This window comes from Photobacterium carnosum, from assembly GCF_002849605.1.
Lineage (GTDB): Bacteria > Pseudomonadota > Gammaproteobacteria > Enterobacterales > Vibrionaceae > Photobacterium > Photobacterium carnosum.
In genome coordinates, this window is the sequence record NZ_NPIB01000001.1 from 1 (window position 1) to 115,343 (window position 115,343).

Annotated in this window: 101 protein-coding genes, 5 tRNA genes, 1 pseudogene and 1 riboswitch (1 of these 108 running past the window's edge); of the genes and pseudogenes, 54 read left to right on the forward strand and 53 right to left on the reverse strand. The window is 37.4% G+C overall.

Annotated features, from left to right (window positions below):
- Positions 1-124 precede the first annotated feature (124 nt).
- From CIK00_RS00005 to CIK00_RS00015, 3 genes are all read right to left on the reverse strand, one after another.
- Entirely contained in the window at positions 125-763 is a 639-nt protein-coding gene (locus CIK00_RS00005) for a hypothetical protein (RefSeq protein ID WP_101766893.1), read from the reverse strand.
- Positions 764-869: 106 nt separating this feature from the next.
- Positions 870-1,457, reverse strand: a complete 588-nt coding sequence (locus tag CIK00_RS00010; protein ID WP_373322836.1) for a CatB-related O-acetyltransferase — start codon at positions 1,455-1,457, stop codon at positions 870-872.
- Positions 1,458-1,608: 151 nt separating this feature from the next.
- Entirely contained in the window at positions 1,609-2,742 is a 1,134-nt protein-coding gene (locus CIK00_RS00015) for a hypothetical protein (protein WP_101766894.1), read from the reverse strand.
- A 242-nt stretch (positions 2,743-2,984) separates the two neighbouring features.
- Here CIK00_RS00015 and CIK00_RS00020 point away from each other — a divergent pair, with 242 nt between their 5' ends.
- Positions 2,985-3,188: a phage integrase N-terminal SAM-like domain-containing protein gene (locus CIK00_RS00020; protein ID WP_101766895.1), complete on the forward strand. Its 204-nt coding sequence runs from the start codon at positions 2,985-2,987 to the stop codon at positions 3,186-3,188.
- Positions 3,189-3,807: 619 nt separating this feature from the next.
- Here CIK00_RS00020 and fruA read toward each other — a convergent pair.
- The 3 genes from fruA to fruB form a co-directional block, all read right to left on the reverse strand.
- On the reverse strand, positions 3,808-5,562 hold the full coding sequence (gene fruA / locus CIK00_RS00025) for a PTS fructose transporter subunit IIBC (RefSeq protein WP_101766896.1): 1,755 nt from the start codon (positions 5,560-5,562) through the stop codon (positions 3,808-3,810).
- A 78-nt stretch (positions 5,563-5,640) separates the two neighbouring features.
- Entirely contained in the window at positions 5,641-6,585 is a 945-nt protein-coding gene (gene pfkB, locus CIK00_RS00030) for a 1-phosphofructokinase (protein WP_101767371.1), read from the reverse strand.
- A 47-nt stretch (positions 6,586-6,632) separates the two neighbouring features.
- The gene (gene fruB, locus CIK00_RS00035) at positions 6,633-7,751 is read right to left on the reverse strand and encodes a fused PTS fructose transporter subunit IIA/HPr protein (RefSeq protein ID WP_101766897.1); all 1,119 of its coding nucleotides are present in this window, start codon (positions 7,749-7,751) and stop codon (positions 6,633-6,635) included.
- Between the two features lie 372 nt (positions 7,752-8,123).
- Here fruB and cra point away from each other — a divergent pair, with 372 nt between their 5' ends.
- The 3 genes from cra (at position 8,124) to CIK00_RS00050 (ending at position 10,957) form a co-directional block, all read left to right on the forward strand.
- Positions 8,124-9,107, forward strand: a complete 984-nt coding sequence (gene cra / locus CIK00_RS00040) for a catabolite repressor/activator (protein ID WP_101766898.1) — start codon at positions 8,124-8,126, stop codon at positions 9,105-9,107.
- A gap of 99 nt (positions 9,108-9,206) precedes the next feature.
- On the forward strand, positions 9,207-10,241 hold the full coding sequence (locus CIK00_RS00045) for an FUSC family protein (RefSeq protein ID WP_101766899.1): 1,035 nt from the start codon (positions 9,207-9,209) through the stop codon (positions 10,239-10,241).
- Positions 10,242-10,744: 503 nt separating this feature from the next.
- A complete protein-coding gene (locus tag CIK00_RS00050; protein WP_101766900.1) occupies positions 10,745-10,957 on the forward strand; it encodes a cold-shock protein in 213 nt (70 codons plus the stop codon).
- Positions 10,958-11,451: 494 nt separating this feature from the next.
- Here CIK00_RS00050 and CIK00_RS21475 read toward each other — a convergent pair whose 3' ends face one another.
- The 3 genes from CIK00_RS21475 to CIK00_RS00060 form a co-directional block, all read right to left on the reverse strand.
- Positions 11,452-11,943 carry a Rossmann-fold NAD(P)-binding domain-containing protein gene (locus CIK00_RS21475; protein WP_233426515.1) on the reverse strand — a complete coding sequence of 164 codons (492 nt, stop codon included), beginning with the start codon at positions 11,941-11,943 and terminating at the stop codon, positions 11,452-11,454.
- Positions 11,944-11,967: 24 nt separating this feature from the next.
- Positions 11,968-12,615 carry a Rossmann-fold NAD(P)-binding domain-containing protein gene (locus tag CIK00_RS21480; protein WP_233426516.1) on the reverse strand — a complete coding sequence of 216 codons (648 nt, stop codon included), beginning with the start codon at positions 12,613-12,615 and terminating at the stop codon, positions 11,968-11,970.
- A 496-nt stretch (positions 12,616-13,111) separates the two neighbouring features.
- Positions 13,112-14,017 (reverse strand): putative PEP-binding protein, encoded by a 906-nt coding sequence (locus tag CIK00_RS00060; protein ID WP_101766901.1) that lies wholly within the window; start codon positions 14,015-14,017, stop codon positions 13,112-13,114.
- A gap of 318 nt (positions 14,018-14,335) precedes the next feature.
- On the opposite strand from CIK00_RS00060, the gene CIK00_RS00065 reads away from it, so the two are divergent.
- The 3 genes from CIK00_RS00065 to CIK00_RS00075 all read left to right on the forward strand — a co-directional run bounded on the left by CIK00_RS00065 (position 14,336) and on the right by CIK00_RS00075 (position 17,846).
- On the forward strand, positions 14,336-15,394 hold the full coding sequence (locus CIK00_RS00065) for a 3-deoxy-7-phosphoheptulonate synthase (protein ID WP_101766902.1): 1,059 nt from the start codon (positions 14,336-14,338) through the stop codon (positions 15,392-15,394).
- A 138-nt stretch (positions 15,395-15,532) separates the two neighbouring features.
- The gene (locus CIK00_RS00070; protein WP_101766903.1) at positions 15,533-16,015 is read left to right on the forward strand and encodes a YajQ family cyclic di-GMP-binding protein; all 483 of its coding nucleotides are present in this window, start codon (positions 15,533-15,535) and stop codon (positions 16,013-16,015) included.
- A 538-nt stretch (positions 16,016-16,553) separates the two neighbouring features.
- A complete protein-coding gene (locus tag CIK00_RS00075) occupies positions 16,554-17,846 on the forward strand; it encodes a serine/threonine transporter (RefSeq protein ID WP_101766904.1) in 1,293 nt (430 codons plus the stop codon).
- Between the two features lie 128 nt (positions 17,847-17,974).
- Here CIK00_RS00075 and CIK00_RS00080 read toward each other — a convergent pair whose 3' ends face one another.
- Positions 17,975-18,901 carry an LpxL/LpxP family Kdo(2)-lipid IV(A) lauroyl/palmitoleoyl acyltransferase gene (locus CIK00_RS00080; RefSeq protein WP_101766905.1) on the reverse strand — a complete coding sequence of 309 codons (927 nt, stop codon included), beginning with the start codon at positions 18,899-18,901 and terminating at the stop codon, positions 17,975-17,977.
- A 391-nt stretch (positions 18,902-19,292) separates the two neighbouring features.
- On the opposite strand from CIK00_RS00080, the gene CIK00_RS00085 reads away from it, so the two are divergent.
- Positions 19,293-20,375 carry a site-2 protease family protein gene (locus CIK00_RS00085; protein WP_101766906.1) on the forward strand — a complete coding sequence of 361 codons (1,083 nt, stop codon included), beginning with the start codon at positions 19,293-19,295 and terminating at the stop codon, positions 20,373-20,375.
- Positions 20,376-20,515: 140 nt separating this feature from the next.
- On the opposite strand, the gene CIK00_RS00090 is transcribed toward CIK00_RS00085, so the two are convergent.
- Positions 20,516-20,869, reverse strand: coding sequence for a YajD family HNH nuclease (locus CIK00_RS00090; RefSeq protein ID WP_101766907.1), 354 nt, complete (start codon positions 20,867-20,869; stop codon positions 20,516-20,518).
- A 476-nt stretch (positions 20,870-21,345) separates the two neighbouring features.
- On the opposite strand from CIK00_RS00090, the gene CIK00_RS00095 reads away from it, so the two are divergent.
- From CIK00_RS00095 to CIK00_RS00110, 4 genes are all read left to right on the forward strand, one after another.
- Positions 21,346-22,014, forward strand: a complete 669-nt coding sequence (locus tag CIK00_RS00095) for a DUF2760 domain-containing protein (protein WP_167388492.1) — start codon at positions 21,346-21,348, stop codon at positions 22,012-22,014.
- Complete coding sequence (locus tag CIK00_RS00100) at positions 22,014-23,849, forward strand: Hsp70 family protein (protein ID WP_101766909.1); 1,836 nt, start codon at positions 22,014-22,016, stop codon at positions 23,847-23,849. The genes CIK00_RS00095 and CIK00_RS00100 overlap by 1 nt, the downstream gene beginning before the upstream one ends.
- 168 nt (positions 23,850-24,017) lie before the next feature.
- The gene (locus CIK00_RS00105) at positions 24,018-26,891 is read left to right on the forward strand and encodes an Hsp70 family protein (RefSeq protein WP_101766910.1); all 2,874 of its coding nucleotides are present in this window, start codon (positions 24,018-24,020) and stop codon (positions 26,889-26,891) included.
- Positions 26,892-27,224: 333 nt separating this feature from the next.
- On the forward strand, positions 27,225-27,428 hold the full coding sequence (locus CIK00_RS00110; protein ID WP_036795050.1) for a hypothetical protein: 204 nt from the start codon (positions 27,225-27,227) through the stop codon (positions 27,426-27,428).
- 146 nt (positions 27,429-27,574) lie between these two features.
- On the opposite strand, the gene CIK00_RS00115 is transcribed toward CIK00_RS00110, so the two are convergent.
- From CIK00_RS00115 to CIK00_RS00125, 3 genes are all read right to left on the reverse strand, one after another.
- The gene (locus CIK00_RS00115; RefSeq protein ID WP_101766911.1) at positions 27,575-28,402 is read right to left on the reverse strand and encodes an ABC transporter; all 828 of its coding nucleotides are present in this window, start codon (positions 28,400-28,402) and stop codon (positions 27,575-27,577) included.
- The gene (locus CIK00_RS00120) at positions 28,399-29,274 is read right to left on the reverse strand and encodes an ABC transporter ATP-binding protein (RefSeq protein WP_101766912.1); all 876 of its coding nucleotides are present in this window, start codon (positions 29,272-29,274) and stop codon (positions 28,399-28,401) included. Before CIK00_RS00120 ends, CIK00_RS00115 begins: the two co-directional genes overlap by 4 nt.
- 397 nt (positions 29,275-29,671) lie before the next feature.
- Complete coding sequence (locus CIK00_RS00125) at positions 29,672-29,983, reverse strand: hypothetical protein (RefSeq protein WP_101766913.1); 312 nt, start codon at positions 29,981-29,983, stop codon at positions 29,672-29,674.
- A gap of 462 nt (positions 29,984-30,445) precedes the next feature.
- Between CIK00_RS00125 and CIK00_RS00130 the strand changes: the two genes are divergently transcribed.
- Positions 30,446-31,459: a ribonuclease T2 family protein gene (locus tag CIK00_RS00130; RefSeq protein ID WP_233426517.1), complete on the forward strand. Its 1,014-nt coding sequence runs from the start codon at positions 30,446-30,448 to the stop codon at positions 31,457-31,459.
- A gap of 565 nt (positions 31,460-32,024) precedes the next feature.
- Positions 32,025-33,527 carry an alanine/glycine:cation symporter family protein gene (locus tag CIK00_RS00135; protein ID WP_101766915.1) on the forward strand — a complete coding sequence of 501 codons (1,503 nt, stop codon included), beginning with the start codon at positions 32,025-32,027 and terminating at the stop codon, positions 33,525-33,527.
- A 140-nt stretch (positions 33,528-33,667) separates the two neighbouring features.
- Here CIK00_RS00135 and CIK00_RS00140 read toward each other — a convergent pair whose 3' ends face one another.
- A complete protein-coding gene (locus CIK00_RS00140; protein ID WP_101766916.1) occupies positions 33,668-33,949 on the reverse strand; it encodes a hypothetical protein in 282 nt (93 codons plus the stop codon).
- Positions 33,950-34,241: 292 nt separating this feature from the next.
- Between CIK00_RS00140 and CIK00_RS00145 the strand changes: the two genes are divergently transcribed.
- Positions 34,242-34,607: a hypothetical protein gene (locus CIK00_RS00145; protein WP_101766917.1), complete on the forward strand. Its 366-nt coding sequence runs from the start codon at positions 34,242-34,244 to the stop codon at positions 34,605-34,607.
- A 176-nt stretch (positions 34,608-34,783) separates the two neighbouring features.
- On the forward strand, positions 34,784-36,718 hold the full coding sequence (locus CIK00_RS00150) for an FUSC family protein (RefSeq protein ID WP_101766918.1): 1,935 nt from the start codon (positions 34,784-34,786) through the stop codon (positions 36,716-36,718).
- A gap of 88 nt (positions 36,719-36,806) precedes the next feature.
- Here the strand turns inward: CIK00_RS00150 and CIK00_RS00155 are convergent, their stop codons facing one another.
- The 5 genes from CIK00_RS00155 to CIK00_RS00175 form a co-directional block, all read right to left on the reverse strand.
- Positions 36,807-41,300 (reverse strand): SslE/AcfD family lipoprotein zinc metalloprotease, encoded by a 4,494-nt coding sequence (locus CIK00_RS00155; protein ID WP_101766919.1) that lies wholly within the window; start codon positions 41,298-41,300, stop codon positions 36,807-36,809.
- 270 nt (positions 41,301-41,570) lie between these two features.
- Positions 41,571-42,287, reverse strand: a complete 717-nt coding sequence (locus CIK00_RS00160) for a hypothetical protein (protein ID WP_101766920.1) — start codon at positions 42,285-42,287, stop codon at positions 41,571-41,573.
- 110 nt (positions 42,288-42,397) lie between these two features.
- On the reverse strand, positions 42,398-42,847 hold the full coding sequence (locus CIK00_RS00165; RefSeq protein WP_101766921.1) for a hypothetical protein: 450 nt from the start codon (positions 42,845-42,847) through the stop codon (positions 42,398-42,400).
- 64 nt (positions 42,848-42,911) lie between these two features.
- On the reverse strand, positions 42,912-43,514 hold the full coding sequence (locus CIK00_RS00170; protein WP_101766922.1) for an HAD family hydrolase: 603 nt from the start codon (positions 43,512-43,514) through the stop codon (positions 42,912-42,914).
- 286 nt (positions 43,515-43,800) lie between these two features.
- Complete coding sequence (locus tag CIK00_RS00175) at positions 43,801-44,508, reverse strand: AraC family transcriptional regulator (RefSeq protein ID WP_101766923.1); 708 nt, start codon at positions 44,506-44,508, stop codon at positions 43,801-43,803.
- Positions 44,509-44,866: 358 nt separating this feature from the next.
- Between CIK00_RS00175 and CIK00_RS00180 the strand changes: the two genes are divergently transcribed.
- Complete coding sequence (locus tag CIK00_RS00180; RefSeq protein WP_101766924.1) at positions 44,867-46,195, forward strand: glycoside hydrolase family 18 protein; 1,329 nt, start codon at positions 44,867-44,869, stop codon at positions 46,193-46,195.
- Positions 46,196-46,548: 353 nt separating this feature from the next.
- Positions 46,549-46,646, forward strand: a riboswitch (glycine riboswitch).
- 80 nt (positions 46,647-46,726) lie between these two features.
- On the forward strand, positions 46,727-48,127 hold the full coding sequence (locus CIK00_RS00185; RefSeq protein WP_101766925.1) for an alanine/glycine:cation symporter family protein: 1,401 nt from the start codon (positions 46,727-46,729) through the stop codon (positions 48,125-48,127).
- Between the two features lie 383 nt (positions 48,128-48,510).
- Here the strand turns inward: CIK00_RS00185 and dtpA are convergent, their stop codons facing one another.
- Positions 48,511-49,989, reverse strand: coding sequence for a dipeptide/tripeptide permease DtpA (gene dtpA / locus CIK00_RS00190; protein ID WP_101766926.1), 1,479 nt, complete (start codon positions 49,987-49,989; stop codon positions 48,511-48,513).
- Between the two features lie 519 nt (positions 49,990-50,508).
- On the opposite strand from dtpA, the gene CIK00_RS00195 reads away from it, so the two are divergent.
- The gene (locus tag CIK00_RS00195; protein ID WP_101766927.1) at positions 50,509-50,820 is read left to right on the forward strand and encodes a high-potential iron-sulfur protein; all 312 of its coding nucleotides are present in this window, start codon (positions 50,509-50,511) and stop codon (positions 50,818-50,820) included.
- 74 nt (positions 50,821-50,894) lie between these two features.
- Here CIK00_RS00195 and yegD read toward each other — a convergent pair whose 3' ends face one another.
- A complete protein-coding gene (gene yegD / locus CIK00_RS00200) occupies positions 50,895-52,247 on the reverse strand; it encodes a molecular chaperone (RefSeq protein WP_101766928.1) in 1,353 nt (450 codons plus the stop codon).
- Between the two features lie 234 nt (positions 52,248-52,481).
- On the opposite strand from yegD, the gene CIK00_RS00205 reads away from it, so the two are divergent.
- Both CIK00_RS00205 and CIK00_RS00210 read left to right on the forward strand, forming a co-directional pair.
- Positions 52,482-53,102 carry a thiol:disulfide interchange protein DsbA/DsbL gene (locus CIK00_RS00205; RefSeq protein ID WP_101766929.1) on the forward strand — a complete coding sequence of 207 codons (621 nt, stop codon included), beginning with the start codon at positions 52,482-52,484 and terminating at the stop codon, positions 53,100-53,102.
- Between the two features lie 308 nt (positions 53,103-53,410).
- On the forward strand, positions 53,411-55,066 hold the full coding sequence (locus CIK00_RS00210) for a putative transporter (protein WP_101766930.1): 1,656 nt from the start codon (positions 53,411-53,413) through the stop codon (positions 55,064-55,066).
- A 91-nt stretch (positions 55,067-55,157) separates the two neighbouring features.
- Here CIK00_RS00210 and btuD read toward each other — a convergent pair whose 3' ends face one another.
- The 6 genes from btuD to pheS all read right to left on the reverse strand — a co-directional run bounded on the left by btuD (position 55,158) and on the right by pheS (position 62,478).
- Entirely contained in the window at positions 55,158-55,952 is a 795-nt protein-coding gene (btuD, locus tag CIK00_RS00215; protein WP_101767372.1) for a vitamin B12 ABC transporter ATP-binding protein BtuD, read from the reverse strand.
- Between the two features lie 17 nt (positions 55,953-55,969).
- The gene (btuC, locus tag CIK00_RS00220; protein WP_101766931.1) at positions 55,970-56,962 is read right to left on the reverse strand and encodes a vitamin B12 ABC transporter permease BtuC; all 993 of its coding nucleotides are present in this window, start codon (positions 56,960-56,962) and stop codon (positions 55,970-55,972) included.
- A 99-nt stretch (positions 56,963-57,061) separates the two neighbouring features.
- Positions 57,062-58,123, reverse strand: a complete 1,062-nt coding sequence (locus CIK00_RS00225) for a succinylglutamate desuccinylase (protein ID WP_101766932.1) — start codon at positions 58,121-58,123, stop codon at positions 57,062-57,064.
- Between the two features lie 198 nt (positions 58,124-58,321).
- Positions 58,322-58,618: an integration host factor subunit alpha gene (gene ihfA, locus CIK00_RS00230; protein ID WP_036795089.1), complete on the reverse strand. Its 297-nt coding sequence runs from the start codon at positions 58,616-58,618 to the stop codon at positions 58,322-58,324.
- Positions 58,619-59,074: 456 nt separating this feature from the next.
- Positions 59,075-61,474, reverse strand: a complete 2,400-nt coding sequence (pheT, locus tag CIK00_RS00235) for a phenylalanine--tRNA ligase subunit beta (RefSeq protein ID WP_101766933.1) — start codon at positions 61,472-61,474, stop codon at positions 59,075-59,077.
- 20 nt (positions 61,475-61,494) lie between these two features.
- A complete protein-coding gene (gene pheS, locus CIK00_RS00240; RefSeq protein WP_101766934.1) occupies positions 61,495-62,478 on the reverse strand; it encodes a phenylalanine--tRNA ligase subunit alpha in 984 nt (327 codons plus the stop codon).
- Between the two features lie 295 nt (positions 62,479-62,773).
- Here pheS and CIK00_RS00245 point away from each other — a divergent pair, with 295 nt between their 5' ends.
- The 3 genes from CIK00_RS00245 to CIK00_RS00255 all read left to right on the forward strand — a co-directional run bounded on the left by CIK00_RS00245 (position 62,774) and on the right by CIK00_RS00255 (position 64,221).
- Positions 62,774-63,043, forward strand: a complete 270-nt coding sequence (locus CIK00_RS00245) for a hypothetical protein (protein ID WP_101766935.1) — start codon at positions 62,774-62,776, stop codon at positions 63,041-63,043.
- A 181-nt stretch (positions 63,044-63,224) separates the two neighbouring features.
- Positions 63,225-63,476: a phenylalanyl-tRNA synthetase subunit alpha gene (locus CIK00_RS00250; protein ID WP_101766936.1), complete on the forward strand. Its 252-nt coding sequence runs from the start codon at positions 63,225-63,227 to the stop codon at positions 63,474-63,476.
- Between the two features lie 262 nt (positions 63,477-63,738).
- Positions 63,739-64,221, forward strand: a complete 483-nt coding sequence (locus tag CIK00_RS00255) for a GNAT family N-acetyltransferase (protein WP_101766937.1) — start codon at positions 63,739-63,741, stop codon at positions 64,219-64,221.
- 72 nt (positions 64,222-64,293) lie between these two features.
- Here CIK00_RS00255 and rplT read toward each other — a convergent pair whose 3' ends face one another.
- The 5 genes from rplT to yqfB all read right to left on the reverse strand — a co-directional run bounded on the left by rplT (position 64,294) and on the right by yqfB (position 68,016).
- Positions 64,294-64,647 carry a 50S ribosomal protein L20 gene (gene rplT, locus CIK00_RS00260; RefSeq protein WP_036795101.1) on the reverse strand — a complete coding sequence of 118 codons (354 nt, stop codon included), beginning with the start codon at positions 64,645-64,647 and terminating at the stop codon, positions 64,294-64,296.
- A gap of 60 nt (positions 64,648-64,707) precedes the next feature.
- On the reverse strand, positions 64,708-64,902 hold the full coding sequence (gene rpmI, locus CIK00_RS00265) for a 50S ribosomal protein L35 (RefSeq protein ID WP_045036149.1): 195 nt from the start codon (positions 64,900-64,902) through the stop codon (positions 64,708-64,710).
- Between the two features lie 101 nt (positions 64,903-65,003).
- Positions 65,004-65,555 (reverse strand): translation initiation factor IF-3, encoded by a 552-nt coding sequence (gene infC / locus CIK00_RS00270; protein ID WP_080173286.1) that lies wholly within the window; start codon positions 65,553-65,555, stop codon positions 65,004-65,006.
- 3 nt (positions 65,556-65,558) lie between these two features.
- Positions 65,559-67,490 (reverse strand): threonine--tRNA ligase, encoded by a 1,932-nt coding sequence (thrS, locus tag CIK00_RS00275; protein WP_101766938.1) that lies wholly within the window; start codon positions 67,488-67,490, stop codon positions 65,559-65,561.
- Between the two features lie 199 nt (positions 67,491-67,689).
- Complete coding sequence (yqfB, locus tag CIK00_RS00280; RefSeq protein WP_101766939.1) at positions 67,690-68,016, reverse strand: N(4)-acetylcytidine aminohydrolase; 327 nt, start codon at positions 68,014-68,016, stop codon at positions 67,690-67,692.
- Between the two features lie 278 nt (positions 68,017-68,294).
- Here yqfB and CIK00_RS00285 point away from each other — a divergent pair, with 278 nt between their 5' ends.
- Together CIK00_RS00285 and CIK00_RS00290 are read left to right on the forward strand one after the other, a co-directional pair.
- Positions 68,295-69,158: a fructosamine kinase family protein gene (locus CIK00_RS00285; protein ID WP_101766940.1), complete on the forward strand. Its 864-nt coding sequence runs from the start codon at positions 68,295-68,297 to the stop codon at positions 69,156-69,158.
- 161 nt (positions 69,159-69,319) lie between these two features.
- Complete coding sequence (locus CIK00_RS00290; RefSeq protein ID WP_101766941.1) at positions 69,320-69,523, forward strand: CPXCG motif-containing cysteine-rich protein; 204 nt, start codon at positions 69,320-69,322, stop codon at positions 69,521-69,523.
- Positions 69,524-69,528: 5 nt separating this feature from the next.
- Here the strand turns inward: CIK00_RS00290 and CIK00_RS00295 are convergent, their stop codons facing one another.
- Entirely contained in the window at positions 69,529-70,134 is a 606-nt protein-coding gene (locus tag CIK00_RS00295; protein WP_101766942.1) for a riboflavin synthase subunit alpha, read from the reverse strand.
- Between the two features lie 262 nt (positions 70,135-70,396).
- Here CIK00_RS00295 and CIK00_RS00300 point away from each other — a divergent pair, with 262 nt between their 5' ends.
- The 11 genes from CIK00_RS00300 (at position 70,397) to CIK00_RS00350 (ending at position 76,850) form a co-directional block, all read left to right on the forward strand.
- Positions 70,397-71,044 carry a riboflavin synthase subunit alpha gene (locus tag CIK00_RS00300; RefSeq protein WP_101766943.1) on the forward strand — a complete coding sequence of 216 codons (648 nt, stop codon included), beginning with the start codon at positions 70,397-70,399 and terminating at the stop codon, positions 71,042-71,044.
- A complete protein-coding gene (locus tag CIK00_RS00305) occupies positions 71,041-72,075 on the forward strand; it encodes a glycosyltransferase family 2 protein (protein ID WP_101766944.1) in 1,035 nt (344 codons plus the stop codon). The genes CIK00_RS00300 and CIK00_RS00305 overlap by 4 nt, the downstream gene beginning before the upstream one ends.
- Positions 72,068-72,448, forward strand: a complete 381-nt coding sequence (locus CIK00_RS00310) for a GtrA family protein (protein ID WP_101766945.1) — start codon at positions 72,068-72,070, stop codon at positions 72,446-72,448. The genes CIK00_RS00305 and CIK00_RS00310 overlap by 8 nt, the downstream gene beginning before the upstream one ends.
- Entirely contained in the window at positions 72,445-73,599 is a 1,155-nt protein-coding gene (locus tag CIK00_RS00315) for a hypothetical protein (protein WP_101766946.1), read from the forward strand. Before CIK00_RS00310 ends, CIK00_RS00315 begins: the two co-directional genes overlap by 4 nt.
- Before the next feature lie 206 nt (positions 73,600-73,805).
- On the forward strand, positions 73,806-75,176 hold the full coding sequence (locus CIK00_RS00320; RefSeq protein WP_101766947.1) for an MATE family efflux transporter: 1,371 nt from the start codon (positions 73,806-73,808) through the stop codon (positions 75,174-75,176).
- Between the two features lie 253 nt (positions 75,177-75,429).
- Positions 75,430-75,690, forward strand: coding sequence for a DUF5062 family protein (locus CIK00_RS00325; protein ID WP_101766948.1), 261 nt, complete (start codon positions 75,430-75,432; stop codon positions 75,688-75,690).
- 231 nt (positions 75,691-75,921) lie between these two features.
- A tRNA-Val gene (locus CIK00_RS00330) sits at positions 75,922-75,998 on the forward strand.
- A 45-nt stretch (positions 75,999-76,043) separates the two neighbouring features.
- Positions 76,044-76,120 (forward strand) — tRNA-Val (locus CIK00_RS00335).
- Positions 76,121-76,164: 44 nt separating this feature from the next.
- Positions 76,165-76,241, forward strand: a tRNA-Val gene (locus tag CIK00_RS00340).
- A gap of 44 nt (positions 76,242-76,285) precedes the next feature.
- Positions 76,286-76,362, forward strand: a tRNA-Val gene (locus CIK00_RS00345).
- A 143-nt stretch (positions 76,363-76,505) separates the two neighbouring features.
- Positions 76,506-76,850, forward strand: coding sequence for a hypothetical protein (locus CIK00_RS00350; RefSeq protein ID WP_045036162.1), 345 nt, complete (start codon positions 76,506-76,508; stop codon positions 76,848-76,850).
- Between the two features lie 105 nt (positions 76,851-76,955).
- Here CIK00_RS00350 and CIK00_RS00355 read toward each other — a convergent pair whose 3' ends face one another.
- The 4 genes from CIK00_RS00355 to CIK00_RS00370 form a co-directional block, all read right to left on the reverse strand.
- Positions 76,956-78,017: an FAD:protein FMN transferase gene (locus tag CIK00_RS00355; RefSeq protein ID WP_101766949.1), complete on the reverse strand. Its 1,062-nt coding sequence runs from the start codon at positions 78,015-78,017 to the stop codon at positions 76,956-76,958.
- A gap of 272 nt (positions 78,018-78,289) precedes the next feature.
- On the reverse strand, positions 78,290-79,399 hold the full coding sequence (locus CIK00_RS00360) for an ABC transporter permease (protein ID WP_101766950.1): 1,110 nt from the start codon (positions 79,397-79,399) through the stop codon (positions 78,290-78,292).
- Positions 79,396-80,322: an ABC transporter ATP-binding protein gene (locus tag CIK00_RS00365; protein ID WP_101766951.1), complete on the reverse strand. Its 927-nt coding sequence runs from the start codon at positions 80,320-80,322 to the stop codon at positions 79,396-79,398. The genes CIK00_RS00360 and CIK00_RS00365 overlap by 4 nt, the downstream gene beginning before the upstream one ends.
- On the reverse strand, positions 80,315-81,277 hold the full coding sequence (locus tag CIK00_RS00370; RefSeq protein WP_101766952.1) for an HlyD family secretion protein: 963 nt from the start codon (positions 81,275-81,277) through the stop codon (positions 80,315-80,317). Before CIK00_RS00370 ends, CIK00_RS00365 begins: the two co-directional genes overlap by 8 nt.
- Before the next feature lie 240 nt (positions 81,278-81,517).
- Here CIK00_RS00370 and CIK00_RS00375 point away from each other — a divergent pair, with 240 nt between their 5' ends.
- Entirely contained in the window at positions 81,518-82,918 is a 1,401-nt protein-coding gene (locus CIK00_RS00375) for an APC family permease (protein ID WP_101766953.1), read from the forward strand.
- A gap of 381 nt (positions 82,919-83,299) precedes the next feature.
- On the forward strand, positions 83,300-84,607 hold the full coding sequence (locus tag CIK00_RS00380; protein WP_101766954.1) for a hemolysin family protein: 1,308 nt from the start codon (positions 83,300-83,302) through the stop codon (positions 84,605-84,607).
- A 51-nt stretch (positions 84,608-84,658) separates the two neighbouring features.
- On the opposite strand, the pseudogene CIK00_RS00385 reads toward CIK00_RS00380, so the two are convergent.
- Together CIK00_RS00385 and CIK00_RS00390 are read right to left on the reverse strand one after the other, a co-directional pair.
- Positions 84,659-85,027, reverse strand: a pseudogene (locus tag CIK00_RS00385) (carbohydrate-binding protein); the annotation flags it as partial.
- 261 nt (positions 85,028-85,288) lie between these two features.
- Positions 85,289-85,570 (reverse strand): hypothetical protein, encoded by a 282-nt coding sequence (locus CIK00_RS00390; protein WP_101766956.1) that lies wholly within the window; start codon positions 85,568-85,570, stop codon positions 85,289-85,291.
- 289 nt (positions 85,571-85,859) lie between these two features.
- Between CIK00_RS00390 and CIK00_RS00395 the strand changes: the two genes are divergently transcribed.
- The gene (locus tag CIK00_RS00395) at positions 85,860-86,231 is read left to right on the forward strand and encodes a hypothetical protein (RefSeq protein WP_101766957.1); all 372 of its coding nucleotides are present in this window, start codon (positions 85,860-85,862) and stop codon (positions 86,229-86,231) included.
- A gap of 659 nt (positions 86,232-86,890) precedes the next feature.
- Here CIK00_RS00395 and CIK00_RS00405 read toward each other — a convergent pair.
- From CIK00_RS00405 to htpX, 5 genes are all read right to left on the reverse strand, one after another.
- Positions 86,891-86,981: transfer RNA gene (locus CIK00_RS00405), tRNA-Ser, on the reverse strand.
- Positions 86,982-87,060: 79 nt separating this feature from the next.
- Positions 87,061-87,855, reverse strand: coding sequence for an ATP adenylyltransferase family protein (locus CIK00_RS00410; RefSeq protein ID WP_101766959.1), 795 nt, complete (start codon positions 87,853-87,855; stop codon positions 87,061-87,063).
- A gap of 21 nt (positions 87,856-87,876) precedes the next feature.
- Entirely contained in the window at positions 87,877-88,266 is a 390-nt protein-coding gene (locus CIK00_RS00415) for a hypothetical protein (RefSeq protein ID WP_101766960.1), read from the reverse strand.
- Between the two features lie 110 nt (positions 88,267-88,376).
- Positions 88,377-89,204 carry a tetratricopeptide repeat protein gene (locus CIK00_RS00420; protein WP_101767373.1) on the reverse strand — a complete coding sequence of 276 codons (828 nt, stop codon included), beginning with the start codon at positions 89,202-89,204 and terminating at the stop codon, positions 88,377-88,379.
- Positions 89,205-89,464: 260 nt separating this feature from the next.
- On the reverse strand, positions 89,465-90,349 hold the full coding sequence (htpX, locus tag CIK00_RS00425; RefSeq protein WP_101766961.1) for a protease HtpX: 885 nt from the start codon (positions 90,347-90,349) through the stop codon (positions 89,465-89,467).
- A 374-nt stretch (positions 90,350-90,723) separates the two neighbouring features.
- On the opposite strand from htpX, the gene CIK00_RS21240 reads away from it, so the two are divergent.
- Positions 90,724-90,888, forward strand: coding sequence for a hypothetical protein (locus tag CIK00_RS21240; protein ID WP_167388486.1), 165 nt, complete (start codon positions 90,724-90,726; stop codon positions 90,886-90,888).
- Between the two features lie 68 nt (positions 90,889-90,956).
- Here CIK00_RS21240 and bioD read toward each other — a convergent pair whose 3' ends face one another.
- From bioD to bioB, 4 genes are read right to left on the reverse strand one after another with little or no spacing between them, the layout of a single operon-like run.
- Positions 90,957-91,634 carry a dethiobiotin synthase gene (bioD, locus tag CIK00_RS00430; RefSeq protein WP_101766962.1) on the reverse strand — a complete coding sequence of 226 codons (678 nt, stop codon included), beginning with the start codon at positions 91,632-91,634 and terminating at the stop codon, positions 90,957-90,959.
- On the reverse strand, positions 91,627-92,448 hold the full coding sequence (gene bioC, locus CIK00_RS00435; RefSeq protein WP_101766963.1) for a malonyl-ACP O-methyltransferase BioC: 822 nt from the start codon (positions 92,446-92,448) through the stop codon (positions 91,627-91,629). Before bioC ends, bioD begins: the two co-directional genes overlap by 8 nt.
- A complete protein-coding gene (bioF, locus tag CIK00_RS00440; RefSeq protein WP_101767374.1) occupies positions 92,438-93,577 on the reverse strand; it encodes an 8-amino-7-oxononanoate synthase in 1,140 nt (379 codons plus the stop codon). Before bioF ends, bioC begins: the two co-directional genes overlap by 11 nt.
- Complete coding sequence (gene bioB, locus CIK00_RS00445) at positions 93,564-94,616, reverse strand: biotin synthase BioB (RefSeq protein WP_101766964.1); 1,053 nt, start codon at positions 94,614-94,616, stop codon at positions 93,564-93,566. Before bioB ends, bioF begins: the two co-directional genes overlap by 14 nt.
- Positions 94,617-94,816: 200 nt before the next feature.
- Between bioB and bioA the strand changes: the two genes are divergently transcribed.
- From bioA to CIK00_RS00480, 7 genes are all read left to right on the forward strand, one after another.
- Entirely contained in the window at positions 94,817-96,097 is a 1,281-nt protein-coding gene (bioA, locus tag CIK00_RS00450; protein ID WP_101766965.1) for an adenosylmethionine--8-amino-7-oxononanoate transaminase, read from the forward strand.
- 164 nt (positions 96,098-96,261) lie between these two features.
- Entirely contained in the window at positions 96,262-96,825 is a 564-nt protein-coding gene (locus tag CIK00_RS00455) for an LON peptidase substrate-binding domain-containing protein (RefSeq protein ID WP_101766966.1), read from the forward strand.
- 612 nt (positions 96,826-97,437) lie between these two features.
- Entirely contained in the window at positions 97,438-99,021 is a 1,584-nt protein-coding gene (locus tag CIK00_RS00460; RefSeq protein WP_101766967.1) for an L-lactate permease, read from the forward strand.
- Positions 99,022-99,117: 96 nt separating this feature from the next.
- Positions 99,118-99,837: a (Fe-S)-binding protein gene (locus tag CIK00_RS00465; protein ID WP_101766968.1), complete on the forward strand. Its 720-nt coding sequence runs from the start codon at positions 99,118-99,120 to the stop codon at positions 99,835-99,837.
- 12 nt (positions 99,838-99,849) lie between these two features.
- On the forward strand, positions 99,850-101,265 hold the full coding sequence (locus tag CIK00_RS00470) for a LutB/LldF family L-lactate oxidation iron-sulfur protein (protein ID WP_101766969.1): 1,416 nt from the start codon (positions 99,850-99,852) through the stop codon (positions 101,263-101,265).
- A gap of 11 nt (positions 101,266-101,276) precedes the next feature.
- Positions 101,277-102,020: a LutC/YkgG family protein gene (locus CIK00_RS00475; protein WP_101766970.1), complete on the forward strand. Its 744-nt coding sequence runs from the start codon at positions 101,277-101,279 to the stop codon at positions 102,018-102,020.
- 143 nt (positions 102,021-102,163) lie between these two features.
- A complete protein-coding gene (locus CIK00_RS00480; protein ID WP_101766971.1) occupies positions 102,164-103,066 on the forward strand; it encodes a LysR family transcriptional regulator in 903 nt (300 codons plus the stop codon).
- Here the strand turns inward: CIK00_RS00480 and mlc are convergent.
- Entirely contained in the window at positions 103,063-104,277 is a 1,215-nt protein-coding gene (gene mlc, locus CIK00_RS00485; RefSeq protein WP_101766972.1) for a sugar metabolism global transcriptional regulator Mlc, read from the reverse strand. The two genes, CIK00_RS00480 and mlc, sit on opposite strands and share 4 nt — an antisense overlap.
- 273 nt (positions 104,278-104,550) lie before the next feature.
- On the opposite strand from mlc, the gene queE reads away from it, so the two are divergent.
- From queE to CIK00_RS00510, 5 genes are all read left to right on the forward strand, one after another.
- On the forward strand, positions 104,551-105,231 hold the full coding sequence (gene queE, locus CIK00_RS00490; RefSeq protein WP_167388487.1) for a 7-carboxy-7-deazaguanine synthase QueE: 681 nt from the start codon (positions 104,551-104,553) through the stop codon (positions 105,229-105,231).
- 263 nt (positions 105,232-105,494) lie between these two features.
- Positions 105,495-106,895 (forward strand): asparagine--tRNA ligase, encoded by a 1,401-nt coding sequence (asnS, locus tag CIK00_RS00495; protein WP_045035540.1) that lies wholly within the window; start codon positions 105,495-105,497, stop codon positions 106,893-106,895.
- 195 nt (positions 106,896-107,090) lie between these two features.
- Complete coding sequence (locus CIK00_RS00500; RefSeq protein ID WP_101766974.1) at positions 107,091-108,392, forward strand: GGDEF domain-containing protein; 1,302 nt, start codon at positions 107,091-107,093, stop codon at positions 108,390-108,392.
- 170 nt (positions 108,393-108,562) lie between these two features.
- Complete coding sequence (locus CIK00_RS00505) at positions 108,563-109,849, forward strand: GGDEF domain-containing protein (protein ID WP_101766975.1); 1,287 nt, start codon at positions 108,563-108,565, stop codon at positions 109,847-109,849.
- A 176-nt stretch (positions 109,850-110,025) separates the two neighbouring features.
- On the forward strand, positions 110,026-111,216 hold the full coding sequence (locus CIK00_RS00510; protein WP_101766976.1) for an amino acid aminotransferase: 1,191 nt from the start codon (positions 110,026-110,028) through the stop codon (positions 111,214-111,216).
- A gap of 76 nt (positions 111,217-111,292) precedes the next feature.
- Here CIK00_RS00510 and CIK00_RS00515 read toward each other — a convergent pair whose 3' ends face one another.
- Positions 111,293-111,598: a hypothetical protein gene (locus CIK00_RS00515; RefSeq protein WP_101766977.1), complete on the reverse strand. Its 306-nt coding sequence runs from the start codon at positions 111,596-111,598 to the stop codon at positions 111,293-111,295.
- A gap of 194 nt (positions 111,599-111,792) precedes the next feature.
- Here CIK00_RS00515 and CIK00_RS00520 point away from each other — a divergent pair, with 194 nt between their 5' ends.
- Positions 111,793-112,455 (forward strand): DUF2982 domain-containing protein, encoded by a 663-nt coding sequence (locus CIK00_RS00520; protein WP_233426519.1) that lies wholly within the window; start codon positions 111,793-111,795, stop codon positions 112,453-112,455.
- A gap of 2 nt (positions 112,456-112,457) precedes the next feature.
- Here CIK00_RS00520 and uhpC read toward each other — a convergent pair whose 3' ends face one another.
- Both uhpC and uhpB read right to left on the reverse strand, forming a co-directional pair.
- On the reverse strand, positions 112,458-113,753 hold the full coding sequence (gene uhpC / locus CIK00_RS00525) for an MFS transporter family glucose-6-phosphate receptor UhpC (protein ID WP_101766978.1): 1,296 nt from the start codon (positions 113,751-113,753) through the stop codon (positions 112,458-112,460).
- Between the two features lie 37 nt (positions 113,754-113,790).
- On the reverse strand, positions 113,791-115,343 hold the 3' portion of the coding sequence (gene uhpB / locus CIK00_RS00530; protein WP_101766979.1) for a signal transduction histidine-protein kinase/phosphatase UhpB. It continues 4 nt past the right edge of the window; 1,553 of the gene's 1,557 nt are visible here — the last part of the coding sequence; its start codon lies beyond the right edge, outside the window; the stop codon is at positions 113,791-113,793.

Below are 115,343 nucleotides of genomic sequence, written 5' to 3' on the forward strand. Positions count from 1 at the left end.
TATATATTGCAGCATTACAACACTAAGCGGGGCCATAGTTATAACAACTATTTACCGCCAGTGGTGATGGAAGCAGCCGCTTAATTTAAACACCTATAAAGGTGTACAGTTTTACTTGACCACTTCAATCCAAGCCTTCAAGGCTTTCAAGGACTCTAGGTTCTAAAGGTATACCTCTATCTCTTAGAATGTCATGAAGTTCATTACCAGTATCGAAATTTAACTCATAACGTTCGCTATTATAGTTAGAGACATTATTAAGTTTAAAAACGAATTGAACTTCAGGAGCAAACCCTAGCACATCGAAAATCTTAATTAATCGATCGTATCCCCATCCCATAGTCAGCTTTTCAAAAATCCCTGACATAGCAGATGATATAAGAGAAATGGCTGAAGCTCCAAAAGCTCCTGCACTTCTTATTCCTACATATCGGTAATTAGAAATCTCATATGTATTTGGTCTCTTTCTATGTAGTGGGAACTTATCAAATGGGCTAGTGGAAACTGCAATTATTTTCGGTTGATCAACAGATTTATAATGATTGTGGAAAACATACTCTTCGCGATGAACATCGTAACGTTCAGTATACTCTCTAGCCAGTTCAGAAATCAGTCTGCTTTTACCAACGCCATTTTTACCTGTTAGCATGGTGTAACAATTTTCACCATGCATCAACTCACTAGGGATTACCAATGGTACCCCTTGATATTCTTCAATTACTCTCATAACCTTCTCAAATTTAATAAGATATAACGCCTGCATAACACGTTTGCTACGATACAGACTTAGCTGAATTTTACTACCTTAATCCCTGAAACCAAAGGCAAACTGACAACGCCGAGTGTAGCAAATCGTGTTGATGCATTTGTTATAAGCGATTCTGATTTTGCCAATAACTATAAAGACCACTGATATCTGACGAGCACATTAAACTCATTGCGCCCTTGATTTGGTCATCGCTCCATTGCCACCATTTCATTTCTAACAACTGAGCAATCTCAATTTCAGTGAAACGATAACGAATATGTTTAGCTGGATTTGAGCCAACAATTGAATAAGGCGCGACATCTTTAGTTACGACAGCTCGACTTGCGATAATTGCACCATCACCGACTTTTACACCGCTCATAATCATTGCTTCAGTGCCAATCCAAACATCATTACCAATTACCGTGTCCCCTGAACGTTCAAAACCATCTTTAGCGTCCGAGAAATTTTCATTCTCTTGATAGAAAAACGGAAACGTACTGACCCAATTATTTTGATGTCCTTGATTGCCTGCCATCATAAAAACAGCACCCGAACCAATTGAGCAATAACTACCAATAATTAATTTATCAATATCCGTTCTATCAGCCAATAAATAACGAGCACAATCATCAAAGCTATGATTATGATAATAGCCAGAATAGTAACTATGCTCACCCACAAAAGGGCTTTCAAAATAATTGTTCAACCTAAATCCTCTTTTAAGCTTATAACGCCTGCATAACACGTTTACTACTATGCAATCATATCTAAAATTGACGCCTTAAAACGAGAAACACCCGACAACCTGAGATGCCGAGTGTAGTAAATCGTGTTGATGTATTTGTTATGTGTGATATTTATTTTTTAATAATGTCATACGCAATAGTTTTATTATAATTACTAGCAGCTGTTGATTTAAGTAGCTCACTGTAAAACTGCCCAAATGGGGAACAATATCTTGCAACAATAGGCCATCGAGCGCCCTCCATTCCTAATCCATTATCGTCTAAAGAATACTCAACTACATGATTTGAAGTGATTTCCTCACATTCAAATCTATTCTTCGCATTTGGGTTATGAAATATATACAAACCATCAAGCAAGTCCTCTGGGTGATCCATATTGACCTCATGAATTTTATAATGAGGTGATGAAAATCTGTCATATCTAACATTAATAACATGTGCACTATCATGCTGCATTGACTTACTAAGTGATGACAATTTCCCTAATGTCAGTGTATTTGTAAATATAATGGCTGAAATATCTTTCATTTTCTCATTATTGAAAATGCCTAATTCTATATTTGAGTTTGTCCCTGGCTTTTTAACTGATTGCTTAATCATGTAAGCGTCTTTTTCTGGAGAGTAATACCAACCATACAAAAGCGCAAACATAGAGTATATATATTCTTTACCATAGTTTATTTGACCATATGAAGACAATGCTATTACATATGGACGTTCATCATTAACCCATTCACAATCTTTATAACCAGTACTCCACTTACCTTTCTTATTTTTATATCCTTTATATTTATCTAATTTGGCATAAATTGAATTTGAATGTCGAACTATTGCTTCATCAATCAAAGCTGAAAATTCGACATCAGTTTTAATAGGTTCTAGCATACTTAGATGATCATCAGTAGTTCTTTCTGATTCAGGTTTTCCTCCTTTCTTAATCTCAGATACTACAGCCTCAACAAAAAACTCATACTCACCTTCAATGATAAAATCAGGCCTATTATATTTTTCTTGCAAACTAAGACCTAGCTTTTTAAAAACAGCATTTAAATAGAACTCCCAAAATGCAGAGTGAAACGTTGTTTGAAATTCAAGTGCAATTTTATTATCTCGATCATGAAAATCTTTCGTCCAATCATTAATTATTTCACGGGCCCCTTTGTAATAATACTCATCTCTCAAAAGTTTAAATTTATCGTGTAACTTATCTTCTGGAAGATTTGGAATTTTAGCAAAAACATCCATCTTAACTTTACCCTTAATGTTGATTTACACATAACAACTTATTATATTAACAACTTGCCCGAATTTGTTCTTTGAACCTGCGCCCGTATTTAATTCGTCATTATACAAAAAACATTATAAATCAAAAAAATTATTACATTGGTTGCCCGATAGAAGTCACAAAATCGGGCATCTGCCTTTTAGTTGCTACTTTTTTTACTAATACTAATTGCTGTATGTATTAACAGTACAAAAGGTGCGATATGGTATCTCTCTTTCTAACTTACATAAAAGAATACATGTATCAAAAAAGCTACGCAAAACGTACCGTTGAAAGTTACTTATATTGGATTAAAAACTATATTTTATTCCATAATAAAAAACATCCTTATAAATTAGACAATGATGATGTTGAACAATTTCTGTCTTATTTAGCCAATCAATTACATTCATTAAATAATAATTAATAACGATTCAACACGCTGTAAATAGATTCCCTATCTCGTTCGTAACCTCACTGTAGGGAATGACGGGGTGAGTTTTATATTTATTCTTGGAATTTTCAGTGAGCGTTTAAAAATATCAAAATATAATAACACTACAACACGCTATAAATAGATTCCCTATCGCGTTCGTAACCTCACTGTAGGGAATGACGGGGTAGGTTTTATATTCACTCTCGGAATTTTCAGTGAGCGTTTAAAAATATCAAAATATAATAACACTACAACGCGCTGTAAGTAGATTCCCTATCTCGTTCGTAACCTCACTGTAGGGAATGACGGGGGTGAGTTTTATATTCACTCTTGGAATTTTCAGTGAGCGTTTAAAAACATCAAAATATAATAACACTACAACACGCTGTAAATAGATTCTCTATCTCGTTCGTAACCTCACTGTAGGGAATTACGGGGTGGGTTTTGTATTCACTATCTGAAATTTTAATCATCATTTTAAATATAATTATGGGCTTGCTTTAATTCGCTGTTCCTAAACCCTCATCCCTTACAACCTATCCCCTTTATCCCCTTCAAAAAAAGCCGACAATTAAGTCGGCTTTGAATTACTAAATATTATTCGCGTTAATTAAGAGTTAGCTGATGCCGCTTCAGCCGCAACTGAACCTTCTTCTGGACGCTTTAAGAATGCGTACAATACACCAGTAACTACCGTACCCGCAGCAATAGCGACTAAGTAAAGTAACGCTGGTGATATTGCGTTTGGAATTAACAGAACAAACAAGCCGCCATGTGGAGCCATTAGTTTTGCACCAAATAACATTGATAATGCACCTGTTAACGCGCCACCAATCATACAGCTTGGAATAACACGCATTGGATCGCGGGCTGCAAATGGGATCGCGCCTTCAGTAATAAAGCACATACCTAGTACAAACGAGGCTTTACCTGCTTCATTTTCGCTAGCTGAGAACTTACGCTTCGCAAGGAATGTTGCTAAACCCATACCCATTGCTGGCACCATACCTGCTGCCATTACCGCAGCCATTGGCGCATAAGTTTGTGAGGCAAGTAAGCCAACACCAAAGGTATATGCGGCTTTGTTTACAGGACCACCTAAGTCGAAACACATCATACAACCAAGGATAATACCCAGTAATACCGCGTTGGCTGAACCCATATTATTTAAGAACGTGGTTAAGCCAGCCATTGCTGCTGATACTGGACCACCAACAATATAGATCATCACCAAGCCGGTAATTAAGCTGGCTAATAATGGCACAATCAAAATCGGTTTTAGCGCTTCCATTGATTGTGGCAGTTTGATTTTTTCAACTAAGAATTTAGCACTGTAACCCGCTAGGAAACCAGCAACGATGCCGCCTAAGAAACCCGCGCCTGTGGTACTAGCTAACATACCGCCAATTAAACCCGGTGCTAAACCTGGGCGATCGGCAATTGAGAATGCGATGAAACCCGCCAATACTGGCACCATTAACGCAAATGCTGAACCACCACCGATGGTCATTAAGGCTGCGGCTAACGTGCCTTCTTGTTTAAAGGCTTCGATACCAAATACAAACGATAAGGCAATGGATAAACCACCAGCCACCACTAATGGCAACATGTAAGACACACCTGTCATTAGGTGTTTATACGGCCCTGCTTTTTCTGCTTTGTTGTTAGCCGCTTGAGCGTTACTATTTCCAGAATGTTGATATACCGTGGCGGTTGCAAAGGCTTTTTCTAGCTCTGGTTTAGTTTTCTTAAGTGCTAACCCTGTGCTGGTTTTGTAAAGCTTTTTGCCATTAAATCGGGCTAAGTCTACTTCAATATCTGCTGCAATAATCACTAAATCAGCGGCTGCAATCTCCGCATCTGTTAATTGGTTTTTAGCGCCAACTGAGCCACGGGTTTCAACTTTAATCTCATAACCCTGACGCTGACCTTCTTCTGTCAACGCTTCTGCTGCCATAAAAGTATGAGCAACACCCGTTGGGCAAGCAGTGATCGCGACAATTTTCTTAACCGCATTATCAGCCTCATCAGCAAGCGCTTGAGTGGTTGCTGCTGTTAATAATTGTGCTTGTGTAACGGCGTCTGTTAGCCATGCTTTGGTATTTTCAAAACAAGCTGTGATATCTGCTTGATAAACTTTTTTACCCACAAAGCGTGAGTTATCAATCGCTGTGCCCGTCGCAATGATGATCACTTCAGCATCATCAATCTGTTGTTGAGTCAGTTCTTTGGTTGGATTAAATGCAGTTTGGCATTCAATGCTTGCTTGCCATTGTAGTTCTGCGGCGGCTTTTTCTAATAAACCCGCTGCGATAATGGTGGTTGCGATGCCGCTAGGACAAGCTGTTACTAATGCTATTTTCATATTTACACCTTGGTCAATGTTGCTTCACATGTTCTTCTGTCGTTAAGCAATGATGTGATTAAGCTCTATGTACTTAAGCTATTGAGTTACAATGACATGTTTAGCAATATCATTAACTTTATTGATATTCTCAACACCGACACCCACTTGCGTCACCGCTACTGCTGATAATGCCGTCGCAAATTGTAATGACTGTGCTTTTGAATGTTGATTAAGTTCACCCCAACATAAACCAGCAACTAAAGTATCACCTGCGCCAACGGTACTCACGACGTCCATTTTTGGCGGTTGAGCATGTAACCAGCCTTCATCGTTAAACCACATCACCCCTTTTGCACCGAGTGATACCACAACATTCGTGATCCCTTTAGCTGCAATTTGTTCTGCAACATCCATACATTGTTGTTGCGTTTCTAGTGCTTGTCCTGCCCATTCAGCCAGTTCTTCATCATTCGGTTTAACCAACCACGGATGGGCTTCCAAACCTGCTTCCAATGCGGACTTACTGCTATCAAACAATACTTTTTTGCCCAATTGATGTAATTTTTCTAACCAATTGGCGCACATGTCAGGGGTAATACCTTGTGGCAAGCTACCTGCAATCACAAACACATCATGGGTTACTGCTAATTCAAATAATGTTTTTTCAAAGGCTAAAATATTGGCAGCTGTAACGGCAACGCCAGGAAAATTAATGTCACTCACCTGACCATTTTTTTCGACCAATTTAACATTAATTCGGCTTGCACCCGCCACGCGGATAAACTTATCGGTTGCGCCTATTTGCTCAAACAATTGGCAAAAAGGTTCTTGATTATCAGCACCTAATAAACCCGTTACTGTCACATCAGCACCAAGCTCTGCTAAAACTTTAGCAACGTTCACGCCTTTACCCGCAGGATGTAAATTACCGTGTTCAACCACATTGACACGGCCTAGCGAAATGGTCGCTAAACTGCCAGTAAGATCTAATGCTGGGTTGAGTGTTACCGCGACAACTTTAGGTTTAACAACATGGTGCATGGTTTGTGTCTCTGTCTGTAAGGTTGAAATTGTCATTGCTGCGATCCTTATAGTTTTTCGCCTAAGCCATCAGCAATAGCTTGACCGATTGCCGTTAATGCCGCATCTGCATCACTGCCATGTGCGGTAAATTGCAATTCATTACCGCATTTCACACCAAGTCCAATCACTTTCATTAAACTTTTAGCATTAACGGGCTTACTGTCGCTGGTGATATTAACCACTTGAATATCCGCATCGAATTTCTTGGTGGTATTAACTAACATTGCACCAGGGCGAGCATGTAAACCATGGGGATTACGAATCGTAAATATAGCTTGATTGCCTTCTAATGCGACTTGCGTCAGCGCGGTTACCATTTCTTGTGCTGATGATGCTAACCATTGAGCAATCTTGCCTTGATAAATCAAAGATGTGAGGTACTCAAGGTTCGCTTTCTGGGCCGTATTATTGGCCGCGATCATGATCATACCCGCCACAGGGTGACCTAATTCTTCAAAAGGTATTTGCGGTGTTACCACTGAAATCGCAGTACGTTTAACCTGCTTATTACTTTTAACCAACCATAAGCCTTGCCCTAAATAACTTGCCCCTTGGCTAATCGCATCAGTCACTGTGGCCGTTTCTGCAAATCCTTGGTATTTAATTAATCCCGCAGCAACAGCGGTTAACTGTAATAAATCTTGCGCAGGAAATTGCTTCAAAATGAGCTCAGCATTACATTCAGCTTCTTGTTGTTCGTCACCAAGAAGTACGGTAATGATCGCTTGTTCAGATTCACAATGACGTAATTTATCTTCAACACCATCTGCTGATAACACTTTGGTTAATTGCTTTAGAATACCTAAATGCTCATCTGATTTAGCGGCAATCCCTATCGCAATGTAAGCCGTATGATCATCACCCCATGGCACACCGTGTGGAAAGTGATGAATTTTCACTCCGGTATGGTTAACTAAATCACGGGTTTCAGTCGTACCATGTGGGATCGCAATACCATTGCCTAAATATGTTGAATTCTGTTGCTCACGGGCAAGCATGCCATTGACATACCCTGTCTGTACTAATCCCGTTGCTTCAAGATCAGCCGCCAACGCTTTAATGGCATCTTCTTTATTCAATGCGACTTGTTGCATCGCTATATCATTTTTAGACAGTGATAACATGTAACTCTCCAATTCAATGCTCTGTGAGATCATTGCTATTTATGGTTCTATTTATTTAAAACTATGGGTTAACCCTATCAGCTTATTATTAATATTTTCTGGCCTGTATTAATAATAAACTGAATCCTTTCAGCAAAACGGTAAATAAAAATGCCCTGTATTAGACAATACTCTAGCTACTCGAACATACATTTAACACCTTGCTGAATCCTTTCAGCTTGCATACTGAATCGTTTCAGCTAGAATTGCAAACTTTGATAAGTATGCATTAAGTGAATATATGATCAAGCGCACAAACTTATATTTAACAAATAACAATCTAGCCTATTAACACGCTGGCGCTTCCCTATACACTGACAATGGACAACAACAATGACATTAGATGAAATCGCAAAACTCGCTGGTGTGTCTCGAACAACAGCAAGCTACGTTATTAACGGTAAAGCGAAACAATATCGTATCAGTGAAAAAACCCAACACAAGGTTATGGCCATTGTTAAAGAACATGACTATCGCCCCGATCATGCCGCGACGTCACTTCGTCTTGGAAATAGCCATTCCCTTGGGCTAATTATTCCTGATTTAGAAAATAGCAGTTATGCCAAAATTGCTAAATTATTAGAGCGTAATGCGCGCAAAGCGGGATATCAAATGATCATATCGTGCTCTGATGATGATCCTGAAACAGAGATGAAAGTCGCCGATATGCTACTCAGTCGTCGTACTGATGCTTTAATTGTTGCGAGTTCATTAGCGGTAGATAATCATTTTTATAGAAAGATTCAAGCTCATGGCGTACCTGTAATTGCTATTGACCGCGCATTAGATGACGAATTCTTTGCATCTATTATTAGCGAAGATTTAGAAGGAGCCTATCAACTAACACAATCACTATTAAGTCATCCGATTAACAGTATTGGTCTAATTGGCGCAGTGCCTGATTTAGGGGTATCAAAAGAACGCCAACAAGGCTTTACCGCTGCGGTAAAACGTCATCTACACCCCGTAACGACTATTATGAGTTATGGGGAACATTTTAGTCAGCAAAATGGGCAACGTATGGTTCAACAATGGATTGATGATGATTGTTTTCCTGATGCGATATTAGCGACGTCTTATACTTTATTTGAAGGTGTGCTTGATTGTCTGCTTAAAAATCCCCAACTAATGAGTCATACTTATCTCGCAACGTTTGGTGATAACCGCCTATTGGATTTTTTACCGAATAAAATACAATCATTACCACAACAATTTGAGCTTATTGCTGATAAGGCTTTAGCTTTAGCACTTGAAGCAATAAAAGGAAACTATGAACCGAATATTGAGGTCATTCCTCGTCAAGTCATTCCTCGTTAATACTATAGTTATTATCCTATTGCAGAATATTAACAATAATGAAAAAATACACGATTACTTATTTTTATCTCTTTCTACTAAGTTGTTATAGGCTCCACCATGTATTTACGTCTTAAAGCATTATTAATATCGCATGCACAATTCTCTCATGCTTTACGGGTAACATTAGCGATTGCTTTCACGCTCGCCTTTTATTCCATCGTACCCGTTCCTCATTCCATGTGGGGACCGGTTACTGTAATTGTCGTTATGATGCAACCTTATGCTGGAGCCATTGTTTATAAAGGTTTTCAACGTATTGGTGGGACATTATTAGGGGCAATATTAGGGTTATTAACCGTCTTATTTCCCGATCAGTTTGATTACCTAATTCCGGTATGGATGTTAGCGTGGGTATTCTTACTCTCTTTAAAATCTTACGGTAAGAATATTTATTTCTTCTTTTTAGCCGTAATGACGTTAATTATTGTTTCTTATCAGGGCAATACCTCTTTAGAAGTCAACGTCGCATTATGGCGTGTCGCTAATATTCTTATTGGCAGTTTGATTGCTATTGCATTTTCAATGTTAATGCCTATTCGTGCGATAACAGGTTGGAATTTACTGTTTAATCAAAATTTACGCGCATTACGTCAACTTTATCAAGCGCATGCTTCGGCTCATATGTTGAGTCTTAGGCAGTTAAATGTCATGAAACGTGAAGTATTAGAACGACACATGAAAATGATCATTCTATTACCTAATGTGCAAAAAGAAAGGCATAAACTCTCGGGTCATTATCGAACTATTATTACGGTACAACGCTCATTAATTAGTGTTACTGAACAATTAATTGAAACGCATTGGAGTTCAGATATCAGTCGACGTCAATTATTAGCTCAAACAGATCTAAAACAATATCAACAACATATTATTACTATTTTAACGCAATTAGAGCTGGCATCGGCTAATCATAGTAGCTTAGCGGGTATAGATACATTACCGAATATAGATCTTCTCCCAATAATGGCAGAAGAGATATCACCTAATGACGCGGCTAATTCGCTGGGTATCTATGGCTATTTTTGGCTAACTCGTCAGTTTATTAGTCGACTTGATGCACTTATTATTCAATTGCGAATTATTAATCAGTAAATCCACTATCTCTATCTTAAAAAATACCCAATTACCACCGATACTCAACCAATATTAATAATTTTTCGAGCATCGATGGTAATTGGGCACCACATTCAAGACAAGCTAACCATTTTTCCAGCGCAAATTAAATAAACGTTCTCTATTTTGTTTTTCAATTCCATAAATTTGAGTATCAGAGAAGATTTTTTAAAATTAGATTGAATTTTTAGGCCTGACATTACTTATATACTTCAATGGGTTACAAAAAAATAATCAAGAATAATATCCTTATTAATAAAAATAGATGTACATGAAATAATCAGGTGGTATTATATGCCATGCTCTGTTGTTTAGAGAGTTATTAAATGCAACACCAAGTAACAGTTAAACCTTCAGCTACATCAACGTTATCGTTTTGTACTTCAGTGTTTCCCTTGTATTGGCAGCGACATTAATAATTTAACCACTTAGCACATCGCATTTTGGCGGTTAATTAATCATATTTATATAAGGAACATTACATGTCTAATCAAACAACTGGTCTAGTAAAATGGTTTAACGAAGCAAAAGGTTTTGGTTTTCTTTCTCAAGACAATGGCGGTGCTGACGTATTCGTTCACTTCGCTGCTATTTCTTCAGATGGCTTCAAAACATTAGCTGAAGGCCAAAAAGTATCTTTTGAAGTATCAGAAGGTCCTAAAGGTCTTCTAGCTGCAAACGTTGTAGCTTTATAATTTATCCTCGCTGATAAATAATAAAAATGCTGGCTATGGCCGGCATTTTTTATGCCTGTTATTTAGTGATTAATTATAGTTATGTTTTTATTGATCTAATATTTAGCTTGTTAACGAACATCGCAGAAATTTAAAAATTGATATCATAATTAATAAACATGTTATTTATGATATATTCGTTTTTTAAATAAATTAAATTGCGAGTGAGATCTACTTATTTAAGCATAGATAATGCGATTTTTTATTTACCACCCTTTTCTTCACAAAAAATATAACAAAAAACAATTAAAAAAGGCAGAGTAAACGCTGCCTAAAGAAAGGTATTATTATTAATGTGATATATGTACTGGTTAAATAATAAAACACTACTGTTTAAATATTTTTTATGGCTATTTTCTTGAATATTTAATCTAAAATAGATTTATTTGAAATCTATTTATTATAATAAACATTTATTTTATTTTTAATAATATATACAGTATTTTTTATGAAAATCAGGCTAAATCTTTAGCTGTATTTAAAAATTTATGAGGGTATTCTTTTTCACGTTTTTGAAAAGATAAAATAGAAGACTTAACAATTACACCATTATCAATGTTGATTGCTTGTTGAATAGTATTATTCTCATACCAACTATCACGGCCAGCTAATATATTAGGTAAATAAACAATTAATGCTGCAGAAATTGAACGAGTAGCACTTTCCCATAAATAACTCGGAGTGTGATCTACTGCATAATAATCTATCGTTTTATATTTAAACGTTGGATTTTTAAATGTGGTTGGTTTCGCAAAAAAGAATCCCATGCCTTCATCACAACTGACATCAATAATTAAACTATTAGGTTTGAGATATTTGCATTCAGACTCAAGAATAAAGTTTGTGGGTTTTTCTGTATTTTGATATGTGCCGTTTACGATAATATCGGTTTCATTTATAAGATTTTTTAATGGTCGTATTATTCCATCACAATCAATCACAACCATGCGTTCTTCTGTATCACTACCGCCTCAGATTCTAACATAGTTACAATCGAGTATTTCTTCTCGCACCTCATTGAGTAAACGCTGAGTACAGATAGTGACATCCCTAAAACCATGCGCCTTTAATGCATGTATAGCACCACGACTAACAGCACCAAAACCAAACACTATTGCTTTACGCTGATCGCCATAATGTCCATCAATACCTTTCAATTGTAGAGCGTGTAATACGGCACAATAGCCTGCCATTTCATTATTTTTATAGAATGTATGACGACCTACTTGACCATCAGGAGACCAGGTGTACATATCTTCAAAGGCAATCAGTGTTTGTTTACGCTCTAATGCTATTTGAGTTATATCTTCTTGTTGTACACAATGTACATACCCCCATAGTGTTCCACCTTCGCGTAGTTCTTGTAAATCTTGTAATACTGGCTTAGCAATGATAACCGTACCAATGTTAGCTAATAAGTCGTGACGACTAGCAATGCCTCCTGTTAAATCTGCAATTTTTGAGTCTGAAATACCAAATGCAGCACCATAACCTTCTTCAAAAATAAGTTGTTGACGAAGTTTTTTAGGGATTCGAAGTAAATGTTCTGGATGAATTGGATATCGTTGTTCATCTTCTTTTCTTGAAGTCCCAATGACTCCTATTTTTAATGTATTCATGTTAGTCGTCGTGTCCTTTTTATAACAAAATTAATAGATGACGTTATAAACACATAATTCAAATGGAAAGGATTAGAATCATAAAATCAACATACGAAAATATATTCTTATTGTTATTAGAAATGAAATAACAAGGTAATACAGTAACACGTTTTTTTTTATTATGTCGATTAAGTCATCATATTTATAAATCAGGAAAAAAACACTGTTGATATTTTATATTGTTAACTTGTCAATAGGATTTAAATGCATTGTTTATTAAAAACTCTAGATGTTTTTTTTAGTTGCCAATAATCGGTTTTATTCTGATTTTCATTAAAATAAAAAGGTATTAATTTCTACCTGATTACCACCGAGGCTCATCAAAAACCAATAATTTCTCAGCTGTCGATAGTTATTTTTCACTATTTTAAATTAGTGTGTTAAATAATAGTAATAATAAAAGGGGAACAAATAATAAACCCGCGTTATTAATTAATAGCGCAGGTTTCTCTTCTTAACAAATAACCGTTGTCACTTCATGATCTATCAGCCACTGTTGTAAACGTGGCGCTTGTGAAATAGCATCATAATAAATATTACAATCTTTTGATGCATTCCCCGCAACAACTAACAACATTTTTAATAGTGTTATTATCGCATCATTTTGAGTATCTACTCGATAATGAAGCTTGGCATTGGCAAAGTCTTGTCCTAATGCCAATTGTGCTAATTGCGTAACATCCACGACAAAACCATCAAAATAATGAATAAACGTATCGGCTAATAATGCATTTGCAGGCACAGAACAAAGCATATGGACTTTTAAGCCATTTGCGCCTCGGCATAAACCTTGTTCAGCCAACAAATCAATTATAGTTGCCGCTTCACTAAAAGTACGTACAAACGGTACTACCAATTCAATCGTGTCACCACCAACAGCTGCACGAGCACGTTTAATTACCTCACATTGCAACGCAAAACTGGCCTTATAATTAACGTCAGCATAAAGACTCACACCGCGTAATCCTAATTGTGGATTAATTTCAGTGGCTTCTAGTTCGGCACCTAATAGTTGGCATCGGCATTCGGCATTAGCCCCTGCTAATTGTACTTTTAGTGGCGCAGATCCTTGTTGTCTTGCTGCTGATACTAATAACTCAGTCAGTATAGCAACATAATATTCAGCCAACGCGACAGTCTGTTGCCCATATTGCTCGGCTATTTTTTGTTGTAACGCTTGCTGAGTCGCATCAGATAAAAGATTCTGTTGGGTAAAAACTAATGGATGAATAGCCACCGAGGTGGCAATAAGATCATCTAATAATACTAACCCAATTCCCTCACTATTTAGCGCCGCTAATTGTTGCGCATTGTGCAACACCGCTGTTGTTGTCAACAATAATTCAGTTTGTGTTGTCATACTCCACCTGTACCTCCATGTTAAAAAGCCGAGTACCTATCAATCTTAATGTATTAAATAGGCAATTATTGACATTACTGTGTGTTTAATTTTCAAGCAAGAATAAAACGTTATTTAATAACAATGATTCAATTTTCAAACTATATGCCATCAGGTTTATGTTGATTAATAATTGCATGCAAAATCACCCTTTCAGTAAACAATTTCCACAATTACTCATTAAAAACCTATTTGTTATCACAAGTTTGGTTTATTCCAATGATGATTTGGGCTATCTTAACGGGGTTATTACAGAGATACCAAGGTAGGCACACTATTATGCCAATGAAAACAGATGAACTTCGCACAATAAGTCTCGGTCTTATGCCGACCCCAGCAGAAGTAGAAACAGCCTCACCAATGACAGATGCTATTGCTGTGCATGTTGATAGTGCACGTAAGCAAGTAGAATCCATCCTATCAGGTAAAGATTCACGTCTTTTGGTGATTGTAGGGCCATGTTCAATTCATGACACCGACGCTGCTATAGACTATGCGAAACGCCTTGTTGCTGTACAAGAAATATATAAAGACCAGCTTTTGATCGTTATGCGCACTTATTTTGAAAAACCGCGTACCGTTATTGGCTGGAAAGGTTTGGTCTCAGATCCACATTTAGATGGAAGTCTTGATCTCGCTACAGGTTTACACAAAGCGCGTAAATTATTAATTGATATTAATGCGTTAGGGTTACCCACTGCGACTGAATTTTTAGATATGATCACCGGTCAATATATTGCAGACCTTATTACATGGGGAGCCATTGGTGCCCGCACCACTGAATCTCAAATTCACCGTGAAATGGCATCAGCACTGTCTTGCCCTGTTGGCTTTAAAAATGGCACTGATGGCAATATTAAAATTGCGATTGATGCTATTCGTGCCACACGTGCATCACATTTGTTTTGCTCACCCGATAAAAATGGTCAAATGACAATTTATCGCACTGCAGGCAATCCATATGGGCATATTATTCTTCGCGGTGGCAAGATACCCAATTATCACCAACAAGATGTTGCAATAGCTTGCAAAACATTAGCTGAATTTTCATTAACACCAAAGTTAATTGTCGACTTTAGCCATGGTAATTGCCAAAAACAACATAAACGTCAACTTGATGTAACGGCTGATATTTGTGAGCAAATTCGTAATGGTAGCCAATCTATTGCTGGCATTATGGCAGAAAGCTTTATTGAAGAAGGTAATCAAACGGTAATCAGCGGTAAAGAAAATGAACTTGTATATGGACAATCAATTACAGATCCATGTATTGATTGGAATGATACGTTAGTAATGCTTGATATGCTGGCTAGTGCAATTAAAGACGCCAACGCATAATCTTCCGCTTAACATCTTAATACAATAAAGGAGCACCAGTACATTGTTGCTCCTTTCCTCATTGTTAATTAACGGTATAATGTACACGTTAATTTATAACGGGATATATTTCCCATCTTCAGATTAGAGGCCAATAACATGCCATGTTTTGATATTATTTCCGAAGTAGATACCGTAGAAATCAAAAATGCGGTAGATAATTCAATTCGAGAAATTAGCACTCGTTTTGATTTTCGTGGTGTTGAAGCCAACGTAGAATTAAACAAAGAAATCGTAAAAATCACCTCAGAATCAGAATTTCAACTTGACCAAATTGTGGCAATTTTACGTGGTAACCTTGCAAGACGTGGTGTTGATGCCAATGCTCTTGAGCGTAAATCAATCAATTTTTCAGGTAAAACAGCATCACAGAACATTGAATTTAAGCAAGGTGTTGAAACCACTAATGCTAAAAAATTGGTAAAAGCGATTAAAGACGCTAAATTAAAAGTGCAAGTAGCAATTCAAGGTGAAAAGCTACGTGTAACCGCTAAAAAGCGTGACGACTTGCAAGCTACAATGGCATTAGTTCGTGCACAAGATCTTGGTCAACCATTCCAATTTGATAATTTCCGTGACTAAACACTGTAAACAGCATAAAGGAAGCGTATTATCGCTTCTTTTTTTATCTTTTCATTCAACTATTTTTGAATATCTTTAAAAATAGTAATAACATTTAAACTGTAATTATTAAAATTATACTTTACTGTTATGCGCAAATACGTCATACAAATATAAAACAAAACACAAGTGAAACATTAAATACTCAAAAATACCGCACTTAAAAACCACATCACAACACTAGCAACATAACCATTACGTAAAAGTATACTTTTCAAGCAAACGAATTTTTTTATTTGCAAAAATTGTTGCAAAGCATACTTATACTCTATAATCCACGCACTTCAATAATGGTTAATTACTTTTCATTCTTTGTTACTAACATAATAGGATAAAGAGCAGCAACAACGATAACTAGCACGGATATGCTTATACGATCACGGAATGTTCACTTTTTATAACAAAAATGATTGTTGTAAATTACTATTAATTCGCTTGTTGTGCGACTCAACTTATTCAGTACACATTGACTGAAAATGAAATAAAGGAGATGTCCATAATGGGCACCGCACAACAGAAAACGACTGCAACAACAACCGACAATACCCAAAAACTCGGCTGGAGTAAAAGTGATACCGTATGGATGCTCGGTTTATATGGCACAGCAGTTGGTGCTGGCACTTTATTTTTACCTATTAATGCTGGGATTGGTGGCTTAATTCCCCTTATCGTAATGATGATTTTAGCATTACCAATGACCTTTTTTGCTCACCGAGCAATGATGCGTTTTGTATTATCAAGTGCGACTCCCGGTGCCGATATTACCGATGTGGTTGAAGAGCACTTTGGTAAAAATATGGGTAAAATTATTACCTTATTATATTTCTTTGCTATCTACCCTATTTTGCTTGTTTATAGTGTGGCTTTGACCAATACCGTTGAAAGTTTTATGAAATTTCAATTAGGTATCGAACCACCAGCGCGTGCAATTCTCGCTTTGATATTAATTTTAGTTTTAATGGCTATTGTTCGTTTAGGTGAGCAACTGATCATAAAAGCGATGAGTATTTTGGTCTTCCCTTTTGTTGCTGTTTTACTTATGCTCGCGTTATATCTCGTTCCTCATTGGAACAATGCTATTTTTACCGATATTATTCCTCAAAATGACAGTGGCAGTACGGTAATAATGGCTGTATGGCTAATTTTACCTGTAATGGTATTTTCGTTTAACCACTCACCAGTTATCTCTTCATTCGCTGTAGCTAAAGAAAAAGAATATGGTGCTAACGCCGAACGTCAAGGCTCTCGTATTTTATTACGCGCCCATATTATGATGGTTATTACGGTGATGTTTTTTGTTTGTAGTTGCGTATTAAGCTTAACGCCTGCCAATCTTATCGAAGCTAAAGCACAAAATGCCTCAATTTTGACTTACCTAGCGAACCATTTCGATACCCCAGTTATTGCTTATGCTGCACCTATTGTGGCAATTATCGCGATAACAAAATCTTTCTTAGGCCATTATTTAGGTGCAAGTGAAGGTTTGAATGGCATTATTCATAAAGTTGCACGAGATAATAATAAAACAATCTCAAATAAAACACTTAATCGCTTCACTGCCTTATTCATGCTTCTTACAACTTGGGCCGTTGCGACGCTTAATCCAAGTATTTTAGGTATGATTGAAAACTTAGGTGGCCCAATTATTGCGATGTTACTGTTTATTATGCCAATGTATGCGATAAAGAAAGTACCCGCGATGAAAAAATACTCAGGGGCTATCAGTAATATTTTTGTTACCGTTATTGGTTTAATGTCTATTTCTGCTATTTTTTATTCTCTAGCACAATAACGACAGCACCTAAAATAAATCAAAAAAAAACCGAGCCCTAAAAGCTCGGTTTTTTATTATGCTCAAATAACACCCTCAACCACCTGATCACAAATGATATAAGTTGGGTTATATATAATATCGCTTAATTAATAAAGGCTTGGCTTCCCTTCTGGACGATTTTTAAAACGACGATGTAACCACATATATTGACTCGGTGCCGCCATAATAGATTGCTCTACAATCTTATTAATAAATGCTGCTGCTGCATCAGAATCTTTATGAGGAAAGCCTTCAACTGGCGGGCATATTGTTAACGTATAATGACCTGAATCATCATCACGTACCATGGTAAATGGCACCACCGCACAATTTGAGGCATCAACTAATAAGCTGGTTCCTGTTGTTGTACATGCTTGCTCAACCGCAAATAAAGGTACAAATGTTGAGCGACGTAGACCATAATCATGATCAGGGGCATACCATACTCGTTCACCTGTTTTTAATGCTCTCAGCATACCTTTAACGTCTTTCCGATCGATTAAAGTACGATTAGATCGTGAACGACCTTGATATTGGAAATAATCAAAACACGGATTATTATTAGGACGGTAAACACCCATACCTGTTTTTTTAATACCAAAAGCACGTGCGCCAAGCTCAAGGTTCATTGAATGCACCGCAACCATTAATGCGCCTTTCCCTTCACGTTCTAATTGCTCCATATGCTCCATGCCCTTAATCGTAACATGACGACAAACACGTGCATCAGACCAAAACCATGCCATTCCTGTTTCGAACAGTGCTAATCCCGTGTTATCAATATTTTCTTTAAGTAAACTTTCTCGTTCACTCGCACTCATTAATGGAAAGCATAATTCTAGATTACGATGAATGATATGTTGACGCTTTTTCATTAACTTAATCGCTAAACGGCCAATATGCTTTCCTAAAAATAATTGAGCTGAATAAGGAAGCAAACTAAGTGAATACATTAACCCTACTAATGCTAATGTACCCCAATAACGAGGGTGAAGTAATGATCGTGTAAATACAGGTTTAATTTTAGAACTCATGCGATATTGTGACCTATTTTTTCGTTATTTTTTATCCCAAAAAATACAAAAAATATAATAATTTAGATAGGTACCTATAATAGTGCCTAACGATGATTGTAAAAAGTAAAACTCGTCAATTTACTGCTAATTATTACTAAAATAGAGGCAAAGCGAACTTTCCTTTAAAAATACAAATAAATATGTTTAACACTTAAATGAAATGTTCGTAAAACAACCAACCAACATGTACTACATAATTAAATTTATTGATTATCAATTAGTTATTTACGGCTAATCCAAATTCTAACATCTTATAATGTGTAATATGTAACAACCCGTAACATAGACTCGTCCATTCTGCTTTTTCCCGTATAATCCCCTTATCTTTTTTTACTTTGTGGATAATGCATTGGAATTATTGGCTATCGATTTTTTAGGTAAGCCCCTGCGACTTGAAGGCTCAATGGCGGGATGGCAACAATTATTTTGGGATAATACCCTCGTCTCTCAAATTGCAGCAGCGCCAACTGATACTGATCAATTTACACATCAGTTTGAGTTATCAAATAATGAACAGACTATTCAGTGTCAGCTTAATGGTACGTTAAGTTGGCAACCATTTTTGATTCATTATCAAGCCAGTGCAGATCAACAAATGATTGTACAAGGTGAGCGTAATGACAAAGATATTGAACGTCAGCAACCACAACAAGTGATCGTCCCAGAGAAACGATTCAGCTTCATTGGATTAGCATCCTTAGGCATGAAAGCACTCAAAAGTGCTAAATTAATTAAAGTCGTTCTCGCCTCTGCAAGTCTCGCGGCTTATTCATGGCTGTTTTCAATTCAATTTGCATTAGCATTACTGGCTTGTTTAGTGTTCCATGAATACGGTCATATTCGTGCCATGAAATATTTTGGCATGAAAACCAAAGGTATTTACTTAATTCCATTCTTGGGTGGATTAGCATTAAGCGACGAGAAAATTAATACTCGCTGGCAAGATGTGGTGATTTCAATCATGGGGCCTGCATTTGGTTTAATCATGTCATTAGCGTGCATGATTGCCTATTGGATCACCGGGGAAATGTTCTTTGCTGGCTTAGCCGTCTTTAATGCGCTGTTAAATTTGTTTAACTTATTGCCAATTTTACCACTCGATGGCGGTCATGTTCTAAAAAGCATTAGTTTTTCAATGAACAGTAAGATAGGTATTATTGCTTGTGCATTAGCGGCTGTTGTAGGCGTAATTTTAAGCTATCGCCTAGGGCTAACATTATTTGGTTTTCTACTGATCATGGGCAGTTTAGAAATCATCTTTGAATGGCGACAACGTCACCAAAGTCATTTATTACCATTAGATCGCTACGGTCAAATTTTCTCAACCGTATGGTATATCAGCCTTGTCGCTGCTTTTGTAGGTATTATTGCGTATTTTGCGAGCTTAGGTGACAGCTTACTTAGCCTACCGCTACAAATTTTAGGCACGTAATCGTAAAAAACATAGAAAATAAGTACTAAAAAAGCCAGCATCCTGTGATCGATTCTAACAACGATTCATCAGGCAATACTGGCTTTTCACTACCCTAATTATCAACTACGCATCAATAACAATGCCTAACAATAATCACATTATTTTTTCTTCGCCATCATCGCTTTAAGATCAGCGAACGGATTAAACGTTGCGGCTTGGTGATCATCTTCACCCGCACGAATCACACTGCTCTGACCATTATCAGCATCGGTGTATTTCTCATGCTCATGATCATGACAAAATAAGCATAATAACTCCCAGTTACTACCATCTTGAGGGTTATTAGTATGATCATGATCGACGTGGTGAACGGTTAACTCACGTAGGTTTGAATAAACAAACTCACGCGAACAACGACCACACACCCAAGGATAAATTTTTAATGCTTTTTCACGGTAACCCGCTTCTTGACGAGCATAAGCGGCACTGCTGCCAGTATAATCAGACGACATATCTTGACCTATTTTATAAAGAAATAAACGGCTAGTCTCTCTAACCGTTTAGGCAATTCACTGCCAATTGCCGTATTGAACCATCACCGAACAACAAATTTCAAGTAAAGTTTCAGCTCTTCAGGTATCTATCACAATTTAATCTCGGTTGATCTTTTAATACAACCAGTTAGCTTGAAATCGTTTTTAACTGCCTCCATATATAAAGCAGGTAATCTTTTCCATTAAAAATCATGCAGAACTTCATTGTATTTAACTTAATATTTTGACTGTAATTTAAGCGAAGAGACCTTCTATTCAAGATTTTAGAAGATAAAACCTTGTATAGATAACACGTTTTTAAAAGGTCTATGCTAAGATTCATTCAATTATTTGAAGCTGATTCTAACAGAACGTTTCACGAATCGACCTTTAACCGCTAAGAGTAAACAAATATGGCTTTTGATTTTTCCAATATGCTCACTGGATTATCAGCGATGCACGTAGATTTGTCGGCGATGCCAAAGAGTATCGACATGGGGCACGCAATCTTAGGCGCATTAGCAGTGATCTTTTTGTTAATGTATCTAATGAAAAAAGGTAAACCTGTTGAGATCGAAAAAATTGTTGAAAAAGAGATTGAAGTAGAAAAGATCGTTGAGATTGAAAAACCCGTCGAGATAATCGTTGAAAAGATCGTCGAGAAACCTGTTGAAAAAATTGTTGAAGTAGAAAAAATTGTTGAGAAAATTGTTGAAGTAGAAGTTGAACCAAAACTAAAAACATCAACACCAGATTCAGCACTCCAGCTACTGTCACTTTTGCAACAAGACGCACGCTTTATTGATTTTATGAAAGAAGATCTTAAAGGCTTTGCTGATGCTGATATTGGTGCTGCCGCTCGTGTTATTCATGAAGGTGGTCAAAAAGTACTTAATGAATACTTTAGCTTCGCACCTATTCGTGCAGAAGAAGAAGAGTCACGTATTACCCTACCCAAAGGATTTAACGCCTCTGAAGTACGCCTAATGGGTAACGTCGTTGGTGAAGCACCATTTAATGGCACTTTAATCCATCGCGGTTGGAAAGTGACAAATGTTAAATTGCCTAAATTGGCAGAAGGCCATGATGTACATATCATCGCAGCCGCTGAGGTAGAACTATAATGCAAGAAACACAACAACATCGCTACAGCGTGGGTATTGACTTAGGCACAACACACTGTGTGCTGTCTTATGTTGATCTTGAAAATGAAAACGCTGACGTCACCGTAATGGCGATTCCACAATTAACCACTCCTGGTAATGTGGAAGAAAAAAATCAATTACCGTCATTTATGTACCAAGCTCATGAATCAGAGCTAGCTGAAGGTGATACTGCACTTCCTTGGAATGCAAAACCCAATGCTATTGTTGGTGCAATGGCGCGAAACTTAGGTAGTAAGACCCCTATTCGTCTTATTTCCAGTGCTAAAAGTTGGCTTTGCCACGGTGGCGTAAATCGTCGTGACGCATTCTTACCACTGAATAGCCCAGAAGAAGTCATTAAAGTCTCACCATTAGAGGCGACTCAAAAATACCTTGAGCACATGGCTGATGCGTGGAATTTCCAACATCCTGAAACGCCTATTTGTGATCAAGACGTAACACTCACAGTACCAGCATCGTTCGATCCTGCTGCGCGTGAATTAACCGCAGAAGCGGCACGTAACGTTGGCTTTAAGCACCTGACTCTGCTTGAAGAACCACAAGCAGCGGTTTATAGCTGGATCAAGAATAACGACGATAACTGGCGTGACCAAGTCGCTGTTGGCGATATCATCCTAGTGGTCGATATCGGTGGTGGTACGACAGATTTATCGTTAGTTGCTGTTACTGAAGAAGACGGTAATTTAACCCTTAACCGTGTTGCAGTTGGCGATCACATCCTTTTGGGTGGTGACAACATGGATCTTGCTCTCGCTTATCGTTTAAAGATGAAGCTTGCGCAAGAAGGCAAACAATTACAACCATGGCAAGTATTGGCTATTACGCATGCATGTCGTGATGCGAAAGAAGCATTACTGAACGATGCGAAATTACAATCTATGCCGATTGTTGTTCCAAGCCGTGGTTCTAAATTATTGGGTGGTACATTACAAACTGAACTAACCCAAGAAGAAGTTCAACAAACGCTAGTTGAAGGTTTCTTCCCTCAAACTGCTATTGAAGAATTACCCGTACAAACAGCTCGCGGCGCATTAACCCAAATGGGTCTACCATATGCACAAGATGCAGCGGTATCACGCCATGTAGCAAGTTTCTTAAGCCGTCAAAGCCAAGCAGTTGAAGAACTCTTTGCACAATATGAACAACAGCACGAAGGCTTTATTCGCCCAACCGCTATTTTGTTCAATGGTGGTGTACTTAAATCTTCATTATTGTCAGATCGTCTCTTAACAACGATTAACGGCTGGCTAACAACAGCTGGTTCTACAGAAGCTAAACTACTTTCAGGGCTTGATCTTGATCTTGCCGTTGCAAGTGGTGCTTCATACTACGGTTTTGTACGTCGTGGTAAAGGTGTACGTATTCGTGGTGGTATCGCAAGTAGTTACTACGTTGGTATTGAAAGTGCAATGCCTGCTATTCCTGGTATGGAACCGCCACTAGAAGCATTATGTGTTGCTCCTTTTGGTATGGAAGAAGGCAGTCAAGCTGATGTACCAAGCCAGGAATTTGGTTTGATTATCGGCCAGCCAGTACAATTTAAGTTCTTTGGTTCAACTGTACGTCGTGATGATGTTGCAGGTACGCACCTTGATTGGTGGCAACCAGAAGAAATGGAACAATTACCAGCAATTCAAATGACACTACCTGTATCTAAAGGTCGTACTGCTGGTGAAGTGATCCCTGTCAAACTAGCGTCACACGTGACCGAATTAGGTATGTTATGCCTTGAAGCTATTGCGACTGATAATGGTCAGAAATGGCAAGTTGAATTTGACGTCCGCGAAGCATAATTGTTCGCACAACGGCGCACTTTATAGTGCGCCGTTTATTTATCTATCCACCAGCCAATGAAACATGTCAGGGGTATGCTTTCACCTATTTATTACCCGCAACACACTGACACATCAAACGTTTCTCATCTGGCTATGTTCTCATCTCAATTATTTTATGGAGCCAGCATGTCTTCATCTTCTCCACGTTATCTCGTTGGTATTGACCTTGGTACAACACACACCGTTGTCGCTTATTGTGAAATCACAGATACGTTAGAAACAAGTCCAATGCATATTTTTGAAATTGATCAATTAATTGCACCAGGTGAAGTTGCGCGTAAACCACTATTACCGTCATTCCGTTATCATCCCGCGGAAGGCGAAATGGATTCAACACAACTGGTATTACCTTGGAATGCTGAACCTGTTGCAGGTGAAATTCCAAGTGTGATTATTGGTGAATTTGCACGTGAATTAGGTGCAAAAGTGGAAGGTCGCCAAGTTGTTAGTGCTAAAAGTTGGTTATCTCATCAACATGTTGATCGTAACGAAGCCATTCTACCGTGGTCATCAACGGCCTCAACGTCTGATGTAAAGAAAGTCTCTCCGGTTATTGCAAGTGCAAGTTACCTTAACCACGTGCGTCAAGCATGGGATTACCACCATAAAAATGACTTACTGGCACAGCAAGAAGTTGTAATTACTGTTCCTGCCTCTTTTGATGAATCAGCACGCGCACTAACATTAGAAGCTGCGGAACTGGCTGGATTGCAAAAAGTATTACTCCTTGAAGAGCCACAAGCGGTTTGTTATGACTGGTATGCTCAAAACCGTCAACATGCCGATGAATTATTAAAAGACATTCCATTATTAATGGTATGTGATGTCGGCGGTGGTACAACCGATTTAAGTTTAATCAAAGTCGGCACTGATGAAGGTAAGTTGACCCTTGATCGTATTGGAGTTGGCGATCACTTAATGTTAGGCGGCGATAATCTCGATTTAGCATTAGCACACGTTGCCGAACAACGATTACATGGCGAATCTAAAAAACTCAGCCCTGCCGCGTTATCAAAGCTGATTCAGCAAACGCGGAAAGTGAAAGAAAAGTTATTATCAGGCAATGCACCAGACAACGCCAAAGTGACCATGCTCGGCAGTGGCTCACGTTTGATTGGTGGTGCTAAAAGTATTGAGTTAAACCGTGAAGAAGTGCATAGCATCGCCCTTGATGGTTTTTTCCCTATCACCGCCTTTACTGATCAACCTAATCAACGCCAAGCGGCGATGGTTGAGTTTGGACTTCCCTATGCGGCAGATCCTGCTATCAGTAAGCATGTCGCGCAGTTTATTGATCTGCATGACAATGTGTGCCGTGAAGCATTTAATGATTTTAACCTGCATCATCCAGATTCAATCGTTATTAGTGATGATCAACCTGCAATTCCGGTTGCCGTACTGCTCAATGGTGGTGTGTTTAACAGCCCCCTACTGTCAGCGCGTACGCTAGATATTATCTCTCGTTGGCGTGGCACTCCCGTCACTGAACTGAAAAACTTACACCCTGATTTAGCCGTTGCATTTGGTGCTGTCGCTTATGCCAAAGCCCGTCATGGCGCACAACTCAAAATTGGTGGTGGCTCAGCCCGTTCGTTCTTCTTAACTATTGGTGAAAATAAAGGCACCAAACAAGGTATCTGCTTATTACCTAAAGGGATTGAAGAAGGGATTGAAGTCACGCTAACCCACCGTAAATTTGCACTAACATTAGGTGAACCAGTACGGTTTAACTTAGTTTCTTCTACCAATGATAAACATCACGATGTCGGTGAACTGATTGAAATATTAGGTGATGGTTATATTAACCTGCCGCCTTTTATTGCGACCTTAGACAGTGATCGTGACCGTGACCAACTGGCTGCGAACCAAAAAGATCGTGAAGAAGTGACATTGGCTTGCCAGCTAACAGAAGTGGGTACGCTGCAAATTGAAGCCGTCAGTCTTACCGATAATGCCAAGCGTTGGAAAGTTGAATTTGCTATTCGTAAAGACTTAGCCCGTTTAAACCGTGGTAATGATGACAGTAATAGCACTCTGGCTGAAAGTGAACTCCCAGCGAGAATGCCAGAAGCAATTGATGCCGTTAAGAAAGTCTTTGGTGGGACGAAAACCACCGATAACAATAAAGCGGTTAAAACACTGCGTAATGATCTCGATAAAATCTTAGGTAAACGTGATGCATGGGAAACACCGTGTTTACGTGAACTTGCCAATGCATTACTTGATAGTAAAAAACGCCGCCGCCGCTCGGATCTCCATGAACGTAACTGGTTAAAGCTCGCGGGCTTTACTATGCGCCCTGGCTTTGGCTACCCTGCTGATGAATACCGTATGGAACAAATTTGGCCGCTATACCAACATGGCATTCAATTTGATACCAATACTCAAACATGGTGTGATTGGTGGACATTCTGGCGTCGCGTCTCTGGCGGTTTAACCCAAGAGCAGCAACTGCTTATCTATAAAGATCTTGCTAAGTATATTACGCCTGGCGCAAGTCGTAACGCCAAGCTTAATAAAGAGCTACAAGAGCGTAGCTACGAAGACATGGTACGCTTAGCGGCCTCTTTAGAGCACTTACCATTTGATAAGAAGCTACAGCTGATTGAGTGGTTATTTGGTCGCCTACAAAAAACACAATATGCACAAGCGCATTGGTGGGCTATTGGTCGTATTGCAACCCGTTCACCATTTTATGGCAGTGCTCATAACCTATTGTCAGCTGAGCATGTCTCTTACTGCTTACCAGAGCTGATGAATTATGATTGGCGTAAAGAATCATACATTGGCTTTGCGGCGGTAATGATGACGCGAATGACGGGGGATCGCACATTAGACATTAATGATGAACTACGCCAACAAGTCATTACTAAGTTAAAACAAAGCAAAGCACCTGCCAGTTGGATCGAAATGGTATCTGAGGTCAAAATATTGACAGAGGAAGAAACGAAACGGGTGTTTGGTGATGCATTGCCTAATGGATTACGTCTTATTGGCTAATTAATTTAAAAATAACCTAACAAAGGGAGGTCGCACCTCCCTTTATTTCACCACATATATTCAATCTAATATTCCCTATTTAAAAATAAGCCGTAATTATTGGCCTTTTACCTAAAAAAATAGGCTTTAAATTAAAATTTTTCATTTTAACGTCTAAATTAAGTAATAAAAATAATTCTATTAATCTTCTGTTAAGGTTCATATTGCTATTGTCTTGCTAACAGCATTTGTTTACTTGTTATAATAGATAACAGGTCGACCGTTTTTCAAGCATTGAGTGGACGTATTGGAACGACCATAATCCCACTCCAAAAAATTTAAATAGGCAAGACTATGACTAATACACAATATGATTTAATCGCACAACGTATCTTCAAGTCAGAAAATCAGCGTGTTGCTGTTGCAGCCGTGGTTTTTGATGGGCTATCAAGCTACGAAGCAGAGAAGCGTTACGAGCTACCAAAAGGCACGCTATCTCGTAATGTTCGTAAATATAAAAATGAAGTACAATACATAGAGTCTGTTTCTGCAGCTTAATTATTAAACATAGACTTTATCATTGAGCCGATATACTGAATGAATGTATATATGAAATAAAATAATCATGGCTCAATCAAAAGTAAAATAAAAGAGAATGTAGCTCTGCATTCTCTTTTAAATAACCAAATATTAAGCCGTTACAATTAATCACCACTCCGCAGATAAATACTAACCTTAAATAACCCTACCGCAATAATAAATAATCCAAATAATGTTATCGAACCTACACTTCCTAATGTTTGCCAAGGGTGTTCACTGGTTAAAATATTAAACGCCAAATTACTGACACGGTTTAACCAAACACCTATCGCCATTGAGTCAAACAACATGTAACTAATGAACTTAACCAGCGTCATTGCAACAAACAAGACTAATAATGGATGTTCCGTTAACTGAGAAGCACAAAAAATAATACAAACAATAGGCAATAACGCTAAGCTCATCGCCGCCATCATTGAAATAAACTGCCCCCAATGTAAACCCATCGCAGCCAAAGAAAGTGAGTTTTCTACTAACATATCGGCAGGCATAACCCACATAGCGACTATCCATACGGTGACATCGATAAACAACAATAGTAATGAAGACAATAATGGAATAATAATTAATGCCACAAATATCTTAATAGCAATTGCTTTACCATCACTCACCGGCATTGAATGCCAGAAAGCTAAACTACCCTCTTTACGCTCCTTTGCGAGCGCTCTCGCAGAGTAAGTAAAAAAGCTCAGTAAGGACACAATACCAGCAATAAAAAAGGACACAGAGCCGATAACACCAGCAAATGATGATGTCATCGGTGGTTGCCAACCATCAATACCATTCATTTGAATATTAAAAGAGAAATTATTAATATTGCTCAATACTATTACAACTAATACAGCAGCAAATAACGCTAAAAACAACGGCAATCGTATAAGGATTGTATGTTCTAATAATTCATTTTTTACTAAGGTATAGCTTTGTTTCATAATATTGACTCCTGCTGTTTCGCTAAAAATATATCAGCAAGACTAGGTTGACTAATATCCCCTAACAATGCCAGTTGAGAAACATCAGCACCTTCAAATAAAAGTCGATATTGACCTAATTGACAATTAACCGTTAATGGATTCAATTGTTTTGCGGCAACAATATGCTCATCATTCACAGATAATATCGTAAACTCCGCTTCCAATGAGGATAGAGAGGCTTGTAATACAGCTTGACCATTTTTAAGCACTAAAACATCAGTTAATAAATGGGCTATTTCATTAACCTCATGACTCGCGATAATTAATGCACGCTCACCTTCAGCAAACCACGCCATCAACGTTCGATAAAATGTTGAGCGGTACATTAGGTCGAGTCCAAGAGTCGGCTCATCTAAAATAAGTACATTGACGTTTGTAGCCATTACCAGCGCCAAATGTAACTGTACTTTCATACCTTTCGATAATGTTTTTATTTTACTGTGAATGTTAATATTAGTTTGAGCTAAATATTGCTGCATTTTTTGTTGTTCAAAGCTAAGATGTACACCTGTTGTATATGCCATTAATTGCTTCACCGTCATCCATTCAGGTAACATGGCGGCATCAGAAATATACGCAAGATTTTCAACTATTTTGTCACGGTGTTTTTCAGGTGACAGACCAAAAATACTTAATTCACCAGCGCAACTATGCATTCCTAATAACGTTTTAATTAACGTTGATTTACCAGCACCATTATGTCCAAGCAAACCAATAACTTGCCCACTAGATAAACTAAAACTAATGTTTTCTAATGCTTTTTTGTTACGATAAAACTTAGTAATGTGTTGAGCATTAATAAAAGGTTCATCACAGTTTATATTACCCACATAAAATCCTTAATGATCAATTAATCGAAATAATATTTATTAATAACATAAACAAGTCGCTTTATAAATTAAAGGCTTACCAAATAGCACATTTAAAATAAAACAACGTTTAATTATGATCTATGTATGATAGGAAGGCTAGATATTGAAGATAAAATACAGCATGCATAATATGCTTATTTAAAAGCATTAGATCAAACAAGAGTATACAGAGCCAATATAATGAACTCTGTATACTGAATAAGTGATCAATATAAAAATGCAATTTACTATATTAAAATAAGAAGGCTGTAATCGAAATTACTCGATAAATATAGTATTAAAACACTCTGCCAGTATAAATATAATTATATTAAAATAATTAGATATAAGGCTTAATTATTGATTTATATCGCTATTAAGCTTGATTAGGTAGTTCTTTAATAACAAGATCATGTGGTAATACATCATCTTTTTCCATCATTGCTAAAAGCTCAATCATACGAGAATGACGAGATTCTTGCTTAAATTCGTGTAATACAGCAATTAGATTATTTATTTTCTGTAGGGGAATACGCTTGATTACTGCTTTTTGGCGTCCTGGAACTTCATCGGCAAAATCAATTAAAATTTGACGGTAGTCAACGCGGGCTTCTTTAACTTCACCGCCTGCTTCTACACTTTTTAACATCGCACTGAGCGCTTTTTCTGCAGCTGCGAAACTGTCCATTAATAACCTCGGATAATAATACAAATCTGCTTTAACATGAAAATTGCTAAGCATGCATTGATAAAATAAACAATCTTAATGATAAAAATTAACATTGTTCTATATTTAGCTAAATGAAATTAATAACCTCAGATGAATAAATGAGATTGGTGTTTACCTACCAATACTCTTTAAAGTGAGTATGTTCACATTAAAGACTCTTTTATTATAATTGATCTTTTCATTTTCGTGTAACAGGGGACGCTACTTCTGTGAATATTACTCTGAGTTAGCTTTATTGTGAACACTAATTTAAAAAAATCGTCAATTTATTCACTTTAAATCGTATGTATGTTCTTTTTTGACGCTATTTTTTGCACAACATCACATCTAATTATTCTGTGCCCTACCTTATACCCCTTAATAAAAGTGTAATAATCAACTATAGTTAGCCTTAAATTATCATTCAATCGTAGGCAAATTGTGCGTCTTAATTCTCTTTTAGTTACCGTTATTGTCGGTAATATCATTTCCTTATCTAGCTTTGTTGCCAATGCATCAATTCATTCATCAGGTAACTTTACTTCAAATGGCCAATGTGAGGCTTATCAATCTTTTCGTAAACAAACTAATCCTGATAACACCCAACTAGTAAACAATAAACAATATGCAATAAAATCCATTAATAAAAAAGATTTTGATTGGGTACAAATACTTATTCCTAATGCATCTCCAGCAATGCGCTGGGTCAGTAAATTATGTGGTACAACACAGTTTAATAGTGATGATCTCTCTAAATCTTCTACATCGACTTCTACTTCATTCAAGGCGTCATCAAAAAGTTGTGACACCCGTAATGACTTTGATTCATATGTATTAGCATTAACATGGCAACCTGGATTTTGTGAACATGTTAACTACAAAGGTAATAAGCCTGAATGTACGGCAATTAATGACGGTAAATTAAACATTACTAATTTAACGCTACATGGGTTATGGCCAAATAAAGCCAGTTGTGGCACAAAATATGGCTATTGTGACCGCTATGCTCGCTTAGATCTTTCAGTATCAACAATAAAAGATATTGCGCCATGGATGCCCAATTTTTATTACCAAACAAAGTTTGGTGAATATGAGTGGAAAAAACACGGTGTTTGTCAAAACCTCGACGCTAATGACTACTTTTTAACAGCAACGAAACTGGTTGAAAAAGTAGATGCCTCTGCGATTGGTCAATTTATCAAAATCAATATTGGTAAAAATGTCTCAACCGCCAGTTTTAAGAAAAATCTTATCTCTCACTTTGGTGCAAATGCCGTTGACCGTATAAGCTTAGCTTGTAGCCAAGGTAAATACTTAAATGAAGTACGATTGAATATCGGAAAATCATTTAATGTTAACAGTAACCTCCAAGAACTACTTGAATCAGGACCTAAAGGACGTCCCTTCTACGGTAATTGTCATAAGAAAATACATATTGAAGCCGCTGGAAAGTAACTATTCTCATATTTGGTTTTTATGACATTATTAAGAGAGCAATGTATTATCTTGCTCTCTACTTACTTTAGTACCTATTTCTATTCTAGATGCCTTTATTACTATGCTCCTCATAAACAATCTCACCGAAAAATAATTAATAATCTAGTGATTAAGAATTCAAATACTCTTTTTTTTAATGGCAAAATCTCAACATACGATAATGCACACCGTACAATACCCTTTATCTAACCCCATTCACAAATATTTATAACCTATTGATTATAAATAATAAAAATACAAAGCCCTATTAACAATGTAACGTGTTACATAGTAATAATTCTTTTTTTGTGATATAAGTCTCCTTGGATTTCTGATTTTTTGTGCTACCTTGCATCGTCTTAGACGGCAATGAAATCGGTTACATGTTTAATAATTGTAATAAATTATGGATGTATATATTACACATTATAAGCAATAAAAAACCTATTATAGAAACCGATAGCAAGAGCACTCACAAGTAATGAATGTTCCTCTTCACTAAGTAGCCTTTCAAGGTTGCATAGTTTTATTAACAGGAAAAAATATGACTTCTACGAATGGAAATATACTGGGATCAATCAATGACACCTTAATGGCGATTATTGCTTCAATAAACGGCGTTTTATGGGGTCAACTTCTCGTTTATTTATTAGTTGGTGTAGGAATTTACTTCAGTGTTCGTCTTGGTTTTATCCAAATACGTCAATTCCGTCACTCTATCGAAGTATTAAAAAGCGGCCGTGAAATAGAAAATGGCATTAGCTCTTATCAAGTTTTTTGTACGTCAATGGCAGCACGTGTTGGTACCGGTAATATGGCCGGCGTTGCAGTTGCACTGACCATTGGTGGTCCAGGCGCTATTTTTTGGATGTGGCTAATCGCTATTTTTGGAATGGCGACTGCATTTATTGAATCAACCCTTGCTCAAGTTTACAAAGTCAAAGATGTTGACGGTCAATACCGTGGTGGACCTGCTTATTACATGGAGCAAGGTCTTGGCAAGCGCTGGATGGGTACTCTTTTTTCAATTTGCCTTATTATTGCTTTTGGCTTTGTCTTTAATGCCGTTCAAGCAAATACCATCACAGACGCACTACACCACTCTTTTGGTTGGGATGAAACGACGCAAGGTATTGTGATTGTTATCTTTACTGCCTTCTTTATTATGGGTGGTTTACGCCGCGTTGCGACAGCATCAACAAAAATTGTTCCGATTATGGCAGTAGGTTATTTAGCTATCGCACTCGTTATTGTTGCAATGAATATTACAGAGCTGCCTGCTGTACTAGCACTGATTGTAAAGAGTGCATTTGGTTGGCATGAAGCTGTTGCTGGTGGTGTCGCTTTCACCGCTTCACAAGCAATGCAAAGTGGTATTGCGCGTGGTCTGTTTTCAAATGAAGCCGGTATGGGTTCTGCAGCGAACGTAGCAGCAAGTGCAACACCAAACCCTAACCACCCAGCATCGCAAGGCTTTGTGCAAATGCTAGGTGTGTTTGTTGATACTATTGTTATCTGTACTGCATCAGCTGCAATGATCATGCTTTCAGGGGTAATGAACTCTCCTGATGCTGCAACTGGCATTGGTTTGCTTCAACAAGCATTAAGCAACCAACTAGGTGATTGGACAACTTATTTCATTGCTTCTGCTATCTTACTATTTTGTTTCTCATCGATTATTGCAAACTATACCTACGCAGAAACAAATATTATGTTCTTAAACGGTAATACAAAAAAAGGCCTATTGTTGTTCCGCCTTTGTGTATTAGGCATGGTAATGTTTGGTGCTGTTGCTTCACTACCTGTTGTTTGGAGTCTAGCTGACGTTTCTATGGGCTTAATGGCATTAGTCAATATTGTTGCCCTTATCTTCCTTTCTGGGTTGGCTATTAAAGTCATCAAAGATTATGAAGAACAGCTTAAAGCAGGTAAAACACCAGAATTTGATCGCTCTAAGTTTAAAGAACTGAAAGATATTGAAGGAGCGTGGCACCCTGACACTATTGCAGAAGCACGTGAAGCAAATGGCAATACGTTTAATAAATAAAACAATCAAATAGTATCTATATATTAAAACCAGTCCGTAATGGCTGGTTTTTTATCTTTATTTTAAATATAGCAATATTCTTTAAATAAAAATAAAAAGGCTAAAGAAATATATTCTTTAGCCTTAAGTATAATCAAACATTATAAGTAACCATGTTGGCCTTTCCAGCTTTCACTCATTTGTGCTAAAACACACGCAGGAAGTGGACGATGAGCTTTTGCAGGCTGTGAGGCTATTTTTCGATAACCGCTTGCTTGTAGTCTTAAATCAAAAACTTGATCAATTGGCTTGCCAGCCCGTGCTAAATCCCAACGGAAGGCGCGCAGTGCTGTATATTCATGTTGTTCAATTTCGCCACCATAAGGATACATTAGCACTTTAGCATATGCTTGGTTTGCCAATTCGAAGTTCACATTAATCATGAGTTTCTCCTTAGCACCTATTGGCTATCACTACTGCCAAGGGCTATGTTTAACGTAAAACGTTACAGTGTCGCATGCAAGCCATTTCGCAAAGATCTTGATGTAAAACGGTATATATAACTAAATTATGTGATACCACACTCAATATTGTATGGTTAGCCCTCACTTATTGATTAAAAAAAAATCAATAACAATGAAATTCACTCAATGCTGTCACTTTCTAAAATTTGCTCTTTAAACCCGTTATCAGCTGCATTACTATGCTAGTTATAACCACTTCAAGGACTACATAATGCAACCAATAAAAGTGCAACCTAACCCACAAATTGCCGTTATTTTTAAGACATGGTCTACGGAGTGGGCTAAAGAAGCAGAGGCTGGGAAAAAAGATACAGCTAATCAATTTCATACGGTATATAACATTGCTGCCGATTTATTCGATAAAGGTGGTGACATCGATATTTCAGTTATTTCTGCGTTATTTAATGACTGTAAACAAAAAACAGAAATGGCAGAACAACTGGTTAAAAAAATACAAATCAGTTTAAAAGACGATGATGAACGCGCACAACAATTAATCAAAAAAGTAAATACAGCAGCACAAGATGCTGCATTTGCAATGAATTACCTGGGCAAATTGTTATTACAATCAGCCTAATTAAATGAAAAAAGCAGTGCTTCACACGATGCACTGCCTCTCTTTTTCATTAATGACCTTTTGTAACAACGCATTACTTGTATTGCACAATTTATTATATTTCATGACTTATCTAGTTTTACTTCTCAACTGATTTTTGTCGTATCTGCATATTTTACTATTAACAAGCCGCCATAATGAAAATAACAACGTTAACGACTATGTTTAGCCGCTGGTTTTCCAATGCTGCAGACATCCCCGATTCTATTCGTATAACTGTTCCAATGTTAGTTAGCCTAGGTGTATTTTATAGCTTGGGTTTTACTAGTGCCGGGATCTCTGGCCTAATTACAGCATGGTTACTCGGGGTCCAAGCGCGAAATCTACCCTATTTAAAACGATTACAAATACTGTCTATTTCAATACTAATCACCGTTATTGCAACCTATTTAGCTTTTTTAGTCTTTAGTGATATGTGGCTAAGTGCGATTACATTATGCTCAATTGCTATCCTTTATGGCTTAATGTCTAACCAACGCCCTCACATTCGTCTATTTGGTTATAACTTTGGCTTTATCTACATTATGGCGATTCACTTTGCCTCAGTCGGCGATAGTTTAAGTATTGTTCTTATGGCTAATGTCTTTGCTGGCTTTTGTGTAACGCTCTCATCTTTAATGCTATGGCCTTTTTTTAAAGGACGTATATTGCATCAACACACAGTGACTGTGCACAACGCATTGGCTGATTGGCTTAATGAATTACGTTTATCTAATAATGAGGCACAGCTAGCGGCAAAACGACAGTTCTTTTATCTAAGTGCCCACAATTTAGCGTATTATAGTAATTCTGTTTCATCGTCTAAACGCGCCCTACAAATAAAAATAGAACTACAACGTTTATTAGAAATGTCTGAATATATTATTTGTTTAGAGCGAGTACTCAGCTTTGATATTCATACAACAACACGCATTAAACTGTTTGAGTGGATAGAAAAAGCCTCCGAGCAATTAAAAAACAAACAACAAATCACAGCAACATTTGCAACGAATGAATACACAAATACAATATATATTATTGATATAATAGAAAAATTCAAACGCTGCTATAACTTTGATACTTTTGCATCACCCGATAACAGTAAAAATATCTATTTATTTACTAATGACAGTGAAGCATTTATCAGTGATTTTCGTCTTGCTCTCAAATTTAATTCTAAAGAATGGCGCCATGCTGGTAAAATTGCGGTTACATTAGCGGTAACTCAATTTTTAACTGAATTTTACCACCTCCCACAAGGCTATTGGATTTCACTAACAGCATTTATTGTATTACTAACATCATCAATGGCAGTCACTAACCACCGAATTTGGAGCCGTTTTTCTGGTACCTCTTTAGGGGGGATTTATTGCTTTATCTGCTTATATTTTGTGCCACCACAATACCTTCTGTTACTAACCAGTATTTCCGTCTTCTTTTCTTTTACGTCATACCACAAGGAACGTTACGACATCCATGTGTTTTGGCTAACATCAATGATTGTATTCGCGATTAGCTTGTTATCCCCAGATAATACTTATGTGTCTTTTTATCGTATTATCGATACCTTATTTGGGGTAACTATCGCATTTTCAGTGAACTATTTCATTGCACCAAGTTGGACAATGACATGGTTAGATCGTCATACTGCCAGCATGATAAATTCCCAAATCTTATATGTTGCAGTGCTAAACAAACCGCAATGGGAACAAAAAATTAACTTATACCAAAGCCAGCAACGTTATTATTCATTAAATGGCGAAGTGATGAATTTACTTAAAGAACCTAATTTAAGTCCTCGTACATCGAAAGACTGGCTAAGCTTATTAGTATTAATTCAACGTTTAAATGATGCATTATTATTAGCGACAAAATTAGGTATTCAATCAGATAAACCACAATCTACAGATCGTTGGGTCAACCAATTACAATGGATCAAACAAACATTTCCTGATCGTTGTAAACATGGAGAGATGCCGCCGTTTTATACAGAAACAGCACCGATCCCTAAAGATATGTTATGTGCACTAATCGAAAAAGACATTCAACAACTTACCGCATGGATGCTATATCAGCGGGCTTTTGTTGTATAGCAAACGTAATATTTAGTTATTAATAAAGAAAAACCGCGCATCATTCAGATACGCGGTTTTATTTTTTCGATGTATATATTGACGTTATTTAATTCATTTGACGTACTGTCACTGAATTAATTTGTAATGGATCATACTTTGGTGCATCAAGCTTTAATGCTTTAACTGCAGCACGTCCGGCAGGTGTAATGCCCCCTTCATAAGAAGGTTCTGTCGCACCAGGGATCATATAAGCTTTAGAGCCTGGTGACCAAGCATTAAAGAAGCCACTTAAATCAACTTGTGCTGCATAAGATGCACATACCATTAGTTGATCACCTTTACTCAAACCTTGTGTTGATTGACAAGCATTCGGTATTGGTAATTGCATATTGTCTTCTAAACCACCACGCGTTAGGCGGTGCATTAATTTAAATAAATTCCAGCCCTTCATGCCATCAACATCAGTAACGTAATAACTAGGTAACTTTCCAGTAATAACGTTAGTAATATCAAACTCAGCTTCAGCCCACTCTTTTAATTGAGCAAACATCACTAATCGTTCGCCATTACCACCAGCTGCCCAAGCATAGTCTAATTTAGCAAAATCAGGTGCCATACGAATATCTTGTTCAACACGCACCATTTTACCAAGATGTTTATCTTGCATATAAAGTGCAAGAATATTGTTAGTTACCTCAGTTGAACCTTCAACACTAAATGGTGCTTCAGCTGCGTTATGACCAACCTCGTGCCATAACAACCAACTGTTTAGCGGTGACATTTTTATATCACTACTTTTAGTATCAAAGCTGATATTCATAACCGGATAACCAGAGTGTGCCGCACCAATAGAGATAGCGACATCATTAACTACATGATGCTTATTATTTGGCAGTGTCGTGTCCGTTACTTTACGATGATGCCCCGTACCTTCACCCTTCACTTCATCACGCGCATAAAAATCATTTAAATCTTCGGCAAAAACATCTAACTCTTGTGCGAATTGCTGTGGACTACCACCATAATTACTCGCTTGTAGATTTTTTGAGGCCGCAGTATAAATAAAGCTATTCGATTCAATTTCACCAATTGGAGCCACTGAATCTTGAGGGTTTACCCAAGCATTATCTTTATACCATGGTGCAGCAACGGTTCCATCTAGATTAACCGTTACATTCCCTATTTCATTACCTGATACATAAATCAAACCACCGTACGGCGCGGTAAACGCTTTCGAACCACCAGCAGGTAATGTGAATGACTTAGAAACACGCGGTGGACGCTGTAAACCCAACTCATGCTTTTCACGTCCAGTTAGATCGTCAGCCAAAGCGACGGTCACCGTTACTGGATTACTATTTCCTTGTACTGTAATAGTAAATGGCTGATATGCCACAGCCCATTGACCTGTTGATTGACGATTACCCGCGTACCATGCAACGGTATGACTTGATAAATCAACATCCACATTGGCTGACGATGAACCTTTGGCTTCACCCGGATATTGACGAATATCCGCTTTAATGTCTAAATCAAAATATGAACGACCCAACATTAAACGCGTTAACGGTTTTTCCATATAATTAAGTGGATAGCTTGGGTTCATCCAACCTTGATATTCTGCATTTACGTCGCTATTCGCACCATAAACCATATTGTTATCAACAAGGCTTTGACCTAACTCTGCACTACAGGCTGTTTGACTTGGCGCATTATCACCATAACAATTTAGGAATTCAGTAAAACGCTCAAAACCTAATTCATCATTATTAACACCAGACTCATAACGGTAATCAAGATCATTCCACAGCCATACCGTCATATTTTGGTAAATACGATTTAGATCAACACTGTTTAAACGCTCACCTTTATGGCCTTTAGTGCGGAAATACAATTCATGCTGATATAAACGTTCGATATTAGTACCAAGATCGGCTGCTTTCACCATTGCTTTCGCAGTCGCTTCATTGAGATCTAATTCTTGGTAACGCGGTGTATACATGCCACCATCAGTCGCAATACCCGTTCCAGGTCGGTATTCTAAGCAGTTAACCTCATAGTGGTAATCGCTAAGCTGGCATTCTTGATAACCAAACTCATCCAATAGCTGCTGTTTTGCAATATTAATTTGTTCTGGCGTTTTATTAAATGTATCAATAAATGCAACAACAGTTTCGTTTTTACCTTCATCGTTAGTAATGACTTTCTTCGCAACTTCTAATTTGGGTTTATCATCAGGTTTATTATTGGTAATAAAATCCCAATTCACAGAACCATCTGCATTTATCGTATAAGGCAAGGCAGGTTTATTATCCTCACCCTGTATAGCCGCATAACGTTCAATGACCCAAAAACCATGTTCACGTTGTGCACGAACACGATTAGGATAACCATAACTAGGGCCACTAGTAACCACTGAATGGCCATTTAATGCTAAACCCGCACCATCTAATAAACGAGCAAACTCATCTTTAGGTTGAGAAGTAATACTTTCCATAATAAGTATATTGCCACCACGCTCAACATAGCTGAGTAAGCCAGAGACATCCTGCTCTGTCAGTTTCGGCTTACTAATATCAGCAACAGTCGGAATAGTATAACCACTTGTAATAGTATTAAATTCATATCCATTAAGAATCACTAATGGCATTGTTTCCGGATCAATCGAACTAAAATCAGTCACTTGTTCAACATTTAACTTAAAGCGTTTATCTGCTTTAAATTCTGCGGAGCGACCAACCTTTTGCCCTGCTTGACGGAAATAAACATGTGATATATTGGTTCCAACAGTAATAGGATCCGCAGAATGACTATAACTCTCGCCTAATAAGTAACGGAACGTATTAGTAAAGAAGTTACCCATATCTGGGCTATCCATTGAATCAGCACCGCGCTGACTACACACACCATTCTTATCAACACTGCCGTTCCAACTGTAGCTATCAGGGCAGACCAAAATACTATTATAGCGGTTATGACCCACCATCATAACTTTACCGATTCCTAACTCACCAATACTGATAAAAGGTAAGTTAAACGTTGCAGTCTCTGCTCCAATATTTTCTGGAACAACTTTTGATGGCGCTTCGGTGATATACGCTAGGCTTTTTTCATCCCATGCTTTTTTATCACCAAACTTGATCCAATAGTTATTATCATTACGCGCCATTAAAATAGGAAAAGCACGATTAGATATATTGATCGAACTTTGACCTCGAGCACCACCAGAACTGCCATAAAACCATGTTGAATCAGTAAACACGTGGAATTTATTAACGGGTTTCCAGCCAGCTGTAATCGCCTCAGCCCCTGCACCCCAAAGCTTATTAATATCCGCTTGGATATTTTTATCTGTTACTGTTGCAGTGCGCGGAAATGACAAGGGTGAGAAAGCCACATTTGCCTTACAAGTATCACCACAAATTGCGCTATCAATCTGTTGTGCTAAACCTGACTCAAATTGCTTATCAAATTCACCAGCAACAGGTTTTAACTCACCAGTACCATCATTCAATTTTACTGACTCAGACAACTCGATATTTAACGCTTCATTAATCACATTAGGGTATTGAGCAAATACGTTATGAACACGCTCAGAAATCTGAATATGATCAGTAGCGTCAGAATAGCGCTGTAATAAACGAACAATATTACGTCCAGCATGCCCTTCAGCTAGATCTGTCACCGTAAATTGGGTTTTATTGGCTTTAAGCTCACCTAGCTCAAAGGTATCAATACCAAAGGCAACACTTTCACCCCAGCTAAAACTAAATTTACCTTCAGCATCAGTTTGCCCACGCCCTGATGGACTGTAATAATCAACGCCGACAATAGGTTGACTATCTAAATCACGTAAAAAGCCTTCCGTTAAAATTACTTTAGTTGGCTGATAACTTAAATTTTGCTCAGCATTAGCACTGACAAAACCACTGTTTAAATCATTACTCGTTCCTGGTGACACAACTGGTTGTGATTCAGGTTCATGAGTTGATGGTTTACTGTCAGTTTCTGTACTTTCGTCAAGTTTATCGCTAATCAACGCATTAAATTCAGCGGTTGGCAGCAATATATCATCAGTATTATAGAAAAGATTAAACCGTACTTGGTCAATATCTGACAATTTAAAATCAATCACTTTACCGCTTACAACAGCCATTTTATTCAATAATGCTTGTGTGTTAGCAATTGCATTTTGACGTTGGGCATCATTAGCAAAAGCAGCAAAGCGATCTGATTCAGCAAGTGTCAGTAATTTAGTCTTTTCTTTAGAACCGGACTTAGTTGTTTGCAATTGAACTGCGCTAAATGTAGCTAATTCGATATTATCAAATGAACATTTAATCGTATCGTTATGCTCGATGATAAAATCAGTAGCGGGTGAATCATTACAAATGACACTCGTACCAAAATTCATATCACCATTAAGTGAAAACACACCTGTTGCAGACAGAACAACATCAGGATCTTCTGGGTCAACTACTGGAGGTAAAATATCTGGTTTATCTGGATCAACAGGTGGGATAATCTCAGGTGTTTCAGGATCAACGACAGGTGGTGGAGGAATAGGATCACTTGAATCACTACCGCCATTACACCCCATCAAAAGAGCCGATGATATAGCCAACACAATCAATTTTTTATTTACCACAATACACGTCCAATAAGTTATTTTTATTATAAATATTAGCTGTATATATATATTGAGTTATCGCTATAAGCAATAGTCATATGCGGTAAATAAACAAATCTAAAAAAAAGTCCTTACTATTATAACCTGCTGAAAATAAACGTATTATATAGTTACTCTTTGTAACATATAGATACAATATTTGCATTGCAATAGCTGTGGATTATTATGCCGTAATAAAAATCAAGGATACATACTCACCGTTTTATCTTTCGTATTAACCGTTAAATAAAAATTATTATCCGATTCATCATATCGATTAAAACTAAATAAGAAACATTGTTGGCAATCAAAAATACGTTGCGAATAATTAAGCGCTAGATTACTACCACCTTTGCGGTAATATTGACTATCAAGTGCAATCCCAACAGCCACTAATGCTTGCTGACGATTATTAAAATCAGGTGCTTTGCTTATATCAGTGAGGTAATGACCTGCATTATATTCAATACGGTACATTTTATTATCGTCAGCAATTAAAATATCACGCCACCCATTATGTGATTCATCGGCCAATAAAATCGGTTGGTAGATATTTACCCATTGTGCTAATTTTTTCTGAGTATGGTTAAACAGATATCCTTGACAACCTGTTTTAGTACAATACTCTTCAGTTTGCATAAGAATAAAAACTTCATCACTACCGTTATTATTTAAATCTGCATACCCATAAAGATAAGGAAACAAACCATCTTCACTTATCGGTAAAGATTGATCTGGCTTTAATATATATTTATGTACAATTTCCGCCGCAAATTCGGCACGATCTTTATTATTATCTAAAGACAATGTGTTTTTAGTTCCCGTCAAGGAATGATCATTATGAACTCGATCAGCTATCATTACCGCACCAACACATACAACTGCTAACAATACATACAACACTCCATATTTTATCATTCCTAACACCTTTATTAACTTATTCCTTTTAGTGTACTAACTATGATGTATTTTCGCTGATTCTATTGTAATAAAAACCGTTAGTGACAAGATCAACTAACGGTTTTTTATTATCCATTTAGATTATTTCGTCTTCTCTTTCGAGGTTCATCAATAACCCTTCGATGCCAAATCGAGTAATGCCGTAATCCTGCAGGTCCATGAGCAATAAAGACTGAAAGTAATAATACTGTAATATAAATATTGGGTTGTTGCTGTGGAAGCAAAGCAATTGAAGCGAGTAATCCTAATTTAATAAAGGTTAATACGCCCTTAAGTTGAATTAACCACAACTTTGAACGATAAATTTCTTGTACCATCATTAAGACACCACTGAACATGGCTAATAACCACCAATTGAGCCATAGCGCTTTATCAAGATGATAAATAAAACCGCCACTCGATATGGCAACACCTAAGATATGTAATGCGCGAATAGATGTTTTGCTTAAACGTTGAATCCAAAAACGAGTTTCAGATAATTGATATTGAGGATGTTCAGGCAATGAATGTTTGGTCATAATGACATCACTAGTAAGTAAAAAAACGCCACCAGCATAACGTATTTATCTATATGGCTAAACCTTACTGTTTAAAAGCTCGAAATTCACCAATTATACCATCACGGACTCGGTAACAATCCATACCTGCAGCATGTGCCGCTTGGCAACCTAATTCTGTATCTTCAAATACCACACATTGTACTGGTGGTATGCCTAATGCTCGTGCCGCTTCCAAAAAGGTATCAGGTAATGGTTTATGGTGCTGAACATCATTTGCAGTAACGACTACATCAAGTAAAGGCAGAATACCTAATGTAGTTAGTATTTCTAAAGCATGGTAACGATAACACCCTGTACCAACAGCAATACGCTTGTTTATTGCTTTTTGTTGTTTCAATATGGAAAATGTCGCAGGAATAATATCGCCCTTATGGTTGATATCATCAAAATGGCGTAATTTACTCATAACCAGTAACTGAGGATCTGCATCAATATTATATTTTTTTAATAATGCTATCGCGGTATTAATCGTGGGTGATCCACCCATTGAATAAAACCAATCACATTCAAATGGCAATCCAAAATCATGACATGTCTGCTGCCATGCTTTAATATGAGCAGGTATTGAATCAACTAATGTGCCATCCATATCAAATATAATCCCTTGATACGCTGATAAATCCATTTAATACTCCTGATATACAATATATTTTATTATTATGCCCTATTTTTAATAATAGTATTTACGATGAAAAGGCTCTGTATTATTGCATACTGCGATTAAGGCTTGAGACCCACCTTGATCAGGGTGTAATTTCATTGACAATTGTCGATGCCTTTTTTTATTTCTACTCTCGAGCAGCTATCGTTAGTACCAAGTAATTCATCAAATATTGTCATTACTCAAATCATCAAAAGAAGTCTATTCTAATTAGAAACAACTCTAATATAAACTGTAAATAATCATCCATCTACGATGATTCTTTATCATTATTTGAACGAAATTTTCCTGGTGAACAGCCTATATGTTTTTTAAATACTCGAGAAAAATAAGACACATCTTTAAATCCTGCAGAAGTAGCCACTGATGCAATTTTTTCATGATCAGAACTTAATAATCCACACGCTAAATCTAACCGCTTTTGAATAATATATTGTTTTAATGTCACACCCATTGTCGTATGGAATAATCGAGAAAAATAAGTGGCAGAAAAATCACACGCTTTCGCTAACTCATCTTCACGCAATGGTGCACTAATATCATTATCAATGATTGATAATGCTGGTAATATTGAGCGTTCACGTTGTGACAGATCATCACCTACAATGATATCTTCTCTATGGGTATGTAGTCGACTTAAACAACTATCAATTTTTTGCCTATTCGCACTCGCAACTAAAATATCTTCTGCACCAGCACGTAAAGCCACAATGGCTAATTCAGAATCTAACTCATGGTAAACAATCACAATTTTAACAATAGAATAATGCTGTTTAATAATCCTCAATAATTTAAAACCATTAGATTGTGAGTTCTCAATTTCAATAAATATCAATTCATTTCCTGACATTGTTAATAATAACTCATACGGTGAAACTTCTAAAACATTATGATATTTAATAAGATTATTTTTAACACTAGTATATTTTTCTTTATGGCAGCAATTAACCCAAATCACATTACCCCCTAGTACGACGACTAACGCATTTCGCTATCCAACATTACACTTTAAATATACAACTGTATTTATACATTTAAATAAGAATATAAATACATACTCTTAATAAAGTAATGGAATATCACAGTATCTGTTGTTCTAAATATTAGATTTCAGCATTATTACATCAATATACCAATGAAAAATAAAACGATAATCAGAAAGAATATCTAAAATTCTATAACTTAGCCTGACTCACACAACCATTAAAATTAACCATTGTTTTGTGACGCATATCGAATAATAATAACAAACGATTGTCTGTATTTTATAATATGGTCAATAATGCAGCCTAATCTTATAAATTAATTAAATGTAAATGATTCCATTTTTAGCTACAATTCGCCCCTTTTATGTATCTTTACTGTTAGCCTGTAGCCTATTATTTCAAATAAATATTGCTCATGCTGCTGAGCATAAACGTCCTTATGTCGTTGCCGCTTATTATCCTGATTGGAAAATTTATACACCCAATAATCCGTATTCCGCAAGTATGATTCCAGCTGAAAAATTAACTCATCTTATCTATGCTTTTCTAGCCGTCTGTGGTCCTGTGGATTCATCACCAGATAACATCAAAAAAATCATCAAAACTCAATGTAAAGATAAACCTATTGGCACCGCCATTATTCTCGATGAATATGCAGCATTACAAATAAAACTCACAGGTGAAACTGCAACTAACGTCAGCTATAAAGGAAATTTTGGTCAGTTAAAGCTGTTATCAGAAAAACACCCTCACTTAAATATTCTTCCAAGTTTTGGTGGTTGGACCCTTTCAGAGCCTTTTCATACGGTTGCTGTTAATCCTGTTTATCGACAAACATTTATCAATACTGCCATAGATTTAATCACTAAATATGATTTTTTTGATGGTATCCAAATTGATTGGGAATATCCTGGTGGTCATGGTTTATCCGGTAAAGGACAAAATCAAGTCATCCAAGAACGAGAAGCTTATAGTCTTTTAATTGAAGGATTACGCCATAAATTAGACGATCTTGGTCGTCAGCATAACCGTCAATACCAACTTTCGGCAGCCATCAATGCTGACACAAAAACCTTACCGGGTATCAATTGGGCGCAGGTTACTAATCATTTAGATCAACTCTATTTAATGAGCTTTGATTTCTTAGGTAACTGGGATAACGTCGTTGGTCATCACAGTAATTTATACAGTACCCCCAATACACCAAATAATAATTCTGTCGATAATCTAATCAAAACACTAATAGGGAAAAAGGTTGATCCACATAAGATCATTATTGGTAGTTCTTTTTATGGCAGAGGCTGGCAAGGCGTTGATCTTATATCTCCCGACAAACTTGAAAATTTACAGAGCCAAGGTGGATTAAAAAAAGGATCTGATATTAAAGATCCTGGATATTTTACTTACAGTGATATCAGTAAGTATTTTATCAACAACCCCAAATTAGGTTATCGCTATTTCTATGACCAACATGCAGAGGCCGCTGTACTCTATAATCAAAAAAATAAAGAATATATTAGCTTTGAAGATAAACGGTCCCTTAAAGCAAAAGCTGATTACGCAAAGAAACACAAACTTGGCGGAGTATTTGGTTGGGAAATTACATCTGACGCCAATAACGAACTGATCACTATACTCGATAATAATTTAAATCCTTAGTTATCAAGTATAACTTGCTACTAATATCAATTATGCTGACATAACTGATACCTATTTGGCTGGTTTATTTTTATACGGAATATTCTTTTTATTTACATCTGAGGCTTATTTTATTTAGCTAGCGCTTTTTTTTTTACTTTTTTGCTGACAATCACATTTTTATCCCCTAACATTACGGTCGAAATGAGTTCCGATGAAGATAGCAGGAGAGCGGCCATTGACGAATGCCATTATGGCATAACACGTCGGCCCGCCGAAGAAGTAAGCGAAAAACGATATGATCCCATCATGTTTTGACTCGTAAATCTTTCAGGCACCACGTTGCAGTAATGCAATAGGTATGGACTGTTATTGGAGGAGCCTCTGGAGAGACTCGTTAAATCGAGCGCCGAAGGAGCAAACCGTAGCATATTACGGTGAAACTCTCAGGCAAAAGGACAGAGGAGATAAGAGCAGCAACAAGAAGCCATTCTGTAACTAACACTTACCTGTTGTTCTATATCTCTTCCTTTGTACGTTGAAGGAGGAATAATGAATCCACTACATGACACAATTTTTAATTTTCTACGCACATTAGATAGCTTTATTTGGGGGCCTCCCCTATTAATTTTATTAGTAGGTACAGGTTTATACCTCACAATTCGACTTGGTTTTATCCAGATCCGCTATTTACCACTCGCATTGCAATATGTGTTTGGTGGCAAAAAAGATCCAGATAGCTCCGGTGAAGGTGATGTATCAAGTTTTGCTGCTTTGTGTACTGCTTTATCTGCCACAATAGGTACAGGTAATATTGTTGGTGTTGCAACTGCAATCAAATTAGGTGGCCCAGGCGCGCTATTTTGGATGTGGCTTGCTGCTTTGTTTGGCATGGCAACAAAATATGCAGAATGCTTATTAGCCGTTAAATACCGTGAAATTGATGCCAATGGTCAAATTCTTGGTGGTCCAATGTACTACCTTGAAAAAGGCGTTGGTAGTAAATGGCTTGCTAAACTGTTTGCTATTTTTGCCGTCGGTGTTGCTTGTTTTGGTATAGGTACCTTTCCGCAAGCGAATGCGATTGTGGAAGCTGCACATATTTCACTGAATGCACCCAAAGAAATTACCGTTGTTATATTAACGCTTTTAGTTGCGACAGTAACATTAGGTGGTATTCAATCGATTTCAAAAGTAGCAAGCACGGTTGTACCATTGATGGCTGGCTTTTATATTATGGCCTGCTTAATTGTTTTAGGTACTAATTTCCACGCACTACCCGCTGCAATTGAAACCGTTATTCAATCAGCTTTTACTGGTCATGCGGCTACTGGTGGTTTTGTAGGTGCCGGAATGATGTTAGCTATTCAATCGGGTATTGCACGAGGTGTGTTCTCTAACGAATCAGGATTAGGCAGTGCGCCAATTGCTGCGGCTGCTGCGCAAACAAATTCATGTGTACGCCAAGGCTTAGTCTCAATGACGGGAACGTTCTTTGATACTATCATCATTTGTACAATGACGGGTTTAACCCTTGTGGTTACTGGTGCATGGACAGGTGATTTTGCTGGCGCAACAATGACGACACATGCCTTTGCTGCTGGTTTGAATTCTGCTTATTATGGCCCCTTAATGGTATCCATTGGCTTAATGTTCTTTGCCTTTACTACTATTTTGGGTTGGAACTACTACGGTGAACGCTGTATTACTTATTTATTTGGCGTAAAAGCGATTATGCCTTACAAATTAGTTTTCTTAGTGCTTATCGCCAGTGGCGCATTCATGCAGTTAGATATGATTTGGGTTATTGCTGATATTGTTAATGGTTTAATGGCGATTCCAAACCTGATTGGTTTAGTGGTATTACGCCATGTTGTTATTGATGAAACCCAACAATACTTTGCAAACCTAAAATCACAGCGTGAAAATAGCGATCCAATCTCAGTAAGCTAATTTATTAACGCGCAATAAAAAGCCTCAGTTCATCACTTCAAACGTGATACTGAGGCTTTTTTGTTTCTTCTTAATACTATTACTTATTAAACCGTCTCTCGCTTGCCGTAAGCTGTTCATCATATCTCTCTACCCTCTAACGACAGTCTTGTCGCAAATCCTTCTATATCGCATTCTTAGTCTCTTCAGCAGCAACACCATTACCTAGGTAATCATGAGATTTAATCATTACTATGTTGCCAACATAAATACCGATGAATGTTATTCTTCCTGCTCTGCTCTCGCATTATGACAAAAAAAAACGGATGCCAATGACTTTATCAGTCGGCACCCGTTTCATTTGAACATTTTACTAATCGATACTAAGTAACATTAACTCATAATTATGCAGCAGTCACTTTTGATAAAGTGTCTTCACCGCGCATAACACGCGTTAGCTTAGGTGCAATAATCATAGTGAAAATTGCAATACCCGCAGTAGAGTAACCAATAATACCAAACACATGGCTATATAACATTAGTGTCTGATGCGGCTCAACAACGTTTGCAGGCGCTGCAGTTAGCGTCGCAACCCAACCAGCAATAACAGCGGCTGTTGCTGATGTTAGGAACCACATACCCATCGCAAAGCCCATCATTCGTTGTGGTACAAGTTGAGCAACCATGGCTAAACCAAGACCTGACACAAACAACTCACCAATAGATTGGAAACCATAAGAAACAATAAGCCAATTTGAATCAACAATACCATCGCTATTGGCAAAATGCGCACCAAGAACTAACACTAAGAATGACAAGCTACATAACACCATACCCAATGCGAATTTAAATGGCATAGAGAAACGATCACCATATTTATTATAAATCATCGCAAGTGCTGGACTCGCAATCATGATCCATAATGGGTTAAGTGCTTGAAACTGTTCAGGAGCAACTCTTATACCAAATAAATCATGCGAGATATTATGGATCGCAAAGAAGTTAAGTGACGTTGGCATTTGGAAATAAAGAACGAAAAATACAACACCTTGTAACATCAGTACAAACGCAACAAACATTTTTGCACGTTCAAGACCTGATGTTGAGAAGAGTTCTTTAAAATACAACCCTACAATAGTCGTACCAACAACAATTAAAATAGCATGCGCATAAAACAGATGTTGTAATAATACAGAACTAACAAAACTCAACGCAACGGCACCAATAACAACACCCATATAATATATTTTATTAACAGGTTTCATATCAGGTTTAGAACCGATATTTTTAACAATATGACCACTAATAAAGAAATTGATAAGGGTAATAACAAGACCTGCAGCACTGACACCAAAGGCAAAATCATAACCAAATCTTTCTGCGATCCATGGTGATAATAGCATCGAGAAAAACGAACCTAGATTGATAGCCATATAGTACATTGTAAATGCACCATCTAGACGAGGATCATCTTTACCATAAACTTTTGCTAATAAGCTTGATGGGTTAGCTTTAAATAAGCCATTACCCATAGTAATAAAGCCCATTGCGATATAAATAAGATCTGAACCACCGTAACCACTGGTCGCAGATAAACCTAATAAGGCATAACCAACGACAAGCACCATAGCGCCTAATCGAATGGTTCTTTTTGTTCCGAGAACTTTATCCCCTACCCAGCCACCGATAGCAACAGAGCCATATACCAATGCTGAAAAAGCACCAAATAAAGTAAAAGAAGCGGTTTCTGACATGCCAAGAATTTTAACCATATAAACAGTTAAAATTGCTTGCATACCGTAGAAACCAAAACGTTCCCAGAATTCAATTGAAAATATCAAATAGAACGGTTTTGGTTGTTTAAATACGTTCCCGTCAGACATATGCTGCTCCTTGAAAGATTTCAGGTAAAACTAATCTAAACACGTATATTTCTTAATGTTATTTCGCCCCAATGTGAAATAACCAGAATAATGACGCTATACCGTTTTATTAGTAATGAATATAAAGTAAAAAGCAGCTACAAATTATAGTTATGCATTTTCTACATTAAGACTGAAATAAAACAATAAATAAAGACACCGAAAATGGAATATTACATACCGCCAATAATCCATTATTATTAATTTCTTTATAAACATATAATTAAATCATTAAAACACCGTTTGATTGTTATTCCATATGATTATCATTTATTTAAAGATAATTATTACTTAAATGATAATAATTATCACTCAATAAATTAACATGGTAGTACTGTTTTTTTAGCCTATTTTATATTCTATAGACTACTCTTTAATAATAAAAAATGAGCATATTACTCAAGACTATTAGCACACTTATTTATGTTCAAATGAGCAAAGCTAATGTAGTTATTCAATATAACGAATAAGGTAGGTATTATGGTGAAAAAATCATCACGACGTCGTTTTTTACAATTAACGGCTGCTGGGTTAATCGGACTGACTCTCGATAATAAGTATCTAATACGCTCAGTTTCTGCCGCTGAACTTCCTCACCTTGAAGAAAACAATCCACAAGCAAGCGTACTTAAATATGTTAATGAATCAAATATTGAAGGCCAACAATGTAAAAACTGCCTTCTAATTCGTAATGATACAAATAATAGTAACTGGCAACCCTGTGCTATCTTTCCAGGAAAAACCGTTAATATTAACGGTTGGTGCTCAGCCTATGCTCCAAAGCCTACCTAGCAATTATCTATTTATCTTTCTATTTAAAAATGCCTGCATTATAAATGCAGGCATTTTTATTATTATCAGACCCATTAACCGAAACAACGTTCTCCCCAACGCGCTAAACCTGCAGTGACTGAACCAAAATAATTGCCACTTACAATAGGAATATTAGGTAATTGCTGTTCAATACATTGGCGTAAAATAGGTGAACGAGCGGTTCCACCCGTCATAAAAATAACATCAGGCACAATTTTACTTTGCGCCATTGCTTCAACAACAAGCTCTCGCATTTTCTCTTTTGGCGTTTCTATTGCTTCTGCCAGTTGTTGCGCTGAAATGTCAACTTTAAACAAATCTTGCATTACCGTCATATTAACCGTGTGTTGTGCTTGACTAGATAACGCGATTTTGGCTTCTTCTGCGTGGCGAATAATCTGATACCCTAAGGTTTCATGATAAACATGTATTAATCGCGACAATAATTGTGGATCAGCAGCATCATGCCGAAGTCTTTCTAATGCTCGTAAATTAGCATCACCATAAAATTCAGTTTGGGCTGCAACATTATTAATCGCAATCGGGTTCCAAAACTGATTAAACGGCATATCAATACCACGAACCGTTTTACTACCTAAACCAAATTGTGGCATTAATTGCTTAAACGCTAAGTGAATATCCAGATCGTTACCACCAACCCGCTGACCACTATGCGCCAATAAACTTGAACTTCGATCAGAAAGGTTACGAAAACTCGGCCCCATTTTAATTAACGAACAGTCAGTTGTACCACCACCAATATCAACCACCAGCACTGTTTTATCGGTGGTTAATGTTGATTCATACTCAAGCCCAGCTGCAACAGGCTCAAACTGAAAGCACACATTTTTAAAACCTGCTCGCTTAGCGGCTTGTAATAAAATACCTTCCGCTTGTTGGTTAGCACTCTCGCCACCAATCCCTTGAAAATTTACCGGACGTCCAATAACGGTACTGGTAATATCTTTCTGTAAATGTTGCTCTGCCGTTCGCTTAATATTCACCATCATTGCACAAACAAGATCTTCAAAAAAACTAATTTGGCCGTCACGTAAACCATTCGCACCTAAGAAAGACTTTGGTGATTTGACGTAATACACTTCTTCAGGATCATCAAGATAGAGATCAAGCGCAGCCTGACCAAATTGTAGGTCACCCGCAACAACCTCTATATCTTCTTCACGATTAAAAGCCATGGCACGACGTAAAATCTGCTCACCAACACTGTTTGATGGTGAAATTCCCATAAAACGATACAAATATTCAGACACGGCTTCTCGTGTCGGTGCACATAAGGTCGACGGAATATATTGATTATTTTTCTCTAATGGTAAAAGTTTAGGCTTACTGTCTTCCATCACTGCAACCGAACAATTCGCGGTTCCATAATCAAATCCAATGTACATCGATTAACACTCACATGCGGCAAAAAAGCCGCTAATAATAGCTGATTATATAATGTAATACACGGAGATATTTGTTCTCAATTAGAGATAACAACGCAATATTAATAAACGTTTATTATTTATGCTTAAATGGATTAAGTAGCACGTTTTTTATGGTTTTTATTATTTTATCGATGCATTTTTAGCAATTTATAGACATAATAGAAAGATTATTTTTAATAAAAGTACTGAAATATGAAACGTATTTATCAAGCTTTTTTTGTTCTACTCTTTACTGTGTTTGCATTATCAGGATGTTCTGATTCAAAAACACCACAAGAAGGTGATCAATATTCAGTGATCCCTACTCCAATGCCAGAAATGAAAGGTATTACTGAGATTTTTTCTCTGTCTTGTGGCCATTGTCGTAAAATGGAAAGCATTCTTCCTGAAATAAAGAAGCTAACCAATAGCAATATTAAACAAGTTCACGTTATTTTTAATGAAAGTGCTCAAAAAGCCGCCTTTATTTTCTATGCTGCAATGGTACAAACAGATAACAAACCAAGCCACGCATTAGTTGAGCAATTATTTGCATTTGTACAAGACTCACCAAAAGATATGAGTGTTGAACAACGTAAAACCGCAGTAGATAAAATATTCCATGATAACAACTTAAAGAGCCCTTATGAACTAACAGAAGTTCAACAAAAAGAAGTCTTTAAGATGTTCCAACAATCAGAAGATATTGTCCGTAACGCAGCGCTAGAATCAGTGCCAGCATTCCTGATTAATGGTAAATACCTTGTAAATACCAGTGCACATAAAAACATACAAGATTTAGCTGCTACTATTGATTATCTAAAAAACAAATAATCATTATTTGAATATTCGGCTATAAATACCTGTCAATGACAGGTATTTTTTCATCTCTAACTAAATCACCAACAATAACGGATTTACAATATTAAGCTTTTATAACCGCATTACCCCAATCTTAATCATCTTTCCATCAATATCAGTCAAACATCACCCTCATCATTCTATTTGCAGTAAATTATTCCAACTCAACCCCATTTCCATAAAAAAGGCATAACATTTAAGTCTAATTTGTCGTACAAATATACGCGCGTATTTATAGTACACATAAATGGATTTTTAACATTAGCAAGGAGATGCTTGTTATGAGTGATATTGCTTTATCTATCAGTATATTATCACTGGTAGCCGTACTCGGTTTATGGATGGGAAACTGGCGCATTAAAGGCGTTGGTCTAGGTATTGGTGGCGTATTATTTGGCGGAATTATTGTTGGTCATTATACCGAAACAATGGGCGTTACTTTAAATGCACATACCTTACATTTTATTCAAGAATTCGGTTTGATTTTATTTGTTTACACCATTGGTATTCAAGTCGGGCCAGGCTTTTTTGCATCATTACGAAGCTCTGGTTTAAAGCTCAATGGTTTTGCTGCACTGGTCGTATTATTAGGCTGTTTAGTCGCGATCATGCTTTATGTTGTTTTTGATGTACCACTCCCTATTTTATTGGGGATCTATTCTGGTGCTGTCACAAATACTCCGGCATTAGGTGCTGGACAACAAATTTTATCAGAGCTTGGCATATCTGCAGATTTATTAGATATAACGGGTATGGGTTACGCCGTCGCTTATCCTTTTGGTATTTGTGGCATTCTTATTACAATGTGGCTATTACGATTAATATTCAAAGTTAACATTGATCAAGAAGCAACAGTTTACAACTCTAACAGTGGCGATAAAAAAGAAGGCTTACAAACACTCAATGTTGCCGTTCGTAACCCTAATTTAAATGGTCTCACCTTCGTTCAAATTCCAGCAATCACCGAAGGCGCTATTATTTGTTCACGCTTAAAGCGAGGTAATCAACTTTCAATACCTAAAGAATCAACCACAATTGAACTCAATGATGTTTTGCACTTAGTGGGTACAAAAGTAGCACTTGAAAAAGCACGACTCGTTATTGGCGATATTGTCGATATCTCCCTTTCAACAAAAGGTACTGATTTACACGTTGAACGTTTAGTGGTCACGAATGAAATTGTATTAGGCAAAAAAATTCGCGAATTAGAACTAAAAGAAAAATACGATGTGGTGATTTCTCGACTTAACCGAGCCGGTGTTGAATTGGTGCCTAATAGCCAAACATCACTCCAATTTGGTGATATTCTTAATCTTGTTGGTAGCAAAGACGCTATTGCTGCTGTCAGCGGTATGGTGGGAAATGCTGAACAAAAACTCCAACACGTGCAAATGTTACCTGTTTTTATTGGCATTGGATTAGGCATCTTATTAGGCTCAATTCCCTTATATCTGCCAGGATTCCCTGCGGCGCTAAAACTAGGTCTTGCCGGTGGTCCTTTAATCGTAGCTCTCATACTGGCTAGAATTGGTAGTATTGGCAAACTATATTGGTTTATGCCACCAAGTGCTAACCTAGCATTACGTGAAATTGGCATTGTATTATTTTTAGCAGTAGTGGGCTTAAAATCAGGCAGTGGCTTTGTTGATACTTTAGTCAATGGTGATGGCTTTAGTTGGATGGCTTACGGCGCACTCATTACCTTCATTCCTTTAGTTATTACTGGCTGTATCGCTCGTATGTTTGGTGAGCTAAATTACCTTTCTATGTGTGGCATGTTAGCGGGGTCAATGACAGATCCACCAGCACTAGCCTTTGCAAATGGATTGCATCCAAGTAATGGTGCTGCTGCACTTTCTTATGCTACCGTTTATCCGCTGGTTATGTGTTTGCGTATTTTATCACCGCAAATACTGGCGATCCTACTCTGGATTTGATGAGAAAAAAGCAGCCATTATCGTTAATATTCAGACGATAATGGCTATTACTTATAACATAAAAAACATCAAACGATTCGATACAGGCTCATTAATCAACAAACACCAAACATGGCATGCCATGGTGATCTATTTTATCAATACCCGTTTTAAACACCGCTTGTAACCGCTCAACCGTCATAACCTGTTCAACCCCACCAAATGCAACACACTGCCCATGATCTAACAACATCACGTTATCGGCTTCACGTAAGGTTCGATTGAGATCATGATTCACCATGACAACCGCAATGCCCTGCTGTGCCATTTTTCGAACCAATTGATACATTGTGGCTTCTTGGCCGATATCTAAAGCAGCCGCGGGTTCATCAAGCAATAACAGCTTTGCTTGAGGGTTAATCGTTGGCCAAACTTGTAAACATGCAGCAGCGAGTCGTACTCGTTGCCATTCACCACCAGATAACTGTTGAATATTACGAGATAACTTATCTTGAATATCTAACCGCTGACAAATCTCATCTAATGCTATTTGAAATTGCACCCTATCCACATTGTGCAAAGCAGATACCGCAAGTGATAAATATTGAAACACAGGAATAGAAAAACTGGGTTTATCTTGTTGTGATAAATAACTGCGAACATGCGCTAATGATGGTAAATCATAATCCACCAAATCATTATTCAATAATGTAATGCGTCCTTCATAATCAAACAAACCCGATAAAATGGATAAAACAGTGCTTTTACCGCTGCCATTAGGCCCGATAACATGCGTTATTTGCCCTGAATAAAGGGTTAACGACATTGGTAATAACCGTGGTACAAAAGCGATATCTTGAGCGGTTAATATTAACTCAGCCGTTGAACGGTCACTTTTTTCAAACATTATTGCCATTATTTTATTTAATCCAACTGCGAACGCATAAGCATCCAAATAAACACGGGAGCGCCCAATGACGTTGTCACAACACCAATAGGCAAGTCAGCATCTGCTAATAAAACCCGCGATAAGGTGTCAGCTAATACTAATAATATTCCGCCACAAATAGCAGAAAGAGGCAGTAAATATCGATTTTCAGTACCAAACTGTAACCGTAATAAGTGCGGGACAACTAAGCCAACAAACCCAATCACCCCAGCGAGTGCCACCGAACAGCCAACCAATAGCGAGATCATCAAAATCAACAACCATCGAATACGCCTAACGTCGACCCCTAATTGACGCGCTGCCACATCACCCAGCATCATCACATCCAGTGATTTACCTTGCAGACAAAGCACAATCAATACGGGCACAATCACAAATAAGAGTGACAATTGCTCCCAACTCACGCCACCGACACTGCCCATCAACCAATACATCAATTGGCGCATACTTAAATCATCACTGAAATAAAATGCCCATGTCACTACTGCCCCCGATAAAATACCAAGCGCAACACCAATTAATAATAATCGTGCCATAGAGACTTTTTGGCGCCGAGAAAATCCGACTAAAATAAGAGTAAACAATAACGCGCCAGCCATCGCCGCTATCATGGTAATAAAAGGCGTCGGTGTAATAGGAACAAAAAACAATAACAACACCACAGCGAGGCTCGCACCGCCTGAAATACCTAACACACCAGGTTCTGCTAATGGATTACCCAACAATACTTGTAATACCGCCCCTGAACTTGCCAATGCCGCGCCAACAATTAAGGCTGCTAATACGCGTGGTATGCGTAATTGTAATAATAATTGTTGTTCAAGTGCGCCATTCGGAGCCCAAGGTAAAATCCAAATCTCACCAACGGCAACAGCAAACACACAAATAGCAACCAATAATAACGATGAGACGATTAAGCAAGTACGCCACCGTCGTTGCTGTCGGTATAATAATTCATTTAACAACATCACTATTTATTACACCCAAAGAGTAAAACCAAACACAATACATTGCCGTTATTATAATGCAAACAAACATGGAAAAAAGTTAAGCATTAAAGATAGTTATCAATATGATGCGTTAGTAATATCACAAACTCGCACTTGCTCATCAAAGATCAAATTGGCTTTTTTTACCATTAACGCTGCTCGTTGCCCAATAATGACATGTGGATTAGGGAAAACAACCGCCTCGCCACCAACACTGGCGCTATACGTTTGACGGCCATCCACGGCAAATTCATCACCTTCGGCAAAAAAAGTAAAATTGGCAACATCGTCATTAAAGGTAAAATAAAATTCAGGCTGTTGTTTAGTAATAGTACGGCTAACTTGATATACCTCAACCTCACTGGTCCAAATAATCGGTAAAGCGACATCCGTAATTAATTGCACCATCGCATCTCTAAATGGCGCTAATAAAGTAAAATCGTTATGACCCATTTTACCCACACGTCCGAGTTCGACAGTGAGTGTTTGTGCACCATGATATTCAGCACTATACCAAGCAAATGTGGGTGACGGTTTATTAGAAAGTAATACTGCATCTAATTTAGCATGATGAATAAAGCTAAATAATTTATTACTGCGTGTCGGTTTATCAGAATAAGGACTAATAGCAAAGGTATCGTGCCGAGAAGGACGAATAGCACAATGCAAATCGAGGTGCCACCGTTCAGGCTTAATAGCAATAGAGGCACCATAGAAGCTGTTAATTGCCAATTGTAATGCATTAGCAATACAGCATTCATCATTTCGCTCAGAATTTCTCACTTGGAACAACCGATTCATATTTTCAGTCATAAATCGTTGTTGGCAATTAATCGCTTCAGGATGAGCAATAATTAATAATAAACGATGTATGGGTTGAATATGTCCAAGAACAATATCTGATGCTACTTGCTGAATCAATTCTATTGGTGAAGTCTCATCACCATGGATCCCTGAAGACAATATAATATCTTTTGCGTCACCAGATAATTCTCTTGGCGTGATTTGTAACACACCTCGATATAAAAGCTGGCAATGTAAACCAGAGTCTAATACCCATTCACCCGTTATAAATGGTTGTGAGAAATCACAGGTGGCCTCAAGAAAACGTCCTCGCTTTATCTGCTCAATTAATGTCATATTATAACCTCCTTGTTCATTATTTTAATAAACCCTCAGTATTTACTCTTATGTCATCCTAATTATAAGAAATAATATCGTCTCTATTTTAAAATATAGCGGCAAAGTCAGCACAATCATAAAAATAAGATAATAAAAAACCCAAGTAAAAATACATTTACTTGGGTTTCAGTGTGGATCAGCAAACTCGTGAAAGATTTATTTATTAACTTCTAAACTTTCAACTCGAGCCTTAAGCTTCTGACCAGGACGGAATGTAACGACACGACGTGCAGAGATAGGAATATCTTCTCCCGTTTTAGGATTTCTTCCAGGTCTCTCATTTTTATCTCGCAAATCAAAATTACCAAAACCTGATAATTTAACTTGCTCACCATTTTCTAGAGCCTTCCTAACTTCTTCAAAGAAGACTTCCACCGTATCCTTGGCGTCCCGTTTGCTTAATCCAACATTTTCAAACAGGTTCTCAGCCAAATCGGCTTTTGTGAGCGCCATAGATAACTCCCTCAAGACTATGTTGAATAAATAGTGTTCATACCTATTAATAAAAAGTATGCCACTGTGAATAAGGTATATGTTAATTAGAGATGTAATTTTAAACTTCAAAAACTACGGGACTATATTATCCCTCTCACTGTTAACTAGACTCAGTCTAAGCCAACTCGCTGATTTTCGCCAACTTTTTTACGTTAACTTCATGTCAAATAACACCATTTTGATAGCTAAATATTGCTATATCAATGCATCTAGTTGATCTTGCTCTTGCATCAACCAGTATTAAATCACTAAAAAATCAATGATATACAGTCAAATATTCTAATTAATAACACTAAAATAGAAAATATAACTATTTATCAAGCTGTTATTATTTTTTAGATCTAGATCAAAAAAAAGCAGCCTCTAAAGGCTGCTTTTCGAAAACAAAGACTTAAATTTAATTATGATGCTTTTTTAATCACGAAGTGATGCATCAAATTTTTCAGCCAATACCTTAACAATACCGTCTACTGCTGCTGCAATATCAGCTTCTTCTAATGTACGCTCAGTTGATTGCAATGTTAGCGTAATTGCAAGACTCTTCTGACCATCGTCAACACCTTTACCAGTGTAAACATCAAATAGATTAACTGCTTTTAATAGCTCGCCGCCATTATCACGACATGCAGCAATAATATCATTCGCTGCAACATCATCATTAACTACAACCGCAATATCGCGACGGTTAGCAGGGAACTTAGACAATGCTACCGCTTCAGGTAAGTCACGCTTATTAATAGCATCCCACTCAACTTCAAACGCAATAGTACGGCCATTAAGACCAAACTTACGCTCAAGCTCAGGGTGAACCGTACCAATAAAGCCAACTTGACGCTCAGTTTCAAGACCAGCATCAACAACAATCGCAGCTGTTTGACCAGGATGAAGTGCTGGGTGCTTAGCCGCTTTAAAGCTGTAGCTATCTTTTGCTGTTAGCTCAAGAACCGCTTCTAAATCACCTTTAAGATCAAAGAAATCAACAGTGTTAGTTTCAATGTCCCAATGCTCATCACTACGTGTGCCAGCAATAACGCCCGCAAGCATCATATCTTGACGCATACCGTTTTCAGCAGTTTGCTCAGGTACAAAACGTAAGCCAGCTTCAAATAAACGCACACGTGGCTGTTGGCGCTTCTGGTTGAACACTACTGTGTTTAGTAGGCCAGTCCATAAGCTTAAACGCATTGCCGACATATCTGCAGAGATAGGGAAAGGCAGAACCAATGGCTCAATATCAGGCACAATCAGTTTTTGTTGTTCAGGCTCAACAAAACTGTATGTGATTGCTTCTTGGAAACCACGATCAACTAACAAGTTACGTACACGTTTCAGCGGTAAATTCGCTTCTTTGTGTAAGTTCATGCTTAGCGCTGCAACTGGCGATTGATTAGGGATATTGTTGTAGCCGAAAATACGACCCACTTCTTCCACTAAATCTTCTTCAATTGCCATGTCAAAACGCCATGCAGGTGCGGTTGCTTTCCAGCCAGCATCTGTTGTTTCAACATCACAGCCAAGACGCGTTAGGATTTCTACCACTACATCAGAAGCAATAGCATGACCTAATAGACGATCAAGTTTAGAGCGACGTAGTTCAATTGTTGCCGCTTTTGGTAAATCAGCCTCTGATTCAGCTTCAACGATTGGCGCAACTTCACCACCACAAATTTCAACAATAAGTGCAGTTGCACGCTCCATTGCTTTCATTTGTAGTGTTGCATCAACACCACGCTCAAAGCGGTGTGAAGAATCTGTGTGTAGACCATAGCTACGAGCACGACCACGGATCGCGTCTGGTGCAAAGAATGCACACTCAAGCAATACATCTTTAGTCTCAGCGTTAACACCAGAGAATTGACCACCAAAGATACCTGCAATTGCAAGCGCTTGGGTATTATCAGCAATAACCAGTGTGTTACTGTTTAATTCTGCTTCATTGCCGTCAAGAAGAGTAAGCTTTTCGCCCTGCTCTGCCATACGAACAATAATGCCACCATCAATCTTAGCAAGATCGAAAGCGTGCATTGGCTGACCCATTTCAAGCAATACGTAATTAGTGATATCTACGATTGCATCGATTGAACGAGTACCACAACGGCGTAGTTTTTCTTGCATCCATAATGGTGTTTCAGCTTGCGCATTAACATTACGAACGATACGGCCAAGGTAACGTGGACATGCAGCAGGTACTTTAACGTCAATTGACATTGTATCAGCCGCTGTTGGCTCCACGATATCAAACTGAGGCTCAATCACTTCAGCGCGATTAAGTACACCCACTTCACGTGCAAGACCAGCAATACTTAAGCAATCGGCACGGTTAGCGGTTAGGTCAACATCGATAGTCACATCGTTAAGACCTAAGAATTCACGGAAATCAGTACCTAATACTGCATCTGCCGTTAATTCCATGATGCCATCAGACTCAATATCGATACCTAGTTCAGTAAATGAACAAAGCATACCGTGAGAAGGTTGACCGCGTAATTTTGCCTTCTTGATTTTAAAATTACCAGGAAGAACAGCACCAACAGTCGCAACTGCAACTTTGATACCTTGACGGCAGTTTGACGCGCCACAAACGATATCTAGTAGCTCTTCAGCACCAACATCAACTTTTGTTACGCGTAGTTTGTCAGCGTCTGGGTGTGGTGCACACTCAACAACCTGACCGACTTTAACGCCTGTGAACTCACCAGCAACGGCTTCAATACCGTCAACTTCCAAACCAGCCATTGTGATTTGGTGAGCTAGTTCTTCGCTGTTTACTGCAGGACTAACCCACTCGCGTAGCCAAGATTCAGAGAATTTCATAGATTTCTAGCCCCTAGTGCTTACTTGAACTGTTTTAGGAAACGTAAGTCGTTCTCAAAGAACGCACGTAAATCATTAACGCCGTAACGAAGCATTGTAAGACGTTCAACGCCCATACCAAATGCAAAGCCTGAATATTTTTCAGGATCGATGTTAACTGAACGAAGTACATTAGGGTGAACCATACCGCAGCCCAAAACCTCTAACCACTTACCGTTCTTACCTTTAACGTCAACTTCAGCAGAAGGCTCTGTGAATGGGAAGAATGAAGGACGGAAACGTACTTCAACTTCTTCTTCAAAGAAATTACAAAGGAAATCGTGAAGAATACCTTTCAACTGGGCAAAGTTTACATTTTCATCAACTAACATACCTTCCACTTGGTGGAACATTGGTGTGTGAGTTTGATCGTAATCATTACGATAAACACGACCAGGCGCAATAAAGCGGAAAGGCGGTTGACCGTGTTCCATGGTACGGATCTGAACACCAGAAGTATGCGTACGTAGCATTAGATCTGGGTTAAAGAAGAACGTATCGTGATCAGTTCGTGCAGGGTGATCTTCTGCAATGTTCAATGCATCGAAGTTGTGGAAAGCATCTTCAATTTCAGGACCCGCTTCAGTTGTAAAACCAAGCTCACCAAAGAAACTTTCAATACGCTCAATGGTACGAGTCACTGGATGTAGACCACCATTTTCAATACGGCGACCCGGTAAAGAAACATCAACAGTTTCAGCGGCAAGCTTAGCTTCAAGCTCTGCACGTTGTAGACTGTCTTTACGCTCAACAAGTAATGTCTGTACTACTTGCTTTGCTTTATTGATCTCTTGACCCGCAGTGCGGCGTTCTTCTGGTGGTAATTTACCTAGGGCTTGTAGCTGAAGAGTTAAATGACCCTTCTTACCTAAAAATTGAACTCGAACTTCGTCCAAAGCGACTGATGAATCAGCCTGCTTAATAGCTGCCGTTGCGTTGGCAATAATCTCGTCTAGATGTTGCATCGTATCCTCATCCACCCACAGGTGGCGTCCTTAAGGGAGATATAAAATCGCATAATGATACATATTAAAGAAAGCAGCGTCTAAATCCAAATTGAATCGTAATAAAACAGTAAGTTTGGACGAAAAAAAAACGTCTTTGGCTATTAAAATATGAAATTGTGCTTTATCAGTACACTAAAAGTAATTTCCAGTAAACTATAAAACAAATTTCGCACTCCTATATTCCATTTTTCTCTCTTTCTAAACCAAGCCAAAAAAAGTAAATTTCAGCTATATTTATTTTGGAATAATTATCATGAACACCCAATCTTTTTCAGCCCTAATCAAAATGAGCACGTTTGCATCTCTACTCTGCTTTGGGCTAGTCATCCTCGGTAATTATGGGATGTTCTTAAGTATGCCAGTTGAAATGAAAGACAACTTAAGTAATCAAATGCACATTGATTATATCCATCTCATTTACTATGTTGGATTCAATTTTATCTTTGTTGGATTTCTTGCTTATTTATTAGTTGGACTTAAACATTCACAACAGCAAATGAAGACTTTTTTAGCTCAACACTAATAATCATCTTCATTTAATATCCCTTTTTTAAACCATAACAAACCACGTTATTATTAAATATAAAAATGTAGTTTGTTATGCGACCCAACTCACCTACATTTCAGATGTTTTTTATCAATTTTGTTTTAAAATTACTCTTTTCAGTGTAAGTTATGATCAAAATCAATGTTAGGACTTCATAATGAATACTCAAGATCTTGCCGCTCTCTCTAAAATATCAACTATCGCAGCAATTCTTTGTACTGCCCTACTGTTACTTGGTAACTATAACCTTGCATCAGCAATGCCAATTGCTCCTGAAGATGGCTTCAATTTTATTAATCTTGTGTTCTTTATAGGTTTCAATACGTTATTTGTTACTTTCCTAGCGTTTTTACTTAAAACTCTCGCAACCGCAAATAAAAAGCGTAATCAACGTTATGCCCGTACATAATCGTTAATCCATCGATTCTATTTTAAAAACCAGTCATTCTACTGTATGAATAACTGGTTTTTTTATGCCTTTAATTCCCTTACCCAGCCATACCACAGCCATATACTAACCAAACATCCTTGTTGTGATTTATTTATATTGAAAATTAGACGTAATATTCAACTGCTAATTTATGTAACTATGTTAAAACAATTCATTGCACAAATTAAACTCAAATCAATAAAAATACATATAAGTAATTAAATTACAGGAATAATAAACCATGGACATTAAAGTAATACCTATAACTGCCAATTTTGATATAGAACTCTGCAAAATAATCAAACAAGTCGGCGCGGAGTTTGGAGCGGTAGGTGAAGGATTTGGTCCATCAGATGCTGAAGTTTTAAATATGAGCCGTTTTTATCACGATGGTGTCAGTAGTTTATATTTAATCGCGTTAGTCGATGGAAAGCTTGTTGGTGGATGTGGTATTGCCCCTTTCAATAACAGTAAAACAACGTGTGAATTAAAAAAACTATTTCTGCTACCTGATGGGCGTCAGCTAGGACTAGGAAAAAATCTCTCACTGCAATGTTTAGAATATGCCAAAGACAAAGGCTTTGAAGAATGTTATCTCGATACCCTTGCTAGCATGCATTCTGCGGTATCTTTATATGAAAGATTGGGATTTACCCACCTAAAAAAACCATTAACAGGAACTCAACATAGTGGCTGTGATGTTTGGATGTTAAAAAAACTTTAGAAAAAACATAATGTTCATAAACGAAAAAAGGAGAGCCGAGGCTCTCCTTTCAATATAAACTAGACTGATAAATTACAGTGCAGCTTTTGCCTTTTCCACAAGAACAGTGAAAGTAGCTTTGTCAAATACAGCGATATCAGAAAGGATCTTACGATCGATTTCGATAGACGCTTTCTTAAGACCGTTGATTAGACGGCTGTAAGACATACCATTTTGACGTGCCGCAGCATTGATACGAGCAATCCAAAGTTGACGGAAAGTACGTTTCTTCTGACGACGGTCACGGTAAGCATATTGACCAGCTTTAGTAACAGCCTGGAAAGCTACACGGTAAACACGTGAACGTGCTCCGTAATAACCTTTAGCTTGTTTAAGAACTTTCTTGTGACGTGCACGCGCTTGTACACCACGTTTTACGCGAGGCATAGGAGACTCCTAACTAAAATTAAAAAATATAAAACTAAAAACGATTAAACGATCAAACGATTAAGCGAACGGAAGCATACGAGCAACTGCAGCCACTTCACAACGAGGAAGGATTGCATTTGGACGAAGCTGACGTTTGTTCTTAGTAGTACGTTTAGTCAGGATGTGACGCTTAGTAGCGTGCTTAAATTTAAAGCCACCAGCTGTTTTTTTGAAGCGCTTAGCTGCGCCACGATTTGTTTTCATCTTTGGCATGAGATGATAACTCCGCATTGTTGATAGTTAATAATCATAGTAATAGGGCGAACAAAAAGTGCTACTAAAAGCAACACTTTTTAGCTACTTGAATGCCGTTATTACTTCTTTTTTGGGGCAAGCATCATGGTCATTTGACGACCTTCTACTCGATTAGGGAAACTTTCACAGATAGCAATCTCTTCAAGTTCAGCCTTAATACGATTAAGAAGCTCAATACCAATGCCTTGGTGGGCCATTTCACGACCACGGAAACGTAGTGTGACTTTACCCTTGTTGCCCTCTTCTAAAAAGCGAGTCAGGTTGCGTAGTTTTACCTGATAATCGCCTTCGTCTGTACCAGGTCGGAATTTAACTTCCTTGATCTGGATTTGTTTTTGATTTTTCTTTTGCTCTTTAGCAGCCTTGCTCTTTTCGAACAAGTACTTACCATAGTCCATCACGCGACAGACTGGTGGCTCGGCATTAGGGCTAATTTCAACTAGATCCACACCAGCATCAAGAGCAACATTAATTGCTTCTTCAATAGAAACAACACCGACTGATTCGCCGTCAAGGCCAGTTAGACGAACTTCACGTACGCCACGAATTTCATCATTCAGACGATGCGCGTTTTGCTTAACTGGTGCCTGGGTTCTTTTTCCGCCTTTAATACCTTATTCCTCCACAACATTGAGCTTACGATCGCTGATCTCTTCTTGCATAAATGCAATCAGTTCATCAATCTTAAATTTACCCAAATCTTTACCCTTGCGAGTACGAACTGCTACTACGCCTGCTTCGACTTCTTTGTCACCACAAACGAGCATGAAAGGCACTCGCTTCAAAGTATGTTCGCGGATTTTAAAGCCAATCTTCTCATTTCTCAAGTCCGCATTGACTCTAATTCCACTTTTTTTCAATTTTTCTACAATTTCTTGCACATATTCTGCTTGAGAGTCAGTAATATTCATCACTACAGCTTGTTGAGGCGCCAACCATGTTGGGAAGAAGCCTGCATAATCTTCGATAAGAATACCGATGAAGCGCTCTAGTGAACCAAGAATTGCACGGTGAATCATAACCGGTGTATGGCGTTCGTTGTCTTCACCTACATATGTAGCGCCTAAACGCTCAGGTAATGCGAAGTCAAGCTGAACTGTACCACACTGCCATGCGCGATCAAGACAATCGTGAAGTGTAAACTCGATCTTAGGACCGTAGAATGCACCCTCACCTTCTTGAATGTCAAATGGAATGTCCATTGATTCAAGCGCGGTAACTAAATCGGCTTCAGCCTTGTCCCACATTGCATCAGAACCCACACGTTTTTCAGGACGGGTAGATAATTTAACAACAATGTTATCAAAACCAAATGTCTTGTATGTATCATACACCATTTCGATGCAAGATGTAACTTCTTGTTGTACTTGTGCTTCTGTACAAAAAATATGCGCATCATCTTGGGTAAAACCACGAACACGCATAATGCCGTGAAGTGAACCTGAAGGCTCATTACGGTGACAAGCACCAAACTCAGCCATACGTAATGGTAAATCACGGTATGACTTAAGACCTTGGTTAAATATCTGTACGTGACCAGGACAGTTCATTGGCTTAATTGCATATTCACGGTTCTCAGAACTTGTTGTGAACATTGCCTCAGCGTACTTATCCCAGTGACCAGAACGTTCCCAAAGCACACGGTCCATCATTAATGGGCCTTTTACTTCTTGGTAATCATATTCATTCAGTTTTTCACGAACAAATACTTCTAGCTCACGGAAGATAGTCCAACCGTTGTGATGCCAGAATACCATACCAGGTGCTTCTTGCTGCATGTGGAATAAATCAAGTTGCTTACCAATCTTACGGTGGTCACGTTTTGCAGCTTCTTCTAGACGCGTTATATGCGCTTTCAGTGCTTTCTTATCGTGGAATGCAGTACCGTAGATACGTTGCAGCATCTTGTTATCACTATTACCGCGCCAGTATGCACCAGCAACGCTTAATAGCTTGAAGTTCTGACAGAAACCCATGTGTGGAACGTGAGGACCACGACACATGTCAATGTATTCTTCATGATGATATAAACCAGGACGATCGTCACGTGCAACGTTTTCATCTAGGATTTCAATTTTATACGTTTCGCCACGTGCATCAAACGCATCACGCGCTTCTTGCCAGCTTACGTTTTTCTTCACAACTTGATATTTAGTTTTTGCTAGTGCAAGCATACGCTTTTCAATAACATCAAGATCTTCTTGTGTTAAAGATTGCTCTAGATCGATATCGTAGTAAAAACCATTGTCAATTGTAGGACCGATCGCCATTTTTGCTTCAGGGTACAATTGCTTAATTGCATGACCTAGCAAGTGTGCACATGAGTGACGAACGATTTCAAGACCATCAATATCATCTTTTACAGTAATGATTTCTAGGCTTGCATCATTTTCGATAAGATCACAAGCGTCAACACGAACACCATCGACACGTCCTGCAATGGTTGCTTTCGCAAGACCAGGACCAATTGAAAGTGCAACGTCCATAGTTGATACAGCATCGTCGAATTGACGTTGACTACCGTCTGGAAGAGTAATAACTGGCATTTAAATATCCTTAAACAGTGGTGCCACACACCAAGTAGCACATGTTGAGTTAATAAAGCTTTTAGAGAAGCTTTCTATTAATAAAAATGTTTTTACTTTGATGCCGCAACACAGAGCTACATACTAAGGTAAAAACAGGGGGACACTATACAAACGGTAACAAGATATTGCAAAGGATCGCCCTATTTTTTTATGGTTTCTATTTAACTAAGGCGTAATTCACTACATACAATTTTTCAATACCCGGATAAATATCGTGAATCACCGCTTTTAATTCAGCTAATGTCATGTTTTCTTGCTGAGCGTGAAATTCATTAAGATCATTAAATGCAATCGGATCAACGGTTAAAATATTTAAACGACAAAACCAGCGTCCCTCTTCATACGTCGAGACATCAACCGTCGTACCAGGTACATAATAGCTTTCCGCTTCATCACGAATAGTAATGGTTTTCTTTCCTGACAAAATATCACTTTCAAAACGTGAGAAAAATGTCATTTCCGTCGGGATTATAGTCGTGCTCATTATGGTGTCCTTTATTACCGAATAAATTTTCGGCATAGAGTAACTGTAAATATTTAAAAGTAAACGAACAATAACAAAGAAAATGAAATATTCAAGCAAGATAAATAAGAATTTATTTTTAATATAGAAATAATATATTCTTTATTTTCAGTAGGATAGGTATTTTTCTTTTGTTATTCATTAAAATAGCCGCGACTTCACAGATATATCTAAATGAAATGGACTAAGATGTTGATAGACAAGTTTTATCTAGTCCAATTTAATGCGTGGAGGATGCTATGTGGCAGGCTATTTCTCACCAATTGTCAGAAGTACTTGGTCGACAGTTCAAAATAAGTGAACGTGAAGCTATTCAAGGCGGTGATGTAAACCAATGTTATTGTGTTGGCGATGGCGAACAACGTTTTTTTATTAAGCTTAATGATAAAGATCAACTCACTGTTTTTGAAACCGAAGCTGAGAGTTTACGTATTCTTAATGAAGCTGATTGTGTTCAGGTTCCTCAACACTTTCATCTTGGTACTTGCCGTGACAAATCCTTCCTAATTTTAAATTATCTTCCCACCAAAACGATTGATGCCGATGCGGGTTATAAACTTGGTCAACAATTGGCACAACTTCATTTATGGGGTGAACAAGTTGAATACGGATTTGATTTTGATAACTATATTGGTTTAACACCCCAACCTAATAAATGGCGTCGACGCTGGGATAAATTTTTTGCAGAGCAGCGTATTGAATGGCAATTGCAACTTTGTGAAGAAAAAGGACTTCATTTCGGTGACATTGACACAATAACAGCTAATGTCGCGCAAAGGTTAAGCAATCACCAGCCTAAACCTTCATTACTTCATGGTGACTTATGGCATGGTAATACCGCATTAACAGTATCCGGACCTATCATTTTTGATCCTGCCACCTATTGGGGTGATCGTGAATGTGATATCGCAATGACAGAATTATTTGGAGGGTTTCCTGCTAGTTTCTATGACGGCTATCAGTCAATCTATCCTTTAGATGACGGATATCAAGACCGCAAAGATCTGTATAATCTTTATCATATACTTAACCATTGTAATCTATTTGGTGGTGAATATATGGGCCAAGCGCAGCATATTATTGCTAAGTTGATGTTGGAATAGTAACAACGATTGTATATTTTTTTATCTGACACCAACACCACTCAGTGTTGGTGTCCTTCTCACCAAAATTCGCAAAATAGATAACAAACAACTAGGATCAATAATAATATACGGCACAATAAATCAAACGATACCGTTAATATCTGTATTAAGGATCTGTTATGCACAAATATTCAAATCAAAATGTCAGTTGTCCACATTGTGGTCACATTATAAAAATCCCTCTTGATGCGAGTGCTGGCAGTCAAGAGTTCTATGATGACTGTTCTATTTGCTGTAATCCGATTCATTTAACCATGGAAGTTGATGAACTACATAAGACAATTAATCTCTTTGTTGATGCTGATGACGAACAAATCTTTTAATATTATTATTTGGTTGCCATTACTCGCTCAACAGTATCAACAATCGCTTGTGTTTGTGGATCAATTTCAATATTAATAACATCATTTATCATGCGACTTTCAAGGTTCGTGCGTTGTAGTGTTTCAGGAATTAAATTGACATTAAAGCAACAGTCTTTCACTTCACCAATCGTTAAGCTGATACCATCAATACCAATGTAACCTTTCGCAAAAATATATTTCATCAAATGGGTTGGCACAGAAAACCACACTTGATGATTATTCTCAGAAATATTCACCGCCGAAACAATAGCAGTCGCCATAATATGGCCTGACATTGCATGACCGCCAATCTCATCACCAAATTTAGCAGCCCGTTCGACATTGACATAATCCCCAACATTGAGCAGGCCTAAATTAGTCACATTCAACGTTTCTTGCATTAAATCAAAAGAAACTAATTGTTGTTCAATATGAGTTACCGTTAAACAACAACCATTATGGGCTACAGACGCCCCTAGTGTTAATCCTTGTATGAGTTCATTTGGCAATCGAATGATATGCGTTTGAAAATTCTCTTTTTTATCAATATTAATGACTTGTGCTACGCCTTGTATAATTCCAGTAAACATATCGATCCTTATGCCTAGTTAACTTAATTGATCTATTATTAATATCTTGATTTATTCAATACTATTCAATTTATACTTATATATTGAATAAAATAACTCTTTACCCACTATTTTTATTAAAATTTACGTTTTGACATTAAGGTGACACTTTTCAATACGATAAGCGTATTACTTGTATAACAATAAAAGTTAGCCTATTTTATCTAACTTTCTCTATTTTCTACATTTAGCTAATAAATATAATACGCATTAAAGGTACTCTATGACTGCTAGCGTCTCATCGACCGTTACACGGCCAACACAACAACATAAGCAATCTACTTTGCGAGCAGTACTTATTAGCTTATTAGTAGTGTTATCAGGGTACTATGTTTGGGTACTTTACAAAGCAATAACACCCAATGTCAGCCTTGCTTATAAGGCTTATTATATAAAAAATCAGACATTATATTGGCAACCCAAGCAACCTAATCTGACTTTAGCGATACCCAGTAATTTAAATGTAACTGACAAGATACCTAATTTATCCCGCGCAGGCTGGAGCTTTGATACTGATAACAAAATGCGAGAATTAACGCAGCAAGGCGGCCTATATTTTACCCTAGCCTCTGCGCCAACAACCAACGTCAAGATTAAATTCACCTTCGCAAAAACACAATCACAGCTAAAACCGCTTACATTTACGTTTAATCATCATCAAGGCATATTACAAGCGCAAGGGAACACGTTAGTTGCTCAATTGCCACAACAACAATTTTTTCCTACAGCACACCAATTACAAACATTCATAGTAACCACGCCGATACCATTGCAAGTCACCACAATTAGCCTAGCACCAATGAATGTAGATACTTTACTTTTGCCACATAATACTGGCCATTTTAATCAAAAAATTGGGAATATAAAATGAACCACCAACCAAACCCGCTTGATTATCGTTTATCACTTATTGTGCCAGTTTACAATGAAGAAGTGGCCATTGAGCCGTTCTTGGCTGCTATTAATGACAAACTAAGTAGCATTCGATCTCACATAGATATTGTATTTATTAATGACGGCAGTAAAGATAATACCAAGTATGTTATTGATAAAATGATAGAGCAAGATTCAAGTATCTCATTAATAAATTTTGCCCGTAACTTTGGCAAAGAAGCCGCAATGACAGCCGGTTTAGATTACGTTCAAGGTGATGCTGCTGTTATTATGGATGTTGATTTGCAAGATCCACCAGAAGTGATCCTTGAATTTGTTGACCTATGGCTTACTGGTGACTATGACACTATTTATGGTGTACGCGTCGATCGCTCACAAGATACCTATACCAAGCGATTAACCGCTGGCGGGTTCTACCGTTTCTTTAATTTCTTATCTGCTGAAACAACACTGCCTGAAAATGCAGGTGACTTTAGATTAATTAATCGTTGCGTTATTGAAACCGTTAAACAATTACCTGAACGTAATCGTTTTATGAAAGGCTTACTTGCCTGGTCATCTTTACGTGCTACTGGCGTCAATTTTCAGCGTCCTGAACGTTTTATCGGTGATACTAAATTTAATTACTGGAAGTTGTGGAACTTTGCAATGGACGGAATTACTAGCTTTACCGCATGGCCATTACGAGTATGGGGGTTTGTAGGATTTGGTATTTCATTGTTATCTTTCATCTTTTTAATGTATATCGTTATTAGTGCCTTATGTTTTGGCGTCCATACGCCAGGTTATGCTTCGACGATTTCAGTCGTACTTTTTTTAGGCGGTATTCAACTAATCTCTCTAGGGGTAATTGGTGGTTATGTCAGCCGTATTTATACCGAGCTTAAACACCGACCTATTTATTTAGTAGAGGATGTTTACGGTAACTATAGAAATAACCGACAAGAATCAAACAATCAACACCACACACAAACAACCTTAAACAAGTATAGTAATCGTTATGAATGAGTCTTTTCTTAAACATTTTTGGCAACTGAATCGCTTTGCCCTGGTAGGATTATTAGCAACTGCCGTACATCTATCAGTAGTAAGGCTGTACTTTTTTCAAATTGCACATCCATCAGAATATATCGCAAATATACTCGGTTTTAGTATTGCTTTTTTAGTCTCCTATTTTGGTCACCGCCATTTTACCTTTGCTCAAAAAGGCTCATTTTTTAAATTTTTAGCGGTGTCTTTGTTTGGCTTTTTAATTAATAACCTCATTCTAGTGACATTATTACAAACAGCTCACGTAAAAGGTTGGGTTGCCGTGACAATTTCAACGTTGTGTGTACCCATTATTACTTTTATTTTATCGAAATTTTGGGTCTTTAAATGAATCTCTTATCGCTTACAGATATTCGCCTAACCCGTAAAGATTGGCTGAATTTGATTTTTGCTGTCATTATTAGTCGTATTGTGATCTACGCTCTTGGTCTTTGGGGCGTAAATATGTTTATGACAGGCCATTATGCAGAACAACCCTTATTACAAACTGTCTGTCGTTTTGACTGTGTATGGTTCTATCGCATTATTGATAATGGTTACGATCTCATTCCGCAATGGCTTGGACAAAAAAATGCCGCCAATTGGGCATTTATGCCATTACAACCTTTTCTTGGCTGGATATTCTCGCATTTAACCACCTTTGAAAACCCCATTAATAACTACCGCTTTGGGTTAGCATTTACTTCTAATCTTGCGTTTTTGCTTAGTCTACCAATGGTATTAATGGTACTAAAACAGATAAAAATAAGTGCTAAAACACGTTCTACCATAGTGTGGATATTGTGTTTTTCACCTTATACGGTTTATTCCTCTGCTGGTTATACTGAGCCACTATTTATTGCATTAGTGGCTGGGGTGTTCTTATTTAGCTATCGTCAGCAATGGTTTTTGGTCGCTATTTTAGGCATGCTCGCAGCCGTTACACGTAACTTAGGCGTATTTTTAGTTTTCCCAGTGTTAATTATTGCAATTCAACATTATGGTATTCAAAGTTTCTTACGCTTTAAAACCCCCGCACTGAAAGTATTAGCGGCAATTTGGGTGATTCCATTTGGCTTTTTTGGCTTTATGACTTACATGTATTTTTATGTTGGGGATGCGCTGGCGTTTGGACATATTCAAATAGCGTGGGGACGTCAACTGGCTAATCCATTCCATTGGTTAATCTTTGGCTTTGAAACAGGTGGTCCTAAATTATACCTCGCGATCATGGCATTACTTGCCTTTGCGCTAAATATTTACTTAGTTGTCCGTAAATATTATGCCGAAGCACTGTTTATGTTTATTTGCTTAATACTGCCTCTTTCATCAAGCCTTAATGCAATGCCACGTTACGCCTTTGGGCTTTACCCTACCTTCCTTGGGTTAGCCTTACTGATCGAACGTTATCCAAGTATTAAGACGCCAATGCTATGTATTTTTAGTGCTGCAAGTACTTTTATTACAATTGGTTTCTTTGGGCACCAATTCTTTACTGTCTAAACAAATACAATAACTATCAACGTAACCTAACGGCCTCGATGATCAACTATTAAGGCCGTTTCTTTTTATCTACATAAAATCGTAAATATTACTTGGCTTTATTAGTTTTATTTATATAATCCAGCCTCATTCAGGGTGCATTATATAGTAACTAGCAACTATTGATTCCCTCCCCCCTTTTTTCCTCATTTTTGGAGCCTTGCTGAGTGCAAAACTACAGAAAAGAAACAGCACAACTACTCAAACTTGCGATCCCTGTTTTAATTGCTTCCGTTGCCCAAACATCAATGGGTTTTGTTGATACCGTTATGGCTGGTGGCGTAAGTGCAACAGACATGGCAGCCGTTGCTGTCGCTGCAAGTATTTGGCTTCCCTCAATTTTATTTGGGGTTGGCTTGCTGATGGCGATTGTTCCTATCGTTGCTCAACTTAGTGGTTCAGGAAAAAAAGAAAAGATACCATTTGAAATTCAAACCGCTTTTATTTTAGCGGTATTAATTTCAATTCCAACAATGTTGATTCTTTACAACGCGGGTATTTTAATCCACTACATGAATGTAGAACCCGTATTGGCTGAAAAGACGGTTGGTTATTTACATGCGGTATTATTCGCTGTACCCGCATTTCTATTCTTCCAAACACTCAAAAGTTTCTCTGAAGGCTTATCTTTTACTATCCCTGGCATGGTAATTGGCTTTTTAGGACTATTACTAAATATTCCCTTAAACTGGATTTTTGTTTACGGTGAATTTGGTATGCCAGCGATGGGTGGTGTAGGTTGTGGTATTGCTACCACTATCGTCTACTGGTTTATGTTCTTTGCAATGCTTGCTTTTGTCTTAATCAATAAGCGCCTTAACCGTCTTAATGTGTTTGGGGTAATTTATCCACCTAAATTTGCTGCAATCAGTCGTTTGTTTAAATTAGGCTTTCCTGTCGCTGCATCATTATTTTTTGAAGTCTCTTTATTTGCAGTCATTGCGTTATTGATCTCACCGCTGGGGCCAATGAAAGTCGCATCCCACCAAATTGCGATGAATTTCTCGTCCTTAGTCTATATGTTACCAATGAGCATCGCTGCTGCGGTTAGTATTCGTGTTGGCCATAAAATGGGGCAAGAAGACATTATTGGCGCTAAAATTGCCAGTCATTGTGGATTATTCGTAGGCATATCATTAGCATTTTGTACTGCGATTCTAACGGTGATTTTCCGTGAACAAATTGCCTTACTGTATACGGATAACCCTGAAGTTATTCTATTTGCAAGCCAACTACTTCTATTAGCCGCCATTTATCAATGTAGCGATGCTGTACAGGTTGTTGCTGCTGGTGCACTACGTGGCTATAAAGATATGCGGGCAATCTTCTTCTGCACCTTTATTGCTTACTGGTTATTAGGATTACCTATTGGTTATATTTTAGGTATGACTGATTGGATAGTTAAGCCAATGGGACCTGAAGGGTTCTGGATCGGCTTTATTATTGGCTTAACGTCTGCTGCGATAATGCTTGGTGCGCGTATGCATTGGGTTCATAAACTTGATACGCAAAAACAAATTGAGATGTCATTACGCTAATAGTAAAGAGTCACTTATTGAAATCAGCGATCTTAGGATCGCTTTTTTATCTAAAATAAACAACTCAACTTCAACGCCAATTTCAACAAGCAACTATTGATCATGTGTATTATTGGTAATGATTATTTAGATGTTGCCAATTTAAGGTTGGATATCAATAAATTGCTACCAACATCAATTATCATTTTTGCTACTATTAGTTCATTTTGAGAATAGGTAAACTACACTCAATCAGAAGTTCAGGGAGATAAGAATGAAAAAACATAAAAACGAAGCAAAACTATTAAAAAAAGCATTAGAACTCGGTTTCGCCTTTGCAAAAAAACAAGGATTTAATGATTTAAATCGCGGTATCGGTTCGACCGATCGCGTGGAATGTATTTATCGCTTATTAGTGCAATGTAAACAAATAACACCATTAGCTGTTGATAAAGAAGATGGCGTTAACATGAAACATAAACTGGTATTGTGGATTATTCGTCTATTACCAGAAAATCACGAACTGCTTCAATAACCCTTTTTACATAGCCACCAGTAAAATACTGGTGGCGTCCCTCAAAAATAACATGCGTAATATCACATTCGTCTATTTAACCATCACCAAATTTGACCAAACTGGCTATTGTGCAAGCAAACGCACTGAATTTACTAAAAAAGTCTATTTAAACACTTGCCTAGATGAAAGTGACTCGCTACTATGCTTGTCATTCGCTGATTACGATTCAACAGTAATTAAGCTGAATTTGCTCGCTTAGCTCAGTTGGTTAGAGTACTTGCATGACATGCAAGGTGTCACTGGTTCGAGTCCAGTAGCGAGCACCAATTTTCAAATAAATGGCTTAACAGCGGTTTATAGCAGTACAATTTGCTCGCTTAGCTCAGTTGGTTAGAGTACTTGCATGACATGCAAGGTGTCACTGGTTCGAGTCCAGTAGCGAGCACCAGTTTCAAATAAATGGCTTAACAGCGGTTTATAGCAGTACCATTTGCTCGCTTAGCTCAGCTGGTTAGAGTACTTGCATGACATGCAAGGTGTCACTGGTTCGAGTCCAGTAGCGAGCACCAGTTTCAAATAAATGGCTTAACGGCGGTTTATAACCGTACAATTTGCTCGCTTAGCTCAGTTGGTTAGAGTACTTGCATGACATGCAAGGTGTCACTGGTTCGAGTCCAGTAGCGAGCACCATCTTTTAGATACAACCAAGCCTACTTTTTAGTAGGCTTTTTTGTGTCTGGATCATAACAATGTTAATCAATACCGCAGTATGGCGACAACCGATTGGTAATTAGGTAATATTTATATCAATTATAATAATTGACGATATAACAATGAAAATTACTGTTGATGGTGGCTCGTTTAAAGTATCAATTGATACTGAATTTGAAGGTTTATTGGCTGAAGCAACGGCTGTTTTTGATGAAACGTTAGTTCAAGCTAAATCAAACGACAAAGCTATCTTACGTTTTCTACAAATCATTCTTGAGCATCGTGACAGTGATGATGCTATTGGCTATGCCGTTTTAGGCTTACTGGGTTGGTATAACACTGCGATTAACCCCGTCACAGATAATGATATTGAATTAAACTTGCCTAAAATCGTACCACACCTACTTAATCCTGCTGGCGATATCAATGCCACCAGCGATAATGATACGACGACGTTCAAGCATTAATGCAAAATGTCTGTATCTGTATCTGTATCTGTATCTGTATAAAATAAATAAAAAAGCCACTCGTTTGAGTGGCTTATCACTATCTCATATTCATTTAAAATACGCTTAACTTAACGTAATACGCTGATAGTTTTTAAGAGACTCACTGTCAGAACTCTTAAATGTTTTACCTTCACTTTGAATAAAGTACACCGGTAAGTCCTGCTCATTGGCAACAACTTTCCCTTCTACAGGCCCCAAACATAACATTGAGGTTGCCCACGCATCCCCAACAACAGGATCATGACCAAAGACTGATGCTGATACCAAATTATGCGTTACGGGCGCACCAGTTCTAGTATCTAAAATATGAGAATAATCTTTTTCACCATCTTTAAAGTTATGGTGATAGGTACCTGATGTATTTAATGAAACACCATCGTCAGCATTAATATTAACAATAGTATAAGGACGAATACCGTCTTTTAATGCTCTCGGCTGTTCAATCGCAACTCGCCACTTTTGCCCTTCCAGTTTGCGACCTTTAATTTTCATATCGCCGCCAAACTCAACCAAATAATTATTAACACCATCGGCTTCTAAAATTTTGCTTAGCTGACTAATGGCATAGCCTTCGCCCATTGAGGATAAGTCCACTTGTACTTGAGGAATGGTTTTTCTGATCCGTAAATTCACCGGATCTATTTCAATCTTATCAATCCCAATGTCTTTTTTAATCGACGCTATTTGCTGTGGTGTAGGGACATGCAAAGTATGCCCTTGAAAGCCCCATAATTTATATAATGGCTGGATTGTTGGGTCATAACATCCATGGCTATCTTTATTTAATTTTTTGGCTAACGACAACATATATATGAAATCTTTAGACGCGGGTTGCCATTGAGTCGATGTACTGTGGTTAAACTCAGAAATATACGAGTCATTCCGATAGGTAGAATATTCTTTATCAATCGCTGCCAGCTTTTTATTAAATTGCTCTGTCACTTTCGCAACAGGTACATCCTGCTTTGACCAATATGTCACATGGTAAGTAGTCCCCTCAGCAAAACCAGAGATCTTTTGTAACTTTGGTGCTTGGCTACAGCCAGACAATACAACAATAGCTGATAACGACAACGCAGCAACATAGCTTCGCTTTAATGATAACTGTGGCGAACGGGTGAACATAAAAAGGCCTTACCTATCTAAACAATGCCCGCAGTCTAACAATAGCAACCAAGCAATACCAGAAAGATGCACCTAGAGAATAATAAGTCATGTTATTATTTTTTTATCACAAACATGCACCATTCATTCTTTTATCCTATCTTCAATTTGTCTTCAAACCATCTTATTTCTACAGTAAAACTGCCATATTTTTGTCATCCGCCCCGGTTAACATCACAAAAAAATAACCTGTAAAACAAGGCATTACCTATATATCCTTTACTTTTAAATCACTAATCTAACGTTTTCTTAAACCTAATTGACGCAATGATTAACCCAATAATGGTAAATATTACTAACCATAATGTATCTCGCCACAGATCAACCAAATCAGCCCCTCGCAACACAATACCGCGAATAATACGAATAAAGTGTGTCGTCGGTAATACCTCCGCAATCCATTGAGCAACAACAGGCATACCTTCATACGGAAACATAAATCCTGACAGCAAAATAGACGGCAATAATATAAATATTGTCATTTGCATGGCTTGTAACTGCGTTGTTGCCTTTGTTGATATCACTAAGCCGAGCGTTAAACTTGCCAAAATAAATAACACAGTTCCTAGAAAAATTTGTACTAACGAGCCATTGATTGGTACATCAAAAATGACATACCCTAATCCTAAAATGATGATTGATTGAATAATACCGATAAAAATATACGGTGTTATCTTAGCTAGCATTAATTCTAACGGTTGAATTGGCGTAGTGATCAATAACTCTAAATTGCCTTGCTCACGCTCTCTTACAATCGTTACGGAAGTAAATAGAATCATCGTCATGGTTAATATAATCCCAAGTAACCCGGGAATAATATTAATCGCAGAGCGACGCTCAGGATTAAAATATAACGTTACTTCAAAATTATTCGGTTGTGCTTTCCGTTGAGGGATCACTTCAGTTAATGGCATTTTTTGTAATTGCATAATGGTTGAACTGATTAATGCATCAGAACCATCCACTAACCATTGCCCAATCACTTGCTGCTGGTCTATTCGACGCTGAAAATCAGAGGGAAGCACCAATACTGCTTTTACTTTGCCATCCATAATCGCTTGCTGACCTTGTTGCGGTGTCGCGTAACTTGCGATCACATCAACAACTTGCGTAGCTTTAATCGATTCCACCAACATCCGTCCTGTTGCTGAATGGCTTTGATCGACTATCGCAGTAGGAACATTTCTAACATTTGTATTGATAGCATAACCAAACAATAGCAATTGAATGAGCGGGATCATCACGATCATGCCAAAGGTAATACGATCCCGACTTAGCTGCCGTAACTCTTTACCAATAATAGCGTTGATCCGCAATAGGCTTAACCATAATCGAGTGATCATTGTCGCCCCTCACCAGTACAGGTTACAAAAACATCTTCAAGACTCGGTCGACTGATAGTCATAACTGCTTGTTCTAATGTCGGTATTTGTAATTGTAACCAGCCGATGGGATCATTAATTTCTTTTGACACTAATACCCGTAATCGAACCCCTAATTGTGCTGCTGATCTCACCAGAGGAAGTTGTATAATTTGCGCTTTAAGTCGCCGTAATTGCTGCGCTTCTATCTCAACAACTGTTACCGCCATAGCATCCATAAGCGCGTAAGGTGATCCATTAGCACGTACCACACCTGCGTCCATAATAGCTAATCCATGGCAGCGTTCAGCTTCATCCATATAATGGGTTGTGACTAAAATAGTGGTACCTTGATCTGAAAGATCAAACAGTTGCTCCCAAAATTCACGGCGATTTTCAGGGTCAACCGCCGAAGTAGGTTCATCTAGCAGTAGTAAATCTGGCTGGTGAATTGTTGCTGCGGCTAAAGAAAGTCGTTGTCGCTGACCACCACTTAATTCTGACGCTCGTCGTTTAGCCCGTTGATCAAGTCCATAAGTGATTAATTGTTGTTGAATTCGTCGCTTACGCTGCGCTTTGGGTATACCAAAAATCTGTCCCATAAACTCAAGGTTTTCTTGAACAGTTAGATCTTGGTATAACGAAAATTTTTGTGTCATATACCCAATACGCAAACGTAGTTGCTCGGCTTGGCGTGGAATATCGAGCCCCAGTACATTCACACAGCCAGTCGTCGGCGTTAATAGTCCGGTTAGCATCCTTAATGTGGTGGATTTACCGCAACCATTAGGGCCTAAAAAACCATAAATAGTGCCTTTCGGTACCGCTAAATTAAGATTATCAACGGCAACAAAATCACCAAATTTACGTGTTACATTAGTCGCAATAATCGCATTCTCATTCATGCGGCATCTCCACTTGTACTGGAACGCCCGCAGGTAATTCACGACCACTATCAGGAAAATCAACTTCAGCTAAATAAACTAACCACGATTTATCGCTACCATTAAGGGTGTAATAAGGCGTAAAAGAAGGGATTATTGCTATCCAACGTACGGTGCCTTGATAAGACGTCTTAATGCCATCAACATGAATGGTTAATTTTTTTCCAGCGGTTATATTAACGCGATAAGGTTCAGGAACATAAATACGTGCATAAGGAACGGTATGCGTGGTGATAATCGCAACCGTCGCATTTTTAGCGACACGATCACCCACATGGTAAGGCAAACGTTCTAAAATTCCGTTACGGGTTGCGACAATAGTATAGTCTTGTAGAATTTGCTGCTGAAGTGCCACTTCTGCCGTCGCCACCACAAGTGCAGCCTGCGCTTGTTTTATATCTTCAATACGCTCGCCATGCAGCAATTTATCTAATTCATTGGTTGCTGCTTGTAATTCAGCTTGTGCAATGTCCCGTTGCGTTTGCGCGCTATCTCGTTCAGCCACAGAAACCATTTTCTTTAAAAAAAGCTGTTTAGCACGCCTGTTATCTGTATTTCTCTCTCTAAAATTAGCTTGGTATTGCTCAACTTTAGCTTGTGCTGTAGCAATATCTTCTGGGCGAGAACCATTTGTTAACCGTTGCAAGTAGGCTTGTGCTTGTTGTTGCTGTGCTTGCGCTTTAATCAGTCTAGTCTGCTGTTGTTGAGATTGTAATGTGACGACAACATCACCTTTTTTTACAACACAGCCTTCAATCGTAGGTTGCGTTGTAATGATTTCATTTGCCGTTGCAGTCAATGTAATTTGGTCGCGTTCAATCGTACCTAATGCTAATTCTTCACGATGATCATTACAGCCTGATATACCGAGCAATAATGGAATAAATAGATAGCATTTCGATAATAAACTTTTCATTGCTCACTCCATTATAAAAATAACATCGGTCTTAAATTACTTATTTAATCTCAAAATATATAATAAAAGCACGTATCGTTCACTATACTGAATTCTTATTACCATTTTTGATAATAAACATACCATTTTTACCTATATACCCATATAAGCTTAGACTTTAGAATGCCGCTCTTTTTACTTTTAAATACCGTATGATTGCTGTTTTATAACACATTTACGGACTTAACCTGAGGGCCTTTAATGGGCGATATCGCAAAATCTGCTGCAAAGTTAAGCGTTTTCTCGATAATAATGATCACGATAACCTCGGTGGATAGTATCCGTAATTTACCGGGAGCAGCACTCTTTGGTAGCCATGCTATTTCTTTTTTCATGCTTGCAGGATTATGCTTTTTTGTTCCGACAGCATTAGTATGTGCAGAAATGAGCACAACGTACCCTAAACAAGGTGGCGTTTATCTTTGGGGTAAAGAAACATTAGGCCATAACTTTGGTTTTATAACGGTATGGTATCAATATGCTGAAAATATTGTCTATTACCCACCACTCATCTCATTTATCGTAGCCACTGGTACTTACCCATTTTTCCCACATTTAGCAGAAAATAATATTTTCATGTTAGTGATGATTAATATTATCTTTTGGGCACTCACCTTCGTTAATATCTTTGGCTTACGGTTATCGTCATTAATTACTAATGTTTTTGGCATGATTGGTCTTATTTTCCCGATCCTGCTTATTATTGCATTAGGGGGGTATTGGACATATACCAACCCAGAAGCATCGCATATTTCATTACGTCATGTTTCAGATTGGTTACCCGACTTTTCACAAAGTGGTATCGGTGCAAGTTTTACTGCTGTTGTTTTATCTTTGACGGGTATTGAAATCACAACGGCTTATGCCAATGAAGTGAAGAATCCTCAAAAAGCATATCCAAAAGCACTTTTAATTTCGACAATAATGATATTAGTATCACTTACTGCCTGTTCATTATCGATTGCAGCCGTAGTTTCACATAGCAATTCAAGTTTAAGTGAAGGAATAATTCTGGCATTTAAAACCTTTTTTAAGGATATGAATCTACCATTCTTATTACCTGTAATCGCCCTTGCCATTGTTTTTGGTAGTCTTGCCAGCCTAAATAACTGGATCATTGCACCAACTAAAAGTTTACATGTTGCAGCTAAAGATAAATTTATGCCAATTCGGTTATCAAAAGAAAACCGTAATCAAGCACCAGTCCCATTATTATTGCTCCAAGGGGCTATCGTAAGCTTATTATCATTAGTGTTTGTGTTAGTACCAAATGTCAATCAAGGTATGTGGTTATTGAATATCCTGATGACGCAACTCTACATGGTAATGTATATTTGCATCTTTATCAGCTTCTTAGCATCACGTCGTAAACACAATCATATTGATCGTCCATTCCGTGTTCCTGGTGGAAAAATTGGAATGGTCATAGCATCAGCACTTGGACTAATAAGCTGCTTTGTTACTATTTTTGTATCTTTCGATGTGCCGTCAAGCATCAATAAACATACTGCTGCAATTGCCTTAATTTCTGGTTTTATTATTTTTAGTTTACCTGCCGTGGTAGCAATAATTTATCGAAATAAACAATTGAAACAAGCTTAATTATTATTACAACACTCGGTAAATAGCATAAAAAGCCACAGCATCTTGAATACTGTGGCTTTTTTTATAAATAATGTTCTCTTGATTCAATACCAATAGCACACTTATTTATCCATAATTTATCTATATGTATCCTCTACCTGTTTTTTTATTCCTATTTGGCTATGTTTTAAGCTGTATCTTTATACCAATAAGACTAAAAGCACTCAATTATGGTGCTTTACATATTTAATAAATTATTTAACTAAAATGTAGATTTTATATTTTCATATGCGCGTTATAATGACGAAGGAAGTGGCCTAATAGGCGATTCATCCTATTTGGCGGACTTATTTATCGATTCTCATCATAAATTCGCCTATTTTATTGCTAGGAGTTTTAATGAGTATCGCAATTCTTATTTTTTTGGTTATCCTGAATGGCTGGTTTGCTATGTCAGAAATAGCCTTAGTAACATCACGTAAAAATCGCCTTCAGGTACTCGCAGATGAGGGTGATATAGGCGCGATGACTGCAATAAAACTCGCCAATAAACCAACCACTTTTTTATCTACTATTCAAATCGGCATTACCATTATTGGTATATTAAACGGTGTAATAGGTGAAGCTGCTTTAGCGGGACCTATCTCTTCATGGTTAACCTCTTTTGGCGTACAAGCGCACACAGCATCTGTTTCTGCAACTATTATTGCTGTTGTCGTTCTCACCTACTTCTCTATTGTTATTGGTGAGTTAATCCCTAAACGTTATGCTCAAGTTAATGCTGAACCCTTGGCATTACGAGTCGCTCGCCCCATTGCTTTTTTATCTTTATTGTCACGGCCTTTTATTATCTTATTAGCGGGTTCAACAGAGTTATTCTTGCGAGTATTTAGTAAAAACACCAATAACAGCACCCATTTAACCGAAGATGATATCAAAGCCATTATTACAGAAGGCTCTCAAGCCGGTATTATTCATCAACAAGAACATACAATGGTACGTAATGTTTTCCATTTCGATGATCGTAAAATTTCATCCATGATGACACCCCGTAATGCAATTAGTTATCTTGATCTTGACCATAGTGTTGAAAGCTATCAACAAAAACTATTAGCGAGTCCATTTTCATGTTTACCCGTTTGTAATCACACCATCGATGATATTAAAGGTACGATAACAGCCAAACAATTATTAAAATTTGAACTTGATAATAATAGTGAAGCACCAAAAAATATTATTGATTACATTACTCAACCGCTCTTTATCCCTGAAACATGGACAGGTACCGACCTGTTAGATATGTTTCAAGATTCAGGTACAAGAATAGCCTTTGTTGTTGATGAATATGGTGATATTCAAGGTATTGTCACACCACGAGATGTGCTCGAAGCACTAACAGGCAAGTTTAATACTCAAGATCCTAGTAATGTATGGTCCAAAAAAATAACAGACAATAATTGGCACCTTGACGGACTGGTGCCAATCACGGTTGTAAAAGATTTATTAGATTTAAAAAAATTACCGGATGAAGATCAAAATGGCTATCAAACATTGAATGGAATGCTAATGTGGATCAAAGGTGGATTACCAAAGAATGGTGATATTATTGATTGGCAGCGGTGGCGTTTTGAAATTCTAGTCATTGAGCATAACCGCATTGAAAAAGTAAATGTCTATCCACGATCATCAACTAAACAAAAGAAATAACAGCCATTAATGAGTATCTGCTCTCAACGGCAGATACTCAGTACAATAATCTTATTTTACTCGAGACCACGCGTCACGCCAATGCTGCGTTTTACCAGGAGCATAACCTGCTAACTCACACCATGGCGTTGCTGGCCAATTGCGACAGCGGTAAACATTACCATTAGGCATCCGCACTCTATCGCCAGCACTGTATTTAAAGCCTTCACGATAACGCGTAACTTTAAAACTATTAGGCTTAGTATAATCATTATTATTGTAGTCGTTATCGTCATAATTATTATCATTGCCATTAAGACGAATTAACTTCCATGGACCTGACTCATTATTACGTTGAGGACGATCACCTTGTGTCCACCATTTAGCGACCCATAATCGCCCAACATAACGTACGCTATCACCTTTGTTATACACAGATGCTTTATTCCATGTCTGCGATCCTGGTCACTCACTCGGTAATATTGTTGGACGATCATTTGCGTGTGCCGCTAATGACACAGCATTTAGTGATAATGCACTTAATACACACACAACAAGCAATGCGCTTTTTTTCATAATAATCATAATCCTTACTTACAATAGAAAAAGATGGTGAAATAATCATCGTTTGTATTTTATAAATTATAATCGATACAGATGAATAACTAGCTCACAATATTGTAAGTAAGCGTATCTAAAAGATTAGTAGCCTCCTGTTTTACGGTATTCCGCTTCTGCAAATTTTTTCCCTTCAGCAGCAGCTGCTTGACAGGCTTGTGGATCGACATCCCCTCGATTAATCACATAATGAGTTAATTGTTGTGCTTTTTGAGCGCGGTTAAAAAACTCGTGATAACCAATATTTCGGCATAACTCCCACGACGACACGCCAGCTGCATTTTCAACTGTATAGCTGTTTGATGGAGTACCAGCGCAACCGGTTATAACTACTGCTACCGCGGCAGCTATTATTATCTTTTTCATATTTATCCTTATTGATTCATACATCAACGATAATATTATCTCTATGATGCTAAAAGTAATTTTTTATATGTTGTTATCTTAGACTACTGGTTAGCACTATAACAACTGAATCTAGCTTCATCTCTCAATCATCAATAAAATCTGATAGTAATAACATTCTTTCGTTCTAATTTTCATATTGAATTCCACAATAACATCAGAATAAAAATTTCACTTTTACGCTAGTAATTAAGACTAAATTAGCATAAGTTGCGAAGCCATATTAATACTGTGATCAGGATACTTTTCCATGAACAATTTTCAGAGCTATTCTCAGCTCCTTCCTTGCTTTGATTGTCGTAAAAATACTGCTGAAGCAGATTTAGGTTGGTTAACACCAGCAATGTACGATAGTGTTCAACAGCAAATTACAGCAATTATCACGGGGGATACCACTTTTGGTGATGATCTTATAGCGATCATTACATGTACCCAAGAAGAAGCACGTGATTACTTATTATTAAATGCATTTGGTTACACTGAAGATGAAGTAGCATCAAAAGGTATTGATACTGATGATCTTAAAGATATTGAGCAAGAAATCGCAGCAAGCACAACAGCATTAGGCCAAGTAACTTTTGAGCACGAAATCGCATTGCAAGCTTGTAGTGCTTGTGAGTAATCATCTGCTATAACGTTAAACAATAAAGCTGTTAGCCTTGCTAGCAGCTTTTTTAAAATATTCATATATCACAGCAAAGAATGACATTGGTTATCATCCGTCATCTCGGAAATGAAGTATGAATTATCCGTGATCTATTTACTGCGTATTTGAGCATTAAAGACATCATTAAAAAATCAGCTGAAATATCAAGCCAAACAATAACACTACGACATGCTAATAGTAGATTCCCTATCTCGTTCGTAACCTCACTGTAGGGAATGACGCGTGGTTAGTTTGAATACTCTATGTAAAAATATAGTTCTTAAATGTGGCGGAGCTGCTTGGGGCATTAGAGGATTTGAACCCGCTTTTATTTTACTTATTACATCATTACTTTTATGTAAACGAAAAAAAGCCGCTAATTTTCATTAACGGTTTTCTTAAATGTGACGGAGCTGCTCGGGGTATTAGAGGATTTGAACCCGCTTCTATTTTACTTATTACATCATTACTTTTATGCAAACGAAAAAAAGCCGCTAATAAATAGCGGCTTTCTTAAATGTGGCGGAGCTGCTTGGGGCATTAGAGGATTTGAACCCGCTTTTATTTTACTTATTACATCATTACTTTTATGCAAACGAAAAAAAGCCGCTAATAAATAGCGGCGTTTTAATGTGTGGCGGAGAGATAGGGATTTGAACCCTAGATACGCTATAAACGTATGCTGGTTTTCAAGACCAGTGCTTTCAACCGCTCAGCCATCTCTCCATGGCCGCTATAGTAATGATAAGCTTATCAGTTGTAAAGTCTTTATGATGCAACAGCTTAAATAATAAACAAATATATGCTATTTTTCTACAAATCCACAATCAGTTAAAAAATGCATGAAACCATAGTCTTTTAACCATGCTAATTGCTGCTCAGAACTCACTAAAAAACGACCACTAAAATTAACTCCGTGACCGGCCAGGGTTTCTACGTAATTTTTAACCCGTGGAATAATCAGCATCCAACGTTCAGTAAGTAAAATATTATAAGGTAAACATTCACTTAAGCCATTTATTAACTTAGTGGTATTTAACTGTAGAGACGCCATTGCAACTAAATAATCAGCATAGAGTTGTTTTGGATTTAGATCTGTATAGGTAAACACCGTATGTTTAAACGGCAACTGTCCATTTACTATCTGGGATTCTAAAGGAATAGATGTTCTAACAAGCTGCATATGTCGATGCATTTGACTAGAGCCCGCATCATGACCTGCATTAAAGAAGCCCAAGACATCACTACGCGTAATACCTTTAGCCCATGCAGCAAAATCAGCTAACGTTAATATAGCTGTTTGTGGAATGTAATCTTTGGCACAAATAAGCAAATGAGGAACAATAATTGGAAAACGATTTAATAAGCAAACATAATCTGTATCCATGTCCGTTATATAATCACAATGAGTATACGGCGCCACAAAGGGATCTTGTGCTGAGACAACAAGAGAATGTTTTACTTTCATATTATCAGTGAGCAAATTAACAATATAATTAACGCCCTCTTGTTGATAAATAATATCGTCGCTAGTTAGTGGTAATAAATCACCGTTATCAAGCGCAACTTTCGTTTTTTCCTCACAAGCATCCCACAGCATTATTCTGTTCCTATTTTTTAATTACTCATCGTTCTCTTGAAAGCAATCATCACAGTTTTGTAATTCTATTTCATGACTAAAGATAACAACACCTTCTGCTGTCATGTGTTCTGTAATTTGATCTTCAATCTCAGTAACAACCGTTGGCGTTATATTACCGTGATTAATTTCTGACTCAGAATTATCGTAATAATTTAACAGCAAATAATCTTTTGCTTCATCAACAGTACAAACAACTTGTACGGTAAAATAAGGTTTATAATCATTACCTTGTTGTTTTAACATTACTTCAATTTGATCAATAATATCTGTTTTCATGCTTGGTGTTAACCAACCAAGATCGGTTTTAACTTTACGTGTATAGCAGTTAAAACAAGGCAATTCATAAGTATAAAACTGGAAGTTAGTCATATTAGTTTTCCTTAATATCTAATCTAGACATAAAATTATGCTTATTTAATTGTTTTTACTAGCATTAAAAATGCAATGTTGAGTTGTAATTACACGTATAAACAGCATATTTAATCTTCGACGGTGATAAGTAATAATTCAAAACGTTCATTACCACGTAAGTTTTCAAAATCATCTTCATCAGCTGCGAGTTCACGTAATGATATACTGTCTTTAATTGCACGTTCTAAATCTGAAATTGCTTGATCTTCCACCCCTAAACAAGCATAAGCACACGCACGTTGATATAATGCATGTGCGTTAGTATCATCAACTTCCAATACTCGATTACAGATACTTAACGCCCAATGAAATTCTCGCATTTCCATAGTGGCGTCAGCTTTATAAGTTAACGCTTCTAAATCACCAGGCCGTACTTTTAAAATTTCGTCATAAATTTCTATTTTTTGCTCTGGTGTTTGTGAACTTTGAGCACGTAACCATAAATTATGTACTTCGTTAATTTTTTCTATTTCTCGATTATTTTCACCAATAATCCGAGTCTTACGCTTTAAGTCCCGTTCTAATGCTTTAAATTTCTGTTCATAATTATCCGCAATAGCTTTTAATTGTAATTCTGCCATACGCTTAGTGTTTTCTTTTATTTCACGCATTGATTGCCAACCAATTAAGGCAATTAATGACGCAACAGCCGCTATAATATAGAAGAAATACGTTACCGTAACATTGGCGTAATTCATTGATTTATCAGCGACGGATAATTCTCTATCAGTAATATCACGGGTAAGTCGACGTTCGAGATCTTGTTGATCCATTCGTAATGATTTCAATTCATCAAGCACATAACGCTCAATCATTGGTTTTTCATAAATACTCTGTTCGGAGTAAGGTTTTGCATTATCGCCATTCGTGGCATGAACAACAGAAACGGGGAACATAAAACAAAATATTACAATTCCTAACAGCACTTTAAACATAAGCTACAACCTTTTGCTAATAATTTGATATGAACCCAAAACCACTAATAAATATAACAGCTTTATTTTTTCCTTGTCAGTTTAGATTTAAAATCCATAAAACACGAAAAAACATCATATTTTTAAAAAATTTATAAAAAAAAGCCCTCTGAACGTTTATCTTTCTAGTAGAAAACGATTTTAAAGGGCTTATTGCTAACATATAACGCGTTAGTAAATAATTATTTTATATACTCTCCATTGCGTAATGCATCAATACGCTTATCTAATGCGGGGTGAGTCATAAATAGCTCTGATAATGATTTCTTACCATTAATACCAAAGGCCATCATTGAACCTTCTAACTGTGGTTCTTGGCTTATTTTTAAACGCTCCAGTGCCGCGATCATTTTTTCACGACCAACCAACTTTGCAGAACCCGCATCAGCATAAAATTCACGATGACGGCTATACCACATCGTTAAAATACTGGCTAAGAAACCAAACAGTACTTCCATAATTGAAGAAACAATAAAGTAGGTCATGTAACTGCCGCCGCCTTCCCCTTCTTCACTGTTATTATTCACACCACTGATTGCACCAGCAACAAGACGAGAAACAAAGATAACGAAGGTATTTACCACACCTTGCATTAACGTCATCGTTACCATATCACCATTAGCAACATGGCTTATTTCATGTGCTAATACCGCTTCAGCTTCATCTCGGGTCATGCTATGTAGTAAGCCCGTTGATACCGCAACTAATGAATCATCTCGCTTAGCCCCTGTCGCAAAGGCATTAATATCAGGTGCATCATAAATAGCAACCGTTGGCATACCAATACCGGCTTGCTCCGCTTGACGAGCAATAGTATTAATTAACCAATGTTCAGTTTCATTACGTGGATGTTCAATAACGACACCACCTACTGAGCGTAATGCCATCGATTTTGACATCATTAAAGACACTAATGATCCACCAAAACCAAACAAAGCCGCCATGACGAGTAATCCAGAAAGGCTACCAGGTTGCATTCCTGTTACTGCGTAAACGATGTTAAGTACAATACTAAACACTAACATTACGGCAAGATTCGTTGCTAAAAACAACGCGATACGTTTCATATTTATTCTTTTCCCCAATTTAAAGAATATTACCATCCTATTTTATACCTTATAGAACACTATTTAGTGTCGTATTAATACAATCAAATGGTTATTACTCATTATATTCGAATAATATGACTATAAATTAAAGATCTAAATTGTTACCAATTCTTATCAGGCTCTGGTTTTCCACTTACCATCACATAAACAGCCGTAAAAAAACGCCATCAAAAAAATAACAGATAAGTTACCTTTAACATTGAAAGAATATCTAATTATTAAAATACATGATTATTAGACTTTGGTCGTATTGCTTTCATTGTATAACTCGATTATTGTTTACGTACTGTTATGAAACAACACACACAAAATAAATGAAACAAGGAGGGTTCATGGCTAATAATGAAAGTTATCAAGTTGCTATAGATATTTTGCGTTGCCATCTTGGAATGTCCATCGATGAAGCACGTAAAGAACTAGGCCTTGATCAAGCTAGTCATCCGGCACAAGTAACAGAAACACAAGAAATGCTAATTGGACTTAACTCATCTAATTAGTTTATCTCTATCAATTAAAACAAAAGGCATGCAAAGTGCCTTTTGTTGTTTTTATTAATCCCTCGTTTTTAGCATAATGCTGCTAAATCAATATACGTCGCTAAATTTGATCCTTGGTTATGAGGAAGATAAGGGATTTCAGCGATTTTCTTCCCAGGTAATTGCAGTCCTAACCACGTTATCATCGCGGTATAATTATCCGTTTTTGGCTCAATACAATTAGCAATCCATCCAACAACAGTTAAGCCATCCGCTTGAATAGCTTCTGCTGTTAATAATGCATGGTTTAAGCAACCCAATTTTATTCCTACCACTAAAATGACAGGCAACTGCTCTTGCTTTACCCATGAAGAAAGATAATCGGTATCATTAATAGGAACACGCCAACCACCAGCACCTTCAATAAGCACACAATCGGATTTTGTTTTAAGATTAGCGAGCCCCTGAGACAATACGCTAAATTCAATGACTTTATTTTCTTCAATTACCGCTATATGAGGTGAAACAGGTTGATAAAAAGAATACGGATTAACGTCATCATAAGTCACGCTAACCGATGATGCATGTTGAAGTGATAAAGCATCACTATTTCGTAATCCTTCAGGTGTTCTATCACAACCAGAAGCAATGGGTTTATACCCTACCATCGCTATACTTGCCTGCTCTGCAGCATTCAAAATGGCACAACTACAAACAGTTTTACCCACATCGGTATCTGTTCCTGTCACAAAATAGGCTTTATGCATTTTTTAATACTCCAAAACACACCTGATAGGTCGCAGGCAATAATCCATTATCTAATCGAAAATAATCGTAAGCATGTTCTAATTCAATGAATGTTTGTCGTCCAATTAATCCAGATTGTCGCTGTTGCTGTAAATGTGTTGCACCAATGCCTTTTAAATCTTTCATTAATTTCATTGCTGTTGAGTAATAAACAGTAATAGGCTTACATTCTAAGGAATCAATCGTTAAGCCTGATTGTGCTATCTCTGCTTTAATACGTTGCAGTGACTTAAACCCATTAACATGCGGCTTATCATCAATCTGTGACCATGCGTGTTTAAGCTCATTTAATGAACCTTCAACTAATGTGGTAAATAAAATAGCACCATCAGATCTCACTACCCGTTGTAACTCTCGTAACGGGATACTTAAATCATCACACCATTGCAAAGCTAAATTACTAAACGCAATATCATAACTATCATTCGCCATCACAATATTTTCAGCATCTGTGTGTAAATACTGGCAATGACTTCCACACCGTTGCTGCGCCTGTAATAACATTTGAGTAGAGAGATCAGCGGCGGTTACTTCAAATCCTTGTTGTTGTAACTCATCACTGAAATACCCGGTTCCACACCCTATATCAATCACTGAAGCTTTAGAATGCGTCACTTGCTGTATCGGTATTAACGCTAATAATTGATGTCCTACTTGGCGTTGAAATGCCGCTGATTTATCGTAATTCGCAGCAGCACGTCCAAAAGCATTCGTAATTGCTTGTTTGTTTGTGTTAGCACTTAAGAATGCCAGTTTGCTTAGTTTATCTAGCATCAGTCACCTCATTAAGCGCAATAGCTAACTGACGAATATCACTTTTATTATGATTGGCTGTCAGTGTTATTCGTAAACGCGCACTATTTGGTGCAACGGTTGGTGGTCGAATAGCCCCCACTTTAATACCCCGTTGTTGTAATTGAGCAGCGATCGTCATTGTTTGGCTACTATCACCAATAATAATCGGTTTAATTGGGGTGATCGTCGGTATAAGACCAATACTCTTATCAAGATAATGATCTAAAGACGCAGACAATGCCTGCAACTTTTCTCGACGCCAAGTTTGAGTTTGAATCAATGAACAAGCACGACTTAATGCAACCGCTTGAGCAGGAGGCATCGCAGTAGAATAGATATAATGACGAGCAAATTGTACTAAATATTCAGCCGTATCTTGACTACACAATACCGCCGCACCTTGTATTCCAAAGGCTTTACCGAAAGTAATAATTAATATATCCGCTTTTATTCCTGCCAAATGACAACTTCCCTGTCCAGCCTCACCTAACACACCACAACCATGAGCATCATCGACCATTAGCCAACTTTTATGCTGAGTTGTGATCTCTCGTAATGATGCTAGTGGCGCACAATCGCCATCCATACTAAAAACACCTTCTGTTACCACTAATGATGCGGTATCAACTTCGGGTGTTATGGATAAAAACTGTTGTTGCAACGCAGCCATATCATTATGCGCAAAACGCTTCATCTTTGCTGGTGATAACATTCCCGCTTCAATTAAAGAGGCATGATTTAACTTATCTTGGAATAATTGATCTTGCGCTTGTAATAACGTAAATAACACGGCTTGGTTAGCACTAAAGCCACTGTTAAATAACAACGCCCGTTGATAACCCAGCCATTCTGTTAATTGCAGTTCTAAATCAGCATGTGGTGGCTGAAAACCTGTTACTAATGGCGATGCACTACTTCCTGCACCATATTTCGCTAATCCTTGCTGCCACGCCGTAATAATTTCAGAATCTTGTGCTAAACCAAGATAATCATTACTGGCAAAATTCAACCTAAGAGAGCTTATATCAACACACTGTAGCTGCCGATAAAGTCCTTGTTGACGACGTAATGTAAGTGCCTGCTGATGGCGCTGATTAAAGAGAGGCATCATAGAAAATGTCATCTTTTGTTGGACGTGCAGCAACGCGCTCTGCGATTTGACCAAATAACGCTTGGGCTTGAACATCATCAGGCTTTGTTGCTTGATGTTGGCTATTAATGCCTAACTTAGCAAATAATTGGATATCTTTATCTTCACCAGGATTAGGCGTGGTTAATAGCTTACAGCCATAAAATACTGAATTAGCTCCCGCCATAAAGCACAACGCTTGCATTTGCTCATTCATATCTTCACGACCAGCAGATAGTCTTACTGCTGATTGTGGCATGATGATTCGAGCAACAGCAATAATACGAATAAAATCAAATGGATCGACATCCTCTGCATTTTCAAGAGGTGTTCCTTTGACTTTTACTAACATATTAATGGGTACACTTTCAGGATGAACAGGCAAATTGGCTAATTCCACCAGCAACCCGGCACGATCTCGTGCACTTTCTCCCATGCCGATAATACCACCAGAACAAATTTTCATCCCAGCATCACGTACATGCGCCAAGGTATCTAACCTGTCTTGATAAGTACGTGTAGTAATAATATTGCCGTAATACTCAGGAGAAGTATCAAGATTATGATTATAATAATCTAACCCTGCCGCCGCTAACGTATTTGCCTGAGCAGTAGTGATCATGCCCAATGTCATACATGTTTCTAAACCTAACTTTTTAACGCCTTGCACCATATCAAGTAAATATGGCATATCTCGATCTTTAGGATTTTTCCATGCCGCGCCCATACAAAATCGAGTAGCACCAGATTGTTTGGCTTTTATTGCTGCCTCAAGCACTCGATCAACTTCTAATAAGCGTTCTTTTTCTATATCCGTACGATAATGCGCACTTTGGGGGCAATATTTACAATCTTCAGGACAAGCACCTGTTTTAATAGATAGTAAGGTGCTGACTTGCACTTGATTAGGTTGATGATATCGACGATGAACTTGCTGAGCCTCAAAGACTAAATCCATAAACGGCTGATTAAATAAAGCTTGAACTTCCTCAACCGTCCAATTATTACGAACGTCCATAATGCACCCCTTATTTTATATTTTTATTATCCAAAATTACTGTATTGCTGTAAGTGCCGTAACAAGGTAGTAGCATTATTACACTTACAGCTCTGGTATAAAAAACAACCAAATAGGCATTTGTCCGCCTTTTAATTGTTGGCTAGTCTACTAATAGTACGTAGACTGTCAACCTTGAATTATAAAATAGGTTTACTACTGTGCAAAAAAAGAACATTGTTGATATTGCGTTTGACCAACGTCATATTTGGCATCCATACACATCAACCATTACGCCACTACCTTGTTACCCTGTCACCAGCGCAAACGGTGTATATTTAACACTTGAAGATGGCACTCAATTAATTGATGGCATGTCTTCATGGTGGTCGGCTATTCATGGTTATAGCCATCCTAAACTGACTGCGGCTGCAAAAGCACAACTCGATAAAATGTCACATGTCATGTTCGGTGGCATCACCCATCAACCCGCTGTTGAACTGTGTAAAAAATTAGTCGCGATAACACCTGAGGGATTAGATACCGTCTTCCTTGCTGATTCTGGTTCGGTAGCTGTTGAAGTCGCACTTAAAATGGCATTGCAATATTGGCACGCTAAAGGTGAATCTCGAGCTAAGTTTTTAACGCTTAGACATGGTTATCATGGCGATACTTTTGCCGCTATGTCAGTAACCGATCCTGATAACTCGATGCACAGTCTTTATAAAGGCTTTGTTCCTGAACATATTTTTGCAGATTCTCCCCAATGTGGATTCTGGGATGAATGGAATGAAGATGATATTAGTGATTTTGCCAATAAATTAGCTCAACATCACCAACAGATTGCCGCTGTTATTTTAGAGCCTATTGTTCAAGGTGCGGGAGGAATGCGCTTATATCATCCAACCTATTTACGGCGAATACGCAAATTATGCGATGATTATGGCGTATTATTAATTGCAGATGAAATTGCCGTCGGTTTTGGGCGTACGGGTAAACTGTTTGCCTGTGAGCATGCCAATATTAGCCCTGATATTATGTGTGTTGGCAAAGCATTAACTGGCGGATATATGACATTATCAGCGACCATCACCCATAAAAAAATTGCAGATACAATATGCAGTGGCGATGCAGGATGTTTTATGCATGGTCCAACATTTATGGGTAATCCCCTTGCCTGCGCTGTAGCTAATGCGAACCTCGAAATATTAGAGCAAAATTTATGGCAACAACAAGTTTCAGACATCGAGAAGCAACTTGCTTGTGAATTACCCGCCATCGCAGCACTTAAAAAAGTAAAGCAAGTACGCTGGTTAGGCGCTATTGGGGTGGTTGAATTACATCAGCCAGTTAACATGGCTCAAATACAACAGGCTTTTGTTAATGCTGGTGTATGGATCCGCCCTTTTGGTCGGCTGATTTATATTATGCCACCTTATATTATTACGCCGACACAACTCTCATGCTTAACCCAAGCGATATATAAGATATTAAACGCATAATACTACATCACTAAACAGTCTTTTATTTTATCGTAGTATCAAAAAGCAGACATTGTCCTATTTTAGTCTGCTTATACTCATAAAAGGTGCCCGACAAAAACATAATAATAATCATATCGAGCAAATATTTACTTATTATCATACGTATGTTTAGGGCTATTATTATGCAATTACCTCTTTTCCCTGTTGATATATACTTACTGCCTAATGGTATTTGTAAATTACAGATTTACGAACAACGCTATATGCGCTTAGTAAAACTTGCCACGGCTAACCATCATGGTTTTGGACTCTGTATGAAAATTGATGATAACCTTTGTCATTTTGGTACACGGGTTATTATTACTGATTTTGATCCCCTGCCAAACGGATTTATGAGTATTACTGTTCGAGGTATTGAAATGTTTTTGATCAATAATCATTCGCAAGACAATGACCATCTGTACATCGGTGACACCTCGCCTGTTCCTAATTGGCATAGCAAAGATATTAATTTTATCGATCAAGGTATTTCAGATAATTTAAAACAACTGTTCCAACAACATCCTGAGCATGCTCATTATTATCCTGAACCTAAATTTGATGATATTACGTGGGTATGTCAGCGTTGGCTTGAAATTTTACCGTTAGAAGTTAATCAGAAACAATGGTTCATGAGCCGCAATGATTACACCGCAGCATTATCATTCTTACATACAGTAATCAATAATAATTCAAAATCAGAATAGCGTTTAATCATCAATACCACACATAAACTAATGTTTACTTATGAGTAAATATTTATCGTTTTTAATAGAAAATAACATTTAAGCCTCAAATGCCATTAATATAATAATAGTTAATTCAATTAATATATTTAAAAATCACTAAATAATGTTTTTTATATTTCAATTAACCACCTTAACTGCATTATTAGTCGAATACGCTTTAATTTTAACGCTTAAATAATTACTGTACTGATAACCATTATCTTTTACCAGCAGTGCTTGTTTTATTATTCGAAATAAACACTTAATATATTAGCTTATGTATGCAAATACATTGTTTCCAATAATGATATAATCAAGCTATTTATTCACACACATATAATCCGTAACAACTTGATTTTTTGTAAGTATTAAAAAAAACACCGTTTATACAGTATATATTCACATCACATTTAATTAATAAGTATGATAAATGCAAAAAAAAAATAGATAGAAAGTTTCGTTTTCCTGCCTACAATAATCTCCCCACTGAGGTAATCAGTATAAAAAATACTATTCACATAGTAATAATAAATAAAAATAAAATTCGTCTGTTTGAACATGGAATAAGACGACTCAGCCAGGGAAATAAATATGCTCAATCTAACAATATCCGTTATTCCAATTTTATTATTAATTTGGATGATGACAAAAAAAAAGGCGCTACCTTCACACATTGCATTACCTTTAACAGCATTACTTGTTGGTGTATTACAATTAATTTATTTTGGTACTAGCGGTCGTTTATTAACGGCTAACATTATTTCGGGATCTTTATCAGCACTTACACCCATCTCTATTATTGCTGGTGCGATTTTATTAAATCGCACCCTCTCAATTTCAGGCTGTGAAGATGTCATTAAACAATGGCTAGAAGGTATTAGTAAAAATCAAATTGGTCAGTTAATGATCATTGGTTGGGCATTTGCTTTTATGATTGAAGGTGCGTCAGGCTTTGGTACGCCAGCTGCAATTGCTGCCCCCATTCTTGTTGGGCTCGGCTTTAATCCATTACGAGTGGCAATGTTAGCATTAGTCATGAACTCCGTCCCCGTCTCTTTTGGTGCGGTGGGAACACCAACATGGTTTGGTTTCGGTAACCTTGGTCTTTCTGATGCCGAATTGCTACATGTCGGTAGCTTATCGGCCATCATGCATACTGTCGCAGCGATTGTTATTCCCGTTATTGCTTTGAAATTCATTGTTAGCTGGCAACAAATTCGCCGTAACATTATTTTTATTCAACTCAGTATTTGGTCATGTACGCTGCCTTACGTATGGTTAGCACAATGGAACTATGAGTTCCCAGCGCTTATTGGTGGTGCTATTGGTCTAACATTATCAATCCTGTTTGCACGCTATAACATTGGATTAGAGAAAAAAGAAATAACAACGACAGAAAATACGGTCGTTCATTTACCGTTCTGGCATGTATTTAAAGCCATGGCACCTACGCTATTATTGATTGTTATTTTAATCGTAACGCGCATTAAGCAACTAGGGCTAAAAGGTATGTTAAATGACGCAACCCCGATGTGGAATTTCCACTTAGGCTTTGCTGACTTACATATTAGCCAAGCATTTATTATTCATATTAATCAAATTTTAGGGACCGATACAGCATGGGCATACAAGACACTGTATGTACCAGCATTAATTCCATTTTTCTTGGTTGTTTTCATATCAATCCCTTTTTTGAAAATGAACAGACACCAAGTAACCGCCGTATTTAGCGACACCGCATCACGAATCAAAACACCCTTTATCGCCCTTGTTGGTGCATTAATTATGGTTAAGTTTATGATGATTGGTGGTGATAACTCGCCCATCATGACAACAGGTAATGCTTTTGCGGCGCTATTAGGTAAAAATTGGCAGTACTGTGCGGCTTATCTAGGCGCGCTGGGTGCATTTTTCTCAGGTTCAGCAACCGTTTCTAATCTCACTTTTGGTGCGATTCAACAAAGTATTGCCCACACGGTTGGGTTACCAGAAACTATCATTCTTGCCTTGCAATCTGTCGGTGGTGCGATGGGTAATATGGTATGTATTAATAATATTATTGCAGTATCAGCCATTCTTGGTATTGCCAATAAAGAAGGTTACATCATTAAGCGAACAGTTATTCCTATGATTTTATATGGCGTAATTGTCGCTATAGTAAGTACCTTTCTTTAATCATTAAAGAAAATTGATTGGCGTTCTGTGCAGCAGGCGCCAACCAATAGTTTAACGTTAATATTTCAGGCGCCTTTACGCCATTGGAGCAATAAAATGAAGGTAAACTTTTTTGTCACTTGTCTTGGCGATACCGTAAAAGCAGAAGTTGCTAAAAAGACGGTACAACTGCTTGAGCAATTAGAGTGTGAAGTGATTTTTCCTGAACGCCAAGGGTGTTGTGGTCAACCTGCATTAAATAGTGGTTATATCGAAAAAAGCAAGCCTGCAATGAAAAGCATGATCGAAGCTTTTGAAATTAATGATTACCCTATTGTGACACCTGCAGGTTCATGTGCTGCTTCTGTGAAGAAATACCCACATTATTTAGAAGATGAACCTGAATGGGCAGCCCGCGCACAAAAAGTCGCAGACCGCTTATTTGAGCTAACCCAATTTATCGTTCGTCAACTAGGTGTAACAAACGTAGGTGCACGTCTTAAAGGTAAAGGGGTTTACCATCCGTCTTGTAGTCTTATTCGTAAATTAGGCGTGCGTGAAGAGCCACTTATTTTACTTAATAATGTTGAAGGCCTTGAGCTCTTACCTATTGATAACCAAGAAACATGTTGCGGTTTTGGCGGTACTTTCTCTGTTAAAATGTCTGAAATTTCAGGTGAAATGGTAACAGAAAAAGTACAACACATTAGCGCAGTTAAACCTGACTTCTTAATTGGTGCCGATATTAGTTGTTTATTAAATATTGGTGGTCGTATTAGCCGTGAAGGTCAACCTATTAAAGTAATGCACATTGTTGATGTGCTGATGAGTCGTTAAGAGGTCATTATTATGTCAATGAAAACTAGCAACGTTAAATTTAAAGATCGTATTCATCTAAAAATGAAAGACGAATCTATGCGTGCCGCCGTTGCCAACGCACAAGAACGTATGTTTAAAAGCCGTGCAGTTGCTGCTGAAAAACTTGGTAACTGGGAAGAATGGCGTGAAATGGGCATGGACATTCGTAACCATGTACTTGAAAACCTTGATTACTACTTACAACAGCTGAGTGAAAATGTAGAAAAAAATGGTGGCCATGTTTTCTTTGCCTCAACCGCAGAAGATGCAACCAACTACATCGAAACGATTGTAAAGAAAAAGAACGCTAAAAAAATCGTAAAATCTAAATCAATGGTGACTGAAGAAATCGGCATGAACCAGATGATCCAACGCAATAATTGCGAAATCATCGAAACCGATTTAGGCGAATATATTTTACAAGTCGATGATTGTGATGCTCCATCACACATTGTTGTGCCTGCATTACATAAAAACCGCACTCAAATTCGCGAAGTGTTCAAAGAAAAGCTCGGTTATGATGGATCATCTGATCCTGAAGCCATGACCCGCTTTGTCCGTGAGCATATTCGCCATGACTTCCTTGAAGCCGAAATTGGTATTACAGGTTGTAACTTTGCGATTGCAGAATCAGGTACCATCACTTTAGTTACAAATGAAGGTAACGCGCGTCTAGCCACCAGCCTACCAAAAACACATATTGCCGTCATGGGTATGGAGCGTATCGTTCCGACCTTTGAAGAGTTTGATATTATGGCAAGCCTATTGTGCCGTAGTGCTGTTGGTCTGCCACTAACGGGTTATGTTACTGCGCTAACAGGTCCTCGTGAAGACGATAACTGTGATGGTCCTGAAGAATTCCACCTCGTTATTGTTGATAATGGTCGTTCAAAAATTCTAGGCTCAGAATTCCGTCCTATTCTACGCTGTATTCGCTGTGCGGCTTGTGTTAACACTTGCCCTGCTTACCGTCATATCGGTGGTCAATCTTACGGTTCAATCTACTCAGGTCCAATTGGTGCGGTATTATCACCATTACTGGGTGGCTATGAAGATTTTAAAGACCTACCCAATGCATGTAGCTTATGTCGTGCTTGTCATGATGTGTGTCCAGTAAAAATTCCATTGTCTGATCTATTGCTAAAACACCGCCAAATTATGGGTGAAGAAAAAATCACAGCGCCATCAGAACGTGCTGCAATCACAGGTTTTAACTTTGTTAATTCCCACCCTTTCATCTGGGATAAAACAGTTAAAATCGGTGCAATTATGGCTGGTAAACTGATTAAAGATGGCAAACTACCGTTTAAAGTAGGTTTGCTTAACGCATGGACACAAACTCGTGATTTACCAACACCAACAGGTCAATCATTCCGTAGCTGGTTTAAAAACAGAGATGACAAATAAGGGGCTTCCGCATGTCAGAGCAACGCATTTTTAACCGCGATAGTTTCCTTGATAATATCGCAAAACAACTTGGTCGTGATCGCATTACAACACCGGTAGTACGACCAAACTTAAAATATAACTGCCACAAAGAAGTCTTTGCTGATAAAAGCCAAGATGAATTAAAAGCTATTTTAGTTGACTACACAGAAACAACATTAGCCTCTCAGGCGGTTGTTACAACGAAAGATAAGCTAACAGAAACATTACGTAATGTATGTTTCCACTATTGCACCGATGATGGCGAAGGCCTAAATCCTATCGGCGAAACTATATTTACCGCAGATAATCGTCTGTTAGATATAGTAAATCCGAAAGATTTAGCGGAAAAGCAACATGGCGTCTACATTTGGGATCATAGTGCTGGCTACGAAGCTAATATTGCAGTTGCAGAAAGAGCTAAAGTCGGCGTAGTATTCGCAGAACAAGCATTAGCTGAATCAGGTACAATGGTACTTTACAGCCAAGCAGCACAAGGTCGAGTAGTAAGTTTACTCCCTGAAGCGTCGGTTTTTATTGTACCTAAAAGCAATCTTGTTCCTCGCTTAACTCAAGCGACAGAATTATTACATCAAAAAGCACAGAATGGTGAACGTATTCCATCATGTGTGAATTTCATTTCAGGTCCTAGTTCGACTGCAGATATCGAACTGATCAAAGTTGTTGGTGTGCATGGGCCCGTCTTTGCCACCTACATCATTATTGATGATATGTAATTTTACCTATCACCAATAGTGATAAACAAACTAGCAGGATGCTAGTGGTTAAGCACTTAAACGGGAATATGAAAAAACGCAGTTATCGGACTGCGTTTTTTTTCGCGTATAATTCGCTATAATTTCACTCTTGGAATATTGACATGCCAGCTATTGATGATCTCGTTCTTTTTACTCAAGTTATTGAATATGGTTCATTCAGTAAAGTTGCTGACCTCAATAACATAACCAAATCTGTTGTCAGTAAACGTATCAGTAAACTTGAAACCAGCTTAGGGTTACAACTTATTTATCGTACTACCCGTAAGCTAACACTGACTGAACCGGGTGAAGTGCTTTATCATCGAGCCAAAAGTATCAGTAATATAGCGCAAACGGCCTTTGATTCAGTAACGGGTTATAGTGAAGCACTATCAGGTAAAATTCGCATGTCAGTCCCAACGATTTCAGGTGAATTGGTTCTGGCTAACGCTGTCTCAACCTTTTGTCAAAAACACCCTGGTTTAACCGTTGATATGTCACTTAATAATCATTTTGTCGATTTAGTCGCTGATAACTATGATCTAGTGATCCGCACCGGATCTCTAGAAGATTCAAGTCTTATTGCACGTCATATTTTTAATTCTCGTTGGGTTATCTGTGCTTCACCGGCTTACTTTGAACAACATGGCGTACCAGAAACACCAAAGGCTCTTAATAGTCATAATTGCCTAGGTTATAACCCACAAAGCTCAGGCCCTTTTGACTGGCAATTTATCCGTCAAAATAAAATTTATACTCATAAAGTCAGTGGTAACTTTTCATCAGATAACGCCGCAGCATTAAAAAAAGTCACGCTGGCCGGTAATGGTATTGCTTACTTACCAACCTGTTTAGTTTATAACGAATTACAACAAGGCCAATTAGTTGAAGTCTTAGCCTCGCATGCGGGAAAAGTGGTCGGTATTTATGCGGTTTATCCTTATACCCGCAAACCTGCAAAACGGATTCAAGCGCTTATTGAACATATTCGAGAAAGCTATATGGAAATTAAAGAGCAATTTTAACCATCAATTAATTTCATTAGTAAATGGCCATCATAAAGGGCTTGTTTTACCAAGGCAGCACCAGGCATGGTTGCTTGGGTATAAAAACAACTTTCTTGAAGTTCAAGATCTCGATTATAAATAGGCAATGTTTGGGAAATAATACACTCCATAATCGCGGGGTATAACACAGATTTGGCGCGATTAAATTCTCCACCAATTAAAATACGTTGGGGATTAAACAAGTTCACCATAATTGCTATCGCCTGACCCAGATGGTGTCCCAGATCAATGATAATTTGACAAGCAAGGGAATCACCAGCCACCGCAGCATCACAAATAGCCTCAATGGTCAGGGTTGATGCTGTTAATACCGAAGAATGCCCTTCTTGTAAAAGGGTTAAGGTTTGATCTAAAACAGCAGTTAAACTTGCTACCGTTTCTAAACAACCATGATTACCGCAAAAACAGCGCTTACCATAAGGTTTAATTTGAATATGACCGAGTTCACCAATATTACCTGTACGACCTTGAAGCACCGTATCATCTAAAATAATACCCGCCCCAACACCATGATGCACTGACACCAAAATAGAATTTGATATACCACGTGAATTACCAAATAGCTTTTCAGCTAATGCCCATGAACGAGTGTCATTACCAACAAAAACAGGTAATCCAGTTGCCTGATGAATAATATCGCTTAACGGTAAGTTTTTAATAGTGTAATGCGGCATTTGTAAAACAATCCCGTCAATAGCATTGACCAATCCAGGCAGTGAAATTGCTATTGCTGAAATACGATCAATAGCACTGACATGATTAGCAAAAAATGCATTAATTTCAGCCAATAATTTAGCAACCACATCATCTTGTTGTACTTGCTGAATATTTTGGCGTTCCTCAATAATAATATCACCACTTAATGAGTGCAAAGCGATAGTTAAATAACCACGCCCTAATCGAATCGACAAAAATTGCCAGCCTTCATTAGCAGGAACAAGCCCAATAGCGGGTCGTCCACGGCTAGTAGTTTCTTGATATTGAGTCTCTTTTATCAAATGTGCTTCAATTAATTCACGCGTGATCTTAGTAATACTAGCTGGCGCTAATTGACTACGTTTAGATAATTCAATGCGTGAAATAGGTCCGTACAGGTCAATAAGTTTATATACGCTCCCGGCATTATTTCTTTTTATATGATCAATATGACCTGGCTGAGCGACATACATGTCGATACTCCTAGAGGAAAAACAGTAATAAATATCATTTGTTTTTCAATTTTTTTACTTTGCGAACTAATTGTGAAGTCTCTTGTACTCAGGACGTGACCGCCGTCACGAGGAATCCCTAAAGACTTCCGCTTTCGCTTCTGACATAATAATAAATCGGCATTTCGCTGAGTATAATTTCAATTAGTAAATTTAATCTCTTCCGTGCTTTAGCCTGGTATCACTCACTAGTGACACCTAAATTATACTGGCACAAAGTAGCGATATGAGAATATGAGGTTTTACGTGTACAAAATTAATGAAGTCTTCGAAACCATTCAAGGTGAAGGTGTATTCACTGGTGTTCCTGCTATTTTTATTCGTTTACAAGTTTGCCCGGTTGGTTGTTCATGGTGTGATACCAAACAAACATGGACAGCAGAGCCAGAAAATTTAGTCAGCATTGAACGTATCATAGTAAAAACAGAAGACTCACCACTTTGGACACAACTTGACGCTGATGGCATTGTTAAGCTATTAATTGATCAAGGCTACACGGCTAAACACGTCGTTATTACGGGTGGTGAACCTTGTATTTATGACTTACGACCACTAAGCGCAGCATTAGAAACTGCAGGCTTTAATTGCCAAATTGAAACCAGTGGTACCTCAGAGATTTTAACCAGTGACCAAACCTGGGTTACGGTATCACCCAAAATCAATATGAAAGCAAAATTACCCGTATTAACGTCAGCTTTAGTACGTGCGAATGAAATCAAACATCCCGTTGGTACTCATAAAGATATTGAACAATTAGACGCTTTGTTAGCTACGGCAAAACTACGTAACGACGTTACAATAGCCCTACAACCTATCAGTCAAAAGCCACGTTCAACTGAACTATGTATCGAAACCTGTATTACTCGTAATTGGCGTTTATCAATCCAAACCCATAAATATTTAGCCATCGCTTAGCATCAACCACTTTCGTGGCACCGTATTACGCTAGAGAATAACAAGGCAATGATAAGACTTAATTTACTTATCATTGCCAAAATGATCATTTCTTAACCAACCTTATGTGTAAATTCCCACTTTCCAACATCAATTTATCAATCTAATGAGATCAATGCTTGATGCTTGACGTAAGAAAGGTAATATTACTTATACAACGATATCTTTAAGCACGTAATACTTTAATTCCAAAGTGAAGTGCCTAAACGGAGAATGACTTAAACATGACTTACGCGCCTGTAACAGACGTATTAAGCGGTAAGCTAGCAATTGACAGTGAAATTACTGTTCGAGGCTGGATCCGTTCACGTCGTGATTCCAAAGCTGGAATTTCTTTCCTTGCCATTTATGACGGCTCTTGTTTCGACCCGATTCAGGCCGTGGTCTCTAATGAGTTAAATAATTACCAGGAAGATGTACTTAAATTAACAACAGGTTGCTCTGTTGAAGTCACTGGTACTATTGTAGCCTCTCCAGCTAAAGGTCAAGATTTTGAGATCGCAGCAACAGCCGTTAAAGTTGTTGGTTGGGTAGAAGATGCTGAAACATACCCAATGGCAAAAACACGTCACTCTATTGAGTATTTACGTGAAGTTGCACACCTACGCCCACGTACTAACGTAATTGGTGCTGTTGCTCGTGTTCGTAACTGCCTGTCTCAAGCTATTCACCGCTTCTATCACGAACAAGGCTTCATTTGGATGTCTGCACCACTTATCACAGCGTCTGACTGTGAAGGTGCTGGTGAAATGTTCCGTGTGTCTACGCTAGATATGGCAAACTTGCCAATGACAGACAAAGGCGAAGTGGATTTTGACAAAGACTTCTTTGGCAAAGAAACATTCCTAACGGTATCTGGTCAATTAAATGCTGAAACTTATGCTTGTGCTTTAAGTAAAGTATACACATTTGGTCCAACATTCCGTGCTGAAAACTCAAACACCAGTCGTCACCTAGCAGAGTTCTGGATGGTTGAGCCTGAAGTTGCTTTTGCTGATCTTGATGACGTAGCAAAACTAGCTGAAAATATGTTGAAATATGTATTTAAAGCAGCTCTTGAAGAGCGTCGTGACGATCTTGAATTCTTTGCTTCTCGCATTGATAAAGACGTTATTACTCGTCTAGAGCAATTTGTAACGTCTGATTTTGCACAAGTAGACTACACTGATGCAATCAAGATTCTTCAAGATTCTGGTCGTCAGTTTGAGAACGATGTTGAGTGGGGCATTGATATGTCTTCTGAGCACGAGCGTTTCCTTGCTGAGCAACACTTCAAAGCACCAGTAATTGTGAAGAACTATCCAAAAGACATCAAAGCGTTCTACATGCGTATGAACGAAGATGGTAAGACTGTTGCAGCAATGGATGTACTTGCACCGGGTATCGGTGAAATCATCGGTGGTTCACAACGTGAAGAGCGTCTAGAACAACTTGATGCTCGTATGATTGAGATGGGTTTAAACCCTGAGAGTATGGGCTGGTACCGCGATTTACGTCGTTATGGTTCAGTACCACACTCAGGTTTTGGTCTAGGCTTTGAACGTCTAGTCTCTTACGTAACGGGTATGAGCAACATCCGTGACGTAATTCCATTCCCACGTACACCACGTTCTGCAAACTTCTAAATACTCAGTGTAATTAGTCGTAATAAAAACCATCTTCGGATGGTTTTTTCTTTCAATTCAGTTTGAAACACAAAACACCCTATCTACATTTACACTTAATTCCTAATAAAAATTTATAAAGATTGTATTAATACTACAAATAGATTAAATTAATTAAGAACATTCACGAAAAGAATAGATTTAACAAAATATCCCATGAAAAAAAAACATAAGGATACTAATAAGCATCCCATTCTCGTATTGAAAACATTTGTCTTACTTCTTTTCGTATTCTCTAGTCTTTATCTTATTTATAATATTTATCATCTTGAAAAATTCAACCAACGCTATATTGCTCGAATTCAAGATGTATATTCATATACCCGTAGATTTGGTTCATATTACAATAATACTCCAGAAGAATATAAAGCAGAGAATCATTATAAAACAAATAATGTCTCATTAATTGTTAACACCGCCAGTAAAGTCAAGACTCTCTCTAGCGGTATAGCAAAATTACGGTCGCAATTAAATCGGCTTACAAATAATAATATATGGACAATTGCTGTATTTGAAAACCCTGCGGATTACGCACATTTTGACCCTATTAGACCTGAGTATTTAACTCAGTTTGATAAATATGGTGAAAATTCAGTCATGCACCGTATCGTTCAACGGGAAGGCCTTGATAACACTTATCAATCATTTTATGGATGTAATATCAAACTAACAGAAAGTTATGTTGAAACTGGTTCACATACCCAAATCAGAACCCTTTACTACCCTATTTATAATAATAAACATCTTGATGCATTAGTCGCAATTGATATAAAAAACAACATTCTTACTAAATGCTTACAACATTATAATGCTAATTACTTAACTGTGCTCAATTCTAATAAAAAAGGTAATATTTATAATATAGAAGAATTATTACCTTGCTCAAAATTAAATCCAATCAATATTGGTATTAATTTATTTTCTATTTTAAAAATGGTTTTTTTACCTGCTTTAATATTAAGCTTTTTATCTAGCTATTTCAAAACCTGCCTTATTAAAAAAAAGTATGCTATTCAGCGTGATCATATGACCAATTTTTATCGTCGTGATTATTATGAAAAAAAATTATTAAAACAACATGCTTTTAATATATTAATTATCGATATTGACCATTTTAAAAAAATAAATGATACCTATGGTCATGAAATGGGTGATGATGTAATACGTCATATTGCAAAACGCATTAATAGTTGCATTCATAAAAAAGATATTCCAATTCGTTGGGGTGGTGAAGAATTTATTATTTATTTTCCTGAAATGAATCATCAACAATTACATTTTAAAGCAAAAAAAATATGTCAATCAATCGCATCTACACCTATATTAGGTCTTAGTATTACAGTGTCAATTGGTGGTGTATCAAATACAAATATGCACTTTAACGATGCTTATAAAGCAGCAGACAAAGCCCTCTATCATTCAAAAAATAATGGTAGAAATCAATATACTATTGCCTGAAAAATAAGAGTAAACCAAAGAATCTATGTTGATCCCTACCCAGAAAATACCCAAGAGGAATTTATTGCCATCAATGAAAATAATTTATGGTTAAGATGTGTATTTTTCACTTTAATCTGTAAAAGGAATATATAGAATGCACCGTCACGTTCTAATATCTATGGATAGTAATGATTATAACTGTAAATGGTTTTTTAAAAAAAACATTAATCAATTTAAAGCTTTTTACTTTATTTTTTATAATCTGTTCTAGTGCATATTTTATTTATAATATATACCATATTGAAAAATTACAAAATATAAACATTACTACATTAAATAATATTTATTCTACCGCTCGTCGTTTCGGTTCATTTTATAATAATACGGATACAGTAGCCTTAAATAAAGGGATAGATGTTTTTAATGGCGTTTCAGTCGTTGTAAATACGCAAACAAATGTTAAAAGATTATCTACAGGTATCAAGAAATTACATAAAAACATAAATAGAATAACTAATAATCATATATGGACAGTTGCTGTTTTTGAAACAGCATCAGATTATTCACACTTTTCCCCTCTTAGACCAGCTTATTTAAAAGGCTATGATAATATAACTATTAATACTATCGTTAAAAATGAATCCTTAATGGATACTTATCGTTCATTTTATGGCTGTAATATAAAATTAACCGATACATATAAAGAACCAGGAACAAATAAAATAATCCGTACTATTTATTATCCTATTTATAATAATAAAAAATTAGATTCTTTATTAGCAATAGATATTAACAACTCAATATTTAATAATATATTAACTGAATTTAATAAAACAGAAATGACAATTATTAGTATGGAAAATAATAACATTTACAACACAAGTGAATTATTACCATGCTCAACAGTTGATCCGATTAACTTAGGACTTAATATTTATACGCTATTAAAGGCAACATTTTTACCCTCTCTTTTATTAATGTTCCTATATCATTCTTTAACACAACTTATTGCTAATAAAAACTTTATCTTACGTCATGATCAAATGACACGTTTTTATCGTCGTGACTACTATGAAGAAAAATTACTTAGTCAGCAGAAATTTAATTTTCTTATTATAGATATTGACCACTTTAAGAGTGTCAATGATAATTATGGCCATGAAATTGGCGATGAAGTGATTCGTGCTGTGACTAAACGTATTAGTAATTGCATTCGTAAACAAGATATCGCAATTCGTTGGGGTGGGGAAGAATTTATAGTGTCATTTCCTGACATGAATAAAAAACAATTAGTAATAAAAGCACAAAAAATATGTGATTCCATTTCTCGATCTCCTATATTAGATATTAATATTACTATCTCTATTGGGGGAATTTGTGCAACTAATATACATTTTAATGACGCTTATAAAGCCGCAGATCTAGCTCTTTATCATTCTAAAAATAATGGTCGCAATCAAGTAACCATTGTTTAGAGAGTAATTGAATAGATTTTATACAAACGACCCACTGCTATTGAACTTATGATTATAGACATACAATAAAAAAACATAATTATAAATTCATAAATTTGTTACACCCTCTTGTCAAACTTCTATCACTAAGGGTATAAATAGAGACATAACTCTTTAACTACCCATGGATGATCGATATGTTTGAAAAGATTACAGCAGCACCCGCAGACCCTATTCTCGGTTTAACAGACGAATTTAAAGCTGATCCTAGAACACATAAAATTAACCTCGGCGTGGGTATTTATAAAAACGAAGCAGGCAACACGCCTGTTTTAGCCACCGTAAAAAAAGCAGAAGCTATTCTATTAGCACAAGAAACAACAAAATCTTATCTGGGCATTCCTGGCACCCCTGAATATGGCCTAGCAGTGCAACAACTACTTTTTGGTGCTGATTCTACACTTATTGCAGAAAAACGAATCCAAACAGCACAAGCACCTGGAGGCACTGGTGCATTACGCGTTGCGGCTGAATTTATTAAACGTCAGTTAGGCGATGTTACTGTTTGGATCAGTAATCCTACATGGGCAAACCATCACGGCGTCTTTGGTGCCGCTGGTTTAGAGACTAAAACTTATGGTTATTACAACGCTCAAGTTAAGGATATTGATTTTGATGCAACTATCGCTGATTTAAACCAAGCAAATGCAGGCGATGTCGTCTTATTCCACGGCTGTTGTCATAACCCAACAGGTATTGATCCGACCAATCAACAATGGCAAACACTTGCAAAACTCTGCCTAGAGAAAGATTTGCTACCAATGTTTGACTTTGCTTACCAAGGTTTTGCTCAAGGTGTCGAGGAAGATGCACAAGGGCTACGAATTTTTGCTGATCAAATGCCAGAACTGCTTGTTGCAAGTTCATTCTCTAAAAACTTCGGTCTATACAACGAACGTGTTGGTGCCTTTACTTTAGTTGCAAAAAATACTGAACAAGCAACAATATCTTTCAGCCAAGTAAAATCCATTGCTCGTGTTATTTATTCAAATCCCCCAGCTCATGGTGCGGCTATTGTGACACAGATTCTAAACGACACTGTATTGCGAGCTGAATGGGAGCAAGAAGTCACCGAAATGCGCGATCGTATTCAAGAAATGCGCGTATTATTTGTCGCCACACTGAAACAATGTGGTGTTAATACAGACTTTAGTTTTATTGAACGTCAAAATGGTATGTTCTCTTTTTCTGGCCTCAATCAAGATCAAGTAAAGCGTTTAAAAGATGAGTTTGCTATCTATATAGTTGGTTCTGGCCGTATCAGTGTTGCAGGTATGACAAAATCAAATATGCTACCACTATGCCAAGGCATTGCTGCAGTTTTATAATTTTATAAAACTAAAATATACCCATAAAAAAGAGGATAATCATCCTCTTTTTTTGACGGTTATAATACAAATAGTATTAACCTGATTTATTTAATGGTAATACATTACAATAAAGATCATATTCATAATGCTTCTCTAATTGCTTACGCCAAGGCCGCTCTGATATAGGTATAAGATAAAACATTTCTCTTGTTGTATCTGTTACAAATGCCATTCCATGCCGCATAACTTCATAATGTATATCGTGAATATAACCAAGAGAAAAATTTCGCCTCCCTGTTAACGTATTAATATCTTCACGGCTAAGGGATACTCCCTGTGTTTCATCTGCAAATCGTTCAAGTAACCAACCAGAAAATTCCTTTGCACTTATCATCGTCATAAGATCAATTTCTCCGAATGCTTTGTACTCCCTGAGAATTACTCTCCATGTTAATAGTTATAGCAGAGTAAAAAAAAGTCGTCGATTTTACGTCTTAAATATAAGAATAGGACAAATAATAACAAGGGTATGATATATATTTAGTACTAAGATTAACGTTAATAAGAATAGAAATAATGTTTTAGGAGGCCGTAATGGAAACGCTTCATATTCATACGGAAAAACTAACCACAAAACATTATATCTGGACAGCGATAATATTCACTACCCTCACCTTTACTTTATTAAGCTATTTTAATACGCAATTATCAACAATACGTATCCTAATGGTAACCATGTCATTAGGATGTATCTTGCTATTAACCACCACTTTCTTCAATCCATCCTCCATGAGTTTTACCTTGACCTTTATGCATTGTCAATTTCATAGTCACTATGGGGGTTGGTCAACAACATGGCACAATATTCAACATATAGGGAATGTAACACTAGCATCAGGTGAATGGCATCATCCCCTGCCTTGGATTGGTATTCGCCTAAAAAATTATGATAATTTTATTCGTACTATCTGCCCACGCGTTGCATCTAGGTTATTACTAGAGCAACGTGTTTTATTCGTCATGGTACTTAAACACAGTGTTCACCCTAATCATCAACTTGAAGATATATTATTTGATGATGATCCGTTTATAACGAGTAACGGTGAACAATTTCATGGACTTCAAGCAATGATCGCTAATCGAATGCGATATAATCGAGAATTGCTTGGCTTTGATTTTTTCATTGCCGATGATGTGCTTGATCGCCCTGTAAACGATTTTATTGGCCTATTACGTCGCTATAAAGCTGCCGCTTAATTTCATGACGAAACAGCAGCAGAAACCTTTTGAGCTTTAAGAAAAGGCAATAACAATAGCCCAATTAACGCTGCAGCCACTGAAATTACAACAAAAAAACCAGTCCAATGGTAATACTTCATAATAATCGCTAATGGATATCCAGCCAAAGCAGCCCCCATATAGGCAAATAAACCAACAAAACCTGTAGCAGCACCAACTGAATCTTTATGAGAACACTCTGCGGCAGCCATACCAATTAACATTTGCGGACCAAAAACAAAAAAACCTATCGCAAAAAAACACCCAGCCTGCAAAATATAACTAGTGACAGGCATTAGCCACAGTGCAGCAACAGCTAAAAAGATACCCATTGAAAATAATAAAATCATTGGCCCACGATTACCGCCAAATACTTTATCAGAACCCCAACCGCCAACTAATGACCCTAAAAAACCACCAATTTCAAATAATGACAAAGCGCCATTAGCAGATAGCAAACTATAATGGTGTTGTTCCGTTAAATAAATATTTCCCCAATCATTAATTGCGGTACGAACGATATAAACCAGCACATAACTCATAGCAAGTAACCATAAATATTTATTGGTTAATACATATTTAAATAATACTTGTCGCTGTGTAAGGCCAATACCTTCGTTTTCTTGTGCAACTTCTAAATAATCATTACGCCATAAACCGACACTGGGTAATCCCATCGCTGTCGGTTTATTTCGCAACCGCCAACAGAGACCAATACCAATCACAATGGCAATAATACCAGGAATAAAGAAACCGTAACGCCAGCCATAATGCACAGTCAAAAAACCCACCAGCAATGGAATAAATGCCCCACCAACATTATGTGCAGTATTCCAACATGACCACCATAACCCTCGTTCAGAGCGTGAATACCAAGTTGTCAGTAATTTAGAACAAGCAGGCCATCCCCATCCTTGAAACCATGCATTCGCTATCCATAACAACGTAAATGCTGTTATCGAACTAGAAAATCCAAAACAGATATTAATAATACCCGTAGCGATTAATCCTATTCCCATAAAATAACGCGGATTAGAGCGATCAGATATCATCCCTGAAATGAATTTTGAACACCCATATGTAAGATAAAAGAGTGTGCCCATCATACCGATATCTGCTTTATCCCAACCTAAATCAGCAATCATAGCGGGCATTGCATACGTGAAATTTTTACGGGTTAAATAAAATCCCGCATAGCCAATATACATACTCACCATGATATGAAAACGCCAATATTTATAGCGTTGATCAACAGTTGGGGTTAATATTATTGCCATGCTATACCTGATTATATAAATAAATTAAAGATTGTAATTATATTAATGGTAATAAAATTACCAAGGTTGTGCCCGTATTTATAACTTGTTTTTGTAAGATATTTTTTTGAGAATCATCACGATAATGACTTATAATCGAACATTGTCCGCCCAATATTTCTACCCGCTCACGAATACCTCGAAGACCAAAACCTTTAAAGGTATCTTCTACTTTAAAACCGATACCATTATCTTCAATTTGTAATCTGATTTGTTGATCAATATGCAATTCAATAATCACTTCTGTCGCATATGAATACTTAGCAATATTATTCAATGCTTCTTGACAAATACGGTATAGAGTCACACTTGTCGTATCACACAACAATTGTTGATGACGTCCCCATGCCATTGCAACATCAATACCCTTAGCTTCTAACTTCAAATCACAGACAACTTGCTCTACGGCTTTAGCTAAACCAAGATCATCTAATGTTTTTGGACGTAGTCGTGATAATAGACCTTTGGTTGTATCATAAATATTAAGAGATAATTGCTCAATAGTAGACGCGCATTGCTGGGTTACCGGTGCTATCTCAATCCGTTTTAAAATACTGGCTTGCATTCTAATTGCGGTAATATTTTGGCCTATCTCATCATGTAATTCTCTAGCAACATCCCGTCTAACCGATTCTTCTGTCTTAATTAATTGACGAGATAGAACCTGATTACGACCTAATTCAGAGGATAATTTAGTATTAAGATCCCGTTGGCGCTGAATACCAAGACCTAACAAAATTCCCGTTAAACTTTGCGCCGAGAGTGATAATAATAAGTCCGTAATTTCCATGTTATTGACATCACTTCGTGCCGCTATTAATGCAATACTATTTAATAATGTTCCGAGTAATGCACCTTGCCATCCATGTCGAAAGGCAAAAACAATAATAGGTATTGCTAAACAAAATGGTGCAAAACGACTTAACTCATCAGGCAAATTTACTTGTAATAATATATTAGTAATAAAAAGTAATGCGTATAGACATAAATCACGATGTCGTAATTCTAATGGTCGAGAAATGAGTGCAACCGTTAATGGGATCCATGATCGGTTGAATAAAAAACTCCATAATAAATAACAGGTTGGTACTAACATTAACCCACCAGTAATACTAATGAGGAAAATCATCCCTATTGGTGATAATGGTATTTTAACAAGAGAACCAAACCCTATGACCATAACAACATTAATAATTGCAGTCGATATAATAACAGCGGCCATAACGAATAACTGTCGCCATTGATCGCCATAATAATAACGTCGAGAAAACCATAATATTGGCCAAGACAAGCCACTCGCAACTAAGATGGGCCACCAAGGTAGATCGTTAAGCGCTTTCGCAAGTAATAATATTAAGCCCCACTCAGCACTATAAATAGCAATCCAATAACGACTTGCTGTATGTAATGTTATTCCTAATCGCAACGCAAACGGAAAAAATAAAATAGCTAATGCAGGATCACCCAGAAAATAAAAAGCAATAACCCATAAACAAAACCAACTACAAATAAAAAATAAACATCCGCCTAATGACGTAAGTACATAATGGC

Excerpts from the sequence above, each read along its gene's own strand:
- CIK00_RS00295 (WP_101766942.1), bottom strand. The coding sequence starts at position 70,134 with ATGTTTACTGGAATTATACAAGGCGTAGCACAAGTCATTAATATTGAT.
- CIK00_RS00465 (WP_101766968.1), top strand. The coding sequence starts at position 99,118 with ATGAAGGTAAACTTTTTTGTCACTTGTCTTGGCGATACCGTAAAAGCA.
- dtpA (WP_101766926.1), bottom strand. The coding sequence starts at position 49,989 with ATGTCTGACGGGAACGTATTTAAACAACCAAAACCGTTCTATTTGATA.
- CIK00_RS00285 (WP_101766940.1), top strand. The coding sequence starts at position 68,295 with ATGTGGCAGGCTATTTCTCACCAATTGTCAGAAGTACTTGGTCGACAG.
- CIK00_RS00070 (WP_101766903.1), top strand. The coding sequence starts at position 15,533 with ATGCCATGTTTTGATATTATTTCCGAAGTAGATACCGTAGAAATCAAA.
- CIK00_RS00095 (WP_167388492.1), top strand. The coding sequence starts at position 21,346 with ATGCACGTAGATTTGTCGGCGATGCCAAAGAGTATCGACATGGGGCAC.
- CIK00_RS00185 (WP_101766925.1), top strand. The coding sequence starts at position 46,727 with ATGAATCCACTACATGACACAATTTTTAATTTTCTACGCACATTAGAT.
- bioF (WP_101767374.1), bottom strand. The coding sequence starts at position 93,577 with ATGCCTCTCTTTAATCAGCGCCATCAGCAGGCACTTACATTACGTCGT.
- CIK00_RS00390 (WP_101766956.1), bottom strand. The coding sequence starts at position 85,570 with ATGAAAAAGATAATAATAGCTGCCGCGGTAGCAGTAGTTATAACCGGT.
- CIK00_RS00135 (WP_101766915.1), top strand. The coding sequence starts at position 32,025 with ATGACTTCTACGAATGGAAATATACTGGGATCAATCAATGACACCTTA.
- CIK00_RS00360 (WP_101766950.1), bottom strand. The coding sequence starts at position 79,399 with ATGATCACTCGATTATGGTTAAGCCTATTGCGGATCAACGCTATTATT.
- CIK00_RS00155 (WP_101766919.1), bottom strand. The coding sequence starts at position 41,300 with ATGGGGTGTAATGGCGGTAGTGATTCAAGTGATCCTATTCCTCCACCA.
- CIK00_RS00480 (WP_101766971.1), top strand. The coding sequence starts at position 102,164 with ATGCCAGCTATTGATGATCTCGTTCTTTTTACTCAAGTTATTGAATAT.
- CIK00_RS00165 (WP_101766921.1), bottom strand. The coding sequence starts at position 42,847 with ATGACCAAACATTCATTGCCTGAACATCCTCAATATCAATTATCTGAA.
- CIK00_RS00355 (WP_101766949.1), bottom strand. The coding sequence starts at position 78,017 with ATGTTCACCCGTTCGCCACAGTTATCATTAAAGCGAAGCTATGTTGCT.
- asnS (WP_045035540.1), top strand. The coding sequence starts at position 105,495 with ATGACTTACGCGCCTGTAACAGACGTATTAAGCGGTAAGCTAGCAATT.
- CIK00_RS00020 (WP_101766895.1), top strand. The coding sequence starts at position 2,985 with ATGGTATCTCTCTTTCTAACTTACATAAAAGAATACATGTATCAAAAA.
- htpX (WP_101766961.1), bottom strand. The coding sequence starts at position 90,349 with ATGAAACGTATCGCGTTGTTTTTAGCAACGAATCTTGCCGTAATGTTA.
- CIK00_RS00125 (WP_101766913.1), bottom strand. The coding sequence starts at position 29,983 with ATGGACAGTTTCGCAGCTGCAGAAAAAGCGCTCAGTGCGATGTTAAAA.
- CIK00_RS00520 (WP_233426519.1), top strand. The coding sequence starts at position 111,793 with ATGGAAACGCTTCATATTCATACGGAAAAACTAACCACAAAACATTAT.
- CIK00_RS00325 (WP_101766948.1), top strand. The coding sequence starts at position 75,430 with ATGAAAAAACATAAAAACGAAGCAAAACTATTAAAAAAAGCATTAGAA.
- CIK00_RS00510 (WP_101766976.1), top strand. The coding sequence starts at position 110,026 with ATGTTTGAAAAGATTACAGCAGCACCCGCAGACCCTATTCTCGGTTTA.
- CIK00_RS00305 (WP_101766944.1), top strand. The coding sequence starts at position 71,041 with ATGAACCACCAACCAAACCCGCTTGATTATCGTTTATCACTTATTGTG.
- CIK00_RS00180 (WP_101766924.1), top strand. The coding sequence starts at position 44,867 with ATGATTCCATTTTTAGCTACAATTCGCCCCTTTTATGTATCTTTACTG.
- CIK00_RS00090 (WP_101766907.1), bottom strand. The coding sequence starts at position 20,869 with ATGTCGTCTGATTATACTGGCAGCAGTGCCGCTTATGCTCGTCAAGAA.
- CIK00_RS00045 (WP_101766899.1), top strand. The coding sequence starts at position 9,207 with ATGTATTTACGTCTTAAAGCATTATTAATATCGCATGCACAATTCTCT.
- CIK00_RS21475 (WP_233426515.1), bottom strand. The coding sequence starts at position 11,943 with ATGGTTGTGATTGATTGTGATGGAATAATACGACCATTAAAAAATCTT.
- yegD (WP_101766928.1), bottom strand. The coding sequence starts at position 52,247 with ATGTACATTGGATTTGATTATGGAACCGCGAATTGTTCGGTTGCAGTG.
- CIK00_RS00365 (WP_101766951.1), bottom strand. The coding sequence starts at position 80,322 with ATGAATGAGAATGCGATTATTGCGACTAATGTAACACGTAAATTTGGT.
- btuD (WP_101767372.1), bottom strand. The coding sequence starts at position 55,952 with ATGTTTGAAAAAAGTGACCGTTCAACGGCTGAGTTAATATTAACCGCT.
- CIK00_RS00060 (WP_101766901.1), bottom strand. The coding sequence starts at position 14,017 with ATGACAACACAAACTGAATTATTGTTGACAACAACAGCGGTGTTGCAC.
- CIK00_RS00080 (WP_101766905.1), bottom strand. The coding sequence starts at position 18,901 with ATGAGTTCTAAAATTAAACCTGTATTTACACGATCATTACTTCACCCT.
- CIK00_RS00065 (WP_101766902.1), top strand. The coding sequence starts at position 14,336 with ATGCCAATGAAAACAGATGAACTTCGCACAATAAGTCTCGGTCTTATG.
- CIK00_RS00050 (WP_101766900.1), top strand. The coding sequence starts at position 10,745 with ATGTCTAATCAAACAACTGGTCTAGTAAAATGGTTTAACGAAGCAAAA.
- pfkB (WP_101767371.1), bottom strand. The coding sequence starts at position 6,585 with ATGCACCATGTTGTTAAACCTAAAGTTGTCGCGGTAACACTCAACCCA.
- fruB (WP_101766897.1), bottom strand. The coding sequence starts at position 7,751 with ATGTTATCACTGTCTAAAAATGATATAGCGATGCAACAAGTCGCATTG.
- CIK00_RS00105 (WP_101766910.1), top strand. The coding sequence starts at position 24,018 with ATGTCTTCATCTTCTCCACGTTATCTCGTTGGTATTGACCTTGGTACA.
- CIK00_RS00310 (WP_101766945.1), top strand. The coding sequence starts at position 72,068 with ATGAATGAGTCTTTTCTTAAACATTTTTGGCAACTGAATCGCTTTGCC.
- bioC (WP_101766963.1), bottom strand. The coding sequence starts at position 92,448 with ATGCTAGATAAACTAAGCAAACTGGCATTCTTAAGTGCTAACACAAAC.
- CIK00_RS00415 (WP_101766960.1), bottom strand. The coding sequence starts at position 88,266 with ATGACTAACTTCCAGTTTTATACTTATGAATTGCCTTGTTTTAACTGC.
- ihfA (WP_036795089.1), bottom strand. The coding sequence starts at position 58,618 with ATGGCGCTCACAAAAGCCGATTTGGCTGAGAACCTGTTTGAAAATGTT.
- pheS (WP_101766934.1), bottom strand. The coding sequence starts at position 62,478 with ATGCAACATCTAGACGAGATTATTGCCAACGCAACGGCAGCTATTAAG.
- CIK00_RS21480 (WP_233426516.1), bottom strand. The coding sequence starts at position 12,615 with ATGAATACATTAAAAATAGGAGTCATTGGGACTTCAAGAAAAGAAGAT.
- bioD (WP_101766962.1), bottom strand. The coding sequence starts at position 91,634 with ATGCATAAAGCCTATTTTGTGACAGGAACAGATACCGATGTGGGTAAA.
- CIK00_RS00140 (WP_101766916.1), bottom strand. The coding sequence starts at position 33,949 with ATGATTAATGTGAACTTCGAATTGGCAAACCAAGCATATGCTAAAGTG.
- CIK00_RS00375 (WP_101766953.1), top strand. The coding sequence starts at position 81,518 with ATGGGCGATATCGCAAAATCTGCTGCAAAGTTAAGCGTTTTCTCGATA.
- CIK00_RS00410 (WP_101766959.1), bottom strand. The coding sequence starts at position 87,855 with ATGCTGTGGGATGCTTGTGAGGAAAAAACGAAAGTTGCGCTTGATAAC.
- cra (WP_101766898.1), top strand. The coding sequence starts at position 8,124 with ATGACATTAGATGAAATCGCAAAACTCGCTGGTGTGTCTCGAACAACA.
- CIK00_RS00455 (WP_101766966.1), top strand. The coding sequence starts at position 96,262 with ATGCAATTACCTCTTTTCCCTGTTGATATATACTTACTGCCTAATGGT.
- CIK00_RS00475 (WP_101766970.1), top strand. The coding sequence starts at position 101,277 with ATGTCAGAGCAACGCATTTTTAACCGCGATAGTTTCCTTGATAATATC.
- CIK00_RS00470 (WP_101766969.1), top strand. The coding sequence starts at position 99,850 with ATGTCAATGAAAACTAGCAACGTTAAATTTAAAGATCGTATTCATCTA.
- bioB (WP_101766964.1), bottom strand. The coding sequence starts at position 94,616 with ATGGACGTTCGTAATAATTGGACGGTTGAGGAAGTTCAAGCTTTATTT.
- queE (WP_167388487.1), top strand. The coding sequence starts at position 104,551 with ATGAGGTTTTACGTGTACAAAATTAATGAAGTCTTCGAAACCATTCAA.
- btuC (WP_101766931.1), bottom strand. The coding sequence starts at position 56,962 with ATGTTGTTAAATGAATTATTATACCGACAGCAACGACGGTGGCGTACT.
- CIK00_RS00210 (WP_101766930.1), top strand. The coding sequence starts at position 53,411 with ATGAGTGATATTGCTTTATCTATCAGTATATTATCACTGGTAGCCGTA.
- CIK00_RS00150 (WP_101766918.1), top strand. The coding sequence starts at position 34,784 with ATGAAAATAACAACGTTAACGACTATGTTTAGCCGCTGGTTTTCCAAT.
- CIK00_RS00380 (WP_101766954.1), top strand. The coding sequence starts at position 83,300 with ATGAGTATCGCAATTCTTATTTTTTTGGTTATCCTGAATGGCTGGTTT.
- rplT (WP_036795101.1), bottom strand. The coding sequence starts at position 64,647 with ATGCCTCGCGTAAAACGTGGTGTACAAGCGCGTGCACGTCACAAGAAA.
- CIK00_RS21240 (WP_167388486.1), top strand. The coding sequence starts at position 90,724 with ATGGCTAATAATGAAAGTTATCAAGTTGCTATAGATATTTTGCGTTGC.
- CIK00_RS00110 (WP_036795050.1), top strand. The coding sequence starts at position 27,225 with ATGACTAATACACAATATGATTTAATCGCACAACGTATCTTCAAGTCA.
- rpmI (WP_045036149.1), bottom strand. The coding sequence starts at position 64,902 with ATGCCAAAGATGAAAACAAATCGTGGCGCAGCTAAGCGCTTCAAAAAA.
- thrS (WP_101766938.1), bottom strand. The coding sequence starts at position 67,490 with ATGCCAGTTATTACTCTTCCAGACGGTAGTCAACGTCAATTCGACGAT.
- CIK00_RS00225 (WP_101766932.1), bottom strand. The coding sequence starts at position 58,123 with ATGACATTAATTGAGCAGATAAAGCGAGGACGTTTTCTTGAGGCCACC.
- CIK00_RS00245 (WP_101766935.1), top strand. The coding sequence starts at position 62,774 with ATGAACACCCAATCTTTTTCAGCCCTAATCAAAATGAGCACGTTTGCA.
- CIK00_RS00395 (WP_101766957.1), top strand. The coding sequence starts at position 85,860 with ATGAACAATTTTCAGAGCTATTCTCAGCTCCTTCCTTGCTTTGATTGT.
- uhpC (WP_101766978.1), bottom strand. The coding sequence starts at position 113,753 with ATGGCAATAATATTAACCCCAACTGTTGATCAACGCTATAAATATTGG.
- CIK00_RS00500 (WP_101766974.1), top strand. The coding sequence starts at position 107,091 with ATGAAAAAAAAACATAAGGATACTAATAAGCATCCCATTCTCGTATTG.
- CIK00_RS00300 (WP_101766943.1), top strand. The coding sequence starts at position 70,397 with ATGACTGCTAGCGTCTCATCGACCGTTACACGGCCAACACAACAACAT.
- CIK00_RS00115 (WP_101766911.1), bottom strand. The coding sequence starts at position 28,402 with ATGAAACAAAGCTATACCTTAGTAAAAAATGAATTATTAGAACATACA.
- CIK00_RS00290 (WP_101766941.1), top strand. The coding sequence starts at position 69,320 with ATGCACAAATATTCAAATCAAAATGTCAGTTGTCCACATTGTGGTCAC.
- CIK00_RS00075 (WP_101766904.1), top strand. The coding sequence starts at position 16,554 with ATGGGCACCGCACAACAGAAAACGACTGCAACAACAACCGACAATACC.
- CIK00_RS00100 (WP_101766909.1), top strand. The coding sequence starts at position 22,014 with ATGCAAGAAACACAACAACATCGCTACAGCGTGGGTATTGACTTAGGC.
- CIK00_RS00205 (WP_101766929.1), top strand. The coding sequence starts at position 52,482 with ATGAAACGTATTTATCAAGCTTTTTTTGTTCTACTCTTTACTGTGTTT.
- CIK00_RS00315 (WP_101766946.1), top strand. The coding sequence starts at position 72,445 with ATGAATCTCTTATCGCTTACAGATATTCGCCTAACCCGTAAAGATTGG.
- mlc (WP_101766972.1), bottom strand. The coding sequence starts at position 104,277 with ATGTATGTCGCTCAGCCAGGTCATATTGATCATATAAAAAGAAATAAT.
- yqfB (WP_101766939.1), bottom strand. The coding sequence starts at position 68,016 with ATGAGCACGACTATAATCCCGACGGAAATGACATTTTTCTCACGTTTT.
- CIK00_RS00145 (WP_101766917.1), top strand. The coding sequence starts at position 34,242 with ATGCAACCAATAAAAGTGCAACCTAACCCACAAATTGCCGTTATTTTT.
- CIK00_RS00370 (WP_101766952.1), bottom strand. The coding sequence starts at position 81,277 with ATGAAAAGTTTATTATCGAAATGCTATCTATTTATTCCATTATTGCTC.
- pheT (WP_101766933.1), bottom strand. The coding sequence starts at position 61,474 with ATGAAATTCTCTGAATCTTGGCTACGCGAGTGGGTTAGTCCTGCAGTA.
- fruA (WP_101766896.1), bottom strand. The coding sequence starts at position 5,562 with ATGAAAATAGCATTAGTAACAGCTTGTCCTAGCGGCATCGCAACCACC.
- CIK00_RS00195 (WP_101766927.1), top strand. The coding sequence starts at position 50,509 with ATGGTGAAAAAATCATCACGACGTCGTTTTTTACAATTAACGGCTGCT.
- CIK00_RS00350 (WP_045036162.1), top strand. The coding sequence starts at position 76,506 with ATGAAAATTACTGTTGATGGTGGCTCGTTTAAAGTATCAATTGATACT.
- CIK00_RS00460 (WP_101766967.1), top strand. The coding sequence starts at position 97,438 with ATGCTCAATCTAACAATATCCGTTATTCCAATTTTATTATTAATTTGG.
- CIK00_RS00160 (WP_101766920.1), bottom strand. The coding sequence starts at position 42,287 with ATGATAAAATATGGAGTGTTGTATGTATTGTTAGCAGTTGTATGTGTT.
- CIK00_RS00005 (WP_101766893.1), bottom strand. The coding sequence starts at position 763 with ATGCAGGCGTTATATCTTATTAAATTTGAGAAGGTTATGAGAGTAATT.
- CIK00_RS00505 (WP_101766975.1), top strand. The coding sequence starts at position 108,563 with ATGATTATAACTGTAAATGGTTTTTTAAAAAAAACATTAATCAATTTA.
- CIK00_RS00170 (WP_101766922.1), bottom strand. The coding sequence starts at position 43,514 with ATGGATTTATCAGCGTATCAAGGGATTATATTTGATATGGATGGCACA.
- CIK00_RS00250 (WP_101766936.1), top strand. The coding sequence starts at position 63,225 with ATGAATACTCAAGATCTTGCCGCTCTCTCTAAAATATCAACTATCGCA.
- CIK00_RS00255 (WP_101766937.1), top strand. The coding sequence starts at position 63,739 with ATGGACATTAAAGTAATACCTATAACTGCCAATTTTGATATAGAACTC.
- CIK00_RS00420 (WP_101767373.1), bottom strand. The coding sequence starts at position 89,204 with ATGTTCCCCGTTTCTGTTGTTCATGCCACGAATGGCGATAATGCAAAA.
- CIK00_RS00015 (WP_101766894.1), bottom strand. The coding sequence starts at position 2,742 with ATGGATGTTTTTGCTAAAATTCCAAATCTTCCAGAAGATAAGTTACAC.
- CIK00_RS00515 (WP_101766977.1), bottom strand. The coding sequence starts at position 111,598 with ATGACGATGATAAGTGCAAAGGAATTTTCTGGTTGGTTACTTGAACGA.